Raw genomic sequence first — 110,406 nt, forward strand, 5'->3', positions numbered from 1 at the left:
TTCACCAGTTTCCGTTCCATGTAGTAGCTCAGCATGGTCGGCATCTCGGTCCCGCCCGCCGGCATGACGCCGAAGGGAAAGCCGATGCCGGCGCCGCGCACCCAGGGCCAGAAGCTGCGCTTCCAGTCGGATTTCGACATCATGATGCTGCCGACCGGCAGCACCTGCTGCTTGCCCTCCACGTAGCGCCAGGCGAGGTAGAGCGTCTCCCCCACCGCGAAGAGCGCGACGGCGACGAGCACGACGTTCACCCCGTCCAGCAATTCGGGGATGCCGAAGGTGAGGCGCGGCTGGCCGGTCTGGAGGTCGATGCCGACCAGCCCGAGCAGCAGGCCGAAGAACAGGCTGGTGAGGCCGCGCAGCGCGGAGCCACCCAGCACGGCGGAGACGGTGACGAAGCACAGCACCATCAGGCAGAAATACTCGGCCGGGCCGAGCTTGAGGGCGAGTTCGACGACGATGGGGCCGAGGAAGGCGATGCCGATGGTCCCCACCGTGCCGGCGACGAAGCTGCCGATGGCCGCCGTCGCCAGCGCCGGGCCCGCGCGGCCGTTCTTGGCCATCTTCGACCCCTCGAGCGAGGTGATGATGGAGCCTGACTCGCCCGGCGTGTTCAGCAGGATGGAGGTGGTGGAGCCGCCATACATCGCGCCGTAGAAGACGCCACAGAACAGGATGAAGGCGCCCGTCGCCGGCACGCTGAAGGTGATGGGCAGCAGCAGCGCGATGGTCAGCGCCGGCCCGATGCCCGGCAGCACGCCGATCGCGGTGCCGAGGAAGCAGCCGAGCAGCGCCCAGCCGAGATTGGTGAGCGTGAGCGCATGGCCGAAGCCCATGGCCAGGCCGGCGAGCGTATCCATCAGCCGGGATCTCCGAAGACCAGCGCCTCGATCACCCCGGCGCCGATATTGACGCCGAGCGCCTTCACGAACAGGGCATAGGCGCCGAGCGAGACGACGAAGGCGATGGCGACGTTGCGCGCATGGGCGACGCTGCCGAAGGCCGCCGCCGCCAAAGTGAACTGCACCGTCGCGGCGACGGTGAAGCCGAAGGGGACGATGAGGGAGAGGTTCGCCAGCAGCCCCGCCAGCAGCAGGGTCAGGGCGCGCCAGTTGGTCGGCGGTGCTGCCTGCACCTCCTCCAGGTCATGCGACCAGCCGCCGCGCAGCGCGGCGGCGACCAGCCCGATGCCGAGCACCACCAGCGCCGCCGCGATCAGGTAGGGAATGGCCTTGGGCCCGACCTGGGCATAGAGCGGCGTGGTCGGGATGACCGTCGCCTGCCAGGCGGAAAGAAGCCCGAGGGCCAGCACGAAGACCGCCGCCCCCAGGTCCGAACGTTGGGTATCGCGCATCCGGCCTGGGCCTCCGCTGGTGTCAGGTGCCGTGCCGCCGGGGCGGCACGGCAGGAACGCGTCAGCCCGCCAGGCCGATGTCGCGCAGGACCTGTTCGGTGTCCGCCTGGTCGCGGGCCAGGAAGCGCTCGAACTCCGCGCCGGAGAGATAGGCCTCGTCCCAGCCCTGGCGCGCCACGATCTCCTTCCACTGCGGCGTCGCGACCAGCGCGCCGATGTAGTCGGACAGCGCCTGGCGCTGGGTCGCGTTGATGCCGGGGGCGCCGAAGACGCCGCGCCAATTGCCGATGACGATGTCGATCCCGCTTTCCTTCAGCGTCGGCACGCCATCCAGGCTGCGCGTGTCGCCCGTGGTGGCCAAGGCGCGCATGCGGCCGGCCCGGATCTGCTCCGCGAATTCCGACACGCCGGAGATGCCGGCGCGGACCTGCGCGCCGAGGATCGCCGCCTGGGCGGGGCCGCCGCCGGCGAAGGCGACGTAGCTGCCTTCGCGGGCGTTCTTGCCGAGCGACTTCAGCAGCAGGCCGAGGGTGATGTGGTCGATGCCCCCCGCGCTGCCGCCGCCGACGGACACCGCGCCCGGGTTCGCCCGCAGCGCCGCCATGAAGCCCGCGAGGTCGCGCAGATCGCTGCTGGCCGGCACCACGATCACGCCGGGCTCCGTCGTCATGCGCGCGATCGGCGTCACGTCCTTGATGCCGACGGGGGTGCGGTTGGTGATGACGGCGCCCACCATGACGGCGCCCGCCACCATGATGGCGTCGCCGCGGCCGCGCCGCTGGCTGACGAAGCGGGGCAGCCCGACCGTACCGCCGGCGCCGCCGACATTGTCGAACTGGAAGGAACCGACCAGCCCCGCCCCGCGGGAGGCCTGTTCGATCGCGCGGCCAAGCCCGTCCCAGCCGCCGCCGGGCCCGGCGGGGACGAAGACGTAGAGGCTGTTGAAGCGCTGCTGGGCGCTGGCCTCGCGGCCCAGCAGGGTCATGGCGGGCAGGGCGGCGGTGGCGGCGATCAGGCTGCGGCGGCTGGTCATGTTTCCTCCAGGAATGGCGCGTTCCTGTCCACCTTAGAAGCCGATCGTCCGCACCGGAAGGTGCCAGCATGCCGCCGCTTCCCTGCTTGCGCGAGACTTACCGGGATGGAACGCAACCGGACGGTCCGCCGCGCGTCCTGGCTGCATGTCTGCCTGGCCGGGAGGAACCGAACGCCCATGCCCGCATCCCCGCCGGACGGCCCTGCCGGGTCCGCCCACCCCGAATTGCATCGCAGCATCGGGCCGGTCCAGCTCTTCGCCTACACGCTGGGCGGCATGCTGGGGGCGGGCATCTATGGCCTGGTCGGCCGCGCGGCCGGGGAACTCGGCGCCGCCGTCTGGCTCGGCTTCATTGTCGCCATGGTGGCGGCGCTGCTGACGGGGCTGTCCTACGCCTCCCTCGGCAGCCGGCATCCCCGTGCGGGGGGCGCGGCCTATGTCACCCAGCGCGCCTTCGCCCGGCCGCTGCTGACCTGGGTGGTGGGCCTGGCCGTCATGGCGTCGGGCCTCACCTCCGTCGCCACCCAGTCCCGCGTGGTGGCGGAGAACCTGCTGCGGCTGCTGGGGGCGGAGGCGGTGGCCCCGCTGGTCCTGGCGCTGGGCTTCCTGCTGCTGATCGCGGGCGTGGTGCTGCGCGGCATCCAGGAGAGCATGTGGGTGAACATGGTCTGCACGGCGGTGGAGGCGCTGGGCCTGCTGCTGGTGATCGCCGTCGGCGCCCCCTGGTGGGGCAGCGCCGACCTGTTCGAGACGCCATCGCCCGACGGCATCGGCCTGTCCTTCCTGATGACCGGCGCGATCCTGACCTTCTTCGCCTTCATCGGGTTCGAGGACACGCTGAACGTGGCGGAGGAGGCGAAGGACCCGCGCCGGACCCTGCCGATCGGCATCATCGCCGCCATGCTGGCCGCGACCGCCCTCTACATCGCCGTCGCGATCACCGCCGTCTCCGTCGTGCCCTGGCGGGAACTGGCGGCGGCGCCCGGGCCGCTGGCGGAGGTGATGGCCCGCGCCGCGCCCTGGTTCCCCGGCTGGGGCTATGTCGCCATCACCATCTTCGCGGTCTCCAACACCGCCTTGCTGAACTACGTCACGGCATCCCGCCTGCTGCTGGGCATGGCCCGGCAGGGGCTGATGCCGGCGGCCTGCGCGCGCATCCACCCCACCCGCCGCACGCCCCATGTCGCGACCCTCGTCCTGCTGCCGGTGCTGGTGGCGCTGATCCTGGCCGGCGATATCGGGCAGCTCGCCGCCGCCACCGTCCTGCTGCTGCTGGCGGTCTTCACCGTGGTGAACCTGGCGCTGCTGGTGCTGCAGCGGCGGGACGGGGAGGTCGCGGGCGGGTTCGAGGTGCCGTCTTTCGTCCCTGCGCTCGGCGCCCTGGTCTGCGGGTCGCTGCTGGTGAACCGGCTGCTGTCCGGGGATTGGCGGGCACCCGCCCTGGCCGGCGGGATGCTGGCGCTGATCCTGCTGGCCTATGCGATCTGGCGCCCGAAGGCGCGGGAGAGGGAGGGCCTTGCGCCCGGCGAACAGGTGGCCGGTGGTCGTTAACGGGCTGGAAAGAAACGCTTGCTTGCCTCCGGCGTTGCGGATGAGCATTGTCGGCCGGACCAGCGGGAGCCAGCCCCATCATGCGACCCATCCGCGCCCTCCGGGGCGCCTTCGCCCTGATGGCGATCGGCCTTGCCCTGGCGGGCGGCGCGGCGGCCCAGCAGGCCCAACAGCAGCAGGCCCCGATGCGGGAGATCACCCTGCAGAACGAGACCGACCTGGTCCTGCAGAATTTCTACCTCTTCACCCCCAACGCCCAGGATCGCGGGCAGGACCGGCTGGGCCGGGATACGGTGCCGCAGGGCGCCACCTTCCGGCTTCGCCTCGGCCGCATCCAGAACTGCACCTGGGACACGGTCGCGATATTCCAGGACGGGTCGGAGGATATCCGCCGCCGCGTCGACATCTGCCGCACGCAGCGCCTGGTCTATGGCGACCCCGCCCTGCCGACGCTGGAGACGGAGATCGCCAACCGCAGCGACATCGTGCTGCGCGAACTCTACGCCGCCCCCGCCCGGCCGGAACCGCGGGCGCCCGAGGCCTGGGGCCCGGATCGCCTCGGCGCCGGCGTGATCGATGCCAATGCCAGCTTCCGGCTGCGCATGCGCACCCGCGACTGCGCCTTCGACCTGCGCGCCGTCTATGCCGATGACCGGGAGGAGGTGAAGCAGGGCCTCGACCTCTGCGCCAATCGGACCGTGGCCTTCGACCGCAGCGGCATCCCCCGCCCGCCGACGCACTCCGTGGCGCTGGTCAACCGGCACCTCGCCACCGTGCAGGAGGTCTATGTCTCCCCCAGCAGCGACAGCGATTGGGGCCCGGACCGCCTGGGCGCCGCCACCCTGCCGCAGGGGCAGGAGACGGTGGTGCAGGTGGAAGGCGGCTGCGAGGCCGATATCCGCATCGTCTTCCCGAATGGCGGGGCGGAGGAAGCGCGGGAGGTCAATATCTGCGACCAGCCGCGAATCGTCATCGCCCCCGGCTGGGTGGTGCAGCGGATCGAGGAGACGCCCGTCCCCGCCACCACCCCGGTACCGTCGCCGGGCAGCTTCCGCCTGCGCAATGCCGGGCCCCTGCCGGTGGTGGAGGTCTATGCCGCCCCGCCCGGCGCGCCGCGCGGGGCGGATCGCCTCGGCGCCGATGTGCTGCCGGTGGGCGATGCGATGGATCTGCCGGGGCTGGAGGGCGGCGCCTGCGCGGCCGACCTGGTGGTGGTGTTCCGCGATGGGCGGGAAGTGTCGCGGCCCGGCGTCGATCTGTGCCGGGGCGAGGAGATCGAGGTGCGATGATGCCTTCCCTGTCCCTGCGCATGGCCCTTCCCCTGGCTGGCGCCGCCGCGCTGCTGCTGGCGGCCATCCAGCCGATCTCGGCCCAGCTCCTGGCTGTTCCGACCGGCCCGGTGCTGCCGGACGCCCAGCGCGGCGCCTGGTTCGCCGGCGACTGCGCCGATCCCCGCGGCATGCTGGTGGTCACGGCCCGCAGCGTGGCGCGGGTGGATGCGGAAGCCCCCGCCCGCCTGTTCCGCCTGGCGGCGACGCGGGCCGCCGATGGCTGGACCATCGGCACCGCCACCGGGGCGGAGGCGCCGCGCATCATGCTGCGGCCGGCCGGGGAGGGGCTGGAGACCGCCGAGCCCGACCCCAAGACGCGCGATGACCGCCTGCCCGGCACCGCGACGCTGGCCGCCTGGCGCCGCTGCGCCGCGCCGCCACCGGTGCTGGCCGCGCTGCATGGCGAAGGCGCCGCCTTCCTCGCCATCGTCGAGCATCTGGAAGCCGGCTGCGCCTCCGGCACCCCTGGCGTCTGCGCCCAGGCCATCGTCGCCCAGGCCGATGTCAGCGGCGACGGCCTGCTGACCACGGCGGAAATCGCCCGCCTGGCCCGCGGTGCCGCCTGGCTGGGCGCCGTGCAGGAAGGCGGGACGCAGGATGTGATCGCCGCCGCGGTCGGCGCCGGGGCCGTCGCCGGCATCCTGGCCGGGCGCGTGCTGCTGGAAAGCCTGGACTACGATGGCGATGGAAGGCTTTCCGCCGCCGAACTGGCGCAGGACCGCGCCGCCTTCGCCGCCGCCCCCGGCAGCACCGCCGGCCGCCCCTTGCGGGTCGAGGGCCTGACGGAGGGCGCAGGCATGCTGCGTGGCCTCTTCGAAGGCCTGATGAACCTGCGCTGAGCCGCGGCGGATGGCCGTGCCTGAACGCGGCGGAGCCGCGGGGGCTGAGCGCGGAGCAGCCGCCAAGGGCCTTTTGGGCCGCCGGAAGACGTCAGTCCCGATCCCGCCGGCACGGCTGGCGGGAATCGCGGGGCTCTGGGTTGCGGCCGGCCTGCTCGGCCTTGGCTGTTTCCTGCTGTTCAGCGCGGCGGTGCCGAAGATCGGCCTGCCCGCGCACCTCGCCATCGGGACGCTCCCCCTGGCCAGCGCGCTGTGGGCGCAGGCGGTGATCTTCCCGAAGCCGCGCCCCCCCTCGCCCTCGCCGCGCAGCCTGCCCATCACGCCCGGCCCGGTCCGCGCCGTCGCGCTGCCCGATGTGCCGGCGCCCCTGGTGGCCCGGCTGCTGCTGGATGCGGCGCAGCGGCCGGAGACGGAGGCGGAGCGGCGGGAGATCGCGGCGCGCCGGGCCCATGACCCGGTCTTCGCCGCCGCGGCCGACGGGCTGGACGAGACGGCGACGCGCGCCCTGCTGGCCAGCCGCCGCCATGCGGTGCTGGCCGCCGATCTGGGTGCGACCGCGCGCCGCATCGCCGCCGCCCGGGCGGTGCAGGCGCCGCTGCCGCCCGATCCGCGGCGGGACGAGCTGCATGCCGCCCTGGCCGCAACCTCCCCCGCCGCCGCCGCCGCGCTGCTGGAGGTGATGCGCGTGGCGCCGGACCTCGACCCCGCCCGTGTTGCCGCCAACCTGCTGCGGGACGCCCCCGCCACCCCGGACCCCGGGGCCGCGCCGAAGCTTGATGAGACAAGCCTGGCGGAAGCGCTGGAAGCGCTGAGCCGGCTCGGCCCCGTGACCGCTCAGCCGAACCCGGATGGCAGCATCACGCTGCGGCCGCGATACGCCGTCCTGTCGGCGCCGGGTATTCCGGCCTCAGGGGTCCTCCTCGCGCCGCCAGGGTGACAGCAGCAGCCATTCGGGGGGGCCATCCGGGCTGCCGGCGCGCAGATCCGTCGCCAGCAGCCGGGGGGCGATGTCGCTGCCGGGCAGCAGGGGCAGCCCCGCCAGCGTGGTTCCGCCACCCGGCAGCACCGGCACCACCACCGGGGGCGGGTCCGGCGTCACGACCGGGGGCGTGACCGGGTCGGGCTGGTCCGGCGTCACCGGCTGCCCGCCGCAGAGCGTGGCGCCCATGACGCAACTGTTGAAGAGGTAGGTGGAGCCGGCGGAGGCCACCGCCACGGATTGTGCCGCCGTGCCGCCCCCCGCGCCGCCCAGCGTGCCGACGATGAAGGCGGAGCCGCCGCTGCCCAGCAAGCCGAGGCGCCCGGCCTCCAGCACCCCCACCGCGCTGCCGCCATCCAGCAGCAGGAACAGCGGGGAGGATCCGACGACGAGGTCGAAGACGGCGGGGCCGGCCGCGGCGGCGGCGGGGGCGCCGAAGGTGGAAAGCTGCGTCGCCTGGGCCGCGGCGGGCAGGCCCGGCAAATCCGCCGCCACGCCGGCGGGGATGGCCACCAGCCCGCCGGTGCGGCGCGTATCGACGATCATCACCGGCAGCGCTGTGGGATCGCGCGCCAGCAATCGGCTGGTGGTGCCGGAGGCGAGGCCCCCCGGCACCGCCAGCAGCACCGCGCGGTCCGCCGCCAGGCTGGCGCCGTCCAGCGTCAGGGTGCCGCCGGCGCGCAGCACGATGTCGCTGCCCGAGACGCCGCCCGCGATGGCCAGCGCGCCGGTGCTGGCCAGGGTGAAGGCGCCGCCGGCGCTGCCCGCCGCCAGCCGCGTCACCGCATTGCCCGCCCCCTCCAGCGTCACCGCGCCGCTGGCCTGGACGCTGAGGCTGCCGGTGGTGATCCCGGCCCCCGTCGCCGCCTGCGTCACGCTGCCCGCGCGCGCCACCAGCCCGGCGCTGGCGGCGGAAAGCCGCGAATCCAGGGACAAGGCGGTGGCGGACAGCGATGCCACGCCCGTCACCGCCAGCGGATCGGCGACGGACAGCGCGCCTTCCACCGCCAGCGCCAGGCTGCCGGCGCGGCCGGCCACCGCATCCAGCAGGTGCTGGCCGGCGGCATCCAGCCGCACAGCGCCGGTGGTATCCAGTACCAGCATCCCAGCCCGCAGCCCGCCCCCCGCGGCATCCGCCACGCCGCCTTCCGTCCGCAGCGTGGCGCTGGGCGCGACCAGGAGCCCCGTCAGCAGCAGGGGTGAGGCACCTTCCTGCGACAGGGCGAAGTCGCCCGCGGCGGCGCTGTAGCCCAGCGCCGGCACGCGGTTGCCGGCCCCCGTCAGCGCCACATTCCCGCCCAGCGACACCACGCCCAGCAGCGGCGCCACCAGCCCCGCCCCGGTGCCGGACTGGGTGATGTCGCCGCCCGCCTGGAACTCGATCCGCGTGCCGGCGGAGACCGCACCCTCGATCGCCAGGCTGCCGCTGGTCGACAGCCGGAACACCCCGCCCGCCTGCCCGGCGGCGAGGCGCGGGATGGCGTTCGCCCCCTCCGGCAGCAGCACGTCGCCCGTGCCGCCATCCAGCCGCGCCACCCCCGCCGCCAGCGGCGCGCCGGTCAACTGCGTGATGCCCTGGGCCGCGGACAAGGTGGCGGAGGGCAGGGTCAGCGGCAGCGCCAGGGTCAGGTCCGTGGTGGTGGACAGGAACAGCCCCCCCGGCGCGGTGATGGCGCCGAGTTCGCGGATGGCATTGGCCGCGGCCCGCAGATCGACCCGCCCGGCGGCGGTGGCGGTGATCCGTTCCGCATCGATGGCCGCCGCCCCGGCGGCCTGCACGAGGTCTCCGCCGACCGTGATCCGGACCTGCGGCGCGGCGATGCCCGCGGTGGCGTCGGGCGCCGCGCTGCCGGCGGCCGCCACCTCCCACTCGAAGCCGGCCAGGCCGCCGAAGGCGCCGATGCCGTTGGACGCCGTCGCCAGGCGGACATTGCCGAGCGGGCTTTCCGCCAGCAGCCGCGGCGCGGTGATGCCGCCGCTGGCGGTCTGGGTGACGTCCCCCGATTCCGCGCGCAGCACCACCAGGGCGGCGGCCAGCGGTGCCTCCACCGCCAGGTCCTGCGCGGTCAGCCGCAGCGTGCCGCCCGCATCCACCGCGCCCGCCACGCGCAGCGGATCGCGGTTCACCAGCGTGAAGTCGGTGGCGGCGCCGGAGGAACCCAGCGCCGCGATCGCATTGTCCCCCGCATCCAGCCGCACCTGGCCGCCGATGGCGGTGACGCGCAGCAGCGGCGTCTCGATGCGGCCGCCCTGGGTCGTGATGTCCCCGCCCGCTGTCAGCGTGACGCTGGTGCCGGATACCGTTCCCGCGACCGACAGCGCGCCGCCGGTTGCCAGCACGAAGGCGCCGCCCGCCGCGGCATCGCCCAGCGCCGCCACCTGGTTCAGCGGGTCATCGAAGGTGATGGCGCCGCCGGTCGCGTTCAGGCGCAGCCGCGTCGCGGTGATGGTGGCGCCGAGGTCCTGCGCGATCTCCCCGGCGGCACGGATCTCGACATCCGTCGCGGTGACGGGGGCGGCGAGCAGCACGGCGCCGCCGGCATCGACGATGAAGCTGTCGCGCGCCCGGCCATAGAGCAGGGGGATGCTGTTCAGCGTACCGTCGAACAGCACGGAGCCCGCTTCCGCCACGGCCTGGAGTTCATCGGCGATGAGGCGCGATGCGGCGGGGTCCTGCGTCAGGTCGCCGGTCAGCGTCGTGAAGGACAGCCGCCCGCCATTGATGGTGCCGGCGATGTTCAGCGCGCCTTCATTCACCAGGGACAGGCCGAGCGGCACGGTGGCGTCGCCCAGCGTCGTCACCTGGTTGCCCGCGCCCGTCAGCGCCACCGCGCCATTCGGGGCCTGGAGGCGCAGCAGCCCGGTCGTGATGCCGGCGCCCGCCGCATCCTGAGTCACGCCGCCATCGGCGTTGAGGTCGAGGCTGGTGGTCGCCGTCAGGGGTGCCTGCAGCGCCAGGGCCCGGTTCGTCGCCAGGGCGAGTTCCGGCGCCACGATGGCGCCATCGACGGACAGCGCGGTGGTGGTGGCGATGCCGAAGCGCGTGGCGGCGGCGCCGCCGGCAAGCGCGCGGATGGCATTGCCCGCGGCTTCCAGCCGCACCTGGCCGCCGCTGCTCCGGGCTTCCAGCGTGCCGACATTGAGAAGGGCGGTGACGCCGGCCTGGGTGATGTCCCCGGCGCTGCGCAGCACCAGGTCGCCCGCCACGGTCACGGGGCGCAGGATGGTGATGCCCTGGCCGGTGGTCGCTGTCGCGTTCGTCGTCTCCAGCGTCAGCGGGCCGCTCGGCTTGTTGATCGCGGCCTCCACCGTGATGGCGGCCTCCGCCTGCAGGGTCAGGGCGCCGGCGGTGGCGTTGATGGCGGCGGCGGTGATCTCCGCCGGTTCGGTCGTGCCGGACAGCGTCGTCACCACGCGCAGCGTGACGGGATCGACCAGCACCCGGTCCGCCGCCATGGCGCCGTCGAGGGCCAGCGCGTTGCGGGAGGAGACCTCGATCTCGCCGCCCGTGGCGGAGAGGCTGCCCCGCATCTCCGTGCGGTCCTGCCCATGCACCAGGATGCTGCCGCCGCCATCGGCGGAGACCCGCGCGCCCGGTTCCACCACGGTGCGGCTGGCCAGGCGCCGGGGCGCACCGGGCCTGCTTTCCGCCCCCGCACCGATCGCGACCCGCCCGCCATCCGCCGACACCCGCGCGCCCGCGGCGACGCGGACGGTGCCGGATGCCGTCGCCTCCACCACCCCGCGCGGCGCGGTGACGTCGCCCGTGATGGTGACGCCCCCGCCCTGGGCGCGCAGCGCGACCTGGGACGCGGTGGTGGTGCCGCCGGCCTGGACAAGCGTCTCGATCACGCCCGATGCGGCGGAGGCACTCAGCAGCACGCTGCCGCCGGCTGCCTCGATGGTGCCGGATTGCGTGACCAGCGCGGTGGCGCCGCCGGGCGCGGCCTGGACCTGCCGTGTGACATCCAGCGCCAGCAGCCCGTCGCCGGCCAGGTCCAGCGCGAAGGCCTCCCCCCCCGCCAAAGCGACGCGGCCGAGCCGCGCCCGGATGGTCCCCGAATTGGCGACGGAGGGCGCGACGAGGGCCGCCAGCCCGCGATCCGCGACGGTGACGGTGCCCCGGTTCTCCACCCGCGTGCCCGGGCGCGGCTGGCCATCGAACACCATGCGCCCGGCCATGAAGTTCTGGTTGGTGATGTCCGACGTCGTCGCGATCAGCGCCGCCACATCCACCTGCGCCCCCTGCGAGAAGACGACCCCCGCCGGGTTCACCAGCGCGACCCCGCCATTGGAGGTGACGCGTCCCGCAATGGCGGAAGGATCGCCCCCCGTCACGCGCTGGAGGGAGAAGGAGGAGGCCGAGGGCTGGCGGATATCCACCTGGTGCTGCGCGCCGACATCGAAGCGCTGCCATTCGATCACGGCGCGATCGGTCGCCTGGTTCACCTGGGTGCGGGCGGCGGTCTGGCTGATGCTGGCCTGCCCCGCCACCACTTGCCCGCCGGAGGGCCGCGCATCCAGCGCCTGCGCCCAGCCCGGCAGGGGGGCCAGCGTCAGCGCGATGGCAAAGCGGAACAGGGGCGGATGCCGGGCCATGGCCCAGCATAGCCTTGGGCAAGCCTCAACCGGAAGGTGATTGTTGCGTTAACGCATGCATCCGGTGGATGCAATCCTTAACCGCACCCGGGCTTGGCGCCGCGCCACCGCCATGCCGTTATGCCGCCCGGAAGACCAGGAAGCCCCACCATGCCCAGCCCCAGCAACAGCGTGCGCATCGCCCTCCTCCCCGGTGACGGAATCGGGCGGGAAGTCACGGAAGCCGCCACCTTCGTGATGGAGAAGCTGGCCCGCCGCCACGCCATCGGCATCGCGACGGACAGCCTGGAAGCCGGCGCCTTCGCCTACCAGGCCACCGGCACCGCGCTCTCCGACGAGACCTTCGACCGCGCGAAATCCGCCGACGCCATCCTGCTCGGCGCCATGGGCTGGCCGGGCATCCGCTACGACGACGGGACGGAAATCGCGCCCCAGCTCGACCTCCGCTTCCGCCTCGGCCTCTACGCCGGCGTGCGGCCGATCCGCGCCATCCCCGGCGTGCCGCTGCCGCTATCCGACCCGCGCGCCGCGAAGATCGACCTGGTGATCCTGCGGGAGAGCACGGAAGGCCTCTTCTACGCCCGTGGCCGCGGCACGGTGACGGATGACGCGGAAGCGCGCGACACCATGCTCATCACCCGCGCCACCACCGAACGCCTCTCCCGCTTCGCCTTCCGGCTCGCCGAGCGCCGCGCGGCGCGGATGGGCCGCAGCCAGCGCGTGACGCTGGTGGACAAGGCCAATGTCTTCACCTCGATGGCCTTCATGCGGAAGGTCTTTCTGGAGATCGCCGCGGAATTCCCGGGCGTGCCGGCGGACGCCCACTACGTCGATGCCATGGCCCTCGATCTCATCCGGAAGCCCTGGGACTTCGACGTGCTGCCGACGGAGAACATGTTCGGCGACATCCTCTCCGACCTCGGCGCCGGCCTGGTCGGCGGCATGGGCTACGCACCCTCCGCCGATATCGGCGACACCCACGCGGTCTTCCAGCCCAGCCACGGCACCGGGCCCGACATCGCCGGCAAGGGGATCGCCAACCCGACGGCGGCCATCCTCTCGGCCGCGCTGATGCTGGACTGGCTGGCCATGCGCGGCGCGGGGCAGGGCTTCGCCGATGCGGCGACGGAACTGGAAAGCGCCGTGGACGCGGCCTTCGCGAAGGGGCTGCGCAGCGCGGAATTCGGCGGCGTGGGGACGAAGGGTGTCGCGGAAGCGATCGCCGAGCAGATCAAGTAAGGGCGAGGCTCCGCCCAAATCTGAAGAAAGGGGGGCGCTCCGCCGGGGGGCGTGGCGCCCCCCGGACCCCGCCAGCATTTGCGCCAACGGCAAGCGCGCGACAAACTCAAAGCAATCAAGCGGGAGCGACGCCAAGACCATGGACGTGTTCGAGGCCCTGGCCACGCGGCGCAGCATCCGCGGCTTCCGGCCGGACCCCATCCCGCGCGCCATACTGGAAAAAATCCTGGGCGCCGCCTCCCGGGCACCATCGGGATCGAACATCCAACCCTGGCGCGTGCGCGTGACCACGGGGGCGGAGAAGGCAGCGCTCTCGCTGGCGCTGCGCGCGGCGCATGACGCTGGCGCCAAGGTGGAGCGCGACTACCACTACTACCCGCGCATCTGGCGCGAACCCTACCTGGCGCGCCGCCGCGCCTGCGGCCTCGGCCTCTACAAGCTGGCCGGCGTCGCCCGCGGCGACAGCGCGGCAGCCCATGAACAGCGCGCCCGCAACTTCGACTTCTTCGGCGCGCCCGTCGGCCTCTTCTTCTCCATCGACCGCGACATGGAACAGGGCTCCTGGCTCGACACCGGGATGTTTCTTCAGTCCATCATGCTGGCCGCCCGCGCCGAGGGCCTCGACACCTGCGCCCAGGCGGCCTTCTGCGACCATCACGACGTGGTGCGCGCCCATCTCGGCATCCCGGACGACCAGGCGCTGGTCTGCGGCATGTCGATCGGCATCGCGGACCACGACGTGCCGGCGAACGCCCTGGTGACGGATCGGGAGCCGCTGGAGAATTTCGTGACCTTCGGGCCGGAGGCGTGACCCACCTCGACAGCCGGCAGAGCTGGATCCGACTCTCCGCCATCATGGCGCTGTCGACGCTGGGCGGCGCGGGCATGTGGTCGGTCGTGGTGGCGCTGCCCTTCGTGCAGGCGGAATTCGGCGCGACGAGGGCCGATGCGTCGCTGCCCTACACCCTCACCATGGTGGGCTTCGCCGCGGGCGGTATCCTGATGGGGCGGCTGTCCGACCGCTTCGGCGCGATGATCCCGGTGATGGGCGCGTCCTGCGTCATGGGCATCGGCTACATCCTGGCGGGCGTGGCGCCGAGCCTGATGTGGTTCGCGCTGATCCAGGGCGTGCTGATCGGCGCGCTCGGCTCCTCGGCCAGCTTCGGGCCGCTGATGGCCGATGCCTCGATGTGGTTCCTGCGGCGGCGCGGCATCGCGGTGGCGCTGGCGGCGTCGGGCAACTACCTGGCCGGCGTGGTGTGGCCGCCGCTGCTGACGGTGCTGATCGGCAATTGGGGCTGGCGCGTCGCGCACATCGTCGTCGGCTGCATCGTGCTGGTGACCATGCCGCTGATCGCCCTGATGCTGCGCGCCCGCCCGCCGGTGGCGAAGGTCGTGCCCCCGGTCGCGGGCGCACCGCCGCCGCGCGCGGAACGGCCGCTCGGGATGTCGAAGAATACGCTGACGGGGGTACTGGGCTTCGCCGGCATCGGCTGCTGCATCGCCATGGCCATGCCGCAGGTCCATATCGTCGCCTATTGCGGGGACCTCGGCTACGGCGTGGCGCGGGGGACGGAGATGCTCTCCCTCATGCTCGCCTTCGGCATCGTCTCCCGCATCGCCTCCGGCTTCATCGCGGACCGCATCGGGGGCTTGCGGACGCTGCTGCTGGGATCGCTGCTGCAGGGCGCGGCGCTGGTCATGTATCTCGGCTTCGACAGCCTGTTCTCGCTCTATGTGATCTCCGCCCTCTTCGGCCTGTTCCAGGGCGGCATCGTGCCGTCCTACGCCATCATCGTGCGGGAGTATTTCCCGGCGCGCGAAGCGGGCACGCGGCTCGGCATCGTGCTGATGGCGACGCTGGCGGGCATGGCGATCGGCGGCTGGGTCTCCGGCTTCATCTTCGACCTGACCGGCAGCTACGCCGCCGCCTTCCTCAACGGCGTCGCCTGGAACCTGGTCAACGTCATCATCGTCACGACGCTGCTGATCCGCGCGCAGGGGATGCGGGGGCGGGCCGCGATGGCGTGACGCGCTACGCCGTCCTTCGCCCGCGCAGCGCATCCAGGCTCCACGGCCCCGCGCCGGCGACGCTGAGATACAGGAACACGAAGCAGTAGAGGATCGCCGCATCGCCGCCGTTCAGCGCGGGGAAGACGTGGCGCGGCGCATGGCCGATGACATAGGCTGCGGCCATCTCCCCGGATGCGATGAAGGCAGCCGGCCTGGTCAGCAGCCCCAGCGTGATCAGCGAGCCCAGCCCGAGTTCCAGCACCCCCGCCACCCAGGACAGCGTCAGCGCATCCGGCAGGGGCGCGCCGCCCGCCATCGGCGGGAAGCCCAGGATCTTCTGCGTACCATGCGCGAGGAACAGCAGCCCCGTCATGATGCGCAGCACGGACAGCATCCGGGGCGCCCAGGCGATGAGGGTAGGGTGGTTCGCGACATCAGGCATGCAGGGGCGTTTCCAGGCCGGCGGGCGGAATGCCCGGGTCCGGTGCTGCAACGCGGCAGAGCGCCAGCGGCTGCGCCGGCCTACGGCGCCGTGACCAGCACGCGGCTGAACAGCAGCTCCCCCGCCGCATCCAGCCCGCCTTCCACCCACCCCTGCCGCCGGTAGAATTCGGCCGCGCGGGTGCCGGGTTCGGTATCCAGCGTCGCGGTCCTGTGCCCCGCTTCCGCCAGGCTCGCGCAGGCGCGGGCGATCAGCGCGCTTCCGATGCCGCGGCCTTCGAAGGGCGGATCGACGAACAGCGCCCAGATCGACCCGTTGCGCGGATCCCCGGCCGAGAAGCCGCGGATCGCGCCCGCTTCCTCCCACACCCAGACCGGCGCGTTCTCCACGAACCAGACGACATCCGCCGGGGAGACGCGCGCGGGGTTGAAGCTGTTCTCCCGCACGCCGAGGCGGATGCGCATCAGGTCCGGGATGTCGGCCAGCCCAGCGGTGCGGATCACGGGCCTTCAGGCCCGCGGCAGCGCGACGCCCACCAGCGCATCCCGCGTGACGAGGGAGGCGAGCCGCCCCGCGTCCCAACCCTCGGTCCCCGCGGGGCGTTGCGGCAGCACCATCCAGCGGAAATCGGCGGTGCTGTCCACGACCTTCACGGCGACGCCATCGGGCAGCGTCGTGCCCCATTCCGCCAGCACGGCGCGGGGTTCGCGCACCGCGCGCGCGCGATAGGCGGCCGATTTGTACCAATGCGGGGGATAGCCCAGCACGGCCCGCGGGTAGCAGGAGCAGAGCGTGCAGACGACGAGGTGATGGACCTTGTCCGTATCCTCCAGCACGCCGAGCGGCGGCGCGCCGGCCATGGAGACGCCCATCGCCTCCGCCGCCTGGCCGCCGTCGCGCAGCAGCAGCGCGCGGTACTCGGCATCGGTCCAGGCGCGGGCGACCATGCGTGCGCCGATCTCGGGGCTGGCGCGGTCGGTGCTGGCGATCTGGGTGGCGATCTGGTCTTCCGTCAGCACGCCCTTGGCGACCAGGGCGGCGACGAAGCGGTCGAGCAGCGCGACGCTCTCCGCCGATGGTGCATGCGCCATCAGGCCGTGCCCTCCAGCCAATGCTCGTAGAGTTCGACCAGCACCGTGTCCCCCGCCGCGCCCTCGTTCCAGAGCGAGGGCTGGTCGAAGCGCACATGGTAGAGCGGCACCTTCGCCGCCGGCCGCGCGAAGGCCAGATCCTCGGGGTTCGGATAGGCGCCGAGGGGGCGTTCCACCACGCCTTCCCGCCCGCGCAGATAATGCGGGGTGCGGATGTGGCAGGGGCCGCGGAGTTCGGGAAAGTCGCGCTTCACGCGCACGCGCTGTCCCGCCTGGAACGAACCGCTCATCGCAACTTCTCCGCCTGCACCACGCCCTTCTCGACCATCAGCGCCGAGATGCCGCGCAGCCAGCGCTCATAGTAGCCGAGCGCGTGGTATTCGGGCTCCGGGATCGCCTCGATGCAGCGGCGCATCTCATCCACCGTCATCAGCCCGCTGCGGCCGAGGATCTGGCGCAGCGCATCGACGCGCTTGCCGAATTCATCCGGCGGCGCCTCGTCATCCGGCTCGACGGCCGTGCAGCGGAAGCGCGGGGCGCCGCCGAGGTCGTGGGTCGCTGGAGGGGGTGCTTCGTCCGTCATGGGCGCATCGTAAGCCGATTTCGGCTGGCGCTACCACCACCCCCGCAAGGCGGCGCCGAGGTGCCAGCGATCATCCCGCCAGGGCGTCGCGGCGGGCGCGACGTGGGCCCAGCCCTCCGCCGCCAGCGCGGCGGCCAGCCCGGCATCCCGCGTGACGGCGACCCAGACGGAAGGCTGGCCGCCCGGCGCGGCGGCGAGGGAGAGCACCTGCGCCCCCGCCTCCCGCCCCGCCGCGGCGATCAGCGGCGGCAGGTCGAAATGCGTGTTGCTGGCATGGAAGGCCGCGGCCCCGCCGGGTGCCAGGCGGTCGAGGAACAGCGCCACGCCCTCCGCCGTCGCCATATGGACGGGGACGGAGGCGCCGGAATAGGCATCCAGCACCACGAGGTCGATCGACCCCGGCGCGGCATCCCGCAGCCCGACGCGGCCATCGGCGATGACCACCGGCGGGTCGCCGCAATCCCGCAGGAAGGTGAACCAGCGCCGCGCGGCGTCCACCACGGCGGGCGAGATCTCGATGTAGGACAGGCGGAGGCGATCCGACCCGTAGCAGGCCATGGCCCCGGCACCCAACCCGACCAGCACCGCCTGCATCGGCGTGTCGCGCCGTGCCGACATGACCGCGATCAGCCGCCCGCCCCCGGCTTCCCGGTGGTAGTAGCCCGTGGGTTCCAGCGCCCGGGCGGGGTCCTGCCACTGATAGCCATGCAAGGTGCGGCCATGGGCCAGCACCAGGCGGTCCCCCTGGTCCTGCACCTGCACGGCGCCGTAGAAATCCCGCCCCCAGCGGATGGACCCGCCCATCCCCTCCAGCAGCGGCGCCAGCGCCAGCAGGGCCGCGGCGCTGCCCCAGATCAGCTTCGGCACCAGGTCCCGCCCGATGGCCGGCAACAGGCAGAGCGCCGCCAGGGCCAGCGGATATTCCAGCGGCCGGTCGAACAGCATGGGGGCCAGCAGCGCATTGACCGTGCCCCCCAGCGCGCCGCCGAGCGACAGGCACAGGTAGAAGCGCGTCAGCCCCGCGGCCTCCGGCCGCGCCAGCGCCAGCCGGGCATGGGCCAGCGTGCCTGCCGCCAGCAGCCCGCCGACATGGATCAGCACGCCCGCCGAGGGGAAGGCGCTGCCGAAGGCGGGCGCGACGACCTCCAGCAGCATGGCCGGCAGGAACAGCGTGACGCCGGCCAGCCCCCAGCGCGCGGCCGCGGCCGGCCGCCAGAAGGCCAGGATCCAGCTGAGGAGATAGGCCGCCAGCGGCAGCACCCAGAGCAGCGGCAGCGGCGCGATCGTCACCGTCACGCGCTCCGTCGCGCCCAGCAGCAGGCTGGCGGGCAGGGCGGCCAGCGCCACCCAGGGCAGGGCCTGCCGCCACCCCGCGCCGCCGCCGGCCTGCCGCGCCACCGGCGGTGCGGGGTGGCGCAGCACCGGCCAGGCGCAGGCCAGCAGCCCCAGCGCGCAGGCGGCGAAGCCCAGCGTCCAGAACCGCCCCTGCGCGCTGAGCGCCAGGTAGGGCTCCAGCAGCAGCGGATAGGCCGCCAGCCCCGCCAGGCTGCCGGCATTGGAGACGGCATAGAGCCACCAGGGCGCATCGCCCGCGACGCGCGCGTACCAGGCCTGCAGCGCCGCCGCATTGGCGCCCAGCACCAGCACCGCGGGGCCATAGGCGACGGCCAGCGTCGCCAGCACGTCGATGGCCGGGCCCATGCCCGTGGCGCGCGGCGGCGGCACCGGCGCCAGCAGCGGCAGGGCCAGCAGCGCCAGCCCCAGATGCACCGCCGCCGCGCCGCGGGGGCCGAGGCGCGTCGAGGTCAGGTGGAACAGCGCGCTGCCCGCCAGCAATCCCAGCTGGAAGAACAGCATCACCGCCGTCCACACCGCGGCACCCCCGCCGAAGGGCGGCAGCAGCGCCTTGCCCAGCATGGGCTGCACGGCGAAGAGCAGCGCGGCGGAGGTCGCGACGGTCGCGGCGAACAGCAGCGCGGTCAGGCGGTGCTGCGTGGAGGGAGGCGGGGAGGCGGAAGGCGAAGGGCGGGCCGCGAAGACCGCGTCCTTCACTTCACCTCTTCCTCCGCGCCGATGCCCCAGAGTTCGGCCCGGCGCAGGAAGCCGCGATGGCCGGCGATCTGCACCTCGCACCAGCTGTTGCTGGCCTCGCATTCCCGGATGCGGCCGATGACGCCGGGGCGGAGCCGCGCGACCGCCGGGCTGCCCTCCTCCGCCCGGCGCCGCAGCGTCACCTCCTGCGCCGTGGCGGCGCCGCGGATCAGCACGGTGCGGCGGCCCGCCAGGGTCGAGGAATGGACCCAACCCTCCGCCCCCTCCGCATCCCGGATGCGGCGCCAGAGCTGGAATTCACCGACGATCTGCACCGGCAGGTCGCGGCGCTGGAAGGTCCATTCGATCGGATAGCTGGTGGACGGCCCGACCCGCATGTTGACCTCGTCCGACCGCAGCGCGGCGAAGCGGGGCAGGGGAAGGCCGGTGACGGAGCCGGTGGAGGGAATGGGCGGCGGCGGGGGCTGGGCCGGTTCCGGCGTGCGGTTGGCGGCGGCAGCCGCGCCGGCGGCGGCGGCCCCGGCCGCGGCCCCGGCGGCGACGGCGGCGGCGGGGCGTCGGTTGGGCTGCTGCTGCTGCTGCTGCGGGTTGCGGGCGGCGGCTGCCGGCGCCTGGCCGGGCCGCTGCGCCTGCGTGCCGGTCGTCCCCGGCGGCCTGGGCGGCGTGGCGCCGGGCTGGGGCGGGCGGGCTGGCGCCGCCTGGCCCTGGGGCGGCCGGGCGGGCGTCGGCTGGCCCTGGGGCGGCCGGGGCGGCGTCGCCTGGCTCTGCTGGGGCGGGCGGGGTGGCTGCGCCGGTGGGCGGGCGGCGGGCTGGCTGGGCGCGGGGGTGGCGGCGGCGGTTGGCGGCGCGGCGGGCGGCGTGGCCTGCACGGGCCGCGGCGGCGCCAGCGTGCCCTGGCCCGGCGCGATGCTGGATTGCGGCAGCGCGACACCCCCCGAGAGGGCGACCAGCAGCACCGACAGGACAGCGGGACGGGCGAAGCGCATGCCCGATCCCTTCCGCATTCCATGGCGCCGGGTCAAGCGCCTAAGTGCGGTTCCTGCGATGACGTGGGAGGATCGGCCAAGGGCGAATGGCCGGGGTGGAATGGCCGGGGTGGAATGGCCGTGGTGGAATGGCCGGGGTGGAATGGCTGGGGGGGCGGGCGGCGGCGCGGGTGGGACCTGGTGCCGCGCCGCCGCCTGCCTGGACCGCCGATGGGGGGATGCGGCGGCCGTCATCCCAACGGGGCGGCACTGCGGAAGTTGCAGCGCCGCTACCCGGTCACGCGTCTGTCAGGCGGCCCTACTTCAGCCCGTCCCAGAATTCCTTCACCTTGGCGAAGAAACCCTCGGATTCCGGGCTGGAACGGCCGGTCTTCTCACATTCCTTCTCGAACTCCGCGAGCAGCTCCTGCTGCCGCTTCGAGAGGTTCTGCGGCGTCTCCACCGCCACCTGGACGTACATGTCCCCGCGCGCCGCGGAGCGCAGCACGGAGAAGCCCTTGCCCCGGAGCCGGAACTGGTCGCCCGTCTGGGTGCCGGCCGGGATGGTGACGCGGGCACGGCCCCCGTCGATGACGGGGACTTCCACCCCGCCGCCCAGCGCCGCCTGCGTCATCCGCAGGGGGACACGAACGAAGATGTTGGCGCCGTCGCGCTGGAAGATCGGGTGCGACTTCACGCTGACATCGACATAGAGGTCGCCCGCCGGCGCGCCGCGCAGCCCGGCCTCCCCCTCGCCGGACAGGCGGATGCGCGTGCCGTCCTCCACCCCCGCCGGGATGGTCACGGCCAGGGTGCGGTCGCGCTGGGTGCGGCCCTGGCCGGCGCAGACCTTGCAGGGGTTCTTGATGATGCGGCCGGAGCCGGAGCAGGTGGGGCAGGTGCGCTCGATCAGGAAGAAGCCCTGCTGCGCGCGCACCTTGCCGGCGCCCTGGCAGGTCGGGCAGGTCTGCGCCGCCTGCGCGGCCGGGCCTTCGCTGCCGGTGCCCTTGCAGGCCTCGCACACCACGGAGGAGGGGACGCGGATGGTCTTCTTCGCGCCCGCGAAGGCCTCCTCCATCGTCACTTCCACCTGCTGGCGCAGGTCGGCGCCGCGGCCGACGGGCCCCCGCCCGCCCCGGCCACGGCCGCCCAGGCCGCCGAACATCTCCTCGAAGATGTCCTCGAAGGCGCCGCCGAAGGGGTTGCCGCCGGCACCGCCGCCGCCGCCACCCCCGCCGAAGCCGCCCTGTTCGAAGGCGGCGTGGCCGTAGCGGTCATAGGCGGCGCGCTTCTCGGCGTCCTTCAGCACGTCGTAGGCCTCGTTCAATTCCTTGAACTTGCCCTCGGCGCTCTTGTCCCCCTGGTTGCGGTCGGGGTGGTACTGCATGGCGAGCTTGCGGTAGGCCTTCTTCAGGTCCTCCTCGCTCGCGTCCCGGGCGGCGCCCAGGACCTCGTAATAGTCGCGCTTGGCCATGGGGCCCCAAGTCCTCACGCTGGCTGGCCCGGGCCGGGGGAAACCGGCAGGGCAGCGTGTTCAACAAGCCTGTTTCAACAAGGCAACGCCCGACCCCCTTTCGGAAGCCGGGCGCGCCGGAGACCGGTCGATCCGGAAGCCTCGGCCTTACGAGGGCTTCTTCTTCTTCGGGTCGACTTCCTCGAACTCGGCGTCCACCACCTTGTCGTTGGGGTTGCCGCCCGGCCCGCCCTGGCCACCGCCAGCCGCGCCGGCCGCATCGCCCGCCGCAGCCTGCGCCTTGTAGAGCGATTCGCCCATCTTCATCGCGACCTGGGAGAGGCTGTCATTGGCGGCCTTGATGGCCTCCAGATCCTGCCCTTCCATCGCGGTGCGCGCGCTCGCGATCGCGGCCTCGACCTCGGCCTTCTCATTGGCCGGGACCTTGTCCGCGTTGTCCTTCAGCGTCTTTTCCGTCGAATGCACCAGGGCATCCAGGCCGTTGCGGGCCTCGACGGCTTCGCGGCGCTTCTTGTCGGCTTCCGCGTTGGCTTCGGCTTCCCGCACCATCCGCTCGATGTCGTTGTCGGACAGGCCCGACTTCGCCTGGATGCGGATCTGCTGTTCCTTGCCGGTGGCCTTGTCCTTCGCGCTGACGGAGACGATGCCGTTCGCGTCGATGTCGAAGGTCACTTCCACCTGCGGCACGCCGCGCGGCGCCGGCGGCAGGCCGGTCAGGTCGAACTGGCCGAGCAGCTTGTTGTCCGCCGCCATCTCCCGCTCGCCCTGGAAGACCTTGATGGTCACCGCGGACTGGTTGTCATCGGCCGTGGAGAAGACCTGCGACTTCTTGGTGGGGATGGTGGTGTTGCGCTCGATCAGGCGGGTGAAGACGCCGCCCAGCGTCTCGATGCCCAGCGACAGCGGGGTCACGTCGAGCAGCAGGACGTCCTTCACATCGCCCTTCAGCACGCCGCCCTGGATGGCGGCGCCGATGGCGACGACCTCGTCCGGGTTGACGTTGCGGGCGGGTTCCTTGCCGAAGAACTGCTTCACCACCTCGATGACCTTCGGCATGCGCGTCATGCCGCCGACCAGGATGACCTCGTCGATCTCCCCGGCGGACAGGCCCGCATCCTTCAGCGCCATCTTGCAGGGCTCGAGCGTCTTCTGGATCAGGTCATCGACCAGGCTTTCCAGCTTCGCCCGCGTCATCTGCATCACCAGGTGCTTCGGCCCGGAGGCGTCGGCGGTGATGAAGGGCAGGTTCACCTCGGTCTGCTTGGAGGAGGAGAGCTCGATCTTCGCCTTCTCGGCGGCTTCCTTCAGGCGCTGCAGCGCCAGCTTGTCGCCGCGCAGGTCGATGCCCTGCTCCTTGCGGAACTCATCGGCCAGGTAGTCGATGATGCGCGCGTCGAAATCCTCGCCACCCAGGAAGGTGTCGCCGTTGGTGGACTTCACCTCGAACACGCCGTCGCCGATCTCGAGCACGGAGACGTCGAAGGTGCCGCCGCCGAGGTCGTAGACCGCGATGGTGCCGCCCTTCTTCTGGTCCATGCCATAGGCCAGCGCGGCGGCCGTCGGCTCATTGATGATGCGAAGGACTTCGAGACCCGCGATGGACCCGGCTTCCTTGGTCGCCTGGCGCTGCGCGTCGTTGAAGTAGGCGGGGACGGTGATGACGGCCTGCGTCACCTTCTCGCCGAGATAGGCCTCGGCCGTCTCCTTCATCTTGGTCAGGATGTTGGCGCTGATCTGCTGCGGCGCGTAGGTCTTGCCGTCCACCTCGACCCAGGCATCGCCATTCGGCGCGCGGGCGATGGAATAGGGCACCAGGCCCTTGTCCTTCGACACCATCGGATCGTCGAAGCGACGGCCGATCAGGCGCTTGACGGCGTAGAGCGTGTTGGTGGGGTTGGTGACGGCCTGGCGCTTGGCGCTCTGCCCGACCAGGCGTTCGCCGTTCTTGGCGAAGGCGACCATGGAGGGGGTGGTGCGGGCGCCTTCCGCGTTCTCGATGACGCGGACGTCCTTGCCTTCCATGATGGCGACGCAGGAATTGGTGGTACCGAGGTCGATACCGATGACCTTGCTCATCCGATGTGGCTCCTCTTGCGGCGGCGAGGGTGCGGCCCCTGAAGGCACCGCGCCCGGCCCCTGCCGGATGGGGGTGTGTGGATGGAGCGTGACATATTCATCGCAGTGGCCCCGGGCAAGGGGGTGAAGCCCAGGACTCAGGCTTTGCGCGCTGAAGTCGCGGTGCGGTGGTCCGGCTGTGGCGTGGGGGACGCTTATGTCGTTCCGGCGCTTCCCTTCCTTGTGTAGATTGCGGCCGCCGATGATCCAGACCCTCCCCCTGCACCCCGACCGCGATCTCCTGGCCGGCGAGCTTCATGCCCGCCCGGCCCTGCCGCTCGCCACCCCCGTCACCATCAGCCGCCTGGCCATGCTGCGCGATGCGGGGGCCGATCGCGGCGCCGCGATCCGGCACCTGGAGACGCTGTGCCGCCGCTACGGGGTGACGCCCCCCGCGCCGGGCGCCGATTTCGTGATGGCGGATTTCGGGCGCTTCACCCTGCGCTACGAACGCCATACCGAATTCGATGGCTGGACCTTCCTGCGCCCCGGCCCCGATGCCGGCGCCCCCGACCCCTTCGAGGATACGGCGATCGAGGCCGTGCCCACGGATTGGCTGGCGGAACTGCCCGGCCGGACGCTGGTCGCCGCCCATATCGCGGTCCCCCGCACGGCCGGAGAGGACGAGCCCCCGCCCCCCGGCTGCTTCGTGCCCGACAACCTGGCGGGGTCCAGCGTTTCCGCCGGCGCCGCCACGGCCTGGACGGATTTCCGCCCCGGCGCGGATGGCTTCACCCGCATCCTGCTGCAGGACCACGGCATGACCGCGGCGCTGGCCGGCCGCCTGGCCCAGGCGGTGTGGGAGGTGGAGACCTACCGCCTTCTCGCCCTGCTCGCGCTGCCCCAGGCGCGCGCCTGTTCCGCCGAACTGGCCCGCGCCTCCGCCGGCCTGGCCGCGCTGACCGCCCGCCTCCCCGGCCTCGACAAGCTGGATGAGGAACGCGCGGCGCTGGATGAACTGACGGACCTGGCCACCACCATCGAACGCCTGGCGGCGGAGACGGCGGACCGCTTCAGCGGCACCCGCGCCTACCACGCCCTCGTCGGCCGCCGCCTGCAATCGCTGCGGGAGACGCGGCTGCATGGCCTGCCGACGCTGACTGAATATCTGGAACGGCGCCTCGACCCCGCCGTGGCGACGGTCGAGGCGACGGGCACGCGCATCGCCAACCTCTCCGTCCGTTGCGGCCGCGCGGTGGATCTTCTCCGCGCCCGTGTCGCCGTGGCGCAGGAAGCGCAGACCCAGCAGCTGTTGGGTGCCATGGCCGATACGGGCCGTGCCCAGCTGCGGCTGCAGGAGACGGTGGAGGGTCTCTCCGTCGCCGGCATCTCCTATTACGTGCTGTCGCTGGCGGGCTATGCGCTCAAGCCTCTGCCGCTCGGCGACATCAAGGCGGACATGCTGCTGGCGGTGCTGGTCCCGGTGGTGGCCGGCCTTGTCTGGATCCGCATGCGCCGCAACCGCCGAAAATCAACGGCCTAACTGGCGACGGTCCAGGGCCGGCTCGGCCCTGGCGCGGGGGGTGCGGGGGGAGCGGCGCTCCCCCTGCGGACCAAGGTCGGGTGCGGGGGGAGCGGCGCTCCCCCTGCGGACCAAGGTCGGGTGCGGGGGGAGCGGCGCTCCCCCTGCGGCAATCTAGAGACCTGCCGTGAGGTACCGCACCCGCTTCCCGTTCCGCGGATCCGTCGCTTCTCCCGCCGGCCGGAACCCCAGCCTTTCGTGAAACGCCATGCTGCCCGGGTTGGGCGGGTCGAGGTTCACCTCGCAGGCCAGCGTCGCCAGCCGCGCACCCCGTGCCTGCGCCCGCAGGTCCGCATAGAGCGCCCGGCCCAGGCCCTGGCCCTGCGAATCCTCCGCCACCACCACCCGGTCGACATAGGCGAAGGCGGGAAAGTGCTGGAGGAACCAGCCATGGTTCGGCCCCTGCGCCGGCGTCTCGTGGCTCAGCGCCAGCAGGAAGGCGGCGGGCGTGCCATCCGCGCCCTCGATCATCCGCGCGCTGAAGGACACTGCCACCAGCGCGCCGAAATCGGCGGGCGACAGCGCGTTCACCGCCGCCGCATGGGCGTTGTTCAGCGCGTTCAGCGCCGGCAGGTCCGCCGGCGCGATGGCGCGCAAGGTGGCCAGGCTACTTGCCCGCCACCACCACCATGGCCGGCTTCAGCAGGCGGCCGTGCAGCGTCCAGGCCGGCGTCCAGGCCTGGATGACGGTGCCGGGCTCCACGCCCTCCGGCGCCGGCTGTTCCGCCATCGCCTGGTGGAATTCGGGATCGAAGGCCTGGCCCTGCGCATCCAGCTTCTGCACGCCGTGGCGTTCCAGCATGGCGACGAAGCCGCGCTCCACGCCCTCGAACCCGCCGCGCAGCTTGGCCAGCAGCTCGGCCTCGTCCTCCGCCGCGGGCGGCAGGCTGTCGAGGCCGCGGCGGAGGTTCTCCGCCGTCTCCACCACGTCGCGGGCGAATTTCTGCACGGCGTAGAGCCGCGCATCCTCGGCCTCCCGCTTGGCGCGGGCGCGGAGATTGGCGTTGTCCGCCTCCGCCCGCAGCCATTTGTCGCGCATCTGGGAAAGCTCGGCCTCCAGCGCCGCGATGCGCTCGGCATCGCTCGGCGGGGTGCCACCGGGCTGGGTGCCGGCCTGGGCGCCCTCGGTCGTGGTGGCCTCGGCCGCGGCGTCGGCCGGGGTGGGGGTATCCTGCTTGTCGCTCATGTCGGTGGTGATCTGGATCTCAGGCCCAACTGGCCAGTAGGGGTGGCGGATCGGGAAGGGGAGGCGTTCGAAACGCGCCGCCCCCACCTAGGCGCCCCGATGCCCCCAGGCAAGCACCCGGATGCAGGCATCGGGCGCCGGCACCGGGGCCGGCCCGGCCCGTCAGGCCGCGCGCAGCCCCTGCACGGTGGCGCCCAGCATCTGGCGCAGCGCCGCCGCCCCCTGGTCCAGCCGCCGCGCCGTTGCCTCCAGGGAGGCGACGGCCGCGGTGGTCTCCCCGATCGCCTGTTCGGCGCGGCTGACGGCGCTGGCCGCGGCATCGGTGCTGCTGGCGACCTGCGCGGCGGTGCCGGCAATCTCCCGCGTCGCGGCGCCCTGCTGTTCCACGGCGGCGGCGATGGCGCCGGACACCGCATCCAGATCCCCCACCACATCGGTGATGCCGCGGATGGCCTTCACGGCTTCGGCGGTGGAGGTCTGGATGCCGGCGACCTGCTGGCCGATCTCCTCCGTCGCCTTCGCCGTCTGGGCGGCCAGGGCCTTCACTTCCCCGGCAACCACGGCGAAGCCCTTCCCGGCCTCCCCGGCGCGCGCGGCCTCGATCGTGGCATTGAGGGCGAGGAGGTTGGTCTGCCCGGCGATGTCGCTGATCAGCCGCACCACCTGGCCGATGCGCGCCGCGCCCTCCGCCAGGCCGTTCACCAGCGCATCCGTCTCCCGCGCCTGGCTGGAGGCGCGGCCCGCGACCTGTGCGGCGCCCGCCACCTGGCGCGTCACCTCCGACACCGCCGTGGCGAGTTCCTCGGCCGCTGCGGCCACGGTCTGCACCCCGGCGGCGGCGGCGGCGGTGGCGCGCGCCGCATCCTGCGCGCTGTCGCGCCCGGCCTTGGCCGCCAGGCTCAGCCCGCCCGCGGCCTGGCCGATCTCGGCTGCCGCCGAGACCACGCCCTCGGCCACGCCGCCGACCTGGGTTTCCACCTGGCCCGCCAGGGTATGGCGCCCGGCCCGGGCTTCCGCCGTCGCCGCCGCATCGCGTTCCAGGCGCCGGCCGAGTTCCGCCTTCTCCGCCGCCCGGGCGGCTTGCGCATCCAGCAGCGCCGCGCCGGCCGTGGCGAAGCCCTTCTCCAGCCCGGCGACCAGCGCGATGAGCGCGGCGGCTTCCGCCACCAGGACGCCGGCATGGACGCCCACGCGCAGCAGCGTGCCGGCTCCGCCGAAGACGACCACCGGCGCCATCTCGTTCAGCAGGGTGTGATGCAGCGCGACGGTCAGGGTGGCGAAGATGATCGCCCGCCGGTCCACCAGCCCCGCCACCACCGCGAGCGCCGCGAAATAGGCCATGTGCATGTCGATCCGCAGCGATGGCGGCGCCACCCAGACCAGCACGGAAACCTGCACCATCAGCGCCACCGCGATCACCGGCCGCGCCGCCGCCTGCCCCGGCCCCTTCCTGGCCGCCAGCAGCACCGCCGCCATCGCCAGCGCCGCCAGCGCGCCGCCGCCGCCCACCTCCGCCAGGCCGCCACCCGCCGCCCAGGCGATGAGCGCGAGGAGGGGCACCATCAGCCCCAGCGCGAACAGCAGGATTCGCGCGGTGTCGCGGCGCAGCTTGTCGAGATCCATCGTGGCAGTCTCCTCAATGCAGGCGGGCATGGTTCACGCGAGGCGCGCCGCGCAGGCGGCCCGGCCGAAGGCGACAAGGATCAGCAACGCGCCGCTTTCCCGGCGCAGCGAGGCGACATCCGCATCGCGCAAGGCGGGGGCGGCCATCGCGATGGTGAAGGGGCCGAGCGGGCGGACCATGGCCGGGTCCCAGCCCGGCACGCCCAGCACGCCGAGCAGCGCGCGATCCGCGCCAAGCCCCGGTGGGAAGACCATCAGCACCGGCAGGCCGGCGCGTGGCATGGCCTGCAGGGCCAGCAGGCCGAGGGTCGCAAGGCCGAGGAGCACCCACGCCCCGCCGGCGGACCGCGATGCGGCGATGGGCGGGCGCGGCGCCGGGGGCGCCAAAGGGGGCAGCGGGGCCATGCATCTCCCTAGGCCGCCCACGATAACCATCCATGAACCATTGCCGCGGACGCGGTTTCGGAACCATTGCCGCGGACGCGGTTTCGCCCCCCCCGTCTTCCGGACTACACCCGGCCTCATGCTCCGCAGCATCTTCACCGTCGGCGGCTGGACCATGGCGAGCCGCATCCTCGGCTTCGCGCGGGACATGCTGATCGCCGCCCGCCTGGGCGCGGGCCCGATCGGCGATGCCTTCTTCGTGGCGCTGCGCCTGCCCAACCTGTTTCGCCAGCTCTTCGGGGAAGGCGCCTTCAACGCCGCCTTCGTGCCCGCCTTCGCCGGCGCCTATGCGCTGGACGGGCCGGCCAAGGCGCGGGCGCTGGCCAATTCGCTGGCGGGGCTGATGACGCTGTCGCTCAGCGGCCTGGTCGCCATCGGCATCATCTTCATGCCGCAACTGCTCTTCGTGCTGGCACCGGGCTTCGTGGGAGAGGCGCTGCGCTTCCCGCTGGCCGTGGAACTCACGCGCATCACCTTCCCCTACCTGCTGTTCATCTGCCTGGCGGCGCTGGTCTCGGGCGTGCTGAACGGCATGGATCGCTTCGCCGCCGCTGCCGCCGCGCCGGTGTTGTTCAACCTGATCTCCATGGCGGCGCTGCTGGGGCTGACGCCCTATGTCGCGACGCCTGCCCATGCGCTGGCCTGGGGCGTCGTCGCCTCGGGCCTCGTGCAACTGCTGATGCTGATCGTCGCGGCGCGGGTGGCGGGGATGGTCATCAACCCGCTGTCCCGCCCGCGGCTGACGCCGGAGGTGCGCGGTGTGCTGCGCCGGATGGGCCCGGGGCTGGTCGGCGCGGGGGTCACGCAGCTCAACCTCGCCATCGGGATCATCATCGCGTCGCTGCTGCCGGCGGGCGCGGTGAGCTTTCTCTATTATGCCGACCGGATCTCGCAGCTGCCGCTGGGTGTCATCGGCGCGGCGGTGGGCACGGCCCTGCTGCCGCTGCTGTCGCGGCAATTGCGCACCGGCAAGGCGCTGGCCGCCCATCGCAGCCAGAACCGGGCCATCGAGCTGACGCTGGCCTTCGCCCTGCCGGCGGCCTTCGCCATGGCCTGCGTCGCGCGGCCCATCATCGGCACGCTGTTCGAACGCGGCGCCTTCGACGCCGCCGCCACCGCCGCGACGTCGATGGCCCTCGTCGCCTATGCCGCGGGGCTCCCCGCCTTCGTGCTGGTCAAGGCGCTGACGCCGGGCTTTTTCGCCCGCGGGGACACCGCCACCCCCGTGAAGGTGGCCTTCTTCGTGGTGGCGCTGAACCTGGCGCTCAACCTGGTGCTGACGCGGTACCTGTCGCATGTCGGCATCGCGCTCGCGACCTCGCTCGCCTCCTGGGTGAATGTGCTGGTGCTGGGCTGGCTGCTGGTGCGCCGCCGCCGGCTGGTGCTGGACCGCCGGCTGCGCCGCGCGGTGCCAAGGCTGGTCGCCGCGGCGCTGGTCATGTCCGCCGTGCTGCTGGCGCTGCAGGCCGCGATCTTCCCGCTGGACCACGGGCTGGCCCGCTTCGGGGGCCTTGCCGTGCTGATCGGCGCGGGGCTCGTGACCTATTTCGGCGCGGCCCAGGCGCTGGGCGGGCTCGACCTGCGGGAGGCGTTGCGCAGCCTCAGGCGGCGGAAGGCGTAGCGGCCTGTCGAAACGTGCCTGGCCCGCGCGTCATCCCCCCGGACGCCGATCCTGGCGCCGAGGAGACCGCCCATGCCCCCCATCGAGATCATCGGCATCCCGCAGAGCAACTTCGTCTGGGCCACGCGCATCGCGGCCGGGGAAAAGGGGCTGGCGCCTGTGAACCTGCCCCTGCCGCCCGGCCACGCCGAGGTGATGGCCCTCCACCCGTTGGGCCGCATCCCCGTGCTGCGGCAGGGCGGCCTGGTGCTGGCGGAATCCCGCGCCATCATGGCTTTCATCGACCACGCCTTCGACGGACCGCCCCTCATGCCGCGCGACCCGCGCGCCGGCGCGCTGGCGGAGCAATGGGTCTCCCTCATCGTCACGGCGGCGGAGCCCGTGCTGATCCGGCAGCATCTGTTCGCCTACCTCTTCCCCGGCACCGCCGATGGCCGGCCGGACCCCGCGCGGGTGGCGGCGACCCTGCCGGCGCTGGATCGCCATTTGGCCATGCTGGATGCCGCGCTGGCGGAGGGCTTCGCGGGCGGCGCCGCCTTCACCCTGGCCGATGCCTATCTGGTGCCGATCCTCTACTGGCTGCGCGGCCTGCCGGAGGCGGGCGCGCGCATCGCCGCGGCGGGGCACCTCGGCGGCTATCTCGACCGCATGCTCGCCCGGCCCGCCGTGGCGGCCACGGTGCCGCCGCCGCTGCCGCGCTGAGCGGTCTCTCAGCCCTCCAGCACCGTGATCCCGCGCAGCCCCGCCGCCAGCACGGTGCGGAGGTCGCGCGGGGCCAGGGCGACGCAGCCCTCGGTCGGGGAGAAATCCTCGCGCGCCACATGCAGGAAGATCGCGCTGCCCCGGCCGCGCTCCACGGGGGCATCGTTCCAGCCGAGTACGCCGATCACGTCATAGACCGCATCGTCGCGCCACAGCCGCTCATGCGATCCCCCGAAGGGCAGTTGCACCGGGCGGTTGTAGGCGCGGTCGCCCGCATCGTCGCACCAGCCATCGGTGGGCGACAGCGGCTCCACCGGCACCGCGCAGCGCGGCGGCGGGCCGCGATCGGCGCGGTAGAGCACGCGGCGCAGCGCCATGCTGGCCGCTGGCGTCGCGCCATCGCCCTCCTGCTTCGCCGTGGCCGGGCGGACGCCGCCCTTGCCCAGCGCGCAGGGCAGCACGAGCCCATCCAGGATCAGCAGCCCGCGCCTGCCATCACCCTGCGGCTGGACGCGGGCGAAGCCGGACTCGCCCGGCATCAGGCCAGCAGGTGACCGAAGCGGCGCGCCTTGGTCTCCAGATAGGCGTCGTTCACGCCATTGGCCTCGAACTGATGCGCCTCCCGCCCCTCCACCCCGATGCCGCAGGCCGCGAGGCCCGCCAGCTTGTCGGGGTTGTTGGTCAGCAGCCGCACCCGGGGGATGCCGACCGCGCGCAGCATCTCCGCCGCCACCCAGAAGTTCCGCTCATCCGCGCCATAGCCCAGGGCCCGGTTGGCATCGAGCGTGTCGAGCCCCGTATCCTGCAGCGCATAGGCGCGGAGCTTGTTCACGAGGCCGATCCCCCGCCCTTCCTGCGCGAGGTAGAGCAGCACGCCGCCTGCCGGGTCCTTGGCCATGCGGGCGATGGCGCCGCGCAGCTGGGGACCGCAATCGCAGCGGAGGCTCCCCAGCAGGTCACCGGTGAAGCATTCGGAATGGATGCGGGCCAGCGGCGCCGTGCCGGCGGCGAGCGCCGCTTCCGGCTGGCCGACCAGGATGGCCAAATGTTCGATCCCGCCATCGGCGGCGCGGAAGGCGACGATCCGGGCCTCCGGCGCATCCTCCAGCGGCACGCGCGCCTCCGCCACGCGCGCCAGAGTCAGGGCGGCGCCGGTGGGGTAGGACAGGATATCGGCGGCATCGACCGTCAGCAGGCCGGCCCGGAGGGAAGCGGCCTCCGTCGCCGGGGCGGCGACCAGGGCGGGCAGGAGGCGCGCCAGCTTGGCCAGGCCGATGGCGGCCAGGGCGTGCGGCGGCAGGGTGGCGCGCTCGGGCTCCACCGGCAGCAGGCGTTCGGCCGTCGGGTCCGCCAGGCTCTTCAGCGCGGCGGGATCCATCAGGCCGGGGGGCAGGCGCAACGCCACCACGCCCATCTCCGGCGGCGAACCGGCATTGGCCGCCGCCAGCGCCTGCGGCACCGGGCGCTGCAGCACCGCGGCCGCGCGGACGGGCGCCAGCAGCAGCAGCGCCGGGCCGATCGCGGCGGTCGCGATGTCCGACAGCCCCCGGGCGGACACCATCTCCGCCGCCGCGACCAGGATCGCGCCTTCCGGCCCGCGCACCAGCACCGGCGTGCCCCGGCGCAATTCGCTGGCAACCCGGTGCACGGCGCGCAGCGCCGCCACCTGCGCATCGCCAGGGGCGGGTTCGGTGTTCGGGCCGACGCCGTGATCGCGCAGCTGTGATGCGAGGGGGGCGGAGTTTTTCATCGTCTGGCGTTCCGGAATTCGCCCATAGGCGCGCCCGAATGTGGCGTGCGGAAGGCGTTTGGGAGGGGGCCGGCCCCCAAGAAAATCGTTCTGCCCGTCAAGCCGGGGTGATCGTGACCTAATGGTCACGAGGCTTGCTCCCCGCATGACGCCTCGGGCAAGATTGGGACGATCCGATCGCGTGTCGCGTCCCGAAATCGCGAGATTCAGGCACGGCTGCGTGAAACCGATGCGCACCGCGCCCGTTGTGAAGGCGCCTCACAGATACGGGAGCTACCATGGCCGGTCCACGCCCCATCCTCGTCGTGGACGACGACGAAGCCCTCCGCCAGACCCTGGCGGAACAATTGGCTCATGACGGTGAATTCGTTGCCTCCGAGGCTGCCACGGCCGCCGAAGCCCTGGCCAGGCTGGCCGCGGAGGATGCGCGCTTCGATGCCATCGTCCTCGACATCGGCCTGCCGGACGGGGACGGGCGCGAACTCTGCGCCCGCCTCCGCAAGCAGGGCCTGCGCATGCCGATCCTGATGCTGACCGGTGCCGATGGCGAACAGGACATCGTCCGCGGCCTCGATTCCGGGGCCAACGACTACATCGCCAAGCCCTTCCGGGTCAGCGAACTGATGGCCCGCCTGCGCGCCCAGCTCCGCGTCTTCGACAACAGCGAGGACGCGGTGTTCACGGTGGGTCCCTATACCTTCCGCCCCTCCGCCAAGCTGCTGCTCGAAGCGGCCCGCAACCGGAAGATCCGGCTGACGGAGAAGGAGGCGGCGATCCTGAAGTACCTCTACCGCGCCGGCGGGCGCCCGGTCGGGCGGCAGATCCTGCTGAACGAGGTCTGGGGCTACAACAGCGCGGTCACGACCCACACGCTGGAGACCCACATCTACCGCCTGCGCCAGAAGATCGAGCCGGATCCGTCCAATGCCCGGCTGCTGGTGACGGAAGGCGGCGGGTACCGGCTGGACCCGGCAGCGGGGCGGGCGCAGGCGGCGTAAGGCCCGCGGGTGTCGAGAAGGGGGAGCGCTGCTCCCCCTTGACCCCCTCGCCAGGGTCCGAGGGGACCCTGGACCGCCGGATTTGCCAGTACTGATGACGGTCAGGGACTGGCGAAGGGGGGGCGGCGAGCCTCACTCGAACCGGCAGGCCTCGTCGAAGCTCAGCCGCGGGCCGCGCGGCGGCAGCGCGGCGGGTTCGCCATGGCCGAGTGCCACCAGGAAGTTCGACTTCCACCGCGTGCCGGCGAAGAACAGATTGTCCAGCTGGTAGTTGTCGAAGCCGCTCATCGGCGCGGCATCCAGCCCGACCGCCCGCGCCGCCATGATGAGGTAGGCGCCCTGCAGCGTGCCGTTTCGAAGCGCCGTCGTATCCGCCAAGGCGGGATTGTCGGCATACCAGCCGCGCAGCTCCGCGCCGGGGAACAGGAAGCCCAGCTTGTCGTAGAAGGCCTGGTCATGCGCCACGATGCAGACCACCGGCGCCTTCATCGTCTTCTCGACATTGCCGGGCGACAGCACCTGCTTCAGCCGGGCCTTGCCTTCCGAGGTCCGGATGAAGACGAAGCGCGCCGGGCTGCAATTGGCGCTGGTCGGCCCCATGCGGAGAAGGTTGTACATCTCCTCCAGCTTCGCCTCCGGCACCGGCCGGTCCTGCCAGGCGTAGTGGGTCCGCGCCTCCCGGAACAGGATATCGAGCGCCTGGCCATCCAGCACGGGCGCGGGCTGGGGCGCGGGCTCCGGGATCGGCGGGACGGCGGCGGGGGCTTGGTCGGTCATGGAAGGCGGCTCCGGCAGGTCTCTGCCGGAGGGAGATAGGCCGGCGCGGCGCGCCGGCCAATGCGGCCGTTATGCCTCGACCTGCTCCACCCGCACCACTTCCGGCACGTAGTGGCGCAGCATCGTCTCCACCCCGTGCTTCAAGGTGGCGCGGGAGGAAGGGCAGCCGCTGCAGGCGCCCTGCATGCGCAGCCGGACGATGCCCTCGCGGAAGCCGCGGAAGACGATGTCCCCGCCATCCGCGGCCACGGCCGGACGCACGCGGGTGTCCAGCAATTCCTTGATCTGGGCGACGATCTCGCCGTCCTCGGCCTCGAAATCCTCGGCCTCGGCGGCTTCGTCCTCGCCTTCCATGGTGGGAAGGCCGGCCAGGTAGTGCTCCATGACGGCGCCCAGCACGCGGGGCTTGAGCAGCTGCCAGTCCGCATCCTCGGTCTTCGTCACGGTGACGAAGTCATTGCCCAGGAAGACGCGGGCGACATCGCCCACGGCGAAGATGCGCGCGGCCAGCGGCGAACGGCCATCGGCCTCCGCCACCGCGGTGAAGTCGGCGGTGCCACGGCCGCCCATGACATCCCGACCCGGGATGAATTTGAGGGTGGCCGGGTTCGGCGTGCTTTCGGTTTCGATGAACATCGGGACTGGTTTCCGCGCTTGACTGGCGATACCCGACCTATGTGGTCCGTTTTACCGTCCCGCGCAACGGCAGCCCGATGGCGGGCGCGTGGCCTTCACGTCACGCGTTCCAGTTCCGCATCGCTCAGCGCGCCCGGCACGATGGTCATCGGCACCGGCAGCTTGGCGGCGTAGCGCCCGGTCAGCGCCGCGATCAGCGGGCCGGGGCCCGATCCGTCCGTCGAACTCGCCAGCACCAGGATGGAGATGCGGGGGTCCTCCTCCAGCAGCGCCAGAAGTTCATCCCGCGGCTCGCCCTCCCGGATCAGCAGGATGGGCAGGCCGCCGGTGATGTCGTTCACCTCCGCCGCCAGGGTGGAAAGCAGTTTCTCCGCCTCCTCCCGCCGCTCCTCCGCCATCAGCGCGCCGATGCCGGCCCATTCGACCTGTCCGGCGGGCTCCACCACCCGCAGCAGGGCCACGCGGCCGCCGGATTTCTTGGTGCGCAGCGCCGCGTAGCGCAGCGCGACGCCACGCTCCGGGCTGTCATCCACCACCACCAGGAAGACGCGGTCGCGCCGGGCCTTGGCCGCCGCCGCCGTCTCATCCGCCCGATCATCCGGCATCAGCCCCTCCGGAACAGCACGCTGCCGATCCAGCCGGCGAAGGCCGCCAGCAGGATGCAGGCCAAGCCATACAGCACGGGCTGCCCGCGCGCGACGTCGGCGATCCAGGCCGCCGTGCCGCTGCGTACCACATCCATGCGCAATTCCTGCCGCGCCACCACGCGGCCTTCCCGCACCAGCATCACCTGGATCTGGTAGGCCCCGGTCGCGACCGTTGCCGGCAGCGGCAGCCGGGCGTGGAACAGGCGGCCGCCGGAGACCTCCACCGGCTTCACCTGGTCCACCCAGAGCCCCGCATCCTGCTTCAGGCTGGCCAGCGCCGCGCGGAATTGCGGCCCCCGCGCGCCCAGCTGCACCAGCGGCATCAGGTCGAGCCCGAGGCGGAGATCCTGCCGTTCCACCCCGTCCAGCAGCGTCGCCACCGGGCTGGTGGAGGCCAGCGCCCAATAGGTCGGCACCCGGTTGAAGCGGGCGGAGGGGCCGTTGATCCAGGCGCCCAGCATCTCGACCTTCTGCCGCACGACGATGGAGGTGGTCGGGCCCGTGGCCAGCACCACCACCTCATCCCCCTGGGCGCCGATCAGGCGTTCGGTCGCGCCGAAGACCAGGATCTCGCCCCCCGTGAAGGCGGTCGTCACCTCGATGGTGGAGACGGAAAGCTGCGCGGCGAGCGATGGCGGCGCCAGCGTCGGCGGCGCGGCGGGCGGTGGCGGGGCGACCTGGGCGGCAGCGGGCGAGGCCAGCGCCAGGAACAGCAGCAGCGCGCGAATCACGGCGCCGGGCCGATGACGAAAAGCTGCTCCGGCACCCGCAGCAGGTCCCACAGCAGCGCCAGCGCGACGGACAGCACCAGCGCGCCGAGCAGCGCGCGCGTCTCCTCCCCCCGCAGCTTCGTGCCCATCGCGGCGCCGATCTGCGCCCCCACCACGCCGCCGGCCAGCAGCAGCAGGGTCAGGACGATGTCGACGCTGCCGACCTGGATGGCCTGCAGGAAGGTGACGTTGGCGGTGACGAAGACGACCTGGAACAGCGACGTGCCGATGACCACGGCCGTCGGCATGCCGAGCAGGTAGATCATCGCCGGCACCAGCATGAAGCCGCCGCCCACGCCCATGACGGCGGAGAGCAGGCCGATGGCGAAGCCGATCAGCAGCGGCGGGATGACGGAGATGTAGAGGCGGGATTTGCGGAACCGCATCTTCAGCGGCAGCCCGTGCATCCAGAAATGCTCATGCAGCCGCCGCGGCCGCGCGCGGCGTCGCCGCAGGATGGCCGTCAGGCTTTCCCGCACCATCAGCCCGCCGACCGTGCCGAGCACGACGACGTAGAAGATGGCGACGGCCAGATCGACCTGCCCCGCCCGCCGCAGCCAGGCGAACAGCTGCACGCCCAGCACCGACCCCGCGAAGCCGCCCACCAGCAGCACGGTGCCCATGCGGACATCGACATTGCCGCGCCGCCACTGCGCCATCAGGCCCGAGACGGACGCGCCAAGGGTCTGGTTCGCGCCGGAGCCGACGGCGACGGGGGCGGGGATGCCGATCAGGATCAGGATGGGCGTCAGCAGGAAGCCGCCACCGACGCCGAACAGGCCGGATAGCCAGCCCACGCCAAAGCCGATGCCCAGCAGCAGCAGGGCATCAACCGACATCTCGGCGATCGGCAGATAGACCTGCATCGCGACTCACTCTTCCCGGGGGACATGGCGGGAATGCGGCGGTGTGGACCCGGAAGCCCGGCGCCGCAAGTTTCCGCCCGGAAAAAATCCGGCTCTCCGGACCACAACCTGCGGAAGAACCATCGCCTCGCCCGAAACCCCCCGAACCCGCCATCCCGGGCTGCGTTGCCTGCGGGCATTCAAGCCGAGGGGTTCTTTCCATGCAGACCACTATCGCCACCGCACAGGGCATGCCTGCCCAAGGGATGACGGGCGGCATCGCCGCCGAGGGCGCGCCCGCCCTGCCCAGCCGCATCTCCTGGGGCGCCGTCATCGCCGGCGGCGTCGTCGCCGTCGCCGTGGGCGCCATGCTCAATGTGCTCGGCCTCGCCATCGGCGCCACCACGATCGACCCCGTGACGGTGGGGGAGACACCATCGGCCGGCACCTTCGGCATCGCCGCCGGCCTCTGGCTGCTGGTCGCCAACCTCATCGGCCTGGCCGCCGGCGGCTATGTCGCGGCGCGACTGTCGGGGACGGCGGATGACACGGATGGCGTGCTGCACGGCCTGTCCGTCTGGGCGATCGGCTTCCTGATCTCCGCCGTGCTGCTGGGCAACGCGGCGGCCGGCGCGGCCGGCGGCATCAGCCGCATGGTCGGCAGCGCTGCGCAGGGGCTGGGCCAGGGCGCCGGCGAGGCGATTGCCGCCGTCGCCCCCGCCGCGCGCAGCATCGATCCGCGCGCCATGGCTGAGCGGCTGCAGACGGGCCTGCAGACCGGCGGCGACCCGGCGACGATGACCAACGACCAGCGCCGCACCGAGATGGCGCAGATCATCGCCAGCCGCGTCACCAGCGGCACCGCCGACCAGGGCGCGCGGGATCGCCTGGCACAGCTGGTCGCCGCCGAATACGGCGTGGCGCCGGAGGAAGCCCGCACGCGCGTCGATCGCCTGGAAGCGGAAGCCACCCGCGTGGCGCAGGAAGCCGAGGCGCGCGCCCGCGCCGCTGCCGATGCGGCGGCCAATGGCGCGGCGGTCGGGGCCTACTGGATCTTCGCGGCCATGCTGCTCGGCGCCGTCGCGGCGGTGTTCGGGGCCCGCACGGGCACCCGCAACACGGTGCGTGCCATGGATCGCCGCCTGGCCTGACGCAGACTTCCCGGGTGCCGCAAGGCACCCGGGCCTTCAGTCGAGATGGGCCAGGAAATGCGCCAGCGCCGCGATATGCGCGTTGCTGAGCCCGATCACCGCCGAGTTCATCTGCGTGTCCACGCCGGCGCGGGTGCCGTCGCGATACCCGATCATCGCCTGCACCAGGTAATCCTCCCGCTGCGCGGCCACGCGGGGAATCTGGGCCCGGCCCCCATAATCCGCGACATGGCAGGTCGCGCAGTGCCGCGGGCCGGTCAGCGCCTGGCCGGCGGCGAACAGAGCCTCATCCTTCGGCGTGCGATCATCCGGCGGGCCGGGGGGCAGGCTGGCGAAGAAGGCGGCCAGGTCCTCGATATCGCGGTCCGGCAGCCCCTGCGCGAAGGGGTTCATCGCCGGGGCGTGGCGGATGCCCTCCCGCAGCAGGATCATCTGCACGGTGATGAAATCCGCCGGCTGCCCGGCGAGGGAGGGCACGCCCGGCACCTGGCTGCGGCCATTGTCGCCATGGCAGTTCACGCAGCGATGCGCGGCAAGGTCCGCGCCCCGGGCCGCATCCGCGGCCCGGGCCATCTCAGGCACGGCGGCGGCCAGCAGGGCCGCCGCCAGCAGTCGCAGGAGCATCACTGGCGATAGGTGATGCGATAGATCGCACCCATCTGTTCATCCGCCACCAGCAGCGCACCGTCCCGCGCCACCTGCACATCCACCGGCCGGCCGAGGAAGCGCTGGTTGGCGTCGTCACGCAGGCCGGTCATGAATTCCTCCACCCGCGTCACATTGCCCTGCGCGTCCAGATGCGCGACCGCGACATCGAAGCCCGAGAGCCGTTCCCGGTTCCAGGACCCGCGGCGGGCGATGAAGATCTGGTTGCGGTACTGCTCGGGGAACATCGTACCCGTGTAGAAGCGCATGCCGAGGGCCGCCGTATGCGGTCCGAGCAGCGCCGCGGGCTGCACGAATTCGCTGCAGGCCCGCCCGGCGTTGAATTGCGGGTCCGCGCTGCCGGCGGAGCAGTAGGGGAAGCCGTGATCCTCCCCGCTGCGGCGGATGCGGTGCAGCGTGTCGTTCGGCCAGTCATTCCCCGCCCAGTCGCGGCCATTATTGGTGGCCCAGAGTTCGCGCGTGACGGGGTGGTGCGCCATGCCGACGCTGTTGCGGACGCCGCGCGCCTCGATCCGGCGGTCGCTGCCATCCGGGTTGAAGGAGACGAGGAGGGCGAACTTGTCGCGATCCGTTTCGCAGACGTTGCAGTTCACGCCGACATTCGTATAGATCCGGCCATCCGGGCCGAGCGACGCGAATTTCCAGTGGTGGTTGCCGGCGTGCTCCTGCTCCGTCGGCAGGCCGAAGGCGGCGGTCAGCTCGACCGGCGCCGGGATGTTGTCGAGGTTGGCCTCGATGTTGTCGTAGCGCAGCACGCGGTTGACCGCGATGACGAACAGGCTGTTGCCGACCATGACCAGGCCGTTCGGCTGCGCCAGGCCCTGCGCCACGATGCTGGTGCGGGTCGTGCCATCCGCGTTGCGCCGGACGGCATAGACCCGGCCGATGGCGCGGGACCCGGCGAAGATCGTGCCGTTCGGCCCTTCCGCCATCATCCGCGCGCCGGGGATGCCATGCGCGTAGATCTCCGCCTGGAACCCCGGCGGCAGGCGCAACGCGCCCACCGGCACCTGGTCCGGCGGCGTCACCGTCAGGCGCGGTGCATGGGGGGCGAGGGTGGAACCCTCCGGCCTTCCGACCGCCCAGCCCGGTACCGGGGCGGGTGCGGGGGCCTGGGCAAGTGCCGGAAATGTGGCCAGCGCGGCGAGGAAGCCGGCCGCCAGAAGCGATGTGCGGACCATGTATCTCTCCCTTCCGGTGCGCTCTTCGGATGGCCACCGGGATGGGGGAGCATGGCGCAGCACGACCGGGGAGTGCAATCGGTTGCCCCGGTCATTCCGCGGTTCAGATCGGGTCGCGCGTCGGCCCCGTGCCGCCGGTGGCGTCATCGGCGGCGCCCGCGCCACCCACGACCGGCTTGTCGCCCATCCGCTGCCCGCCGCCGCGCCCGGCTTCCGCCGCGCCGAGCATGGTGCGCTGGCCCTGGGTCGCTCCGGTCATGGCGGGGTTCATGGCCGGGTTCATCGCATGGTCCAGCCCCTCCGCCTGCCAGGCGCGCCTGGCCTGGGCCGCGGGCATCGAAAGCCGCACCGTCCCCGCCGCGACCGAGGCGATGCTCTCGCCCGGGACGTAGTGGTGCTGCCCGCTGCCGTCCCGCGCCAGCTTGATCCGGTCGCCCTCGAGGTGATCGACCGTGCCGATTTCCTCCCCATCGCTGCCGAGGACCTTCATGTGTTCCTGCACCTGGTGCAGCGGGCCGTGATGCGTCATCGCGTTACCTCCTGGGCGCCCATGGGGGCGCCTGGACTGGAACGGGACACGCCCGGCCCGGTTGCCGGTTGACGCGAAAGCGCCACGGGCCGAGAGGCGAGGGATGAGCGACGATCCCCGCCGATACGCCCCCGCCACGCTGCGCAACCGCGACCCCATCCTGGCGGAACTCCGCCGCCTGCTGCCGCCGCGCGGCCTGGTGCTGGAAGTCGCCAGCGGCACCGGCGAGCACGTCGCGCATTTCGCCGCCGCGCTGCCGGCGCTGGACTGGCAGCCCACGGACCTCGACCCCGACAACCGCGCCAGCATCGCCGCCTGGTGCGACGGGCTGTGCCATGTGCGGGACCCGATCGCGATGGATGCCAGCGCTTCATGGCCGGTTCCCGCCGCCGATGCCGTGCTCTGCATCAACATGATCCACATCGCCCCCTGGGCGGCGACGGAGGGGCTGATGGAGGGCGCCGCCCGCGCCCTGCCGTCGGGCGCGCCCCTCATCCTCTACGGCCCCTATCGCCGGCAGGGCGTGCCGACCGCGCCGAGCAACGAGGAATTCGACGCCAGCCTGCGCGCCCGCGACCCCGCCTGGGGCCTCCGCCAACTGGAGGATGTGGCCGCGCTGGCCGCCGCGCGGGGATTCGGCCCGGCGGAGGTCACGGCCATGCCCGCCAACAACCTGATCGTCGTGTTCCGGCGGGCATGACCCTGCCCGAGGGCATTCCGCTCGCGGCGCTGGTCGTGGCCTCGCTGGCGAGCGGCATCGCCCGGGGTTTCTCCGGCTTCGGCGCCGCGCTGGTCTTCATGCCGATGGCTGCCTTCGCGGTCGGGCCGCGCCTGGCCGCGCCGCTGCTGCTGGTGATCGATTTCCTGCCGATGATCCTGCTGCTGCGCGGCGCCTGGCCGCTGGCGGACAAGGCGGAGGTCGGCTGGCTCAGCCTCGGCGTGCTGCTGGGGCTGCCGATCGGCATCGCGGCACTGGCGCTGGCCGATCCGCTGGCGCTGCGCTGGCTGGTGGCGGGGGTGATCCTGGCGCTGCTGGTGCTGGCGGCCTCCGGCCTGCGCTTTCCGGCCACGCCGCATCGGGGGGCCGCGGTCGGCGTCGGATCGGTGGCGGGGGTGCTGGCCGGGGTTGCGCTGGTGCCGGGGCCGCCGGTGATGGCCTGGCTGCTGGGGCGGCATCTGCCGCCGGCGCAGCTGCGGGCGGTGTTCAACCTGTTCCTGGCGGCCAGCGGCTTCCTGACCGCGGCCGGCTTCGCCATCGCGGGCCTGTTCAGCGCCGCGCTGCTCGGTCCGCTGCTGGTGGCGGCGCCGACCTATGCGGCGGGCACCTGGATCGGCACGCGCCTCTTCACCGTCATGTCGCCGGTCGTCTTCCGCCGCGCCTGCTACGCGATGATCGCGGCCTCCGCCCTGCTGTCGCTGCCGCTGCTCGATCCTTATCTGCGCTGAAACGCGAAGGGGCCCGCCGTCGCCGGCGGGCCCCTTCGTCAGTGCAAGGCGGGGCCGGTCAGACCTGGCGCTCGGCCAGCATCTTCTTGATCTCGCCGATCGCCTGGCCGGGGTTCAGCCCCTTCGGGCAGGTCCGGGCGCAGTTCATGATGGTGTGGCAGCGATAAAGCTTGAACGGGTCCTCCAGCGCATCCAGCCGCTCGCCCGTCGCCTCGTCGCGGCTGTCCGCGATCCAGCGATAGGCCTGCAGCAGCACGGCCGGGCCGAGGTAGCGGTCCCCGTTCCACCAGTAGGAGGGGCAGGCCGTGGAGCAGCAGAAGCACAGGATGCATTCCCACAGCCCGTCGAGCTTGGCGCGCTCCTCCTTGCTCTGGAGGCGCTCGCCATCCGGCGGCGGGGGGGTGTCGGCCTTCAGCCAGGGCTCCACGCTGCGGAGCTGCGCGTAGATCTGGGACAGGTCGGGCACCAGGTCCTTCACCACCGGCATGTGCGGCAGCGGGTGGATGCGGACCTCGCCCTTCACATCCTCGATCGGCTTCAGGCAGGCCAGCGTGTTCAGCCCGTCGATGTTCATCGAGCAGGAGCCGCAGATGCCTTCCCGGCAGGACCGGCGGAAGGTCAGCGTGGTGTCGACCTCGTTCTTGATCTTGATGAGGGCATCAAGAACCATCGGCCCGCAGGCGTCGAGGTCGATGTCGTAGGTATCCGTGCGCGGGTTCTCCCCGTCATCCGGATTCCAGCGATAGATCTTGAAGCTGCGCACCTTCTTCGCGCCATGCGGCGCGGGATAGTGCTTGCCCTTCGAGATCGTCGAATTCTTCGGCAGCGTGAACGTCGCCATGATCCATCGGGCTCCTAGTACACGCGGGCCTTGGGGGGGAAGACCTGCACTTCATTGGTCAGGGTGCGCATCTTCACGTCGCGGTAGTCGAGCTTGACGTTCCGCTTGTCGTCCACCCAGGCGAGGGTGTGCTTCATCCAGTTCTGGTCGTCGCGGTCGGGGAAATCCTCATGCGCATGCGCGCCGCGGCTTTCCTTGCGGGCATCGGCGCCGACCACGGTGGTCAGCGCGTTGCCGATCAGATTGTCCAGTTCCAGCGCTTCCAGCAGGTCGCTGTTCCAGATCAGGCTGCGGTCGGCGATCTTGATGTCCTCGTAGCCCGCCGCGACCTTGTTCATCTTCTTCACACCCTCGGCCAGCAGTTCCGTGGTGCGGAACACCGCCGCGTGCTCCTGCATCGTCCGCTGCATCTGCAGGCGGACGTCGGAGACGGTGGAAGACCCCTTGGTGTGGCGGATCTTGTCGAAGCGGGCGAAGGAGGCTTCGCCCGCGCCCGGCGGCAGCGGCGCCTGGGTCGCGCCCGGCTTGATCGTCTCCGCCGCCCGGTGCGCCGCGGCGCGCCCGAAGACGACGAGGTCCAGCAGCGAATTGGTGCCGAGGCGGTTGGCGCCATGGACGGAGACGCAGGCGGCCTCGCCCACCGCCATGAGGCCGCGCACCACGCGATCCTGGTCACCCGGCGTCGGGTTCAGGACCTCGGTGTGGATGTTCGTGGGGATGCCGCCCATGTTGTAGTGGACGGTGGGGAGCATCGGGATCGGCTCCTTCGTCACATCCACGCCGGCGAAGATTTTTGCCGTTTCGGAAATGCCCGGAAGGCGCTCGTGGAGAAGATCGGCGCCGAGGTGTTCCAGGTGCAGGTGGATGTGGTCCTTCAGCGGGCCGACGCCGCGGCCTTCCCGGATCTCCACCGACATGGCGCGGGAGACGACGTCGCGGGACGCCAGGTCCTTTGCTGTCGGCGCGTAGCGCTCCATGAAGCGCTCGCCTTCGGAGTTGGTGAGGTACCCGCCCTCGCCGCGCGCGCCTTCCGTCACCAGGCAGCCGGAGCCGTAGATGCCGGTCGGGTGGAACTGGACGAATTCATTGTCCTGCAGCGGCAGGCCGGCGCGCAGCGCCATGCCGCCACCATCGCCCGTGCAGGTATGGGCGGAGGTGCAGGAGAAATAGGCGCGGCCATAGCCGCCCGTCGCCAGCACCACGGACTGGGCGCGGAAGCGGTGCAGGGACCCGTCCTCCAGGCACCAGGCCGTCACGCCGCGGCACACGCCCTCATCATCCATGATGAGGTCGAGGGCGATGTATTCGACGAAGAACTCGCAATTGGCCTTCAGCGCCTGCTGGTACAGCGTGTGCAGGATGGCGTGGCCGGTGCGGTCCGCGGCGGCGCAGGCGCGCATCGCGGGCGTCTTGCCGTAATCCTGCATGTGGCCGCCGAAGGGGCGCTGGTAGATCTTGCCATCCTCGGTGCGGCTGAAGGGCACGCCGAAATGCTCAAGCTCGATGATCGCGGGAATGGCTTCCCGGCACATGTATTCGATCGCGTCCTGGTCACCCAGCCAGTCCGACCCCTTCACGGTGTCGTACATGTGCCAGCGCCAGTCATCCTCGCCCATGTTGCCGAGGGCGGCGCCGACGCCGCCCTGCGCCGCCACCGTGTGGCTCCGCGTCGGGAAGACCTTGGTGATGCAGGCGGTCTTGAGGCCGGAGGCCCCCATGCCGAAGGTGGCGCGAAGCCCCGCGCCGCCGGCGCCGACCACGACCACGTCATAGGTATGATCGACGATGCGGTAGGCACCGTTGCCGATCGAGGGCTTCGAGATGGCGTTCATCAGCTGTGCCGTCCATTCATCAGGCGGGGCCCCGTAGCCCGCGCCACCAGATCATCAACTAGGCGCGGCGTGTCAGACCGCAATGCGCAGAACGGCCAGCGCGGCCGCCAGCGCCAGCAGCGTGCAGGCGAACTTCACCGCGAGCACGGCGGCCATCTTGCGGCCCTCCGGCTTCACATAATCCTCGATCACCACCTGCAGCCCGGCCGCGATGTGGTGGAAGGTCAGGCCGATCAGGGCCAGCAGCAGCACCGCGTTCAGCGGATGCCCGATCCAGGCCTGCGCCACATGATGCGGCATGCCGGCGGAGGTCGCGAGCGAGGCGATGAACCAGATTGTCAGCGGCAGCAGCGCGATGGAGGTGACGCGCTGCCCCCACCAATGCGCGACGCCGGACTTGGCGGAACCGGCCCCCCGCACGCGGCCGAGCGGCGTGCGAAGCTGGGCCTGGCGGGGGGATTCGCCCGTGGAATGCGACATCTTGCCTTACCTCACCAGGACATCAGCAGCGCGAGCCAGGTAGCCGCCGTCAGCACGCCCGTGCCGACCAGCACCGCACGGCCCGTCTTGTAGACGGTCGGGATGTCATAGCCCCAGCCCGCATCCCACAGCAGGTGGCGAACCCCCGCCAGGGTGTGGAACCAGGCCGCGCCCGTCAGCCCCATCAGGAACAGGATGCCGATGAAGGAACCAAGGAACCATTGAACCGTGGCGAAAGCCTCCGGCCCCGATGCCGCGGCCACCAGCCACCAGACCATCACAGCCGCGCCCACGGACCAGATCACGCCCGTGATGCGATGGCTGATCGACAGCGCGCTCGTCATCTGCAGCATGTCATAGACCTGCAGATGCGGCGACAACGGGCGGCGCACCGGCGTGCCATCCGACCGGCGACCGACCATGGTCGCCTCCCGCGAATCCTGCATTATCGACATGCGGCGCCCGCTCCTCATGGCACGCCCGGCGTCGAGGCTGGGCGCGCGCTCACCTGTGGATGCTTTTATGGTGCACCGCGCCATAGCGTCAACGCGGTGCAACATGGACAGGCGTCCATCTGACAAATCGTGCATGAAGGCGACAGGAATGATATCCTATTGCCATGCGCAAGCCCGAGCCCCGCACGCTGCCGCGCTTCGCCCCCCGCCGCCCGGTCGCGCCTGGGACCGCCCCTGGGACCGCCCCTGGGGCCGCCCCTGGGGCCGCCCCCGGCCCGGAGGCGCCCGCACGCCACCCGCGCCCTCGCCTCGCCCGCGCGCTGGAGGTGCTGCACAAGCTGCTGACGGGTGGTGCGGCGCTTGGCGCCATCCTCCGGCTGCTCTTCTGAACCGGCCGGAACCCCCCTTCCTTGCCGCCGCCGGAAGGCCCGCCTACCGTCTTGTTGATGGAGACGCCACGACGCCGCGGCAAGCGGGCAACAGGCAGGGTAGCGGTGCTCGGGGCGGGCATCACGGGCTGCTCGACCGCGCTGTTCATGGCGCGGCAGGGCTACAGCGTGACGCTGTTCGACCAGGCGCGTCAGCCCTTCGAGGGATCGAGCGGCTGGAACGACGGCAAGCTCCATCTCGGCTATCTCTACGCCGCCGATCCCAGCCTGGGCACCGCGCGGCAGCTGCTGACGGGCGGCCTGCTGTTCAAGGACATCGTGGAGGAGCTGCTCGGCGGCTCCATCGCCGGCGCCACCACGCCGCGGGACGAGATCTTCCTGCTGCATCGCGATTCGGTCGTCCAGCAGCAGGGGATCGAGGCCTATTTCCGCCGGGTCTCCGACCTGGTCCGCAGCCATCCCGATGCCGGCCGCTACTGGGACGACGCCGCCCGCCGCGGCGCCACGCCGCTGACGGCGGCGGAGGCCGCGCAGACCGCGCCGGAGGGCGGCGCCATCCTCGGCGCCTGGCGCCTGCCGGAGCGCAGCGTCTCCTCCCGCTGGATTGCGCGGCGCTACATCGCCGCACTCGCCGCCGAACCGAAGATCGAGCTCCGCACCGGCAGGCGCGTGCTGGGCGTCCGGCCGGAGGGGGAGGCGGGGCTGGAGGGCAGCCTCGATGGCCCCTTCCGGGTCGAGACCGATGCCGGCACGGACGGCCCCTTCACCATTGTGGTGAACGCGCTGTGGGAAGGCCGCTGCGTGATCGACCAGGGAATCGGCCTTGGGCCCCTGCCGGAAGTGACCCACCGCTATCGCTACGCGCTGTTCGTCCACACCGCCCGGCCCGTGGCGCAGGACAACGCCCTGATCGGGACGGGCCCCTTCGGCGATGTGAAGGCCTATGGCGACCGGGATTTCTACCTGTCCTGGTATCCCGCGGGCCTGGTGGCGGAAGGCCGCGACCCCGCGCCGCCGCCCGTGCCGGCGATGGATGAGGCCGCGCGCCAGGCCCTCGCCCACCGCATCCTGGACGGCCTGGCCGAACACCTGCCGGCGGTGCGCCGCGTGGCCGATGGCGCGGCGCATATGGACGTCCAGGGCATCTGGGTCGTCGCCCCGGGCAGCGGCCCCCTGCACGACCCCGCCGCCGGGCTCCATCGCCGCGACCGCTTCGGCATCCGCCGCACCGGCCGCTACATCTCCGTCGACAGTGGCAAGTTCAGCACCGCGCCCTGGATGGCGCGCGAAGTGGCGGCGATGTTCCGGGGGGGGTAGGGGGCGCCTGCTCCTCCAGCCGCTTCAGTCGTCGAGCAGCTTCCGCGCCACCAGTTCCTCGGCGATCTGCACCGCGTTCAGGGCCGATCCCTTGCGGAGGTTGTCCGTGACGCACCAGAAGGCGAGGCCGTGCGGCACCGTCAGGTCGCGGCGCAGGCGGCTGACATAGACCGTGTCCTCGCCCGCGATCTCGGCCGCGGTGGCGTAGCCGCCATCCTCCCGCCGATCCAGGATGATGACCCCCGGCGCGTCCCGCAGCGCGGCCCGTGCCTGCGCCTCGCTCACCGGGCGTTCGAAGGCCACGTGCACGGCCTCCGCATGGCCGATGAAGACCGGCACGCGCACGCAGGTCGCCATCACCGCGATGTCGGGGTCGAGGATCTTCCGCGCTTCCGCCGCGAGCGCCCATTCCTCCCGCGTCGCGCCGTCATCCATGAAGTCGCCGATATGGGGGATGCAGTTGAAGGCGATCTGCTTCGGGAACTGCTCGCCCGGCGGGGTCTCGTTCACATAGACGCCGCGGGTCTGGGTCCAGAGCTCGTCCATCCCCTCCCGCCCGCCATTGGAGGCGGACTGCCCGCCATCGGAGACGGATTGGTAGGTGGAGACGACGACGCGCCTGGCCTTGCCGATATCGTGCAGCGGCTTGAGGGCGACCAGCATCTGGATGGTGGCGCCGGTGGGGTTGCCGATGATCCGCCGCTTGCTGAAGCGGGTGATGGCGTTCGCGTTCACCTCCGGGATCACCAGCGGCACGTCGGCTTCCATGCGGAAGGCGCTGCTGCAGTCGATCACGACGCAGCCCTGGCCCGCGGCGCGCGGCGCGTGCACCTGGCTGACCGCCGCGCCGGCGGCGAAGAAGGCGATGTCGGTGTCGGAGAAGTCGTAGCTTTCCAGGCTGCGGACCTTCAGCACCTCATCCTCGCCGAAGGATACTTCCTGCCCGCCGCCGCGCCCGGCGGACAGCGCCACGGCCGCATCCACCGGAAAGGACCGTTCCGCCATCGTCTTGAGGATTTCCCGCCCCACCGCGCCGGTGGCGCCGACGACCGCGACCTTCATGCCCATGCTGCGGCTCCTGCCTGGAAGGGGAGGGGCGGCTTAGGCGGTTAAGCCGGAGGGGGCAAGCAGAGACCCCCTCCGGCCGGTCGGGTCACAGCGCCCGTACCGCCCGCAGGAACCCGTCCGTCTTGGCGCGCAGCAGTTCCGCCTGGCTGGCCAGCGCGCCGCTGTCGTCGCGCACCGCGCTGGCGGCGCCGCCGGTGGCGTTGGCCGCGCCGCGGATGCCCTCGATCCCGGATGCGACCGTCTGGGTGGCTTCCGCGACCTGTGCCGCGCTGCGGGCGATTTCCTGCGTGGCCGCACCCTGCTGTTCCACGGCGGCCGCGATGGCGGTCGCGATCTCGCTGGTGCGTTCCACGGTCGTGCCGATGCCGCGGATGGCGGCCACGGCCCGGCTGGTGGCCTGCTGCATCTGGCCGATCTGCTGGCCGATCTCCTCCGTCGCGCGGGCGGTCTGCCCGGCCAGCGTCTTCACCTCGCTCGCCACCACGGCGAAGCCCTTGCCGGCGTCGCCGGCGCGCGCGGCCTCGATCGTCGCATTCAGGGCCAGCAGGTTGGTCTGGCCGGCGATGTCGCCGATCAGCCGCACCACGTCCCCGATGCGGGCCGCCGCTTCGGACAGGCCCTGCACGGTGGTGTCGGTGGCGCGGGTCTCCGCCACGGCCTGGCTCGCCACGCTGGCGGCTTCCGAGACCTGGCGGGAGATCTCGGTGACCGAGGCCGCCATCTCCTCCGCTGCCGCCGCGACGGCCTGCACATCCGCCTGCGCGCGCCCGCCCGCCGCGGCCACGGCCGCCGCCTGGGTGCCGGATGTCTCGGCCGAGGCGCTGAGCCCGACCGCGGATTGCCGCAGGCGCTGCGCGCTTTCCGCCACCGCGCCGACGACCTGGCCGACCTCCGTCTCGAAGGTATCGGCCAGGCGAACCTTTTCCGTCGCCACGCTCCAGCACAGCATCGTGGCGGTATAGGCGCCGGCCGCGTCGCGGATGGCGGAGATGCGGAGTTCCAGCACCTCCTCCCCCATCTTGATGCGGGCGGTGTGCGGCAGGCGGGCCGGGTCGGACAGGATCGCGCGCTGGTGGCCGGGGTTCTTGTGGAAGATGTCGATGGACTGGCCGATCATCTCATCCGCCGCGCAGGGCATCATTGCCGCCAGCTTGTCCACCAGTTTCCGCGTCTCCGCGTTCATGTAGGTCATGCGGAAATCGTTGTTGGGGTCCGCGGACATCACCGCGGTCGGCAGCTGTTCGATCATCTGCTGCTGGGCGAAGGCCCGGCCGGTGGTCACGCGCAGCGTCTCCAGCGCCTCCGCGATCGAGCCGATCTCGTCGCTGCGGCCGCGATGCGGCACGGCGATGGTCGCGTCGCCATCGGCGATCCGGCGCATCACGCCGGACAGGCGGCGTAGCGGCGTGCCGATCAGGCGGGACAGCAGCAGGCCGGACAGGATCAGCACCACCGCGATGGCCAGCCCGGCCCAGATCGTGCCCTGGCGGGCGGCCTCGGCCTCCTCCGCCACGGCGGCGCGCTGCGCGGCGGAAATGCGCAGCGCCGCTTCCGTCACGGCGCCGATCGTCTCCCGCATCGCCGCGCGGGCGGGCTCCACCTGTTCGCGACGGGTCTTCGCGATCTCCTCGCCCGCCACCAGCACCTTGTTCGAGGCCTCGCCCACGGCGATGGCGCGGTCCATCAGGCGGTTGATGTCGTCCTTCACGCGGGGCGGCGCTTCGATGGACGCCAGGCCGCGGCCATGCACGCGGCCCTGCGCGATCCCGCGGCGGATGCGGCGGACCTGCGCTTCCTCCCCGGTCGCCAGCAGGCGCTGGATGCCCAGCCGCGTATCGTTCACCGCGGCGTGCACCGTCATCAGGCGCTGGCGGGCATCCTCCTGCTGGTCGGCCGGCACGTCGAAGCCGATTGCTGCCGCCACCGCCTCGAACAGGCTGTCATAGTCGCTGCTGCGCGGGAAAAGCTCATTGTCCCGGGCCTGGATCATCTGCAGCCGCAGTTGCGAGACGCGTTCCAGCGCCTGGCCGTAGCTGGCCGCCGCCCCATCCAGCCGCTGGATCGCCGCCGTCATCTCTGGCCGGTTGAGCCGCTGCCCGGCTTCCCGCACCACGCTGCGCCCCTGCTCCAGCGCGGTCGCGATCCGCTGCCAGGCCGGCGCCTGTTCGGCCTCCAGGTGCAGCAGCAGCAGGTCGCGCTCCAGTACCGCCACCTCGCGCAGCGCGTCGGCACCCTCCTCCAGCCGGTCCATCGCCGCCTCGGTCTCCGCCGAGGCCGCCTGTTCCGCGATGATGCCGGTGGTGGCGCGCCACACCAGGCCGGTCAGCACGGCCAGCATCGCCAGGGTGAGCAGGGCCGAGGCCGCGAGCTTCCTGCCCACGGTGAAATCCGGGATGAGTCGCATTATTTTCGAGCTTCCGGGCAGAGTTTCGCCGGGAAAATCTCAGACCCATCTTGCCGGACAGTGAATGACGGGCAGTTGTGACTGCCCGCCTCACGGTTGTGTGAGTCGGGCTGGCCTCAGCCCTGCACCAGGCTGTCCGGCACCGCGTGGCCGGCTTCGCGCAGGTAGCGCGCCGCGCCGGGGTGGAAGGGCAGGAAGGTGTTCTTCGTCCAGTTCTCCGCCAGCGTCTCCGACGCCGCGGCGATGGCCTGGCGGAATCGGGCATTCTGGCCCAGCACCGACTTCGTGATCTCATAGGCCAGGTCGTCGGAAAGGCTGCGGTGGCTGATCGCGAAATTGTACATGCCGACGATGTTCAGCGGCTTTTCCTGCTTCCGGTAGGTGCCCATCGGCAGCGTGCCCGGCGACAGTTCCGGGAATTGAGTCGTCAGGCGCCGCACTTCATCCGCCGTGAAATCCAGGTAGTTCACATCGGCCTGCACCTCGATCTCGCTGAAGGCCGGCACCGGCACGCCGGAGGCGAAGAGGAAGCAATCCAGCAGCCCGTCCTGGATCTGCCCCACCAGGTCGGACGCCGAGCCGTAGCGCACCGCGGAAGGCCGCACCCCCAGCGTGTTCAGGATCTGCGGGTAGTAGGTGCCCGGCGTGCCGCCGCGCGGGCCGACGCCGACGGAACGCCCGCCGAGCTGCGCATGCCCCGTGATCCCGCTGCGCTTCAGAGCGATGCCATGGAAGGGCGTGTCGTACATCGGGAACAGCGCGCGAATGTCGCGGAAGCGGTTGCCCTGGGTCCAGTCGCCCTGGCCGTTCCAGGCCTGCAGCGCGACGCCCATCGTCACCATCCCCAGCTCCACCTCCCGCCGGTTCACCAGGATGATGTTCTGGTTCGGTCCCTGCGTGGTGCGGTAGGAAATCGCGACGCCCGTCGCCTCCTGCGCCATCTGCCCCCAGGCCGGGCCATAGAGTGCGTAGGTCCCCCCCGGCGCCGCCGTGCCCATCGTCAGCGCCCGCGGCCAGGATGCGTTGCGCGGCTGGGCCAGGGCGGGGCTGGCGAGCCAGGACGCCGTCAGGCCGAAGGCCGGGGCGGCAAGAATATGGCGGCGACGCATGACGCTTCCTCCGTTTGTTGCTTGTATCCCGCCCGCATTACAGCCGGAACATCCGCCGGGGCAAGCCCAAGGGGCTTGCGCGCAAGGGGGCTTGCGGGGACTCGGCCGCCGGCCACATGCCGTGGCAATGCTGCACCTGCTGAAACTCTGCGTCGGCCCGAAGGAGGTGGCGGAACTCGCCGCCAACCAGGCGCGCCGCGCTGCGCTCGACCCGCCGCTGCGCCACCAGACGCGCATGGTGCCGAAGCGTGCGGCGGAATTGCTGGATGGCGGGTCGCTCTACTGGGTGGTCGCCGGCTTCATCCGCGTGCGCCAGCGGATCCTGGATGTGCGGGAGGAACGCTGGGACGACGGTTCCGCCTGCGCCGGCCTGGTGCTGGAGCCGGAACTGGTGCTGGTGGAGCCGCGGCCGCAGAAGCCCTTCCAGGGCTGGCGCTACCTGGAACCGGCCGCCGCGCCCCCGGATGCGCCGCGTGGCGGCGTGGCGGCGACGGGGCTGGAAGCCCTGCCGCCCGCGCTCCGCCGCGAACTCCAGGCGCTCTGCCTCATCTGACGAGACAGCGGGTGAAGGACACCCGCCAAACGTCTTGGATTACGTGGATTTCAGTTGCGCCCCATCCTGCCGTGAGGGGCGTGGGTGCACCCTGCGGGTCACTCGAAGGCGTTTCCCCCCGGGCGCCAGCGACGCCAGCCCCATGTCCCGGATTCAGGAACGCACCCATGCGCATGTCCCTTCGCCTCCTGCTCGCCGCCGCCGCCATCAGCGCGCCGGTGCTGCTGACGGCCCCCGCCAGCGCCAACAGCCCCATCGCCCCCAACGGCACGCCGTATGAGGAAGTGGCCGCGGCCCGTGACGGCCAGCCGCAGACCCGCGCCCAGCGCCGCCAGCGCCGCGAAGCCGCGGCCGCCCGCCGCCACCGCAACGCCCAGCGCGCCGCCGCGCGCCGCGCCCGCCCGGCCCAGACCCCGGCCGGCCAGGGCTGAGCCGCCTCTGACGGGCTGACATTTCGGCGCCCCGCCACAGGGGCGCCCGCTTTCGGCGCTGGCCATTTCCCGGCAGGCCATCGCCGACGAGGCCGATCTGGTGGAGACCCCAGGCCCTTGCGGCCTTCGGCCCCCGCCCGGGGTCGGCCCCTTCGGGCCGGTCGCAGCAATGCGACCGGCCCTTTCTTTTGCCCACCCTTGGCCGCCACACCCGATCCGCGCCACCATCGCCGCCTTGCAGGAGATGCGCGTGCCGATCACCCGCCGGGATGCCCTGACCACCGCCGCGTCGCTTCTGCCGGGACTCGCCGCCGCGCAGGGCACGCTGCCCCGCGTGGTCATGAACGATGCCAGCCGCCTGAACCCCACCCCCGTCGCCCGGCACTGGCGCCCCGCCACCGATCGCGCCGGGCAGTGGCACGAATCGCTCCGCGCCGAACTCCGCGAAGCCGCGGCTGCCCGCCGCCCCGTCGTGGTCGGCGCCGCCCGCCATTCCATGGGCGGGCAATCCCTGGCGCGGGACGGCACCGGCATCACGCTGACGGCGCCCTGGTTCGAGCTGGACCGCGCCAACGGCCTCGCCCGTGTCTCCGCCGGTGCCACCTGGTCGGAGATCATCGCCTGGCTGGACCCGCAGGGCCTGTCCCCCAAGGTCATGCAGTCCAACGCCGATTTCGGCGCGGCCGCCACCTTCAGCGTCAACGCCCATGGCTGGCCGGTACCGCATGGCCCCTTCGCCAGCACCGTCCGGTCCTGCCGCGTCATGCTGGCGGATGGCACCATCCTGGAGTGTTCGCGGGACCGGAACGCGGAGCTGTTCGGCCTCATGGCCGGGGGCTACGGGCTGTTCGGCGTGATCCTCGATCTCGATATCGAGGTCACGCCCAACCTGATGCTGCGCCCCTATGCCCAGCTCCTGCCCGGCGCGGATTTCGCCGATGCCTTCATGCCGCTGGTGGCGCGCGATCCCACCGTCTCCATGGCCTATGGCCGCCTGTCCGTGGCGCGGGAGACGCTGTTCGACGATTCGATTCTGACGGTCTATCGCGCCGCCGCGCCGCAGCCCGTGCCCCTGCCGCCGGCGGCCACCCACGGCGCCATGACCGGCATCTCCAACACCATCTACCGCCAGCAGATCGGCAGCGAGACGGCGAAGCGCCTGCGCTGGGTGGCGGAAACCCGCCTGGTGCCCGCCATCGGCACCGGCCTCGCCACCCGCAACACGCTGATGAACGAACCCGTCTCCAACCTGGCGAATACGGCGCGGCGCCGCACCGACATCCTGCACGAATACTTCGTGCCGCCCGACCGCTTCCGGGATTTCCGCCAGGCCTGCCGGGACATCATCCCGCCGGCCGCCACGGAATTCATCAACGTGACACTGCGCTATGTCGGCACGGACGACACCAGCGTGCTCTGCTACGCGCCAGCCCCGCGCATCGCGGCGGTGATGTCCTTCTCCCAGGACATCTCGGCGGAGGGAGAGGCCGACATGCTGGTGATGACGGAGGCGCTGGTGGAGCGCGTCATCGCCCTCGGCGGCGCCTTCTACCTGCCCTATCGCCTGCATGCGCGGCGGGACCAGATGCACCGCGCCTATCCCCGCGCGGCCTTCTTCGCCGATCGCAAGCGGCACTACGACCCCGGCCTGCTGTTCCGCCACGCGCTGTGGGACGGCTATCTTGCGTAGCGTACCGACGAAGATCGTTCCTTCCATGCGGCCGCCGAAGGCGGCCGAGGCTGCGAATGCAGCCCGCCGGAAGTCCGGCGAGCCAAGCCGGCGGAGCCGGCGCGTCGCGCCGGAGGCGCGCCTACGGCCCCTCACGTCTGAGGGCAAGTCAAGATGAACCCGCGCCTCGCCGCATCCCTGCTGGCCGCCGCGCTGTTCTTCGCGGCCATCACCAACTACGTGCCCGCCTTCGTCGATGCGGAAGGCCGGGTCTTCGGGCTCTTCCGGCTCGACATCTACAAGGATGCGCTGCACCTCGCCTCCGCCCTCTGGGCGCTGGCGGCCGTGCTGCTCGGCCGCGCGGCCTCGGTCTCCTTCCTCCGCCTCTTCGGCACGCTCTATTTCCTCGACGGTATCTGCGGCGTGCTGACGGGGGCGAGCTTCCTCGACCTCAGCCTCTTCATCCACGGCATCGCCCGCGACATGCCCTGGATGATCAGCATCCTTTCCAGCGTGCCGCATCTGCTGCTCGGCGGCTTCGGGATGGCGACGGGATGGCTGGGCGCGCGCCGCGGATGAGGCGCCGGCCCTGGAGTCGGTTGGGGCGCTGGGCGCGGCGCCTCGCGCTCGTGCTGCTGCCCGTGCTGCTGCTGGCCGCCGCCCCCGTGGTGGTCGTGGAACGCGCCTGCCTGGCGGAGGAAGCGGACCGCGCGCCGCCCCCGCCCCGCTACGACCTCGGCGGTGCCGAATGGCGCCGCGCCGCCGGCGACAGCTTCCTCACCTACCCCGAATGGTTCATCGTCCATGCCTATGAGGACATGGCCGGCGTCGCGCGCCAGGCCTCCGAATCGGATTTCGACTACCTGGCCTCCATCGCCGGCTTCTGGCGCAGCCTCTGCCAGGCGACGCGGGAGGCCGGGCGCACCGGCGCGATGACGGCGGACCAGGCCACCACCAACCACGTCATCGGCATCAGCTTCACCGCGGAGATGGCGGTGATCGGCGCCTATGAACGCACGATCGGCGCGCTGACCGCCTGGATGCGCGGCCCCCGCCGCACGCCGGAGGATGAATTCGCGCTTCGCGTGGCGGAGGATTACGCGACCTTCCTCCGCCAGGTGCCCTGGTACGAATACCCCTTCGGCACGGAGCTTTCCCGCCTCTGGCAGGAAACGCCCTTCGGCGAGGTCAGCGTGCTGCGCAGCGCGGAACGCCGCCTCTGGCTCAGCGCGCTCTATGGCGGGCGGGCGATCTATGCGGAGGCGATCGGCGCCCTGGCCGGCGTGGCGCCGGCGGCGCTGCGCATCCGCAGCGTCATCGCGGGTGGCGATCCCGAGTCCGACCCGCGCATCACGGTGCTGCACCGGTTCGAGGATGGCGCCACCCTCATCGAGACCCCCCGCTATCGCGCCCTGACGGACATCCTGGCCGGCATCGCAGGGCGGGGCGGGGAGGTGCGGGAGATCGCGGGCAATCCGCGCATTCTCGTCACCGTGCTGGCGCCGGCGGGCGTGGCCCTGCCGGGCGAGCCCGTCTTCGCCCTGCCCATCCAGTCCCGCCCGGGCTGGCGGCGCCTCGGCCTGGATGTCGAGGTTCCGGCCCTGGCGCGGCTGATGCGCGACGCCGCGGTGGCCGGCGCCACCTTCGAACACGCCTATGACTATTGACGGCACCCTCCGCCTGCTGCGCGGCGCGGCGCTCGCCCTGGCGGCCTGGTTCGGCGGCATGGCCGCGCTGGCGCTGGTGGTGAACCCGCCCGGCGCCATCGCCTTCGGGCCTTCCGCCGCGCTGGCCCGGGCGGTGGGGGCGACCGATGCGGCGCTGCTGGAATCCGGGACCGGCTTCGTGCTGCTGCGGGACGAGGCGCCGGGACTGCCGGGGCGGCTCTATGCGAATGGGGCGTGGTTCGTGTGGCCGGCGCTGCCGAAGGGGTGCCTGCGGCCTTGATGGGGAAGGCGCTGCCTTCCCCATACCCCATCCGCCAGGAGGCAGAGCCTCCTGGACCATCGTCAATCATCTCCCGGTCCAGGGTCCGGCTGGACCGTGGCGGGGGTGCAGGGGGCAGCGCCCCCTGCAGTCTACGCCTGCGGCTCCGCCGCCGCCCCCGCCACAACCCGCTTCGGCTCATCCTGCGCCCCCAGCAGCGCCAGCAGCCCTTCCAGCAGTTGCGCCGGTGCCGGCGGGCAGCCCGGGATCACCAGGTCCACCGGCAGCACCGGCGTCACCCCGCCCTCCACCGCGTAGCTGCCCTTGAAGACGCCGCCATCCGCCGCGCAATCGCCGACGGCCACCACCCAGCAGGGCTCCGGCGTGCAGGCGCGGGTGCGTTCCAGCGCCTCCCGCATGTTGCGCGTCACCGGCCCCGTCACCAGCAGCACATCGGCATGGCGGGGGGAGGCGACGAAGCGCAGCCCGAAGCGCTCCAGGTCATAGAGCACGCCAGCCAGCGCATTCACCTCCAGCTCGCAGCCATTGCAGGACCCCGCATCGACCTGGCGGATGGAGAGGCTGCGGCCGAGCCTGGCGCGCGCCGTTGCCTCCACCCGCGCGGCCAGCGCCTCCACGACCTCATCGGGCGGGGGCGTCGCGGGTTCGGTCAGGGGCCTGCCGACCAGCCCCTGGGCGAGTCGGGGCCAGAGCAGGCGGCGGAAGGTCTTCATGCCGTGCGTGCCATCCGAAGCAGGTCGTTGCCCTCGGGATCGCGCAGCAGCAGTTCCGTGCCCGGCGGCACGCGCTCCACGATCCAGCCGATCTCGTCCAGCGCATGGGCGCGGTCGCTATAGGCCCAGTGCTCCAGCACGCCGCGGCCCGGCCCCGGCTTGAACAGGGTGACGGTGAACTGGCCCGTGGCGCCGCGGGCGGCGCTGGCCTTGCTGTGGGCGCGACCGCTCATCCGCCGAACACAGCGGAAGCGCCGGCGCCTGTCACCCGAAACCTCCGCGATGTCACAGGTCCCTCTCCGCGATCTTCACAGATCGACCCCGCTGTAGGAGCAGTTGAAGGATTTGTTGCAGAGCGGGAAATCGGCGACGATGTTGCCCTCGATAGCCGCTTCCAGCAGCGGCCATTGCAGCCAGGACGGGTCGCGCGGGAAGACGGCGCGGATCAGCCCGCCATCATCCAGCGCCATCCAAGTGACGATCTCGCCCCGGAACCCCTCGACCACGGCGATGCCCTCGCCGCCCTTCTGCGGCAGCGATTGGTGGATCTCCCCGCCGGGCGCCGCCGCCAGCGCCTCCCGCACCAGGGCGATGGAATCGGACAGTTCCGCGATCCGCACGCGCACCCGCGCATCCACGTCGCCCTCGGTCCGGATGGCGGCCTCGGGCACCAGCGATTCGTAGGGTGCGTGGGGCAGGGCGATGCGCGCATCGAAGCCGCGGCCGGAGGCCCGCCCCACATACCCCCCCGCCGCGAAGGCGGCCGCCAGCGCCGGCTTCAGGAAGCCCGTGCCCACCACCCGGTCCTGCAGGCTGGCATGGCTGTCATAGATGGAGACCAGCGCCGGCATTTCCGCCTCCACCGCCGCCAGCGCGGCGAGGATCGCCTCCGTGCCGCCCGGCAGCATCTCCATCGCCAGCCCGCCCGGGATGACGCGGTCCATCAGCAGGCGGTGGCCGAAGGCGGCGGCGTTCGCGCGCAGCACGCCTTCCCGCAGCAGGCCGCAGCGGGCATGGGGATAGGCGAAGGCCGCGTCGTTGCAGATGAAGCCCCAGTCACCCAGGTGGTTGGCGATCCGCTCCAGCTCCAGCATCGCCAGCCGCAGCCACACCGCGCGCGGCGGCGGCGTGGCGCCCGTCGCGGCTTCGGCGGCAAGCGCGAAGGCCAGCGCATGGGCCACGGTGGTATCGCCGGACAGGCGCGCGGCGTAGCGCGCGGCGGCGCGGGGGGACTTGCCCGTCATCAGCCCGATCGTGCCCTTGTGGGTGTAGCCGAGCCGCTGTTCGAGCCGGACCACCACCTCCCCCTGCACGGTGAAGCGGAAATGCCCGGGCTCGATGATCCCGGCATGGACGGGGCCGACGGGAATCTGATGCCAGCCCTCGCCCTCGATGGGCAGGAATTCCGGCTGCTCCGCCGGCAGGGTGCGCCGCGCGGGCCGGGCGGCGTTCGGCCCCGTCACCGGCCAGCGCCCATGGTCCAGCCAGGGGCGGAGATCGACGCCGCCTTCCGCGCTGTAGGACCAGAGGTCGCGGATCATCCGCTCGAACCGCACCGCGCCGGGGCGGGCGGGGGAGAGGGCGGGGTAGCGCCCGTCCTGCACCGGCGTCGTCGCCAGCAGCAGCGTGTTCCCGGCCTCATCCAGGAAGGCCGCATGGACGAAGCCCGGCTCCGCCCAGAAGGACAGCAGGGCGAGGCTCGGTTCCGTCCGCAGCGCATCGCGCAGATCGCCGAAGGCCGCCGGTGCCAGCAGGTAGCGTTCGAAGGGCGCGCATCCCTGCGCCGCGCCGCGCCGGATCCAGGCGGAGGCCGCGCCGCTCATCCCACCATCCTCGCGCCGTCCCGCAGCAGCGCGGCCAGCCCGGCCGGCGCGGCCAGTGCCAGCAGCGCCGCCAGCACCAGGTGCAGCCAGGTGGGGATGCTGGCCCATAGCAGGCCGCCGGGCAGGGCGAAGGCGCCCTCCGCCGGGCGATCGGGCGTCGGCTCCCCCAGGCACAGCCGCTGCATCGCCGTCACCAGCGCGCCCCCCGCCACCAGCAGCCCGAGCCCCAATGGCAGCAGCAGCCAGGGCTGCGATGCCGCCGTTGCCACCACCATGGAGAATTCGGACAGGAACAGCGTGAAGGGCGGCAGCCCCGCCAGCGCCGCCATCGCCAGCGCCAGCGCCCAGCCCAGCCCCGGATGGCTGGTGGCGAGCCCGCCGATATCGGCGATCTTCTGGCTGCCCTTCAGATGCGCCGCAGCCCCCACCGCGAAGAAGGCCGCGGACTTCACCAGCGAATGCCCCAGCATGTGCAGCAGCCCCGCCAGGCTGGCCGCCGGCCCGCCGATGCCGAAGGCGAAGGTCGCCAGGCCCATATGCTCGATGCTGGACCAGGCCAGCAGCCGCCGCGCATCCCGCCGCCGCCACAGGGCGAAGGCGGCCAGCAGCAGGGACAGCAGCCCGAAGGCCACCAGCAGCGGCCCCGGCGGCAGCGCGCCGGGATGCGCGCCGACGATCGCCTTGGCCCGCAGCACCGCGAACAGCGCCGCGTTCAGCAGCAGCCCGGACAGCACGGCGTTGATCGGCAGCGGGCCCTCGGCTTCCGCATCCGGCAGCCAGGAATGCAGCGGCGCCAGCCCCGCCTTGGTGCCGTAGCCCACCAGCAGGAAGACGAAGGCCAGCGACAGCACGCCGGGATCGCAGCGCGACGCCACCGCCACCAGCGCGCCCCAGGACAGGCCGGGATCACCCGTCCCCACCACCGGCTGCGCCGCCAGGTACAGCAGGATCGTGCCGAACAGGGCGAGTGCGATGCCGACGCCGCAGAGGATGAAGAACTTCCACGCCGCCTCCACCGCCGCGGCCGTGCCATGCACCGCCACCATCAGGACGGAGGCGAGGGTCGCGATCTCGATCGCCACCCACATGACGCCGAGATTGTCCGACAGCAGCGCCAGGTATTGCGCGCCCATGAAGACCTGGAAGGCCGCGTGATAGGCCCGCGCGCGCAGATCGTCGAAGCGCTCCGCCGCCACCGTGGCGAAGGAAAAGCAGGCGGTGGTCAGCCCGATGACGGCGCCGACCAGCACGAAGGGCAGGTTCAGCGCATCCGTCCGCGTCCAGCCCTGCTGCCCGAACTCCTCCCCCATCACCACCAGCGCCAGCACCAGGCTGGCGGCGGCAACGCCGACATTGACCGCCGCCGGCAGGCGGCCCCGCTGGCCATCCCCATGGGGCATCAGCGCCAGCACCACGGCGCCGCCCCAGGGCAGGAAGACGATCAGCCAGGGCAGGTGCAATTCCATCACCCCCCCCGCAGCCGGTCGAGGAGGGAGGTGTCCAGGGTCTCCAGCCGGTCCCGGATCTGGAAGACGACGACGCCGGCGACGACGGCCACCATCAGCACCAGCGCGGCGGTCGACAGTTCCACCACCAGCGGCATGCCCGTCACGCCGACGGCGGCCAGGATCAGCCCGTTCTCCAGGCTCATCAGCCCGATCACCTGGCTGATCGCGTTGCGCCGCGTGATCATCATCAGCATGCCGAGCAGCACGACGGAGAGTGCCAGCGCCATGTCCTCCCGCGTCAGGGCCTGCGCCTGGCCGGCGGTGATGGGCAGGATGACGAGGACGGAAAGCCCCACCAGCGCCACCGCGGCCACCAGCGATGCGCCGACGCCCAGCGCCGTCTCCACCGTGCGATGCAGGCCAAGCCGCCCGAGCAGCAGCCGCAGCGCCAGCGGGATGGCGACGGCCTTGGCGACGAAGGCGATGGCGGCCGTCACATAGAGCCCCGCCGCCCCCTGGATGTAGCCCTGCCACGCCGCCGCCGCCGCCAGCAGCGCGCCCTGCACCGCGAAGGCGCTGATCACCGCATCCAGCCGCCGCTGGTACAGCAGCACGAAGGACAGCAGCAGCACCCCGCCGCCGAGGAGATGCGCCACGTCATAGGCGGGCGTGCCGAAGCTCATGCCCCGCCCCTCATGCGAGACTCGTGGAAACGAACAGCAGCAGCGCGCCCAGCAGCCCCAGCAGCAGCGCGGCGCCGAGGAATTCAGGCACCCGGAAGACGCGCATCTTGGCGATGGCGCTTTCGAACACCGCCAGCGCCAGGCACAGCACGCCCATCTTGGCGATCCAGGCCAGCAGCCCGACCACCCAGCCCAGCGGCGCCCAGCCCGGGGCCGCGGTGCCGAAGGGGAAGAAGATGGCGGCCAGCAGCGCGAACCACAGCGTCAGCCGCATCGCCGCCGCCGCATCCCACAGCGCCAAATGGCGGCCGGAGGCTTCCAGGATCATCGCCTCATGCACCATGGTGAGTTCGAGGTGGGTGGCCGGGTTGTCCACCGGGATGCGCGCATTCTCCGCCACCGCCACCGCCAGCAGCGCCACCAGGGCGAGGCCGAGCGAGACGCGCAGGCCGAGCGTGCCTTCCTGGAACGTCATGGCGATGGCGTCGAGCCCCGTGGTCCCCGCCAGGATGGCGAAGGACATCACCGCCAGCAGCAGCGCCGGTTCCGCCAGCGCCGCGAAGGACATTTCACGGCTTGCGCCAAGCCCGCCGAAGGCGGTGCCGACATCGAGGCCCGCCAGCGCCATGCAAACCCGCCCCAGCGCCAGCAGCCCGGCGATGACGATCAGGTCGCCAAGCCCCGCCAAGGCCATGCCATGGGCGAAGGAGGGCACCAGCGCCGCGGCCGCCAGCGCGGCGGCGGCGCCGACATAGGGCGCGCCCCGGCTGATCCAGCTCGCATTCTCCGCCAGCACCGGCCGCTTGCGCAGCAGCTTGAGAAAATCCCGCAACGGCTGCAGCGGGCTGGCGCCGACGCGCCCCATCATCCGCGCCTTCAGCCAGCGCACCACGCCCACCACCAGCGGCGCCGCCACCAGCAGCAGCGCCAGGTGGATCGCCTGGGTCAGCACGCCCATGACGGCCGTCATCACCGGGCCTCCAGCCAGGCGATCAGCGCCAGCAGCGCCACCAGCGTGCCGAAGGGCAGCATCAGGCACTGGGCGAGGGTCAAATCCCGCAGCCTCTCCACCTGCGCGGAGATCGCATCCCGCAGCCGCGCCACCGGCGCCAGCACCAGCGCATCCGACGGATCGGCGAAGCCGGCCTCGATCCGCGCCGGGGCGGGGTCGCCGGGCGGGGGCATGGCCACCCGCGCATGCGCCGCCAGCAGCGGCGTGCCGAGGATCTGCCGCAGCGGCTGGCCGAACCCCGCGGCGCTGGGCTGGGTCACCGGGTCGCCGCAGACCAGGTGCTGGGGCGGCGCCATGAAGCCGCCATCCCAGGCCGGGCTGCGCGCCACGCCGGCGGGCGTGCGCCGCCGCACCGCGTACCAGATGCCCGCGCCCAGCACCGCCAGCAGCGCCGCGATGCCGATCGGCAGGTAGGCGCCGGCGCCATCGCCCACCACCACCCCGGCAAGGGTCGCGCGTTCCGTCACATCCTGCCGCACCAGCCGTTGCAGGGCGCCCTCCGCCAGCGCCAGCATCGGCCCCGGCAGCAGGCCGAACAGCACGGTCAGTCCCGCCGGCAGCAGCAGCGCGACCCGCGCGGGCCAGGGCCCATCCTCCGCCCCCGCCGCGCGGGGCGTGCGCGGGCGGCCCAGGAACACCAGGCCGAACAGCCGCACCATCGCCGCCGTGGCGAGCGCAGCCGACAGCGCCGCCAGCGCCGCCACCCCCAGCGCCAGCACCTGGAAGCCGAGGTCACCCACCCGCCAGGCCGAGAGCAGCGCCTGCAGCAGCAGCCATTCGCTGGCGAAGCCCGACAGCGGCGGCAGGCTGGCCGCCGCCCCCACCCCCACCAGCATGGCCGCCGCCGTCCAGGGCATCCCCTGGATCAGCCCCCCCAGCCGATCGAGGCGACGGGATGCGGCGCCGACCTGCACCTCCCCCATGCCGAGGAAGAGCAGCGTCTTGAACAGCCCGTGATTGAGGATGTGCAGCAGCGCCGCCCCCGCCGCCAGCCCCGCCAGCGCGCCCAGATCCGCGCCCCGGAAGGCGCAGGCCAGGCCGAGGCCGATGACGATCAGCCCCACATTCTCCACGGAGGAACAGGCCAGCAGCGTCTTCCCGTCCTCCTCCACATTGGCGCGCAGCGAACCGATCACGGCGGAGGCCGCGCCCATCACCAGCAGCGGCACGCCCCACCAGATCGGCTGCGCCGGGCCGCAGAGGTCGAGCAGCAGCCGCGCCAGCAGATAGACCGCGACCTTGGTCATGGCGCCCGACATCAGCGCGGTGACATGGCTGGGCGCGGCCGGATAGGCGATGGGCAGCCAGGCATGCAGCGGCACGAGCCCCGCCTTGGCACCGGCACCCACCATCACCAGCAGCAGGATCACCGCGGCGCGCGGCCCTTCCGGCGGCATGGCGCGGATCGCCGCGAAGCTGACATCGCCGCCCGGCGCCGCCAGCAGCCCGATGGCGGGCACCAGGCAGATGCCCGACAGGATGGCGAAGACCAGGTAGAGCCTGGCCGCGCTGCGGTTCTCCCCCTGGTCATGATCCGCAGCCACCAGCACCCAGGAAGCGAGGGACATCGCCTCGAACCCCAGCAGCAGGGTGAAGCCGTCGGCGGCCAGCAGGGTCAGCGCCATGGCCGCCAGGAACAGTGGATAGGCGGCCAGCACCCGCACCGGCGCCTGGTTGGCATGGGACAGGGCGAACAGCGCCGAACAGGCGCCGACCAGCCCCAGCAGCATCAGGAACCAGGCCGACAGCCCATCGAGCGCCAGCAGCAGCGGCGCGAAGCTGCCCGGCATCAGCGGCCGGGGCGCGACCGGCCCGCCCAGCAGCGCCCCCAGCCCGCAGGCCGCGAAGACCAGCGCCGCCAGCAGCGCCCCCCCATGCACGATCATGCCGACCGGCAGCCGCCGCCCGCCCGCCGGCATCTGCGCCGCCAGCACCGGCACCACGGCCAGCACCACCAGCAGAGCCAGCGTGAGGGAGAGCGCCGTCAGCACGGCAGGCGGGCGAAGCGCATCACGGCCGCGACGATACGCAGCCCGGCGGCGGGACAGAAGGGGGAGGGTGGTTCATGGACATCTCGCAACGGTCCTGCCCCGTCCTGGTTCCTTCCCGGGAAAGTCCCCTTGGCCTCGGGGGACCACCGGCGCTAGATGACGCCACTCGGCGCCCCCGGCGCCCAACCCATCGAAATCCAGGGAGTGCGCCCGTCTCCATGGGCCCCTTGCTCGCCTTCAGTCGCGCGGTCGATGCCATGAACACCGCCTTCGGCCGCCTGGCCGATTGGCTGGTGCTGCTCGCCTGCCTCATCAGCGCCGGCAATGCCTTCGCGCGCTACGGCTTCTCCTCCGGCTCCAACGCCTGGCTGGAGGTGCAGTGGTACTTCTTCGCCGGCGTCGTGATGCTGGGCGCCGCCTATACTTTGTTCCGGAACGAACATGTGCGCGTGGACCTGATCTACGGCTCGATCAGCGAAAGGGCGCGGCTGTGGGTGGATGTGGTCGGCATCGCGCTGTTCCTGCTGCCCGCCATGGTGCTGCTGGCCTGGATGACCTGGCCCTTCTTCGTGGAGAGCTGGATGCGGGCGGAGACCTCCTCCTCCCCCGGCGGCCTCATCCGCTGGCCGGTGAAGCTGCTGCTGCCGCTGGGCTTCGCGCTGATGGCGGTGCAGGGGCTGTCGGAGCTGGTGAAGCGCGTGGCGCTGCTGCGCGGCATCCGGCTGGAAGACGGCCGCATCCACGCCAGCTACGCCCGGCCCGAGCAGTAGGCCCGGGATGGAAAGACGTTTTCTTTTTTCGGCCGCCAAGGGCGGCCCGCGCACAGCGCTCGCTTCTGGCCCGATTCCACGGCGCGTCGGCGCGCAAGGCAAGGCCGCGGATGCGGCCGCCCGCCACTTGAGGGCACGATGAACATCTTCTCCTTCATCGCATCGATCCCGCATGAGGACCTGATGCCCCCGCTGATGTTCGCGGGGCTCATCGTCTTCCTGCTCATCGGCTTCCCGGCCGCCTTCTCCCTCGCGGCCGTCGGCCTGTTCTTCGGCTTCATCTCGGTCGCGCTGGGCTTCTTCCCGGAAGCCTGGATGTTCAACCTGCCGCTCCGCATCTTCAACATCCTGTCGAACGACCTGCTGCTGGCGATCCCCTTCTTCACGCTGATGGGCGCCATCCTGGAACGCTGCGGCCTGGCGGAGGACCTGCTGGAAGGCACCGGGCAGCTCTTCGGCAAGGTGCCGGGCGGGCTCGCCTATGCGGTCATCCTCGTGGGCGCGATCCTCGGCGCCATCACGGGCACGGTCGCGGCCAGCGTCATCGCCATGGGCATGATCAGCCTGCCCATCATGATGCGCACGGGCTACGACATGCGCATCGCGACCGGCGTCATCGCGGCATCCGGCACCATCACGCAGGTCATTCCGCCCTCCCTCGTGCTGATCGTGCTGGGCGACCAGCTCGGCCAGAGCGTCGGCGACATGTATGCCGGCGCCATCGGCCCCTCCCTCCTCCAGCTCGCGCTGTTCATCGCCTTCATCGCGCTGGTCAGCATCTTCGCGCCCCACAAGGTGCCGCCTTTGCCGGATGATCTGCTGGAGCCGCGGACCTGGCGCCTCTGGTGGCGCGTGCTGAAGGGCATGGTGCCGAGCGTCGTGCTGATCTTCATGGTGCTCGGCACGATCTTCATGGGCCTCGCCACGCCGACGGAAGCCGGCGCCATGGGCGTGGTCGGCGCCATCGCGCTGGCCGCCATCAACCGGCGCCTGACGCGGCCGCTGGTGCGCGAAGCCATGGGCACCACCATGCGCATCACCAGCATGGTCATCTTCATCCTGATCGGCGCCACCGTCTTCTCCCTGGTGTTCCAGGGCGTCGATGGCGGCATCTGGATCGAGCACCTGCTGGCGCAGCTGCCGGGCGGCCAGACCGGCTTCCTGATCTTCGTCAACATCTTCATCTTCTTCCTGGCCTTCTTCCTCGACTTCTTCGAGATCGCCTTCATCGTCATCCCGTTGTTGGCTCCCGTCGCCAAGAATCTGGGCATCGACCTGGTGTGGTTCGGCGTCCTCATCTGCATCAACCTGCAGACCAGCTTCATGCACCCGCCCTTCGGCTTCGCGCTGTTCTACCTGCGCGGCATCGCGCCGAAATCGGTGCTGACGCGGGACATCTACTGGGGCGCGGTGCCCTGGCTCGGCCTGCAACTCATCCTCGTCGCCATCGTGATCTTCTGGCCGGAAAGCGTGACCTACTGGCTGGACCGCGCGCCGCGGCAGGACCCGAGCACGGTCATCATCGACCTGCCGCCGCCCCCTGCGCAGCCGGACATGCCGGCGGTGCCGATCTTCCAGTAGGGGGCTTCCCGTGATCCTCACCCCGATCGCCCATGTCCGTGGCGGCAGGGCGGAGCCCATCGACGATGGCTGGGACGCGGTGGAGGCGTCGATCCTGCTGGATCCCGCCCAGCTCGGCCCCGATGCCGCGCAGGGGCTCGATGCCTTCAGCCACGTCACGGTGGTCTTCGTCTTCGATCGCATCGATCCCGCGACGGTGGAGCGCAATGCCCGCCACCCCCGCGGGCGCCAGGACTGGCCCCGCGTCGGCATCCTCGGCCAGCGCGGATCGCCGCGCCCCAACCGGATCGGCGTCACCACCTGCGCGCTGCTGGGCGTCCAGGGGATGGAACTGCGGGTGCGGGGGCTGGATGCCATCGACGGCACGCCGGTGCTCGACATCAAGCCGCACATGACGGGCTTCGACCCGCGCGGGCCCGTCCGCGAACCGGACTGGGCGGTGGAGATCATGCGGGGCTACTGGTAGGGCGCCAGATGGAGCGGATCCCCGCTCATCGCAGCGCCCAATCCCCCCAGATCGCCTTCGCGGTCTCCGTCCTCTCCTGCCGTTCCTTCAGGTGATTCGGCTTGCCCTTGCCGCCCGCCGCATTGGGGCCGAGGTTGATGGCCTGGCTGACCTTCAGCGCATCATCCATATCCGCATGGTCGTTCAGCTTGTGCCGGGTCCAGAACCAGGCCGCGGTCTTGAGGGCGATTTCCGCGTCCTTCGACACCAGCTGCGGCTGCGCCTCCAGCGGCAGGTCGAGCGCCTTGCCGGCCTCCCGGTAGTTGCCGCGCCCGGTCAGCTGGATCAGCCCCCGCCCGCGATAGGTCCAGCCATCGCCGGATTCGACGCCGCCATTGCCGTTGCGGTTGGCATAGACGGTGTTGGCCAGTTCCTGCGGCTTCCTCTTCTCCGCCACGTCGCTGTCGGCCAGCGCCTGCTCCAGCGCCTTCTTCTCCTCCGGCGTCTTGGGCTCCCCTGCCTTCAGCTTGATGGCGTCGTGGCGGGTCTTCTGGTCCTCCGGCAGGAAGGACTTCGCCTGTTCCTCCGTCAGGTACCTGCCATGGGTCGCCAGCAGCCCCGCCAGGGTGCTGAAGACGAAGCCTTCGTCCAGCTTCTGGAACGACGAACTCTCGATGCAGCATTGCGCCAGGAAGTGGGAAAGCCGCAGCCCGCTGCGGCTGATCTCATGGAACCACAGCGCGCCGGATTTCGATGCGGCGACCAGCGCGTCGAAGACGCGGCGCTGCGTGCCGGGCAGGGTCTTGCCCTGGCCCACCAGCCGCAGCAGGTCTTCCTCCGTGATCGGCACATCGGCCAGCTGCTGGACCGGCCCGGCCACGTCCCCCGGCGGGAAGCAGCTGATGGGCAAGTGGCAGCCGAGCCCCGGCCGGGGCATCACCGCGGGGCAGACATCGCCGAGCGGGTTGGCCCGCCAGCCATCGCCCTCGAAGCCGAACAACCCCCCTGGCAGGCCCATCACCGACGCTCCCGCTCCACAAGCCGAGCATAGGCGGGGCGGCTACAGCATCGCCAGCGCCTGCTTGCGCCGGGGCGGCGGGAAGGCCGCGTCGAGTTCCGCCAGCTCCGCCGGCGTCAGCACCAGCTCCCGCGCCGCCGCATTCTGCCGGACATGGTCGGGGTCCGCCGCCTTGGGGATCGCGATGACACCGGGCCGCGCCAGCACGAAGGCCAGCGCCACCTGGGCGGGCGTCGCGCCATGCCGGGCGCCGATCGCGCGCAGCGCGGGGTGGCGCAGCAACGCACCGCCCTGGCCGATGGGGGAATAGGCCATCACCGGCATGCCCCGCGCGCCGCAGAAGGGCAGCAGGTCGAACTCCACGCCGCGCGCCCCCAGGTTCCATAGCACCTGGTCCGTCGCGCAATCCGGCAGGTCACGCCCCAGCTCCTCCAGGTCATCCACATCCAGGTTGGAGACGCCCCAGCGCGCGATCTTCCCCGCCGCGACCGCCTTCTCCATCGCTGCCACCGTCTCCGCCAAGGGCACGCCGCCGCGCCAGTGCAGCAGGTAGAGGTCGATCCGTTCCACGCGGAGCCGCTTCAGGCTCGCCTCCAGCGCCAGCGGCAGCGTCCGCGCGCCGGCATTGTGCGGATAGACCTTGGAGACCAGGAAGCACTCATCCCGCCGCCCCGCGATGGCCTCCGCCACCACCTGCTCCGCGCCGCCCTCGGCGTACATCTCCGCCGTGTCGATCACGGTCATCCCCAGATCGAGCCCCAGCCGCAGCGCGGCCGCTTCCGCCCGCCGGTCGGACCCCCGTTCCCCCATGTACCAGGTACCCTGGCCGAGGGCGGGCACCGCCGTGCCATGGGCGAATGTCACCTGTTTCATGGAACCTGAACCTCCTTTCGCCTATCTTCGTCGTCATGAAGACCGCAGCAAGCCACGCCCTTCTCCTCGCCCTGCTGGCCGCCCCAGTGGCCGCCCCCGTGGCGGCCCAACCGGTGACGACCCCCGCCGCGGTCCCGCCGGAGGAGATCGGCAGCTGGCGCCTGTCCTGCATCACGGACCGGATGACGGACCGCGCGGATTGCCTGCTGCGCCACCGCGAACCGGTGGAGCGCGCGCAGGGGGGCGGTGGTTCGTCCCTGGTGCTGGAAGTGCAGGACCGTGGCGGCCGCCTGGTGCCCGTGGTCACCGCCCGCGACCTGACGCTGGAAGCCGCCGGCCGCGGGTTGCTGGCCGTGACCGGCAGCGCCCAGCTCCGTTTCCCCCCCAACCGCTATTTCGAGATGCCCTGCACGCTGGAGGGCCGGACGCTCGCCTGTGCCCCCAAGCCGGAGGATGCGGCGCGCGCCGCGGAAGAACTCCCCGCCGCCGGCGCCGCCCTGGTCCGCGTCACCGGCCTCGGCGCCGCGACCGCGCAGGCGGAGCCGGTGGAGTTGCGGCTGGAGCGCACCCGCGATGCCCTGGCCCGCTACCGCGCCCGGGTGCCGGAGGGCACGGCCCCCCAGCCCCAGCCCAGCGGCCTGACGCTGCCGGAAATCCTCGGCCGCGTGCAGCGCCTGTTCGGCAACTGATGACGGTCCAGGGCCGGCTCGGCCCTGGCGAGGGGGCACGGGGGAGCAGCGCTCCCCCGTCCTAGACGACCTTCGCCGGATCGGTGTTGCTCCCGCACACCACCACCGCCACCCGCGCCCCTGCCGGCGGCACGAAGGCCCCGGTGGTCAGCGCCGCCAGCGCCGTCGCGCCTCCCGGTTCCGCCACCGCCCGCATCGCCTGCCACAGCCGCTTCTGCGCATCGAGGATCGCCGCATCCGGCACCAGCACGGCGCGGGCGACATGGTGCCTGGCGACCTCGAACATCAGCGCGCCCACCTGCCGCGCCCCCAGGCTGTCCGATGCCAGGCCGCCGACGGGGCAGGGGACGGGCCTGCCTTCCCGCAGGGCGGTGGCGAGCGTCGGGCAGCCCTCGGGCTCCACGCTGATGACCTCCGCGCCGCGGCCGGCATACCAGGCGGCGATGCCGCCGATCAGCCCGCCGCCGCCGGTCGCCACCAGCACATGCGTCGCCTCCGGCGCGTCCTGCCACAATTCCAGCCCGACCGTGCCCTGGCCCGCCAACACCTCCGGCTGGTCATAGGCATGGACGATCATGGCGCCGGTTTCCGCCGCGCGCGCCTCGCTCGCCTCCCGCGCCTCGTCATAGGCCTGGCCGACCTGGTGCAGCGTCGCGCCATAGGCGCGGATGCGGTCGGTCTTGGCGGCGGGCGTCGGCACCGGGCAGAACACCTCCGCCTTGTGGCCGAGCGCCCGGGCGGCATAGGCGACGGCCGCGCCGTGGTTGCCGCCCGAGGCGGTGGCGACGCCGGCCGCCGGCACCGGCAGGGACAGCATCCGGTTGAAGGCGCCGCGCGGCTTGAAGCTGCCGGTGGCCTGCAGCAGTTCCAGCTTCAGGATCAGGGGGATATCCAGCCCGAGGTCGCCCCCCGCCATCCGCATCACCGGCGTGCGCCGGACATGGGGGGCGATCCGCCCTGCTGCCGCCTCGATATCCGCCGCCTCAATCATCGCCACGCTGCCATTCCCCGATGCAGGCGCGCAGGCTGGCAGCGACGCCCTTGCCCGGCAACCGCCACAGGGCGGCGCGGGTTCATTTGACTCCCGCCACCTTTCTGCCATGGTCCGCCCGCCATGAATTGGGGGTCTTCGGACCGCTATGCCGCTGCACGGGTCCTGCGTGGCCCTGGATGATGATGGCGTCCTGATCCTGGGCCCCTCGGGCGCCGGGAAGTCCGATCTTGTCCTTCGCCTGATCGGCCTCGGCTGGACCCTCGTCGCCGATGACCAGGTGGAGGTCGCGGCGGACCAGGGCGCGCTGATCGCCTCCTCCCCCGCCCCGCTGCGCGGCATGCTGGAAATCCGCGGCCTCGGCCTGATGCGGGACCTGCCCGCCGCCGCCAGCACGCGCCTTCGCCTGGCGATCCAGCTGCGGGACACCCATCCGCCCCGCCTGCCCGAACCCGCCGCCTGGACCGCGCACCAGATCGCCCTGCCGCTGGTCGCGCTGCGGGGGAAGGAGCCTTCGGCGCCGGACAAGGTGGCCTTCGCCCTGAAAGCCGCCTGTGGCCGCGCCGCGATGGCCGCCGGGGCCTTCGCCCGGTAATGGACACGCTGCCGCCCCCCGCCCGCCCGGTGGTCCTCGTCACCGGCCTCTCCGGCGCCGGCAAGGCCTCCATCCTCCGTACCCTGGAGGATCTGGGGTTCGAGACGGTGGACAACCCGCCCCTGACGATCATCGAGGAACTGGTCGGCGATGGCGCGACACCGCTGGCCATCGGGGTCGATGCCCGCACCCGGGGCTTCGATGCGCCGGACGTGCTGCGCGTGGTCGCCCGCCTGCGGCTGCGCCCCGATGTCGCGGTCAGCCTGGTCTTCGCGACGGCGGAGGCACCCGTCCTGCTCCGCCGCTATTCGGAAACACGCCGCCGCCATCCGCTCGCGCCGGGTGGCACGCTCGGCAGCCGGGTGGAGGAGGGGATCGCCCGCGAATCCGCCCTGCTGGCGCCGCTGCTGGATGCGGCCGATGTCGTGCTGGATACCTCCGACATGCCGCTGCCGGATCTGCGGCGGCAGATCGAACAGCGCTTCCGTCCGGCCAATGCGGCGGGGCTCGGCATCGGCATCCTTTCCTTCGGCTTTCCCAAGGGATTGCCGCGGGAAGCGGATCTGGTGCTGGACGTCCGCTTCCTGCGGAACCCGCATTACGACCCGGTGCTGCGCCCCATGACGGGTCGCGAATCCCAGATCGCGGCATTTGTCGAGGCCGATCCCGCCTTCCTCCCATTCTGGGACCGCATGACGGGCCTGCTGGACCTGCTGTTGCCCCGCTACGTCGCGGAGGGGAAGAAGTACCTGACGCTCGCCTTCGGCTGCACCGGGGGCCGTCACCGCTCCGTGCTTGTGGCGGAGCGCATGGCATCCCATTTGACCTCGCTGGGTTGGCGGGTGGACCTGATCCACCGCGAACTCGCTTCCTCGGCCGCCAACCATGCCCCCGCTGCGCAGGGGGCGGTCGCTGGAGAAAATCCTGTTGCGGGGCGGGAGGCCCTGTCGCACTCATCATGATCGGATTGGTCCTCGTTACCCACGGCCGCCTCGCCGAGGAATTGCGTCTCGCCATGGAACACGTGGTGGGCCCGCAGACCTCGGTCGCGACCGTCTGCATCTATCCCGAGGACAAGCTGGAAACGCGGCGGGAGGACATCCGTGCCTCCATCGCCGGCGTGGACCAGGGCGATGGCGTGGTGGTGCTGACGGATATCCTGGGCGGCACCCCCTCGAACCTAGCCTTCCAGCTCTGCGACCACCGGACGGTGGAAGTCATCGCCGGCGTCAACCTGCCGCTGCTGGTGAAGCTCGCCAAGATCCGCGGCTCCGAACCGCTGGCGGAGGCGGTGGTCCATGCGACCGCCGCCGGCCGTAAATACATCGCCTGCGCGGCCGACATGGCCGATGGCACGAAATCGAATGGCACCCCCCCCGATGGCTCCTCGAATGGCCATGCGCGCGACGCCGGAGGCACTGCATGAACGAATGGCCGGATGAAGCCGGGGAGGCGAAAGCCAGCCCCCAGCCGGGCGCTGCCCTGATGGCGCAGGGCGAAGGCCCCTGCGGTTGCGACCCCGCCGGCGGATTGGTCATGCGCAAGACGATCAAGATCATCAACAGCCGCGGCCTGCACGCCCGGGCGGCGGCCAAGCTGGTCACCGTCGCCGAACGCTTCTCCGCCTGCGTCAACGTCTCCCGCCACGGGCAGACGGTGCCGGCCTGCTCCATCATGGGCCTCATGATGCTCGGTGCCGGGCAGGGCAGCGAGGTGGTGGTGGAGGCCGAGGGCTGGGACGCCAAGGAAGCGATGGACGCCATCGCCGGCCTGATCGAAGCTGGCTTCCATGAAGACTGACAAGCGGGCGGGATGAAGACGGACAAGCCCGACAAGGCGGATGCGAAGGCCAGCCTGGCGGCCGACCGGCGTGCCGCGCGCCGGGTGAAGGAAACCGTCATCCGGGGCATCGCCGTCTCCCCCGGCATCGCCATCGGCCCGGTCTTCGACACCACCGAACCCCCCGCGGAAGCCCCGCGGCGCAGCATCGCGGAAACCGCGGTGGATGCGGAAAAGCAGCGCCTGGCCGCCGCCGTCGCCGCCAGCCGCAAGCAGGTCGCCAAGCTCAAGATGCGCCTCGGCGTGCTGCCGGAGGAAGCGCAGGAGGAACTCGAACCCCTCCTCGACGCCTATGCCATGATGCTGGGTGATTCCCGCCTGATCCGCGGCGCCCGCAAGCGCATCGAATCCGGCCTGCTGGCGGCGGAAACCGCCGTGGCGGACGAAGCCGACGCGATCGCGGAGGTGATCCTCTCCGCCAAGGATGACGACAAGGCCGGGCTGCGCCGCCGTGCCGGGGAGGTGCGGGAGATCGCCCGCCGCCTGACCCGCAATCTCACGCAAAACCCCTTCCGCAGCTTCAAGGACGTGCCCGAAGGCGCGATCCTGGTGGCGGAGGAAGTGACCCCCGCCGACGCCGCCCTGCTCGACCCCACCCGCATCGCCGGCGTCGCGACGGAGGAAGGCGGCGCCGATGGCCACACCGCCATCATGCTCCGCGCGCTCGGCATCCCCGCCGTGCTCGGCGTCCATGGCCTGACGGAAGCGGCGCGGCGCGGGGACCAGATGGTGCTGGACGGCGCCGCCGGCACCATCGCGCTGCACCCCACCCCCGCGACCCTGGTCTGGGCCAAGGACCAGGTCGGCGTCTATGCGCGGGAACGCACCAAGCTCGCCAAGCTCCGCCGCCTGCCCTCCATCACCACGGATGGGGAGGAGGTGGAACTGCTGGCCAACATGGAGATCCCGGCCGAACTCCCCCTGATCGCCCAGGCCGGCGCCCAGGGCATCGGCCTGCTGCGCACCGAATTCCTGTTCATGAACCGGGAGGATCTGCCGGACGAGGATGCGCAGGTCGCGGCCTATGCGCCCATCGTCGAAGCCATGGCCGGCGACCCCATCACCATCCGCGTCCTCGACTGGGGTGGCGAGAAGGAGATGGAGGCGCTGGCCGCCGGCGTCCCCGCCCAGACCAGCGCCAACCCGGCCCTCGGCCTCCGCGGCATCCGCATGCTGCTGAAGCGCCCGGAACTGCTGGAAGCGCAATTCGCCGCCATCCTCCGCGTCGCCGGCCGCGCCCCCGAAGGCGCGGTGCGCGTCCTGCTGCCGATGGTGACGATCCCCGCCGAGGTGAAGGCGGCGCGGGAGGTCTATGACCGCGTGGCGCGACGCCTCCGCCGGCGGGGTGAGAAGCTGCCGGAGAAACTCCCCGAGCTCGGCGCGATGATCGAGACGCCGGGCGCGGCACTCGCCGCCGATGCCATCGCGCTGGAAGCCGATTTCTTCGCCATCGGCACCAATGACCTGGCCATGTACACGCTGGCGGTGGACCGCGGGGATGCGGAGGTCGCCCACCTGTATGACCCGCTGCACCCGGCCGTGCTGCGCCTGATGCAATTCGCGACCGAGGCGGCGCTCCGGCTGCGCATGCCGGTTTCCGTCTGCGGGGAGATGGGCGGCAACCCCCGCCTGGTGCCCCTGCTGCTGGGCCTGGGCATCCGCTGCCTGTCGATGAATGCCAGCGCGATCCCGCGGGTGAAGCAGGCGGTCCGGTCGCTCGACATCGGCGATTGCGCCCGCTTCGCCCGCCGCGTGATGGAACAATCCGACCCCGCCCGCATCCGCGAACTGGTCGATGGCTTCGCGACCGGCGTGACGGAGCGCGGCTGACCCTCAACGACTGGCGTATCGCTGTCCCGTTCCCCATGGATGTCGCTGCCGGCCGTCCCGGGCCCGCCTTCTACCTCGCCGGTGATTCCTTCCCGGATGATGTCGGGGTGGAACGCGCGCTCGCCCCGCGCCTGACCCCCCATATCGGCGGCTGGATCGGCCAGGAGGCGCTTGCCGGGACCCCGGGCGGCTTCGACCCCGGCATCGCCGCCCGGAGCGCGCAGCTGGAAGCCGCGCTGCCCGATGGCCCGGCGCTGCGGCGCGTGGTGCTGATCGGCCGTTCCTCCGGCGCCCGGGTGGTGACGGAGGTCGCCTGCCGCCGCCCCGTGCGGGCGGTCATCTGCCTCGGCTATCCCTTCCGCCGGCCGGGCGCGGCGGAGGAGCCGGCGCGTTTCGCCCATCTCGCCGGGATCGCGGTGCCGACGCTGATCCTGCAGGGCAGCCGCGACGCCTATGGCACCCCCGCGGCGGCGCGGCGCTATGCCCTGTCGGACCGGATCCGGGTCCAGGCGCTGGATGCCGATCACCGGCTGCGCCTCGCCGCGCCCGACTGGGACGCGGCCTGTCGCCTGATCGTGGCGTTCTGCGCCCGTGCCGGCGCGCCGGACGACCTCACGGATTGATGATCCGGCCGGGGGCCTCGCCGCTTTCCCGCCGCGATCATGCCGCCGGGGCGCCGCTTCACCCCCTGACCCTTCGCGGACTGTCACGGAAAGGGGATCGCCATGCCGCCCATCCGCCGCGCCGCCGCCACCGGGCTGCTCGCCCTCTGGCTCTCACCCCTGCCGGCAGAGGCCGGGGGCCCGACCGCGCCGACGGAAGCCGCCGTGCCGGCCGGGGAGTGCCGTGGCCAGGCGCCGCTGGAGGCTTGGCGGGAGAGCCAGCGCTGCCGGCCTGCCCGGGATGCCGGGCCGGAAAAGGCCGGATAGGGTGCAATCGGGCTGGCGTCGGCCCTTATGTTCGTTCTATGTTCTGACCATCACGGGGCGCACCGCGCCTGGCGGCCTGTTGCCTTGGCGCCTGTTGCCTTGGCGCCTGTTGCCTTGGCGAGGGTCCGGCATTTGTCCAAAGCCGCCCTCGAATCGCGATTAAATGCACTAAAACGGCTTAAACGGCTAAATCCGTCGTAGCCTTGAAATCGTCGTACCGGGTGATCACGCTGCCCCATCCGGCACCACCGGCACCGGCAGGACGCCAACCCCCGGGCGGGCGAAGAGGTAGCCCTGCATGGCGCGCACGCCCATGGCCCGCAGCGCCCGCATCTCGCCCACCGTCTCCACGCCCTCCACCACCGGCACCAGCCCGAAGGAATTCAGCTGCGCCAGGGTCAGCCGCACCTGCTCCAGCCGTTGGGGGTCAAGGTCGAGGCCCATGATGACCTCCCGCGCGATCTTGGCGCCGTCCGGCCGCCAGGCCATCAGCAGGGGCATCCGCGCATGGCCGGTGCCTACATCGTCCAGCGCGATGCGCAAGCCCCGCCGCTGCAAGGCGCCGAGTTCGAGGGCCAGCGCCTCCGGGTCCTCCACCGCCTCCATCTCGCTGATCTCGAAGACCAGGCGGTCCATCGGGAAGCCCAGCGCCGCCGCGTCATCGGCGGTGCGGCGGACGCCGTATTCGGGGTGGGAGACGCAGCCGGGATAGAGGTTCAGCGTCAGCGCCGCCGTCGTGGCCGGCAGGCCGAGGCGCAGCGCCTCCTCGATCGCCGCGCGCCGGATATCGGCATCCACCCGGTAGCGGTCGGGCAGCGGGACGGCGGCCAGCACGCTGCCCGCCGATTGCCCGGCACGGCCCCGCACCAGCGCTTCCTGCGCGATGGTCAGGCCGGTCTCGACATCCACGATGGGCTGGAAGGCGATGGCGAAAGGGGGGGCCAGGGTGGAGGTCACGGTACCCTACTCTGTTCCACAACTTGTCCGGACACGCCAGCGTTCCGGCGCCCTGGCCCGTGTCGCCGGGTTGCGCAACAGGCCGCCGGGCCGCACATCCCGGTCATGGCATCCCCCGCCGGCACCGGCCGATTGATCCTGATCCTCGGCCTGGCCTGCTTCGCCGCCAACCTGGCCATGCGGTCGCTCGACCCGCTGGTGGGCGTGCTGGCCGGCGAATTCCGCACCACGCCGGAGACGGTCGCGCTGCTCGCCACTGCCTTCTCGCTGCCCTATGCGCTGGTGCAGCCGGTGCTGGGGCCGGTGGGCGATGCGGTGGGCAAGCGCCGCGTCATCCGCGCCTGCCTGGTGGTGCTGGCCCTCGCGCTGGTCGCGCATCTCTTCGTCACGGACCTCGCCACGCTGGCGGTGCTGCGGATGATCGCCGGTGGCGCCGCGGGCGGCACCTTTCCGCTCTGCATCGCCACCATCGGCGACCGGGTGCGGATCGAGGACCGGCAGCTCGCCCTCTCCCGCCTGCTGGTGGCGGGGCTGACGGGGTCGGCCGCCGGCGCGCTGCTCGCGGCGGCGCTGGAGCCGTATCTGGGCTGGCGGGGCGTCTCCCTGCTCTGCGCCGCGGCGGCGGCGGGGGCCGTGCTGGTGCTGCGGCCGGATGCGGGGGAGGCGCCGGTGGAACCGCGCCGGCTGAACCTGGGGGAGGCGCTGGCCCGCTACCGCCAGCTCTGGTCGCTCCGCGCCGCGCGGGTGCTCTATGGCAGTGTCTTCCTGGAGGGGATGATGGTCTTCGGCATCTTCCCCTTCATCGCCCCCCTGGTCATCGAACGCGGCTTGGGCGGGCAGCGGGAGGCCGGGCTGGCCGTCGCCGCCTTCGCCGCCGGGGGCTTCCTGTTCGCCGCCCTGGCGCCGGCCATGCTGCGGATCGGCGGGCAGCGGCTGACGCTGCGCTATGGCGGCTTCGTCGCGGCATCCGGGATGGTCGCGCAGGCGCTGGCCCCCAGCGCCTGGGTGCTGGTGGCGGGCTGCCTGGTGCTGGGGCTCGGCTTCTACATGATGCACAGCGCGATCCAGACCCGGGTGACGGAGGTCGCGCCCATGGCCCGCGGCAGCGCGGTGGCAATGCATGCCTTCTGCTTCTTCATGGGCCAGTCGCTCGGTCCCGCCGTGATGGGGCTGGGCCGCGGGGCGCTGGGGGCGGAGCCGCCGCTGTTCATCGCCGCCGCGGGGCTGGCCTGCCTCGGCCTGTTCCTGGCCCGGCCCGGGGATCGGCCAGGTCGCCCGAAACCGGGTTGAGGTTCGCGATTCGCCCCGTTGCTGGAACGCAGGGTGAATCGGAACAGGCAGGGGCCGCGCAAGCAGCCGTCGAATCAATGCCCTGGCCCGAGTCGCCGGAACGAATCGCTGACCCCCGCCGGATGTTCGCGTACCACAATATCTGGGGGGCTCGTTCCGATTCGCGGCACAACGGCGTTCCCCGATCCGCGGCCCGAGTCGCGCCCGAGTCGCGGAACGCCTTGAACCGACTCAGAAATCCGTCGCGCGGCCCTTCTGTTCCCAGTCGCCATAGCGCGTGGGCTCCGGCCCCTTCGGCCCGCCGATCTCCTTCGGCAGCACCATCCGAATGGGCTTGTCGGAGGGCGGATCACCCACTGGCGCCGGCGGCTTCTCTCCCGGCAGGGGCATGTCGCCATCCGGCGGCGGCTGGATCACCGGCGGCGGCTCGGAAGGCGGCTGGCCAGGGGGCGGCCCAGGGGGCGGCCCGAGGGGCGGCCCAGGGGGTGGGCCAGGGGGTGGGCCGGGCGGGTCGCTGGGCGGGATCGGAAGTTGCTGGGCCATCGGGCCGTGATTGGCATCGGTCATGCCCCACATGTAGGACCTCCTCGCGCAGGTGCAGACCCCTTCAACGCATCGCGCGGCGGAAAGACGGAGGCACCGGGCGATCATGAGCGGATATCTGCGGACGGCCGTGCTGCTGGCGGCGATGACGGCGATCTTCGTGGGCGTCGGCTTCGTCATCGGCGGCCAGCAGGGCATGGTCATCGCCTTCCTGGTGGCCTGCGGGATGAATGTCTTCGCCTGGTGGAACAGCGACCGCGTCGTGCTCGGCATGCACAACGCCCAACCCATCGGCCCCGCGGATGCCCCGCGGCTGTTCGCCATGACGGAGGCGCTGGCGGCACGGGCGGGGCTGCCCATGCCGGCGCTCTACGTGATCCATGAGGACCAGCCCAACGCCTTCGCCACCGGCCGCAGCCCGGACCGCGCCGCGGTCGCGGTCAATACCGGCCTGCTGGACCTGATGCCGGAGCGGGAGGTGGCGGGCGTGATCGCCCATGAACTCGCCCATATCCGCAACCGCGACACGCTGATCATGACCATCACGGCGACCATCGCGGGCGCCATCGGCATGCTGGCGCAGTTCGGCTTCCTCTTCGGCAGCCGCAACAGCGAGGGCCGGCAGAACCCCTTCGGCCCGATCGGCGCCATCCTGCTGGTGGTCCTGGCCCCCATCGCCGCGATGATCGTGCAGATGGCGATCAGCCGGTCCCGGGAATATGAGGCCGACCGCGTCGGCGCCGAGATCGCCGGCGACGCGGAGGGCCTGGCCAACGCGCTGATGCGGCTGGAGGGCTACAAGCAGGGCCGGGTGAACGAGGCCGCGGAAGCCAACCCCGCCTCCGCCCATGTCTTCATCATCAACCCGCTCTCGGGGCTGCGGATGGATGGGCTGTTCTCCACCCACCCCAGCACGGCCAACCGCGTGGCCGCGCTGCAGGCGCTGGCGGGGCGCATCGGCCCGCCGCCCGGCGGTGGCGGCATGGCCGCGCCGCCGCGGCGGATGCCCCAGTCCGGGCCCGCACGGCCCTCGGTGCAGCCCGGGCCCTGGTCCGATAGTGGCGGAAGGCGGAACCCATGGGGCTGATGCTTCGTTGGCCACGGCATCCCGACCGAGGACCACCGGCCATGCCAAGCCCCGGCGCCTGGCGCCGCCTGCCGATCCTGGTGCGCTTCCTGCTGTCCCATGCCGCGATCGGCTTCGGGATCGCCGCCATCGCCACCACCGCCTTCGTGCTGGCGAACCCCGGCGGCGCCGGGGGCATCCTGCTGACCGCCGCCGGGCATTGGTGGCCGGTGTTGGTGCTGTGGTTCTTTCTCGGCCTCACCTTCGGCAGCGCGCAGATCGGCGCCGCGACCGTGCTGCTGGCGGACCGCCCGGCGAAGTCGCGGCCCCCGGGCGGCGGCGGCCGCGCCCCCGCCTTGGTGCCGATCCCGGTCCGGCGCTGAGGATCAGCGCGGCTTGCGGATGCGGGTGGACCAGATGTGCCAGAAATACGTGCCGAGGATGCCGGCCACCACGACATAGGCGAAGGGCTCCAGCCACCCTTCCACCTGGTCGTAATGGTCTTCCATGAAGTAGCCGGCGCAGATCAGGAAGGTGATCCACACCGTGCTGCCGATGGTGGTGTAGAGGTAGAACAGGCCGCGCGGGATGCGGATCAGCCCGGCGGGGATGGAGATGACGGTGCGGATGCCGGGCAGCAACCGGCCGAAGGACAGCGCGAAGGGGCCGTATTTGCGCAGCGTATCCTCGGCCTTGCGGAGGTCATCCTCCCCCACCGCGAACCAGCGGCCGTAGCGGCCGACCATGGGCCGGATGCGGTCCGCGCCGATGGCGCGCGACAGCTCGTACCAGAAGACATTGCCCAGCAGCGTGCCGACGATGCCGGCGATCAGCGCCAGGGTGAAGGACATCTGCCCCCGCGCCGCCGCGAAGCCCGCGAGCGGCATGATCACCTCCGACGGGATGGGCGGGAACAGGTTCTCCAGGAACATCAGGAACAGCACGCCGGGCCAGCCGCCGGCGGCCACCACGTTCGTCACCCACTCGATCATCCACCGACTCCGTACAGCACGATCGCCACCCGGCGGCCGCGGGAATAGTTGAAGCCCGCCACGGTCCCGCGTTCCTGCGGCACCAGGCCGAGGGCCGCCGCTTCCGTCCGGAAACGCGCTTCCTCCCGGTCCGATACGGCGGCGAGGCGCCCGGGTTCCCCGGCCAGGAAGCGGGCCGCTTCCTCGCCGCCGCGCAGCAGGCGGATCTCACCGCCCAGCGCGAACATCAGGCTGGGCTCGTGGTAGCCCGTGATGCCGAAGCGTTCATCGGGCAGCCCCGGCGCGGCCTGGTGGACCAGCGCCGCCAGGCGCGGCGAGATCCAGGGCGCCGTCAGCCGCGGCAGCACGCCCTCCAGCACCACGGCCTGCAAGGGCACCGCCAGCAGCACCGCCAGCAGCGCGGCCCTTGCCGGCGCGCCATCCCGCAGCACCAGCCAGACCCCCGCGGAGAACAGCGCCGCCGCCGGCACGGCCAGCAATGCGACCAGGGAGACACGGCCATCCGCCAGCACCGGCAGCGCCACCGCCACCGCCGCGATGCCGAAGGCCACCAGGATGGCGACCACCAGGGAGAAGACGGAAAGCCAGCGCGGCGCCTGGCGCCGCAGCGGGTCCAGCGCCCAGGCGGCCGCCAGCAGCATCAGCGCGGGATAGGCCGGCATGGCGTAGTGCGGCAGCTTCGTCGTCACTGCCTCGAACATCAGCCAGACGGGCACGGCCCAGGCGAGCAGGAAGCGCGTGGCGGGCTGCAGCCGGTCCGCCCAGGCGCCGGGGGCGGCGCGCAGCACCAGGAAGGCGGCCGGGAACGCCGCGATGCCGAAGCTGAGGAAATAATAGCCGGGCGGGCCCCAATGATTCTCATCCGCGCCGCCGACCTTGTTCAGCATGTCGCTGCCCAGGGCATCGGCGATGAAGCGGCCCTCGGTCGCGATGGTGACCGCGATGAACCAGGGCGCGGCCGCCAGCACCATCAGCGGAATGCCCCAGCCCGGGCGCAGGGCGCGCAGCCAGGGCGCGCCGGATTTCCACCCGCGATCGGCGGCGAACAGCGTGATTCCCGCCAGCAGCGGCACCGCGGGCCCGATCGGCCCCTTCAGCAGCACCGCGCCGCCCAGCATCAGCCAGAACCCCGCCGCCTGCCTGGCGCTGAACTGCCCCGGCGCCAGATAGGCCCGCCCCATCAGCCCCATCGCCACCACGATGGTGCCGAGCAGCGCGGCATCGGTCTTGGCGATATGCGTCTCGACGCCCAGGACGAAGCACCCCGCCAGCATGGCCGCGCCCAGGAAGGCCGCCCGCCGCCCGACCAGGGACCGGCCGAACTGCGCCGTCGCCAGCACCGCCAGCATCGCGCCGAGGAGGGAGGGGATGCGATAGGCCCAGATATCGGCCCGAGTGCCGAGGCGCAGGCCCTCCAGCACATGCACCGAGGTGGCCTGGGCCCAGTGGATGCCCGCGGGCTTCTTGTTGCGCTCCACCTCGCCCAGCCGGATGCGGACATAGTCGCCCGTCTCCACCATCTGGCGGCTGGCCTGGGCGAAGCGGCTTTCGTCGCGGTCCCCGGCAGGGATGGTGAAGAAGCCCGGCAGCCAGAGCAGCAGACACAGCAGCGCGAGCCAGCGAAGCGGGCGGCGCGTCTCCGGCAGCCTGTCGAGGAAATCGCGCAGCGCTTGCATGGCGCGGCCCTAGCACGGCGCGGGCCGGGGGGCCATAAAGCGCCGCTCATGCCCCCCAGCACCCCCACGCGCACCCCCCGACGCACCCAATCCGGCAAGCAGGCGCCCGGCGTGCTGACGCGCAACGCCGCCCTCTCCCTGCTCGCCGCCGTCTTCGAACGCCGCCGGCCGATCGAGGAGGCCCTCGATGCCCTGCCCGCGGCGCTGGAGGCGCGGGACCGCGGCGCCGCCCACCGCATCGCCGCCGCCGTGCTGCGCCGCGCCGGCAGCCTGGACGCCGTGCTGGAACCCTTCCTGCGCCGTGAACCGCCGCCGGTGGTGCGCGCCGCGCTGCGGATGGGGGCGGCCGAGTTGCTCCTTCTCGGCACCCCCGCGCACGCCGCCGTCGCCGCGACGGTGGAGGTGGTGCCCCGCCCCTTCGCCGGCCTGGTCAACGCCGTGCTCCGCAAGGTGGCGGCCGAGGGGTCGCTGGATGGGCTGGATGCGGAGCGGCTGGATACGCCGCCCTGGCTCTGGTCCACCTGGCACGCCGCCTATGGCCCCGCCGTGCGCGCCATCGCCCGCGCCCACCAGGTGCCCGCGCCGCTCGACATTTCCCTGAAGCCGGGCGCGACCCCGCCGGAAGGCGCCGTGGAACTGCCGACCGGCAGCTGGCGCCTGCCCGCCGGCACCCGCGCCGCTGACCTGCCCGGCCTGGCGGAGGGCCTTTTCTGGGTGCAGGACGCCGCCGCCGCCCTGCCTGCGAAGCTGCTGGCGGTGAAGCCCGGCGAACGCGTGGCGGACCTCTGCGCCGCCCCCGGCGGCAAGACCGCGCAACTGGCCGCCGCCGGCGCCGCCGTGACGGCGGTGGAACGCGACCCCCGCCGCGCCGCCAGGCTGCGGGAGAACCTGGCGCGCCTCGGCCTGGATGCCGTCGTGCTGGAAACCGATGCCGCGACCTGGCAGCCCGATGGCGCCGGCTTCGATGCCGTGCTGCTGGACGCCCCCTGTTCCGCCACCGGCATCATCCGCCGCCACCCGGACATCCCCCACCTCAAGCGCGTGGCGGACATCACGGCGCTGGCGGAGACGCAGGCGCGGCTGCTGGAACAGGCGACCCGCCTGCTGCGTCCCGGCGGGCGCCTCGTGCTCGCCACCTGTTCCCTCCAGCCGGAGGAAGGGGAGGCGCATCTGGCCCGCGCCGCGGCGCTGGGGCTGGTGGCGGACCCGATCACGGCCGCGGAGCTGCCGGGGCTGGAGGAGGCGATCACGCCCCGCGGCACGCTGCGGACGCGGCCCGACCTCTGGGCCGATCGCGGCGGGCTGGATGGCTTCTTCGCCGCGCGTTTCCTGCGGCTCTGAGGGGATTGGGCGGAAAATCCTTCTCATCCGCCCCGCCACTGGCGTGATCCGAAAAAATTTGTTCTAAAGTTCCGGTATCGTGACCCGGGACACCCAAGGCATGGCCGCCGCCGAACTCGACCGCATCGACCGTGAGATCCTCCGCCTGCTGATGCAGGACGCCGCCCGTTCCCTGGCGGAGATCGCCCAGGAAGTGGGGCTGACCCCCACCCCCTGCTGGAAGCGCATCAAGCGGATGGAGGAAGCGGGGGTCATCACCGGCCGCGTGGCGCTGGTGGATGCCACGCTGGTCGGGCTGCCGATCTCCGTCTTCGTCTCGATCGAGACCGGCGACCATTCCGCCGACTGGATCGCCCGCTTCGCCGCCGCCGTGGACAGCCTGCCGGAGATCGTGGAGTGCTGGCGGCTGGGCGGCGATGTCGACTACCTGCTGCGCGTCGTCGTGCCGGACATGGCGGGCTACGATGCGTTCTACCGCCGTTTCGTTGCGGCGGTGCCGAGCCTGCGCAAAGTGACCGGCCGCTTCGCGATGGAACGCGTCAAAAGCACGACCGCCCTGCCGATTTGAGGGGGTGCGAGCCCCCCCGCCCGGTTTCCCCGCGGGGCGGTGGCGGGTAGAAGCGGAACTGACATGTCCTCTTCACGCCCCATCCGCATCGCGCCCTCCCTCCTCGCCGCCGATTTCGCGCGGCTGGGGGAGGAGGTTGCTGCCATCGAGGCCGCCGGCGCCGATTGGCTCCACCTCGACATCATGGACGGCCATTTCGTCCCCAACATCTCCTTCGGCCCGTCGGTGGTGAAGGCGCTGCGCAAGCATGCGCGGATGCCCTTCGACGTGCATCTGATGATCGCGCCGGCGGACCCCTACCTCGCGGCCTTCGCCGATGCGGGGGCGGACCTCATCAGCCTGCACCCGGAAGCGGGGCCGCATCTGCACCGGTCGCTGCAGACGATCCGGGCGCTGGGCAAGAAATCCGGCGTGGTACTGAACCCCGCGACGCCGGTCGGCGTGGTGGCGGAGGTGATCGACCTGGTGGATCTGGTGCTGGTGATGTCGGTGAACCCCGGCTTCGGCGGGCAGTCCTTCATCCGCACCCAGCTTTCCAAGATCGCGACCTTGCGCGGCATGATCGAGGCCTCCGGCCACGACATCGCCCTGCAGGTCGATGGCGGCGTGACGGCGGTGACGGCGAAGGATTGCATCGCCGCCGGCGCCGATGTGCTGGTGGCGGGCACCGCGGTGTTCGGAACGTCTGACTACGCCGCCGCCATCGCCGGCCTGCGCGGATAAAGGGAGACGCCATGATCGGGGGGGTCCTTCGCGGCGCGCGCCGCATCCTGGCGAATCTGAAACCGATCAAGGTGCCGGACGGGCCCGCGCGGTCCTTCCGCGACCTCTGGCCCGGCGATGCCGCGCGGGGCGCCCGCCTGCTGCGGGGCGAGTTCGAGGTGCAGGGCACCGTCCGCCCGCTGCGGCCGCAGGATGCGGATGGTGGCCCCGGCGATTGGGGCGGCGGCGGCGGTTCCGCCGCCTGGCGCAGCGCGGCGCATGGCTTCGCCTGGCTGCGGGACCTCCGCGCGCTCGGCACCGATGCCGCGCGCCTGCGCGGCCGGGCGCTGACGGCGGATTGGCTGGCGCTCGCCAGCCATGAGGCGCTGGCCGAGGCCCCCGAAGTGGCCGGCGCCCGCATCTCCGCCTGGCTCGGCCATTGGGACTTCCTGGCCGCGACGGCGGAGGACGGGTTCCGCAAGCAGTTGATGCAGCGGCTTGCCCAGGATGCCCGCGGCGTGGTGGCCGGCCTGCCGGCGGAGGCAGCGCATCGCGGCGCGCTGGTCGCGCTGAAGGGCGGCATGGCAGCCGCCGTGGCGCTGGAGGAGGAGACCTGGCTCGCCCGCTGCGTCCGTTTCCTGCCGCAGGAGCTGGAGCGCCAGTTCAACCCGGATGGCGGCCATGTGGAGCGCAGCCCGACGGCGCAGCTCCTCGCCCTCCAGGACCTGATCGAGATCCGCAACCTGCTGCATGGGGCGGGGATCGAGGCGCCGTCCCAGCTGGCCGGCACGCTGGACCGCGCCGCGCCGGCGCTGCGCCTGCTGCGCCACGCCGATGGCGGCCTCTCCCTGTTCAACGGGACGCGGGAGGAGCAGGCCGCGATCATCGACCTGGTGCTGACCCAGGGCCAGTCCCGCGGCCGCGCGCCGACCCACCTGCCGGAAACGGGCTTCCAGCGCCTGTCGGCCAGCCGCACCCTCGTCATCGCGGATTGCGGCGCGCCGCCCACCGCGCGGCGGGATGCGACGCCGGGCGGGTTGCCGCGCGGTGCCGACCGCAACGCCCATGCCGGGACCCTGTCCTTCGAGATGTCGGTGGGCCGCGACCGGCTGATCGTGAATTGCGGTGCCGCCCCGGCGGCGGAGGGGGAGTGGCGCGACGCGCTGCGCGCCACCGCCGCCCACTCCACCCTGGTGCTCGCCGATACCAATTCCAGCGAGTTGAAGCCCGAGGGGCTCGGCCGCCGCGTGGAGCAGGTGGAGGCCGACCGGCAGGAGGCCAATGGCGCACAGTGGCTGGAGGCCAGCCATGATGGCTGGGTCCGGCAATTCGGCCTGCGGCACCGCCGGCGGCTCTATCTCTCGGAATCCGGCGACGATCTCCGTGGCGAGGATGTGCTGGAGGCCGAGCGCGACGTGGCCGTGCCGAGCTTCGCCGTGCGCTTCCACCTTCATCCCGCGGTGGTGGCCAGTCTGCAGCAGGATGAGCAGGGGGTGCTGCTGCGCCTTCCCTCCGGCGTCGGCTGGCGGCTGCGGGTGAAGGGCGCGCGCGTCGCGATCGAGGAGAGCATCTACCTGGCCGCGGAGCCGCGCCGGAGCCAGCAGGTGGCCTTGTACGCGGAAGCCGGCGCGAACAGCCTGCAATGGGCGATCGTGCGGGCCAGCATGGGCACGCCGGGCGGGGCGGAGGCGGAGGAGTAGGGTGGCTGTGGCTGCCCGGGGGGAACGCTGTTCCCCCCGTACCCCCCATGCCAAGGGCCCCCTCCTTGACGGTTTGGGGCCCCTTGGAACCCTTCAATTGACGATGGTCCAGGGGGGTCTCCCCCCCAAATCTTCCACATGGGGCGGATGGGGTGGGGGGAAGGCAGCGCCTTCCCCACGGCGCACGTGAAAATCCTCGAAATCACCAACGTCGATTTCTCGTTGCGCCACTTCCTCCTGCCCCTGATGCGCGGCCTGCGGGACCGGGGGCATGAGGTGGTGGGCGTCTGCGCCGAGGGTCCCTTGCTGGACCTCCCCCGCGCCGAGGGTTTTCGCATCGCCCCCGTTCCCATGGCGCGCAGCCTGAACCCTGTGGCGCAGGCGCGGGCGCTTTCGGCCCTTGTCGCCCTGATGCGGGCGGAGAAGCCGGACCTTGTCCACGCCCATATGCCGATCAGCGGCTTGCTGGCGCGCACCGCCGCGCGCGTCACCGGCGTGCAGCGGATCGCCTATACCTGCCACGGCTTCCTCTTCAACCAGCCCGGCCCCTGGTGGCGAGGCACCCTTGCCCTCAACCTCGAACGCGCCGCCGGCCGCATCACGGATACCTTCCTCACCGTGAGCGCGGAGGAGGCGGAGGATGCGCGGCGCCTCGGCATCCACCCGCACGCCACCGCCGTGCTGAACGGGCGCGACCCCGCCCGCTTCCGGCCGGACGCGGCGGCGCGGGCGCGGCTGCGGGCGGAACTCGGCGCGGGGCCGGCGGATTGCGTCGTCATCGCCGTCTCCCGCCTCGTCCGCCACAAGGGGATTCCGGAGTTGCTGGCCGCGGCGCCGCCGGGCTGCACCTTGTGGATCGTCGGCGAACGCCTGCCCTCCGACCATGGGGAGGATCTGGAGCCGCATTTCGCGCGCGCGGCGGCGGCGCTCGGCCCGAGGCTGAAGCGCCTGGGCTACCGGCACGACATCCCGGCGCTGATGGCGGCGGCCGATGTCTTCTGCCTGCCCTCCCACTTCGAGGGCCTGCCCATGTCCATCATCGAGGCGATGCTGACCGGCCTGCCCGTGGTGGCGACCGATATCCGCGGGCCGCGCGAGCAGGTGGTGGATGGCGAGACCGGGCTGCTGGTGCCCCCCGCCACCGTCGAACCGCTGGCCGATGCCCTCTCGCGCCTCGCCGCCGATCCCGCGCTGCGCGCCGCGATGGGGGAGGCCGGCCGCGCCCGGGCGCTGGACCGTTTCGATGAGGCGAAGGTCGTGGCCCGCAGCATTGCATTGCTGGAAGGCACCAAACGCGGTTGATGCCCCGGGGGGAGGGGTCTATGCCGCGCCGCATGAGCCAGACCCTCCCCGTCCGCCGCGCGCTGCTCTCCGTCTCCGACAAGACGGGCATCGTCGAATTCGCCCGCTTCCTCGTCGCCCAGGGCGCCGAGATCCTCTCCACCGGCGGCACCGCCAGCGCCATCCGCGCGGCCGGCATCCCGGTGAAGGATGTGTCGGAGCACACGGGTTTTCCTGAGATTCTCGATGGCCGGGTGAAGACACTGGTGCCGCAGGTGCATGGCGGGCTGCTCGGCCGGCGGGACCTGGCCGACCACCTCGCGCAGATGGAGGCGCACGCCATCGCGCCGATCGACCTCGTCGCCGTGAACCTCTACCCCTTCGAGGCGACCGTCGCTAAGGGTGCCGAGTTCGAGGACTGCATCGAGAATATCGACATTGGCGGGCCCGCGATGATCCGCAGCGCCGCCAAGAATTTTGCTTCCGTTGTCGTCATCACGGAGCCCGAGCAGCTTTCCGAAGTGCGGGTGGAACTGGAAGACGGCGGCACCACGCTGGCACTGCGCCGGCGCCTTGCCCAGGCCGCCTATGCCCGCACGGCGGCCTATGACACCGCGATCTCCACCTGGTTCGCGGGCGAGAACAAGGATGTCTTTCCGCAGCGCCTGGCGGTCGCCGGCATTCTCCGCCAGGGCCTGCGCTACGGCGAGAACCCGCACCAGCAGGCCGCCTTCTACACCGATGGCAGCAACCGCCCCGGCATCGCCACCGCGCGCCAGGTCCAGGGCAAGGAACTGTCCTACAACAATCTGAACGACACCGACGCCGCCTTCGAATGCGTCGCCGAATTCGACGAGCCGAGCATCGTCATCGTCAAGCACGCCAATCCCTGCGGGGTGGCGACGGCGGCGAGCCTGGCGGAAGCCTGGGACCGCGCCCTGCTCTGCGACCCCGTCTCCGCCTTCGGCGGCATCGTCGCCGCCAACCGCGTGCTGGACGCCGCCGCTGCCGAGAAGATCGCCGCCATCTTCACGGAAGTGGTCGTGGCGCCGGATGCCGATGACGCCGCGAAGGCGGTCTTCGCCCGCAAGAAGAGTTTGCGTTTGTTGCTGACGGGCGGGCTGCCCGACCCCGCCGCGCCGGGGCGGCTGGTGAAGTCCGTGGCCGGCGGCTTCCTCGCCCAGTCCCGCGACAATGGGCGGGTGACGGAGGGGGCGCTGCGCGTGGTGACGCAGCGCGCGCCGAGCGCGCAGGAGATGCGCGACCTCCTCTTCGCCTTCCGGGTCTGCAAACACGTGAAATCCAACGCCATCGTCTATGCGAAGGACCTGGCCACGGTCGGCATCGGCGCGGGGCAGATGAACCGCGTCGAATCCTCCCGCATCGCGGCGTGGAAGTCGGAAGCGGCGGCCAAGGCGGCCGGTCTCGACCAGCCGCTGGCACTCGGCTCCGTCGTCGCCTCCGACGCCTTCTTCCCCTTTGCCGATGGGCTGGAGACCGCCGCGGCGGCCGGCGCCACCGCCGTCATCCAGCCCGGGGGATCGATGCGGGACGCGGAGGTGATCGCGGCCGCCGACAAGGCCGGGCTAGCGATGGTGTTCACGGGAATGCGGCATTTCCGCCACTGAGCGCGACGACTTGATGCGGATTCATCGAAATCCTTGAATCCGGCCCCGCGACAGCGGCTACAGCACGCTGCGCGAGCGGACGCGAACGCATCCCGGTCCTGCGTCAGCAACCCATGAGTGGCAGCCAGCCGGACGGTGCGACGGCAGGCGCCACCAGCCCGGAAGGCACCCGTGCCCGAAATCCTCTCCCTTCTTCCGCCCCCGGTGATGTTCTTCGTCCTCGGCTTCGCCGCGGGGCTCCTCCGCGCCGACCTGTCGATCCCGGAGGCGCTGGCCCGCGCCCTGTCGATCTACCTGATGATCGCGATCGGCCTGAAGGGCGGCGCGGCGCTGGCGAGCCCGGGGGCGACGGAAGGGCTGTGGGCGGCGCTCGCGCTCGGCATCGGCCTGTCCTTCCTGCTGCCGCTGCCGGCCTTCCTGTTCCTGCGCGGCGCCCTGCGGATCGAACGGGAGACGGCGGCCGCCATCTCAGGCCATTACGGCTCGGTCTCCGTCGTCACCTACGCCGCCGCCGCCGGCACACTGGCGACACTCGGCGTGGCGCAGGAGGGGTTCATGCCCGCTGTCCTCGCCGCCATGGAAACCCCCGCCATCCTGACGGCGCTGCTGCTGGCAAGGCTTGGCGCCGGGCCGGACCAGCCGCGGCTGAATGCGGGCAAGCTGGCGCATGAGGTGCTGCTGAACGGGCCGGTGGTGCTGCTGCTCGGCAGTTTCCTGATCGGCTTCCTCGCCGGCGCGCCCGGGCGCCAGCAACTGGCCCCCTTCACCGAGGCGCTTTTCCCCGGCGCGCTCTGCCTGTTCCTGCTGGAGATGGGGCTGATGGCGGTGCGCCAGCTTCGTGCCGGCGGGCGGGGCCTGTCCTGGGGGCTGGTCGGCTTCGGCATGGCGATGCCGCTGCTGGGGGGCACGGCGGGGCTGCTGGGCGCGCAGGCCATCGGCCTGTCGACCGGCGGCATCGCGCTGATGGCGGTGCTGTCGGGTTCCGCCAGCTACATCGCGGTGCCCGCGGCCATGCGCCTGGCCTTGCCGCGGGCCGATGCGGGTGTCTATGTCACCCTCTCCGTCGCCGTGTCCTTTCCCTTCAACATCCTGGTGGGAATCCCGCTCTGGGTGAAACTGGCCGGGGCCTGACCATGCATCACCGCAAGCGCATCGAGATCGTCGTGGAGCGCGTCCGCGCCGATGACGTCACGGACCTGCTCGACCGCCTTGGCGCCACGGGCTGGACCATCCTGCCCGTGCTGTCCGGCCGCGGGCGGCGGGGCGTGCGGCTCGGCGGCGATCTGTCCGGCGTGCTCGACAACGTCGTCATCGTCTGCATCGCGAGTGAGGCGGTGACGGCACGCGTGCTGGACGCCAGTGACGAATTGCTGGGCGCGCGCCCGGCCATTGTCAGCATCACCGACTGCACCGTCCTGCGCGCCGACCATTTCTGAACAGGGGCTCGTGCCGATGCAGCGCCTGCTCGACGGGTATCGGCGCTTCCGGGAAGACACCTGGCCGCAGCAGCGCGCGCGGTTCGAGGCCCTGGCCGCGCAGGGCCAGCGGCCGCGCACCATGATCATCGCCTGCTCCGACAGCCGCGTGGACCCGCAGATGATCTTCGCGGCGGCGCCGGGGGAGCTGTTCATCGTCCGCAACGTCGCGAACCTTGTCCCACCCTACATGCCGGACGCCGCCTTCCACGGCACCAGCGCGGCGGTGGAATTCGCGGTCCGCGTGCTGGGGGTGAAGGACCTGGTCGTGATGGGCCATGCGCTGTGCGGCGGCATCCGCGCGCTGCGCGAAGGCGTCCCGGTGGAAGCCGGGGACTTCATCGCGGGCTGGATCAACATCGCGGCCCGCGCGCGCGACGCCGGCCTGCGCTGCGACACGCCGGAAGCGGCGCAGGAGGCCTGCGAGCATGAGGCCGTCCGCATCTCCCTCGCCAACCTCCTGACCTTTCCCTGGGTGGCGGAGGCGGTGGAGGCGGGCACGCTCGCGCTGCATGGCGCGCATTTCGGCGTGGCGACGGGCCGCCTGGTGCTGATGGACGCGCAAGGGCGTTTCGCGCCGGCGTGATCGCCATGGCAGGATGGCACCGACGAATCGGGGGATTCCGGTGCCGGACTGGCTGCCCATCGCGCTGATCGCGGGCGTCGCCGCCCTGGCGGTGCTGCTGCTGATGCTGGCGCTGCGCGGCCGCGCCGCCGAACGCATGGACCGCATCGCGGCCACGCTGGATGCCATCACCGCCGCGCAGGAACGCCTCGCCGCCCGCACCGACGAACGGATGCGGGAACAGGAACGCGCGCTCGGCCAGCGGCTGGACGTGGCGGCGGAACGCACCCAGGCCACGGCCAGCGCCATCCAGCAGCGGCTTTCCGTGATCGACAGCGCGCGGCAGAACATCGAGGCGCTGGGCGGGCAGGTGACGTCGCTCGCTGCCGTGCTCGGCAACAAGCAGGCGCGCGGGGCATTGGGGGAGGTGCAGCTGCGCGACCTGGTGCAGGACCGGCTGCCGCCATCGGGCTTCGCCTGGCAGCACACCCTGTCCAACGGCACGCGCTGCGACTGCCTGATCCGCCTGCCCTTCCCGCCCGGCCCGATCGCGGTGGACAGCAAGTTCCCCCTCGAAGCCTGGGCGGCGATGCAGGATGCGCCGGATGTGACGTCGCGCGCGCAGGCCGCCCGCCGCTTCGCCGCCGATATCCGCCGGCACGTCGATGATATCTCGAAAAAATACCTGATCCCCGGGGAGACGGCGGAAGGCGCGCTGATGTTCCTGCCCTCGGAGGCCATCCACGCGGCGCTTCTGGCGCAGCATGGCGACCTGTTCGCGGAGGCCGCGCGGCGCGGCGTGCATATCGTGGGCCCGTCCAGCTTCTGGGCCGTGCTCAACACCATGCGCGGCCTGTTGCGCGATGCGCGCCTGCAGGATGAGGCGCGGCGCATCCGCCAGCAGGTGGAGGCGCTGGCGGAGGAGACCTCGCGCCTCGAACGCCGCGTCGGCGCGCTGCGCGGCCACTACGCCGCCATGGCGCAGGACATGCGGGATATCGAGGTCACGGCGGAGAAGATCGCGCGCCGCGGCGATGCGATCCGCGCCCTCGACATCCCCGATGAGACCCCTCGAAAGGCCGCGGAATGAGTGCGTTGCAGATCCAATCCGGCCTTGGCCTGCTGGCCCTGGCGCTGCTGGCCTGGGTGCTGGGCGGGTGCCGGCGGGGGGTGCCCTGGCGGGTGATCCTGGCGGGGCTCGTGTTGCAGATCGTGCTGGCGGCCGCGCTGCTGCACATCGCGCCGCTGCGTGCCGCCTTCGCGCTGATCGGCCGCGCGGTGGATGCGCTGGCGGCGGCGACGAAGGAAGGCACCACCCTGGTCTTCGGCTATCTCGGCGGTGGCCCGCTGCCCTTCGCGGAGCCCTTCCCCGGCGCGGGCTTCATCCTGTTCTTCCAGGGCCTGCCGCTGGTGCTGGTCGTGGGTGCGCTGTCCGCCCTGCTCTACCACTGGCGCATCCTGCCGGTGGTCGTCGCCGCCCTGGCGAAGGTGCTCTCGGGAACACTCGGCATCGGCGGCGCCACGGGCTTTTCCGTCGCCGCCAATGTCTTCGTCGGCATGGTGGAGGCGCCGCTGCTGATCCGCCCCTGGCTGGCCCGGCTGACGACCAGCGAGATGTTCGTGGTGATGACGGCGGGGTTGGCCACCATCAGCGGCAACATGCTGGTGGTCTATGCCTTCATGATCGCCCCCGTCGTGCCGGATGCGGCGGGGCAGCTGCTGGTGGCGTCGCTGATCGCCGCCCCCGCTTCCATCGTCGCCGCGCTGCTGATGATCCCGCCCCGACCCGGCGAGGTGCCGGATGCCGGGGAGCAGGCCGAGGCCCCCCGCCTCTACGACAGCGCGATGGAGGCGGTGGTCCGCGGCACGATGGATGGGCTGCAATTGCTGTTCGGCATCATGGCCATGCTGATCGTCTTCGTGGCGCTGGTGGCGCTGGTGAACATGGTGCTGGAACCCGTCACGGGCCTCACCTTGCAGGTCATCGCGGCCTGGCTGTTCTGGCCGCTGGCCTTTGCCATGGGCGTGCCGCTGGAACACGTCGGCACCGTCGCGCAGTCGCTCGGCATCAAGGTCGTGGTGAATGAGTTCGTCTCCTACCTCCAGCTCGCGACCAGTGGCGGGCAGGGGCTGGACGGGCGCTCGCGGCTGATCCTGACCTATGCGCTCTGCGGCTTCACCAATTTCGGCTCCGTCGGCATCATGCTGGGGGGGATGACGGCGATGGTGCCGGAACGGCGCGCGGATATCGTCCGGCTGGGGCTGCCCGCGCTGGTGGCGGCGATGATCGCCTGCTGCATGACGGGCGCGGTGGTGGGGATGCTGGTCGCGCCGTGACGGAGCCGCCGGCCGCGCTCCGCCAGGTGCTGCTGCCGGGGGAGGAGGTCTGCTGGCACGGCCGGCCCCGTGCCACGGAGGGGATCGGCTGGGGCATCGGCCTGTCGCTGTTCGGCATCTTCTGGACGGTGATGGTCGCGCGGGCGCCCTTCGACGGCCCAATCTTCATCAACAATGTTCCGGTCGACGACCCGGCGACGCGGTGGGCGGCATGGGCCGTCTTCCTGTTCGTCGGCATCGCGATGAGCTTGGCGCTCCCGGGCCTGATGATGGCCGTCCGTCGCACCGCCTATGCGGTCACGGACCGCCGGGTGCTGGAAGTGATGCGCCTGCCGGTCATCGGCAGCCTGCACAGCTACCTGCCCGCGCGCATCTGGGGGACGGAGCGGGCCAACAAGCGCGGCGCGGAGGCGACCGGCTGCCTCGATATCCTGCGCCCCGCGCCGTCGGGACAGCCGGCTGGCGCCGGCGGGGCGCTGGTCCGGTTCTTCGCGATCCAGGACGACATCGGCGCGCAGGCCGCGGTCCATGCGTTGGTCGCGGCGCCCCGGCCGACCATGCACGACGCGCCAGGGCCGGCGCCGGCCCTGCAGGCGCTGTTCGATCCGACGCTCCGGCCTGGCGAGGCGCTGCTCTGGGCCGCGCAGCCCGACCGTGCCGCCTATGCCTGGGCCACGCTGGTGCCCTCGGTGCTGATCCTGTTCTTCCTCTCCCCGGTCTTCGTCGCGCTGCTCGGCGACCAGTTCAGCGATCCCATGGCCATCGGCTACGGCGCCTTCCTGCTGGTGGCGCCGGGGCTCGCCTGGCGCCGGGCGTCCTTCACCGCCTACGGCGTCACGACGGAGCGCGTCATCGTGCTGGACCGCCGCCCGGCCCGGGGCATCAGGACGACCTGGCCGCTGGGTGTGATCGAGCGCATCGAGCGCAGCTGGCCGCTGGCCGGGGCCGGCAGCCTGGCGGTGAGACATGCGCGGGACCGGGATGCGGAGGGCCATCCCGCAAGGCTGGTGCTGCGCGCCCTGCCCGATGCCGCCGCGGCCGAGGCCGCGCTCTTCGTCGCGCTCGACGGGTTGCGGCGTGACGCGGCGGCGCCGACGCGCCAGGATGCCACGCCATGATCTCCTTCATCGAACAGCCGGAACCCGGCAGCCCGCGCCCCTTCAGCCGCGCCACGCGCGCTGGCGGCCTGGTCTTCGTCTCCGGCCATTCCGCGCCGCACGACCCCGCCCGCGGCATCCATCGCGGCGCGACGCCGGCGGAGGAGGTTCGGAACGCACTGGCGGAGGTGGCGCGCATCCTGGCGGAGGCCGCGTCCAGCCTGGAGCGCGTGGTGCAGGTGACGATGCTCATCACCGATCCCGCCGACTACGCCGCGCTCAACGCCGAATATGTGAAGCACTTCCCGAAGGGGCTGCCCGCCCGCCACACGGCGCGCTTCGGCGTGCCGACCGAGGCCCGCGTCGCCTTTTCCTGCATCGCTATCGAAGACAAGCGGCCCGATCGGGCCGTGGCCGGAGACTGACCGCCATGCGTTCCCGCCTTCTCCAGCGCAATCTGCGCATCGATCCGCCGCTGGCCCTGACGGGGCAGGGAATGCTGATCCATGACAGCAACGGCAAGGCCGTCATCGACGGCTCCGGCGGCGCCGCCGTGGCCTGCCTCGGCCATGGTCATCCCCGCGTGCTGGAGGCGATGCGCGCGCAGATGGACCGCCTCAGCTATGCCCATACCGCGCTCTATTCCTGCGAACCGGCGGAACAACTGGCTGATATGGTGCTGGAGGGTGAGCCCGGTGGCCTGACCCACCTGTATCTCTGCTCCTCAGGCTCCGAGGGCGTGGAGGCCGCGCTGAAGCTGGCCCGCCAGTACTTCGTCGAGATCGGCCAGCCGAACCGCCGAAACTTCATCGCCCGCAGGCAGAGCTATCACGGCAACACGCTCGGCGCGCTGGCCGCCGGCGGGAACATGATGCGGCGCGCGATCTACCAGCCGATCCTGTCCGACGCCTTCCACCACGTCTCCGCCTGCTACGCCTATCGCGACCGCCGCGACGATGAGAGTGACGCGCAATACGTCGCCCGCCTGGCGGCGGAGCTGGAGGCGCAGTTCCAGTCCCTCGGCCCCGATACCGTCGCGGCGTTCATCGCGGAGCCGGTGGTGGGTGCCACGCTCGGCTGCGTCGCGGCCCTGCCCGGCTATTTCCAGGCCGTCCGCGCCATCTGCGACCGCCATGGCGCGCTGCTGATATTGGATGAGGTGATGTCCGGCATGGGCCGCACCGGCACCATGCATGCGTGGGAGCAGGAGGGCGTGCCGCCCGATATCCAGGTGGTCGCCAAGGGCCTCGGCGGGGGCTACCAGCCGATCGGCGGCATCATGATCGGCGCGAAGATCATCGACGCGCTGCGCGACGGCTCCGGCGGCTTCATGCATGGCCACACCTACCAGGCCCATCCCATCGCCAGTGCCGCGGCGCTGGCCGTGCAGCAGGTGATCCGGGAGGAAGGGCTGCTGGAGAATGTCCGCGCCATGGGCGCGCTGCTGGAACAGCGCTTGGTCGAGCGGCTCGGCAATCATCGCCATGTCGGGGATATTCGCGGCCGCGGCCTGTTCTGGTGCGCCGAATTCGTCGCCGACCGCGCCAGCAAGGCGGTGTTCGACCCCGCGCTGAAACTCAATGAGCGCATCAAGCGGGAGGCCTATGAGCGCGGCCTGGCCTGCTACCCCATGGCCGGCACCATCGATGGCAAGCGGGGGGACCATGTGATCCTCTCGCCCCCCTACATCGCCAGGCCCGCGGATATCGAGGCGATCGTCGCCCGCTTCGGGGATGCGGTGGACGCCGCCATCGCCGGGCTTCCGCCAAGCGGTTGAAGTATTACGCCGGAACCGCCCGCCTGGACGCGCGTTTTCATCCCCGAACCGGCCATTGTGGCCGGGAAAGAGGAGAACGCGACCATGGACAAGGACCGGATTTCGGGCGCCGCCAACCAGGCCAAGGGCAGCATCAAGCAGGGCGTCGGTGAGTTGACCGGCGACGCGAAGCTGCAGGCCGAGGGCATGGCCGACAAGGCGAAGGGCAAGGCCCAGAGCGCCGTCGGCGGCGCCAAGGACGCGGCGCGTGACGCCGTGGACGGCAAGGACCGCGTCTGATCTGACGATGGTCCAGGGGGCTCTGCCTCCTGGCGGTTGGGGTCCGGGGAAGGCAGCGCCTTCCCCGGCGTACCGGACGCAAAAAAGGCCCGGGGAGTCGCCTCCCCGGGCCTTTCTCACGCCCGCCTTGCGGCGGAAAGGTTCAGCGACGCAGCCCGAGGCGCCCGATCAGGCTCTCGTAGCGCTTCACGTCCTTCTTCTTCACGTAGTCCAGCAGGCCGCGGCGCTGGCCGACCAGCACCAGCAGGCCGCGCCGGCTGTGGAAGTCCTTCGGGTGGGCCTTCAGGTGCTCCGTCAGCATGGCGACGCGCGCGGAGATCAGGGCGACCTGGACCTCCGGGCTGCCGGTGTCGCCCGGCTTGGTGGCGTATTCCTTGATCAGGGCCGCGCGGGCCTCTGCCGTCATGACCGACATCGTGTGTCCTTCCAGGTAGGGGTTAAGTCTCGTCCCTGACCTGGATCCAAGGGCCGTCGGGATGGCCGAGCTGGATCAGCCGCTCGGGCTGCATCCAACCGCCTTCCAGCCGGCACAGGCCGAGGAGACGCTCCCCCGCCATCGCGCGCAACAGCCCCCCTTCGGGGTCCGCTTCGCGGGGAATCCTGCCCATGAGGTCCACCAGGCTGATCGCCTGGCCCTGCATGAGGCGGGCGGCCTCCTCTCCATTGACGGCCAGTGCCGGGATGTCGGCCAGCGCGGTCGTCACGGGAAGAAGGAGGTCCGGGGAAGGGAGAGGCGTATCGCCGGTTCCGAGCAGGCTGTCCAGCGAAATCGCGTGTTCCTGCCGGAAAGGCCCGACCCGCAGGCGCCGTAGCGCCGTTATGTGCCCGACCGAGCCCACCGCCTTTGCCACGTCGCGCGCCAGTGAGCGCATGTAGACACCCTTGCCGCTTTCGACATGGAAGATGGCGGTGTCGATGTCCGGGCGCTCGATCAGGTCGAAGCGGTCGATCCGCGCGGGGCGCGGTGCGATCTCCACCACCTGGCCTTCGCGGGCCAGGTCATAGGCGCGCTCGCCGCCGATCTTGATGGCGGAATAGGCGGGGGGCACCTGCATGATGTCGCCGCGGAAGGCGGGCAGCACGGCCTCGATCTCCGCATCCGTGGGCCGCACATCGCTGGTCGCTGTCACCTTGCCATCGGCGTCGTCGGTGTCCCGCGCCTCCCCGAACTTCAGGGTGAAGTGGTAGCTCTTGGTCCCGTCCATGACGTAGGGGACGGTCTTGGTGGCGGCACCAAAGGCCACCGGCAGAAGGCCGGTCGCCAGCGGGTCCAGCGTGCCGCCATGGCCCGCCTTCTGCGCCTGGAAGGCGCGCTTCACCTTGTTGACCACATCGGTGGAGCCGATGCCGGAGGGCTTGTCCACGATCAGCCAGCCATCGAGCACGCGGCCCTTCGGCTTCTTGTGGGGGCGGTGGCGGTTGGGCGGGCTCACGATGGGTCGTTGTCCTGGCGGTCGTCGGATTTGGCAGCGGGCTTCGGTGCGAGGTCCTGCAGAACCTCCGGCCGCTGCATGACCTTGTTGATGTGCATGGCGTAGTCGAGCGCGGTGTCGGGCTGGAAATGCAGGTCCGGCGCGAAGCGCAGCCGCACCGCGCGGCTCACCAGCGTCCGCAGATAGGGCGCGACGCGCTTCAGCCCGGCATGCTGCGCCGCGGTCAAATCCTTCCCCAGCCCGCTGACGAAGGCCGTCATGTGCCGCAGGTCGGGGGAGGCGCGAACCTCCGTCACCGTCACCTGCAACCCGGCCAGGTCGGGGTCGCGGAATTCCTCCCGCGCGAAGATGGCGGCGAGGGCGTGGCGCACCTCCTCCGCCACGCGGAGTTGGCGCTGGGACGGGCCTTGCGGTGCGTCGCGCTTCGCGGCGGGCTTGCTCGCGCGGCGTTCGGTGCCGCGGTCGTCGCGGCGCTTGTCGGTCGTAGTCGCATCCCCGGTTCGGCGGGCCATGCTGGGATTCCTCAACAATCGAACGGGCAAAGCAAAGGGGCGCGGCGTGTCCGCCGCGCCCCCTTCCTGGCCCAGGCCTGGTGCGTCAGAGCGTGCCGGCGACCGTCTCGGTCTCGTAGCACTCGATCTGGTCGCCGACGCGGATGTCGTTGTAGTTGACGAAGGACATGCCGCATTCGTAGCCGTTGGTCACTTCCTTCACGTCATCCTTGAAGCGGCGCAGCGTGCTGAGCTCGCCCTGGTGGATGACGGTGCCATCGCGCAGCAGGCGGACGCCGCAGCCGCGCTTGACCACGCCTTCGGTGATGCGGCAGCCCGCGACATTGCCGATGCGCTTGACCTCGAAGACCTGCAGGATCTGGGCGTAGCCCAGGAACTTCTCCCGCTGCACCGGCGCCAGCTTGCCGCGCACCAGTTCCTCGATGTCGTCCGCCACCTCGTAGATGATGGAGTAGTAGCGGATCTCGACGCCGTCGCGCGTCGCCAGTTCCCGCGCCTGGGTGGTGGCCCGGACGTTGAAGGCGACGATGACGGCGTTGGACGCCTTGGCGAGCTGGATGTCGCTTTCGGTGATCTGGCCGACGGCGCTGTGCAGGACACGGACCCGCACCTCGTCGTTGCCGAGCTTGCCGAGCGTGACGCCGATGGCTTCCGCGCTGCCCTGCACGTCGGCCTTGCAGACGACGGCCACTTCCTTCTGCGCGCCCGCCTGGATTCGGGCCAGCATGTCGGCCAGGCTGCCTCGGCCGGCGGTGATCGCCGCCACCTGCTTCTCCCGCAGCTTCCGCGTGCGGAACTCCGAGATCTCGCGGGCCTGCGTCTCGTCCTTCACCGCGACGAAGTTCTCGCCGGCGGTGGGAACGCCCGACAGGCCGAGGATCTCGACCGGCAGGGACGGGCCGGCTTCCTTCACCTGGCGCGTCTTGTCGTCCAGCATCGCGCGCACCCGGCCCCATTCGGCGCCGGCCACGACGATGTCGCCCGTCTTCAGCGTGCCCTTCTGGACCAGCACCGTCGCCACCGGGCCACGGCCGCGGTCGAGGCGGCTTTCGATCACGGTGCCTTCCGCCGCGCGGTCCGGATTGGCGCGCAGGTCCAGGATTTCCGCCTGCAGCGTGATGGCCTCGAGCAGCTTGTCGAGGTTCAGCTTCTGGGTGGCGGAGACCTCGATCTCCTGCGTCTCGCCGCCCAGGCTTTCCACCACGATCTCGTGCTGCAGCAGTTCCTGCTTCACGCGTTCGGGGCGGACGCCCGGCTTGTCGATCTTGTTGATGGCCACGATGATCGGGACGCCGGCCGCCTTGGCGTGGCTGATCGCCTCGATCGTCTGGGGCATCACGCCGTCATCGGCCGCCACGACCAGCACGACCATGTCGGTCACGCTGGCGCCACGGGCGCGCATGGCGGTGAAGGCCGCGTGGCCCGGCGTATCGATGAAGGTGACCTTCTGCCCCGTGGGGATCGTCACCTGGTAGGCACCGATATGCTGCGTGATGCCGCCGGCCTCGTGCGCGGCCACATCGGCCTTGCGCAGCGCGTCCAGCAGGCTCGTCTTGCCGTGGTCGACATGGCCCATGATGGTGACGACCGGGGCGCGGGGCTCCAGGTCAACATCCGTGTCCTCGTCGCCCTCGATGCCGATCTCGACATCGCCTTCCGCCACGCGCTTCACGCGGTGGCCGAATTCCTGGACGATGAGTTCGGCCGTGTCGGCGTCGATCGACTGGGTCAGCGTCGCCATCACGCCCATGCGGAACAGGGCCTTCACCACTTCGCCGCCACGCGCGGCCATGCGGTTCGCCAGTTCCTGGACGGTGATGGTTTCCGGCACCACCACGTCACGCACGACGCGCTCGGCGCCGGAGCGCAGGCGCGCCAGCTCCTGCTGCCGGCGCTCACGTTCACGCGCACGGCGGACGGAGGCGATGGAGCGCGTGCGCTCATCCTCGCCCTCGATCGCCGCATTGACGTCGATGCGGGTGTCGCGGCGCCGGTCGGACGGCGTCAGCGTCTTCTTGGGCGGCGGCGCCACGGGCTTCTTGGCGCCGGGCGGGCCGACCATGCCGGGGCGGCGGACGGGACGGGCGTCCTCGTCATCCTCCCGCGGCGCGCGGGCCTTCAGCGTCAGCTTGGCGGCCGGCACATCGGCGGGCGGCACGTTCGGCGCCACGTTCGGCGGTGCGCCGGGCGGGCCGGCCGGACGGCGCGGGCCGATCGAGGACGGCACCGGGCCGGGGCGGCCGGAGCGCAGCGGCGGTGCCATCGGGCGCGGCGGGCCGCCGGCACGATCGCCATAGCCGGGGCGGGCGCCGAAGCCCGGGCGGGCACCGTCGCGCGGCCCATCGCGGGACGGGCCATCGCCCTGGCGGGGCGGCGGCGCATCGCGGCGCGGCGGGGGGGGCGCATCCGGCCGGCGCGCCATCGGCGCGGGCGGGGCCTGCGGACGGGGCGGCGGCGGTGCCACGGGCTGGGGCTGCGGCGTCGCGACCGGGGCAGCGGCCACGGGGGCGCTGTCCTCAGACGCGGCGGGCGGCGGCGGCGGCGGCGGGGGCGCACGGCGCGCTTCCTCGGCAGCGCGGCGCGCCTCCTCGGCGGCAAGCCGTTCCTCATCCTCGGCGCGGCGCCGGTCTTCCTCGGCGCGGCGGGCCGCTTCCTCGGCGGCGGAGCGCAGCTGGAGCGCCTGGCGCTCCCGCTCCTCGCGCTGGCGCTGCGCCTCGACGCGGCGCTGCTCCTCCAGCACGCGCTGGCGCATGGCGACTTCCGCCTGCGTCAGCGGGCGGCCGGCCGCGGCGGGCGGCTTGCCCGCCGGCGCGGCATTGCCCGACCGAGGCGGCCCACCCACGGCGGGGCGAGGCCCGCTGGGCTGGGCTCCGGCCGGCGCTGCCGCCGCTGGCGCGGCACCCGGCTTTGCCGGTGCCACGGGTGCGGTGGGGGCGCGCTTCTTCAGCACCTCCACCTGCACCACCTTGCTGCGGCCATGGCTGAAGGACTGGCGCACGCTGCCAGCGTCCACCGTCTTGCCCAGCTCCAGGCGGCCGCCGGGCCGGAGGGAAAGCCGGCCCTTTGCCGCATCCTGGTCGTTCTGGTCGCTCATCCGCCGATCCGAACCCGATCTCTCGTCCGTCATGTCTAGCCGCGTGTTGAACGCGGCACCCTGTGCAGTCCGCGCAAGCGCGGGTGAAGTCGGTCCCCGCCCCGGCGAACCGGAGCGCGGTATTCAGTCCCCGGCTGTGGCCGGGGGGGGTGTCGCCTCGGGCGGCGCGCCCGGCGCGTCCCCCTGTCTTGGCCCCGCGGCGGCAACGCCCGCGAGCCGTGCGGCTTCCGCCGCGATTCCGTCCGCCAGCTTTCCTGGCGCGATGACAACATGCACCGCCCGGTCCCGTCCGAACAGCGCCCCCAGCTCCTCCGCGTTCAGCGGCGCCACCGAGGCGACCCGCCGCAAGCCGAGGAGCCGTTCCCGCTCCGCCAGGCTTCCATCGGAAGCCTGGACCACAAGGCCGGCCTGGCCGGCCTGCAACACTTCCCGCGCCGCCTGCCAGCCACTGACAGCCTGCCCGGCGCGACGGGCGAAGCCGATGAGGTCGCGGACGCGCCCCCGTAGGCCGTCCTCGATCCGCGCGCGAAGGTCAGGGGGCACGTGCACCGAACCGCGTGCGGCCTTGGCAAAGGCACCACGGGCCGTGGCACGTTCTATCACATCGGCCTTCGCGCTCAACCACATTCCCCGGCCCGGCAGGCGCCCGGCCAGATCGCAGACCACCAGACGGTCGGGCGACAGCACGAAGCGCAGCATCGCCTCCTTCGGCAGCCGTTCGCGCGTGACCAAGCAGCGACGCAGCGGACCCTTCTCGGGTTCCTCCGCGTCATCCGCGAGGTCATCCTCCGCACAAACCGCGGGCCCGGCCGCCACGAGGGCAGCCTGATCCTCGATCAGCGTCGCCGGGACCCCGGCCTGGGCCGGGTGCGGCGCGGTGTCAGGCGTTGCGTTCGTCGCCCTGCTCCCCATCCGCGGCGTCCTCGGTGGCACCCTCTTCGATGGCTTCGTCGGCGCCCTGCTCCTCGGCACCCTGCTGCGCGGCGAGGGCACCGACGACGTCCTCGTCGCCGAACCAGCCGGCGGACTGGCGCGCGGCCAGGATCACGGCATTCGCCGTATCCTCGTCCACCGCATCCGTGCCCAGGATCTCGATCAGCTCGTCGCCCGCCAGGTCGGCCAGGTCATCGAGGGACTTCACGCCCTTCTCGCCCAGCGCCACCAGCATGGCGGGGGAGAACCCGCCCACCTCGGCGACCGCGTCCTCCACCCCCATCTCGCGACGCTTCTCGTCGAGTTCAAGGTCGCGCTTGTCGAGGAAGGCCTGCGCGCGGCGCTTCAGCTCCGCCGCGACGTTCTCGTCGAAGCCCTCGATGCCCGCGAGCTCCTCGTCATCGACATTGATGATGTCCTCGATGGAGCCGAAGCCCTCGGTCACCAGCAGCCCGGCGATGACGTCGTCGACGTCCAGCCCTTCGACGAAGAGGCCGGAACGCTTGCGGAAATCCTCCTGCCGGCGCTCGGATTCCTCGGCCTCCGTCAGGATGTCCACGTCATAGCGCGTGAGCTGGGAGGCGAGGCGGACATTCTGGCCGCGGCGGCCGATGGCCAGGCTGAGCTGGTCATCCGGCACCACCACCTCGACCCGGCGCGCATCGTCGTCCAGCACCACCTTGGTGACCTCGGCGGGCGCGAGGGCGTTCACGATGAAGGTGGCCTGGTCCTGCGACCAGGGGATGATGTCGATCTTCTCGCCCTGCAGTTCCTGCACCACGGCCTGCACGCGCGAGCCGCGCATGCCGACGCAGGCGCCGACGGGGTCGATGGAGCTGTCGCGGGAGATCACGGCCATCTTGGCGCGCGAACCGGGGTCCCGCGCCACCGCCTTGATCTCGATGATGCCGTCATAGATTTCCGGCACTTCCTGCGCGAACAGTTTTGCGAGAAAGCCCGGATGGGTGCGGGACAGGAAGATCTGCGGGCCGCGCGGTTCCTCCCGCACGTCGTAGATGTAGGCGCGGACGCGGTCGCCATTCCGGAAGGCTTCGCGCGGGATGGTCTCGTCGCGGCGCAGCAGGGCTTCCGCGCGGCCGAGATCGACCATCAGGTTCCCGTATTCGGTCCGCTTCACCACGCCGTTGATGATCTCGCCGACGCGGTCCTTGTATTCATGAAACTGCTTGCTGCGCTCGACCTCGCGCACGCGCTGCACGATGACCTGCTTGGCGGTCTGGGCGGCGATGCGGCCGAAATCGATGGGCGGCAGCGGGTCGACGATGAATTCACCGATCTGGATGCCGGGCTTGATCTTCTGGGCGATGCGGAAGGAAAGCTGCGTCGCCTCGTTCTCGACCGGCTCGGCTTCCACCACCTCCGTCCAGCGGGAGAGGCGGACCTCCCCGCTCTTGCGGTCGATGGTGGCGCGGATGTCCTTCTCATGCCCGTATTTGGCGCGGCCGGCCTTCTGGATGGCCTGCTCCATCGCCTCGAGCACCTCGTCACGCTCGATCATCTTCTCCCGGGCGACCGCATCGGCCACCTGCAGGAGTTCCGGGCGCGCGATCGCGACATCCATCGCCATGGCGTCAGTTCCTCTTGGGTTTGCGGCCGCGGGGGGGCGCCCCGGCGGCCTCGTCCTGGGCCTCCTCCGCGCCGGCGTCCTCGGCCGGCGCGGCGGTGGCCGCGATCAGTTCATCGGTCAGCACCAGCTTGGCGCGGCGGATATTGCCGCGCGGCATGTCGAGCTGCGTCCCATCCTCCAGCCGCAGCCGCGCCACCTCCGCATCCGCGCCCAGCGTGATGCCGCGGAACCGCTTGCGGCCGTCCTGCGGCACGACGAGTTCCACGGTCGCCAGGTGCCCGGCGAAGCGGTTCCAGTCCTTGGCGCGGGTCAGGGGGCGGTCGATGCCGGCGGAGGAAACCTCCAGCATCCATTCGCCCTTGATCGGGTCTTCCACGTCCAGCACGGCGCCGACGGAATGGCTGATGGTCTCGCAATCCTCGACGCGGAACTGCGCCTGGTCAGCGCGGTCCGCCATGATCTGCACCACCGGCCTTTCCTTGCCGCTGACCTGGACTCGCACGAGTTCGTAGCCAAGCTGCCCCAGCGTCGGCAGGATCGCCGCGGCGATCCGGGCCTCCAGGCCCTCATGGTGCGGTTGATCTTCGTCCATTGCGCATTCCAGGCCGACGCGCCCGGGGCCACAGGAAGCGGCCAACAAAAAAGGCGGCCCGTTTCGGGGCCACCTCCCGGTCTCGTCGGAAAGCGATCTCTTGAATGCCATATAGACCCGGGCGGATGCGGCTGCAAGCGTGGCGCCGCGCCCCGCGCTATTCCGCCCCTGGCGGCGTCGGCACCCGGGCCAGGTGGGTCACCCGCCGGCGGCCATGCGCGCTGGGCGACAGGGCCTCCCCATGCAGCCGATTGTCGAAGACCCGCGCACCGCCGCGCGCGACCTCCAGCAGACAGAAATGCCCGGTGACGCGGGCAAGCCACCAGCCCGCCGGCAGCCCGTCCCGCACCGCGCGCGTCAGCGTCTTGCGGCCCTCCACCGGGCGGGGTTCCGCGGGGATTCCGGCCAAGCCGAGCGCGCCCAGCAGGTCGCGCCACCAGGCCGTCACCACCTCCCGACCCGGCGGGTAACGGTCCGGCGCCACCTGGGCGAGCAGCGCACAGGCGCTGGCATAGTCGAGGCCCGCGGCGGTCGCGACTGCGGTCGGGCCGCACCAGGGGGCATGGCCGCCACGCTCGCCGGCGAAATCCTCCGGGCGGCGCAGGCGGCGATCATTGGCGGGCGGCGGCAGCATGGCGGGGGCCCCGAACGAGGAGGGCCTCACGATAGCGTGAATTATACAATCACACAATCGAGGCCATGACGCCCGTTGCGCGATCAGGCCTTGCGGAAGATCCACCAGATGGGCTGCCGGCCCTCCCGCCGCGCCTTCGCCTCATACCGCGTGCCGGGCCAGCCCGCCGGCCGTTCCGCCGCATGCCGCTCGGCCTGCACGAAGAGGGTGGTGCCCGCGAAAACCTCCTCCACCCAGGCCTGGTAGGTCGGGTCGTCGCTGGCGATGCGCCATTCCCCGCCGGGCCGCAGCGCGCGGGCAACCAGGGCCAGCAGTTCCGGATGCACGAAGCGCCGCTTGGCGTGGCGCGATTTCGGCCAGGGGTCCGGGAACATCAGCATCAGCCGGTCGAGCGACCCCTCCGGCAGCGCCTGCACCAGGTGCCGGGCATCGGTGGGCCAGAGGCGGAGATTGGCGGGCAGCGCGCCGGTCGCTTCCTCCCCTTCCGCCACCAGCCGCGTCAGCAGGGAGCAGAGGCCATTCTCGAAGACCTCCGAGGCGATGTAGGCGACCTCGGGGTGGGCCGCGACCTGTTCCAGCGCGTGTTCCCCGCCGCCGAAGCCGATCTCCAGCCAGAGCTTCGCGCCCGGCATGGCGAAGGCCGAAAGCGGGTCGCTTGCCTGGTCGGCGGAAAGGCGCAGCCGCGGCAGCGTCACGTCCAGCAGGCGCTGCTGGCGCGGCCGCAGCGGGTGGCCGCGGCGGCGGCCATAGAGGCGGTCGGGCACGCCCTCGGCGAGGGGCGGTCGGTCGGCGGTCATCGCTATCCCCGGAAACAGGAAGGGGGCGGCAGGCCTGCGCCCGCCGCCCCCGAGTCACGCAAAGCCTGGGATCAGCGGCCGAAGGCGCGGCGGATCTCGTCGGCCAGGTCGGTCTTTTCCCAGGTGAAGGTGCCCTTCTCCGCATCCGGCGTCCGGCCGAAATGGCCATAGGCGGAGGTCGGGACGTAGATCGGGCGGTTCAGGTGCAGATGCTCCCGGATCCCGCGCGGGGACAGGTTCACCATGCCGTCGATCACCTTGGCCAGCTTCACCTCGTCCACATCCTTGCCCGTGCCGTGCAGGTCGAAATAGACCGAGAGCGGCTTGGAGACGCCGATGGCGTAGGAGACCTGGATGGTGCAGCGATCCGCGAGGCCGGAGGCCACCACGTTCTTCGCGACGTAGCGGGCGGCATAGGCGGCGGAACGGTCGACCTTGGTCGGGTCCTTGCCCGAGAAGGCACCGCCGCCATGGGGCGCCGCGCCGCCATAGGTGTCGACGATGATCTTGCGGCCCGTCAGGCCGCAATCGCCGTCCGGCCCGCCGATGACGAAGGTGCCGGTCGGGTTCACGTAGAACTCGTTGTCCGGGCACATCCAGCCCTTGGGCAGGCTGGACTCCACGATCGGGCGCAGGATGCGCTTGATCTCGGCCTGGTCCAGGTGTTCCTGGTGCTGGGTCGAGACGACGATGGAGGTGGCGCCCACCGGCTTGCCATCGACATAGCGCAGCGTGACCTGGGACTTCGCGTCGGGCAGCAGGCCCTGGACGGAGACGTCGCCGGCACGGCGCAGCTCGCTCACGCGGCGCAGGATCAGGTGCGCGTAGTAGAGCGGCGCGGGCATCAGCTCCGGCGTCTCGCGGCAGGCATAGCCGAACATGATGCCCTGGTCGCCGGCGCCTTCATCCTTGTTGCCGGCAGCGTCCACGCCCTGCGCGATATGCGCGGACTGCGCATGCAGGTGGCACTCGATCTGGGCGTTCTTCCAGTGGAAGCCGTCCTGCTCGTAGCCGATGTCATGGATGGCCATGCGGGCCAGGTGGATCAGCAGCTCCGGCGTCACGCTGCCGGGGCCACGCGTCTCACCGGCCAGCACCACGCGGTTGGTGGTGCACAGCGTCTCGCAGGCCACGCGGGAATAGGGATCGGCCGAGAGGTAGGCGTCGAGCACGGTATCCGAGATGCGGTCCGCCACCTTGTCCGGGTGGCCCTCGGAGACGCTCTCCGACGTGAAAAGATATTCGCCCTTGTCGCGCATGGCTTGGTTCGGCCTCTTGTCGCGGGAGAGCCGGAACGCCCCGGCCTGGCAAGAATGCCCCAGCGGATCCGGGACGGGCGCGTATCGCAGTGCAAAATGGCGCGGTCAAGGCAGGTCGGCGCGTCCGGGGCGTGCCAATCGCGTCAGGGTTGTGGCCGGGGGTCGAGCATGAGGGCCGCCGGGTCCGGCACCCCGCCGGGGATGGCAAGCTCCACCGGTGGGCGGCCCCGCGGGTCGGCATAGGCGCCGATGGGATGCCAATCGGCCAGGCTCCGCTGGTGGCCGGCATGGCGGACCGCGCCGGTATTCACGGGCGTCAGCCGCGCTTCCGCCCCATGACGGTCCAGCAGCCGGCGGAGATCGATCCGCAGCGCCACCTGCGGCCGGGCGGGATCGGCCTTGCGCAGCCCCTCGACCCGCGCCGGGTCGAGCCAGAAAAAGACATGCCCGTTGATGTGCTGCCGCCACTGCGCCGGGCTGGTGCCGGTGCCCGCCAGCGCGCCGGCCAGCGGGCCATCCGGCATCTTCTGGCGGCGCAGCTCGACCAGGCCATGGACGGGGTGGCGCAGCGTGGTGAAACCCGGGCGGTGTTCCGCCAGCAGCCTGGTGGCCTCGGGTTCCGGTACCTCGAACAATGCGACCAGGGCGGCGGCGCTGAGCAGCCCGTGGCGGCGGATCAGCGGCAGGGCATCTGGGCTCGTCAGGTGCCAGGCGACGCCGCCGGTCCGCGCGACCAGCGCCGCCGCGTCCCAGCCCCGCATCCCTATCGCATGCCGAGCACATCCATCATGGAATAGAGACCGGCGGGCCGGCCCTGCAGCCACAGCGCCGCGCGGATGGCGCCGGTCGCGTAGGATCGCCGGTCGAAGCTGCGATGGGTCAGCGCGATCTGCTCCGTCCCGGAGGCGAAGAGCAGCGTGTGCTCCCCCACCACCTGGCCGCCGCGCAGGGCGGCGAAGCCGATGGGGCCGGTCTGGCGAGCGCCGGTATGGCCATCCCGCCCGGAGTCGATCCCCACCTCCTCCAGCGTCTTCCCCCGCCCCTTCGCGACCGCGCGGCCCATGGCGATGGCGGTGCCGGAAGGGGCGTCCACCTTCTGGCGGTGATGCATCTCCAGGATCTCGGCATCGTATTGTTCGGGCGGCAGGGTGGCGCCCATGCGTTCGGCGATGGCCAGGACCAGGTTCACCCCGGTGGAGTAGTTGGCGGCATAGCAGACCGGCGCGGAGCGTGCGGCGGCGGCGATGGCGGCCTCCTCCTCCAGCGTCAGGCCGGTGGTACCCAGCACATAGGCCCGGCCCGCGGCGGCGGCGGCGGCGGCGTGGCCGGCGGCGGCGGAGGCATGGGTGAAGTCGATCACCACGTCGCTGGCGGCGAACAGCGCGCTCGCATCCGGCAGCAGGGGTGCGGGCAGCCCGGCGGGGTCGGCGCCGGGCCGGTCGATCCCGCCGGCCAGCGTGGCGCCGGCGATCACCGCTTCCTCCGCCAGCAGCCGCCCCATGCGGCCGGCGATGCCACAGATGCCGATGCGGACCATGCGAACCCCCCGTTTCCCGAGCGCCCAGGCTTCGCCCGCGCGGCGGGAGGGGTCAAGGCCAGGGCTAAAGGCTGACGACCTGCCCCGCCCCGACCGCCGCCAGGAAGGTGACCACCCCCGCCACCTCCACCCCCGGCGCCAGCGATGTGGCGGCGATCGCCTCCGCGCGCAGCCCGGCCTCGCAGGCGATCAGGCGGATGCCGAGGTCCCGCGCCGCCTCCATCAGCGTCGCGATCCCCGCCACGCCGCGGGATGCCAGCAGCGCCTCCCGCGCTTCCTCCACCAGCGGCGCGGTCGCCAGGAACAGGCGGCAGCCGCCATTGGTGGCGAAGAGCGTGACGTCCCGTCCCACCGCCGCCGCGCCGGTGGCGAGCACCAGCGCGTAATGCGCGGCCTCATGGTCCCCATGCCGCAGCAGGATGCCGAGCGGCTGGGTCACACCGCGCAGGCCGGGGCGACGACCTCTCCATGGCCCGAAAGGTCATGGATGGTCGCGGCATCCCCGCACAGGGCACAGGCGGGGTCGCGCTTCAGCTTCACCGTCCTGAACCGCGCATCCAGCGCATCCCACAGCAGCAGGCGGCCCGACAGATCCTCCCCGATGCCGAGGATGACCTTCAGGACCTCCGTCGCCTGCAGCGTGCCCATCACGCCGGTGACGGCGCCCAGCACCCCGGCCTCCGAACAGGTGGGCACCAGGCCCTCCGGCGGCGGTTCGGGGTGCAGGCAGCGGTGGCAGGGATGCGGCGCGCCGAGGTGGGATTTGAAGACGGAGAGCTGACCCTCGAACCGCAGCACGGCGGCGGAGACGAGGGGGCGGCCCAGCAGGTGGCAGGCATCGCCCAGCAGGAAGCGGGTGGCGAAATTGTCGGTG

General features: G+C 72.0%; 113 protein-coding genes (2 of these 113 only partly in view). 51 read left to right on the top strand and 62 right to left on the bottom strand.

Annotation, left to right across the window (positions count from 1 at the left end):
* From BM041_RS11290 to BM041_RS11300, 3 genes are all read right to left on the bottom strand, one after another.
* A protein-coding gene (locus tag BM041_RS11290) for a tripartite tricarboxylate transporter permease (RefSeq protein ID WP_092959414.1) crosses the window boundary here: on the bottom strand, positions 1-860 show its 5' portion. 640 nt of this gene lie to the left of the window's left edge; the window shows 860 of its 1,500 coding nt (coding positions 1-860); its start codon is at positions 858-860; its stop codon lies off the left edge, out of view.
* Positions 860-1,354: a tripartite tricarboxylate transporter TctB family protein gene (locus BM041_RS11295; protein WP_092959416.1), complete on the bottom strand. Its 495-nt coding sequence runs from the start codon at positions 1,352-1,354 to the stop codon at positions 860-862. Before BM041_RS11295 ends, BM041_RS11290 begins: the two co-directional genes overlap by 1 nt.
* Before the next feature lie 61 nt (positions 1,355-1,415).
* Entirely contained in the window at positions 1,416-2,387 is a 972-nt protein-coding gene (locus BM041_RS11300) for a Bug family tripartite tricarboxylate transporter substrate binding protein (RefSeq protein ID WP_092959418.1), read from the bottom strand.
* A gap of 177 nt (positions 2,388-2,564) precedes the next feature.
* On the opposite strand from BM041_RS11300, the gene BM041_RS11305 reads away from it, so the two are divergent.
* The 4 genes from BM041_RS11305 (at position 2,565) to BM041_RS11320 (ending at position 7,045) form a co-directional block, all read left to right on the top strand.
* Positions 2,565-3,938, top strand: coding sequence for an APC family permease (locus BM041_RS11305; RefSeq protein ID WP_092959838.1), 1,374 nt, complete (start codon positions 2,565-2,567; stop codon positions 3,936-3,938).
* Between the two features lie 80 nt (positions 3,939-4,018).
* Positions 4,019-5,227, top strand: a complete 1,209-nt coding sequence (locus tag BM041_RS11310; RefSeq protein WP_092959420.1) for a hypothetical protein — start codon at positions 4,019-4,021, stop codon at positions 5,225-5,227.
* A complete protein-coding gene (locus tag BM041_RS11315) occupies positions 5,224-6,108 on the top strand; it encodes a hypothetical protein (protein ID WP_092959422.1) in 885 nt (294 codons plus the stop codon). Before BM041_RS11310 ends, BM041_RS11315 begins: the two co-directional genes overlap by 4 nt.
* 73 nt (positions 6,109-6,181) lie before the next feature.
* Positions 6,182-7,045 carry a hypothetical protein gene (locus BM041_RS11320; protein ID WP_092959424.1) on the top strand — a complete coding sequence of 288 codons (864 nt, stop codon included), beginning with the start codon at positions 6,182-6,184 and terminating at the stop codon, positions 7,043-7,045.
* Here the strand turns inward: BM041_RS11320 and BM041_RS11325 are convergent.
* Positions 7,016-11,686, bottom strand: a complete 4,671-nt coding sequence (locus BM041_RS11325; protein ID WP_092959426.1) for a two-partner secretion domain-containing protein — start codon at positions 11,684-11,686, stop codon at positions 7,016-7,018. The two genes, BM041_RS11320 and BM041_RS11325, sit on opposite strands and share 30 nt — an antisense overlap.
* 150 nt (positions 11,687-11,836) lie before the next feature.
* Between BM041_RS11325 and BM041_RS11330 the strand changes: the two genes are divergently transcribed.
* From BM041_RS11330 to BM041_RS11340, 3 genes are all read left to right on the top strand, one after another.
* A complete protein-coding gene (locus tag BM041_RS11330) occupies positions 11,837-12,925 on the top strand; it encodes an isocitrate/isopropylmalate dehydrogenase family protein (RefSeq protein ID WP_092959428.1) in 1,089 nt (362 codons plus the stop codon).
* A gap of 139 nt (positions 12,926-13,064) precedes the next feature.
* Positions 13,065-13,736, top strand: a complete 672-nt coding sequence (locus BM041_RS11335) for a nitroreductase (protein WP_092959430.1) — start codon at positions 13,065-13,067, stop codon at positions 13,734-13,736.
* Positions 13,733-14,956, top strand: a complete 1,224-nt coding sequence (locus BM041_RS11340) for an MFS transporter (RefSeq protein ID WP_245762036.1) — start codon at positions 13,733-13,735, stop codon at positions 14,954-14,956. Before BM041_RS11335 ends, BM041_RS11340 begins: the two co-directional genes overlap by 4 nt.
* Positions 14,957-14,960: 4 nt before the next feature.
* Here BM041_RS11340 and BM041_RS11345 read toward each other — a convergent pair whose 3' ends face one another.
* The 9 genes from BM041_RS11345 to dnaK all read right to left on the bottom strand — a co-directional run bounded on the left by BM041_RS11345 (position 14,961) and on the right by dnaK (position 23,669).
* Complete coding sequence (locus tag BM041_RS11345) at positions 14,961-15,380, bottom strand: DoxX family protein (protein WP_092959432.1); 420 nt, start codon at positions 15,378-15,380, stop codon at positions 14,961-14,963.
* An 80-nt stretch (positions 15,381-15,460) separates the two neighbouring features.
* On the bottom strand, positions 15,461-15,883 hold the full coding sequence (locus tag BM041_RS11350) for a GNAT family N-acetyltransferase (protein ID WP_217648689.1): 423 nt from the start codon (positions 15,881-15,883) through the stop codon (positions 15,461-15,463).
* 6 nt (positions 15,884-15,889) lie between these two features.
* The gene (locus BM041_RS11355; RefSeq protein ID WP_092959434.1) at positions 15,890-16,471 is read right to left on the bottom strand and encodes a nitrile hydratase subunit alpha; all 582 of its coding nucleotides are present in this window, start codon (positions 16,469-16,471) and stop codon (positions 15,890-15,892) included.
* On the bottom strand, positions 16,471-16,761 hold the full coding sequence (locus BM041_RS32035) for an SH3-like domain-containing protein (protein WP_092959436.1): 291 nt from the start codon (positions 16,759-16,761) through the stop codon (positions 16,471-16,473). The genes BM041_RS11355 and BM041_RS32035 overlap by 1 nt, the downstream gene beginning before the upstream one ends.
* Positions 16,758-17,054 (bottom strand): SH3-like domain-containing protein, encoded by a 297-nt coding sequence (locus tag BM041_RS32040; RefSeq protein ID WP_092959438.1) that lies wholly within the window; start codon positions 17,052-17,054, stop codon positions 16,758-16,760. The genes BM041_RS32035 and BM041_RS32040 overlap by 4 nt, the downstream gene beginning before the upstream one ends.
* Before the next feature lie 30 nt (positions 17,055-17,084).
* Positions 17,085-19,106 carry a spermidine synthase gene (locus tag BM041_RS11370; RefSeq protein WP_092959440.1) on the bottom strand — a complete coding sequence of 674 codons (2,022 nt, stop codon included), beginning with the start codon at positions 19,104-19,106 and terminating at the stop codon, positions 17,085-17,087.
* Positions 19,103-20,092: an SH3 domain-containing protein gene (locus tag BM041_RS11375; RefSeq protein WP_092959442.1), complete on the bottom strand. Its 990-nt coding sequence runs from the start codon at positions 20,090-20,092 to the stop codon at positions 19,103-19,105. Before BM041_RS11375 ends, BM041_RS11370 begins: the two co-directional genes overlap by 4 nt.
* A 298-nt stretch (positions 20,093-20,390) precedes the next feature.
* The gene (gene dnaJ / locus BM041_RS11380) at positions 20,391-21,545 is read right to left on the bottom strand and encodes a molecular chaperone DnaJ (protein WP_092959444.1); all 1,155 of its coding nucleotides are present in this window, start codon (positions 21,543-21,545) and stop codon (positions 20,391-20,393) included.
* Positions 21,546-21,692: 147 nt separating this feature from the next.
* The gene (gene dnaK / locus BM041_RS11385; protein ID WP_281244536.1) at positions 21,693-23,669 is read right to left on the bottom strand and encodes a molecular chaperone DnaK; all 1,977 of its coding nucleotides are present in this window, start codon (positions 23,667-23,669) and stop codon (positions 21,693-21,695) included.
* Between the two features lie 193 nt (positions 23,670-23,862).
* Here dnaK and BM041_RS11390 point away from each other — a divergent pair, with 193 nt between their 5' ends.
* Positions 23,863-25,143 (top strand): DUF3422 family protein, encoded by a 1,281-nt coding sequence (locus BM041_RS11390; protein ID WP_175533874.1) that lies wholly within the window; start codon positions 23,863-23,865, stop codon positions 25,141-25,143.
* A gap of 153 nt (positions 25,144-25,296) precedes the next feature.
* Here BM041_RS11390 and BM041_RS11395 read toward each other — a convergent pair whose 3' ends face one another.
* The 4 genes from BM041_RS11395 to BM041_RS11410 all read right to left on the bottom strand — a co-directional run bounded on the left by BM041_RS11395 (position 25,297) and on the right by BM041_RS11410 (position 28,396).
* Entirely contained in the window at positions 25,297-25,779 is a 483-nt protein-coding gene (locus BM041_RS11395) for a GNAT family N-acetyltransferase (protein WP_217648690.1), read from the bottom strand.
* Positions 25,780-25,789: 10 nt separating this feature from the next.
* Entirely contained in the window at positions 25,790-26,368 is a 579-nt protein-coding gene (locus BM041_RS11400; protein ID WP_092959844.1) for a nucleotide exchange factor GrpE, read from the bottom strand.
* Between the two features lie 162 nt (positions 26,369-26,530).
* Positions 26,531-27,991 carry a methyl-accepting chemotaxis protein gene (locus tag BM041_RS11405; RefSeq protein WP_092959452.1) on the bottom strand — a complete coding sequence of 487 codons (1,461 nt, stop codon included), beginning with the start codon at positions 27,989-27,991 and terminating at the stop codon, positions 26,531-26,533.
* 33 nt (positions 27,992-28,024) lie between these two features.
* Complete coding sequence (locus tag BM041_RS11410) at positions 28,025-28,396, bottom strand: hypothetical protein (protein ID WP_092959454.1); 372 nt, start codon at positions 28,394-28,396, stop codon at positions 28,025-28,027.
* A gap of 118 nt (positions 28,397-28,514) precedes the next feature.
* Here BM041_RS11410 and murJ point away from each other — a divergent pair, with 118 nt between their 5' ends.
* Positions 28,515-30,056: a murein biosynthesis integral membrane protein MurJ gene (murJ, locus tag BM041_RS11415; RefSeq protein ID WP_092959456.1), complete on the top strand. Its 1,542-nt coding sequence runs from the start codon at positions 28,515-28,517 to the stop codon at positions 30,054-30,056.
* A gap of 72 nt (positions 30,057-30,128) precedes the next feature.
* Positions 30,129-30,758 (top strand): glutathione S-transferase family protein, encoded by a 630-nt coding sequence (locus BM041_RS11420; RefSeq protein ID WP_092959458.1) that lies wholly within the window; start codon positions 30,129-30,131, stop codon positions 30,756-30,758.
* An 8-nt stretch (positions 30,759-30,766) separates the two neighbouring features.
* Here BM041_RS11420 and BM041_RS11425 read toward each other — a convergent pair whose 3' ends face one another.
* Entirely contained in the window at positions 30,767-31,297 is a 531-nt protein-coding gene (locus BM041_RS11425; protein WP_139226027.1) for a L,D-transpeptidase family protein, read from the bottom strand.
* The gene (gene ribA, locus BM041_RS11430) at positions 31,297-32,508 is read right to left on the bottom strand and encodes a GTP cyclohydrolase II RibA (protein ID WP_092959460.1); all 1,212 of its coding nucleotides are present in this window, start codon (positions 32,506-32,508) and stop codon (positions 31,297-31,299) included. Before ribA ends, BM041_RS11425 begins: the two co-directional genes overlap by 1 nt.
* 278 nt (positions 32,509-32,786) lie before the next feature.
* Between ribA and BM041_RS11435 the strand changes: the two genes are divergently transcribed.
* Positions 32,787-33,506, top strand: coding sequence for a response regulator transcription factor (locus tag BM041_RS11435; protein WP_092959462.1), 720 nt, complete (start codon positions 32,787-32,789; stop codon positions 33,504-33,506).
* A 132-nt stretch (positions 33,507-33,638) separates the two neighbouring features.
* Here BM041_RS11435 and BM041_RS11440 read toward each other — a convergent pair whose 3' ends face one another.
* The 5 genes from BM041_RS11440 to BM041_RS11460 all read right to left on the bottom strand — a co-directional run bounded on the left by BM041_RS11440 (position 33,639) and on the right by BM041_RS11460 (position 37,202).
* Positions 33,639-34,283 carry a malonic semialdehyde reductase gene (locus BM041_RS11440; RefSeq protein ID WP_092959464.1) on the bottom strand — a complete coding sequence of 215 codons (645 nt, stop codon included), beginning with the start codon at positions 34,281-34,283 and terminating at the stop codon, positions 33,639-33,641.
* 69 nt (positions 34,284-34,352) lie between these two features.
* Positions 34,353-34,919 carry a NifU family protein gene (locus BM041_RS11445; protein WP_092959466.1) on the bottom strand — a complete coding sequence of 189 codons (567 nt, stop codon included), beginning with the start codon at positions 34,917-34,919 and terminating at the stop codon, positions 34,353-34,355.
* 95 nt (positions 34,920-35,014) lie between these two features.
* The gene (locus BM041_RS11450) at positions 35,015-35,524 is read right to left on the bottom strand and encodes a universal stress protein (RefSeq protein WP_092959468.1); all 510 of its coding nucleotides are present in this window, start codon (positions 35,522-35,524) and stop codon (positions 35,015-35,017) included.
* Positions 35,524-36,297 carry a TIGR02186 family protein gene (locus tag BM041_RS11455; protein ID WP_175533876.1) on the bottom strand — a complete coding sequence of 258 codons (774 nt, stop codon included), beginning with the start codon at positions 36,295-36,297 and terminating at the stop codon, positions 35,524-35,526. The genes BM041_RS11450 and BM041_RS11455 overlap by 1 nt, the downstream gene beginning before the upstream one ends.
* Positions 36,294-37,202, bottom strand: a complete 909-nt coding sequence (locus BM041_RS11460) for a sulfite exporter TauE/SafE family protein (RefSeq protein ID WP_092959472.1) — start codon at positions 37,200-37,202, stop codon at positions 36,294-36,296. The genes BM041_RS11455 and BM041_RS11460 overlap by 4 nt, the downstream gene beginning before the upstream one ends.
* 230 nt (positions 37,203-37,432) lie before the next feature.
* Between BM041_RS11460 and BM041_RS11465 the strand changes: the two genes are divergently transcribed.
* Positions 37,433-38,332, top strand: coding sequence for a hypothetical protein (locus BM041_RS11465; protein WP_175533893.1), 900 nt, complete (start codon positions 37,433-37,435; stop codon positions 38,330-38,332).
* Between the two features lie 36 nt (positions 38,333-38,368).
* On the opposite strand, the gene BM041_RS11470 is transcribed toward BM041_RS11465, so the two are convergent.
* The 3 genes from BM041_RS11470 to BM041_RS11480 all read right to left on the bottom strand — a co-directional run bounded on the left by BM041_RS11470 (position 38,369) and on the right by BM041_RS11480 (position 40,708).
* The gene (locus tag BM041_RS11470) at positions 38,369-38,956 is read right to left on the bottom strand and encodes a c-type cytochrome (protein ID WP_139226028.1); all 588 of its coding nucleotides are present in this window, start codon (positions 38,954-38,956) and stop codon (positions 38,369-38,371) included.
* A complete protein-coding gene (locus BM041_RS11475) occupies positions 38,956-40,179 on the bottom strand; it encodes a PQQ-dependent sugar dehydrogenase (protein ID WP_092959476.1) in 1,224 nt (407 codons plus the stop codon). Before BM041_RS11475 ends, BM041_RS11470 begins: the two co-directional genes overlap by 1 nt.
* 103 nt (positions 40,180-40,282) lie before the next feature.
* Positions 40,283-40,708: a DUF2171 domain-containing protein gene (locus BM041_RS11480; RefSeq protein ID WP_175533877.1), complete on the bottom strand. Its 426-nt coding sequence runs from the start codon at positions 40,706-40,708 to the stop codon at positions 40,283-40,285.
* A gap of 103 nt (positions 40,709-40,811) precedes the next feature.
* Between BM041_RS11480 and BM041_RS11485 the strand changes: the two genes are divergently transcribed.
* Together BM041_RS11485 and BM041_RS11490 are read left to right on the top strand one after the other, a co-directional pair.
* Positions 40,812-41,408 carry a DUF938 domain-containing protein gene (locus BM041_RS11485; protein ID WP_092959480.1) on the top strand — a complete coding sequence of 199 codons (597 nt, stop codon included), beginning with the start codon at positions 40,812-40,814 and terminating at the stop codon, positions 41,406-41,408.
* Complete coding sequence (locus BM041_RS11490) at positions 41,405-42,154, top strand: sulfite exporter TauE/SafE family protein (RefSeq protein ID WP_092959482.1); 750 nt, start codon at positions 41,405-41,407, stop codon at positions 42,152-42,154. Before BM041_RS11485 ends, BM041_RS11490 begins: the two co-directional genes overlap by 4 nt.
* 58 nt (positions 42,155-42,212) lie before the next feature.
* Here BM041_RS11490 and BM041_RS11495 read toward each other — a convergent pair whose 3' ends face one another.
* The 4 genes from BM041_RS11495 to sdhC form a co-directional block, all read right to left on the bottom strand.
* Positions 42,213-42,995 (bottom strand): succinate dehydrogenase iron-sulfur subunit, encoded by a 783-nt coding sequence (locus BM041_RS11495; RefSeq protein WP_092959484.1) that lies wholly within the window; start codon positions 42,993-42,995, stop codon positions 42,213-42,215.
* A gap of 14 nt (positions 42,996-43,009) precedes the next feature.
* Positions 43,010-44,827, bottom strand: a complete 1,818-nt coding sequence (sdhA, locus tag BM041_RS11500; RefSeq protein WP_092959486.1) for a succinate dehydrogenase flavoprotein subunit — start codon at positions 44,825-44,827, stop codon at positions 43,010-43,012.
* Between the two features lie 72 nt (positions 44,828-44,899).
* The gene (gene sdhD, locus BM041_RS11505) at positions 44,900-45,307 is read right to left on the bottom strand and encodes a succinate dehydrogenase, hydrophobic membrane anchor protein (protein WP_092959488.1); all 408 of its coding nucleotides are present in this window, start codon (positions 45,305-45,307) and stop codon (positions 44,900-44,902) included.
* Between the two features lie 11 nt (positions 45,308-45,318).
* Positions 45,319-45,762 carry a succinate dehydrogenase, cytochrome b556 subunit gene (sdhC, locus tag BM041_RS11510; RefSeq protein WP_092959489.1) on the bottom strand — a complete coding sequence of 148 codons (444 nt, stop codon included), beginning with the start codon at positions 45,760-45,762 and terminating at the stop codon, positions 45,319-45,321.
* 164 nt (positions 45,763-45,926) lie between these two features.
* On the opposite strand from sdhC, the gene BM041_RS11515 reads away from it, so the two are divergent.
* Together BM041_RS11515 and BM041_RS11520 are read left to right on the top strand one after the other, a co-directional pair.
* Positions 45,927-46,151, top strand: coding sequence for a hypothetical protein (locus BM041_RS11515; RefSeq protein ID WP_092959491.1), 225 nt, complete (start codon positions 45,927-45,929; stop codon positions 46,149-46,151).
* 105 nt (positions 46,152-46,256) lie between these two features.
* Positions 46,257-47,468: an FAD-dependent oxidoreductase gene (locus BM041_RS11520; RefSeq protein WP_175533878.1), complete on the top strand. Its 1,212-nt coding sequence runs from the start codon at positions 46,257-46,259 to the stop codon at positions 47,466-47,468.
* 24 nt (positions 47,469-47,492) lie between these two features.
* On the opposite strand, the gene BM041_RS11525 is transcribed toward BM041_RS11520, so the two are convergent.
* From BM041_RS11525 to BM041_RS11535, 3 genes are all read right to left on the bottom strand, one after another.
* Positions 47,493-48,536 carry an aspartate-semialdehyde dehydrogenase gene (locus BM041_RS11525; RefSeq protein ID WP_092959495.1) on the bottom strand — a complete coding sequence of 348 codons (1,044 nt, stop codon included), beginning with the start codon at positions 48,534-48,536 and terminating at the stop codon, positions 47,493-47,495.
* Between the two features lie 85 nt (positions 48,537-48,621).
* The gene (locus BM041_RS30540; protein ID WP_092959497.1) at positions 48,622-50,940 is read right to left on the bottom strand and encodes a methyl-accepting chemotaxis protein; all 2,319 of its coding nucleotides are present in this window, start codon (positions 50,938-50,940) and stop codon (positions 48,622-48,624) included.
* Positions 50,941-51,056: 116 nt separating this feature from the next.
* Complete coding sequence (locus BM041_RS11535) at positions 51,057-52,049, bottom strand: TAXI family TRAP transporter solute-binding subunit (protein ID WP_092959499.1); 993 nt, start codon at positions 52,047-52,049, stop codon at positions 51,057-51,059.
* A 127-nt stretch (positions 52,050-52,176) separates the two neighbouring features.
* On the opposite strand from BM041_RS11535, the gene BM041_RS11540 reads away from it, so the two are divergent.
* From BM041_RS11540 to BM041_RS11565, 6 genes are all read left to right on the top strand, one after another.
* Positions 52,177-52,602 carry a DUF1489 family protein gene (locus BM041_RS11540; protein ID WP_092959501.1) on the top strand — a complete coding sequence of 142 codons (426 nt, stop codon included), beginning with the start codon at positions 52,177-52,179 and terminating at the stop codon, positions 52,600-52,602.
* 173 nt (positions 52,603-52,775) lie between these two features.
* On the top strand, positions 52,776-53,033 hold the full coding sequence (locus BM041_RS11545; RefSeq protein WP_139226030.1) for a hypothetical protein: 258 nt from the start codon (positions 52,776-52,778) through the stop codon (positions 53,031-53,033).
* Positions 53,034-53,283: 250 nt separating this feature from the next.
* A complete protein-coding gene (locus tag BM041_RS11550; RefSeq protein WP_217648691.1) occupies positions 53,284-54,723 on the top strand; it encodes an FAD-binding oxidoreductase in 1,440 nt (479 codons plus the stop codon).
* A 153-nt stretch (positions 54,724-54,876) separates the two neighbouring features.
* Positions 54,877-55,281 (top strand): hypothetical protein, encoded by a 405-nt coding sequence (locus BM041_RS11555; RefSeq protein ID WP_092959505.1) that lies wholly within the window; start codon positions 54,877-54,879, stop codon positions 55,279-55,281.
* A gap of 50 nt (positions 55,282-55,331) precedes the next feature.
* On the top strand, positions 55,332-56,369 hold the full coding sequence (locus BM041_RS11560; RefSeq protein ID WP_217648692.1) for a hypothetical protein: 1,038 nt from the start codon (positions 55,332-55,334) through the stop codon (positions 56,367-56,369).
* The gene (locus tag BM041_RS11565) at positions 56,359-56,649 is read left to right on the top strand and encodes a hypothetical protein (RefSeq protein WP_092959509.1); all 291 of its coding nucleotides are present in this window, start codon (positions 56,359-56,361) and stop codon (positions 56,647-56,649) included. The genes BM041_RS11560 and BM041_RS11565 overlap by 11 nt, the downstream gene beginning before the upstream one ends.
* A gap of 131 nt (positions 56,650-56,780) precedes the next feature.
* Here the strand turns inward: BM041_RS11565 and BM041_RS11570 are convergent, their stop codons facing one another.
* The 7 genes from BM041_RS11570 to BM041_RS11600 all read right to left on the bottom strand — a co-directional run bounded on the left by BM041_RS11570 (position 56,781) and on the right by BM041_RS11600 (position 64,319).
* Positions 56,781-57,362, bottom strand: coding sequence for an NADH-quinone oxidoreductase subunit B family protein (locus tag BM041_RS11570; RefSeq protein ID WP_092959511.1), 582 nt, complete (start codon positions 57,360-57,362; stop codon positions 56,781-56,783).
* Positions 57,359-57,595 (bottom strand): hypothetical protein, encoded by a 237-nt coding sequence (locus tag BM041_RS11575; RefSeq protein WP_092959513.1) that lies wholly within the window; start codon positions 57,593-57,595, stop codon positions 57,359-57,361. Before BM041_RS11575 ends, BM041_RS11570 begins: the two co-directional genes overlap by 4 nt.
* A gap of 75 nt (positions 57,596-57,670) precedes the next feature.
* Complete coding sequence (locus BM041_RS11580; RefSeq protein WP_092959515.1) at positions 57,671-59,185, bottom strand: hydrogenase large subunit; 1,515 nt, start codon at positions 59,183-59,185, stop codon at positions 57,671-57,673.
* Positions 59,182-60,651 carry a proton-conducting transporter transmembrane domain-containing protein gene (locus tag BM041_RS11585; protein WP_217648693.1) on the bottom strand — a complete coding sequence of 490 codons (1,470 nt, stop codon included), beginning with the start codon at positions 60,649-60,651 and terminating at the stop codon, positions 59,182-59,184. The genes BM041_RS11580 and BM041_RS11585 overlap by 4 nt, the downstream gene beginning before the upstream one ends.
* Entirely contained in the window at positions 60,651-61,316 is a 666-nt protein-coding gene (locus tag BM041_RS11590) for a hydrogenase-4 component E (protein ID WP_092959517.1), read from the bottom strand. Before BM041_RS11590 ends, BM041_RS11585 begins: the two co-directional genes overlap by 1 nt.
* Positions 61,317-61,326: 10 nt before the next feature.
* A complete protein-coding gene (locus tag BM041_RS11595; protein WP_092959519.1) occupies positions 61,327-62,286 on the bottom strand; it encodes a respiratory chain complex I subunit 1 family protein in 960 nt (319 codons plus the stop codon).
* Entirely contained in the window at positions 62,286-64,319 is a 2,034-nt protein-coding gene (locus BM041_RS11600) for a proton-conducting transporter transmembrane domain-containing protein (protein ID WP_092959521.1), read from the bottom strand. The genes BM041_RS11595 and BM041_RS11600 overlap by 1 nt, the downstream gene beginning before the upstream one ends.
* A 218-nt stretch (positions 64,320-64,537) precedes the next feature.
* Between BM041_RS11600 and BM041_RS11605 the strand changes: the two genes are divergently transcribed.
* From BM041_RS11605 to BM041_RS11615, 3 genes are all read left to right on the top strand, one after another.
* Positions 64,538-65,089 carry a TRAP transporter small permease subunit gene (locus BM041_RS11605; RefSeq protein WP_092959523.1) on the top strand — a complete coding sequence of 184 codons (552 nt, stop codon included), beginning with the start codon at positions 64,538-64,540 and terminating at the stop codon, positions 65,087-65,089.
* A 138-nt stretch (positions 65,090-65,227) separates the two neighbouring features.
* Positions 65,228-66,670, top strand: a complete 1,443-nt coding sequence (locus BM041_RS11610) for a TRAP transporter large permease (RefSeq protein ID WP_092959525.1) — start codon at positions 65,228-65,230, stop codon at positions 66,668-66,670.
* A 10-nt stretch (positions 66,671-66,680) separates the two neighbouring features.
* Positions 66,681-67,136, top strand: a complete 456-nt coding sequence (locus tag BM041_RS11615) for an SAM-dependent methyltransferase (protein ID WP_245762037.1) — start codon at positions 66,681-66,683, stop codon at positions 67,134-67,136.
* A gap of 25 nt (positions 67,137-67,161) precedes the next feature.
* Here BM041_RS11615 and BM041_RS11620 read toward each other — a convergent pair whose 3' ends face one another.
* Positions 67,162-68,133 (bottom strand): glycoside hydrolase family 19 protein, encoded by a 972-nt coding sequence (locus tag BM041_RS11620; protein WP_092959529.1) that lies wholly within the window; start codon positions 68,131-68,133, stop codon positions 67,162-67,164.
* Between the two features lie 42 nt (positions 68,134-68,175).
* Positions 68,176-69,006 (bottom strand): aldo/keto reductase, encoded by an 831-nt coding sequence (locus tag BM041_RS11625; RefSeq protein ID WP_092959531.1) that lies wholly within the window; start codon positions 69,004-69,006, stop codon positions 68,176-68,178.
* A gap of 35 nt (positions 69,007-69,041) precedes the next feature.
* Here BM041_RS11625 and BM041_RS11630 point away from each other — a divergent pair, with 35 nt between their 5' ends.
* Complete coding sequence (locus tag BM041_RS11630; RefSeq protein ID WP_092959533.1) at positions 69,042-69,695, top strand: hypothetical protein; 654 nt, start codon at positions 69,042-69,044, stop codon at positions 69,693-69,695.
* 61 nt (positions 69,696-69,756) lie between these two features.
* Here the strand turns inward: BM041_RS11630 and BM041_RS11635 are convergent, their stop codons facing one another.
* Complete coding sequence (locus BM041_RS11635; RefSeq protein WP_092959535.1) at positions 69,757-70,686, bottom strand: serine/threonine dehydratase; 930 nt, start codon at positions 70,684-70,686, stop codon at positions 69,757-69,759.
* 148 nt (positions 70,687-70,834) lie between these two features.
* On the opposite strand from BM041_RS11635, the gene BM041_RS11640 reads away from it, so the two are divergent.
* The 7 genes from BM041_RS11640 (at position 70,835) to BM041_RS11670 (ending at position 75,879) form a co-directional block, all read left to right on the top strand.
* Complete coding sequence (locus tag BM041_RS11640) at positions 70,835-71,281, top strand: HPr kinase/phosphorylase (RefSeq protein ID WP_092959537.1); 447 nt, start codon at positions 70,835-70,837, stop codon at positions 71,279-71,281.
* Positions 71,281-72,243 (top strand): RNase adapter RapZ, encoded by a 963-nt coding sequence (rapZ, locus tag BM041_RS11645; protein WP_092959539.1) that lies wholly within the window; start codon positions 71,281-71,283, stop codon positions 72,241-72,243. Before BM041_RS11640 ends, rapZ begins: the two co-directional genes overlap by 1 nt.
* A complete protein-coding gene (locus BM041_RS11650; protein WP_092959541.1) occupies positions 72,240-72,707 on the top strand; it encodes a PTS sugar transporter subunit IIA in 468 nt (155 codons plus the stop codon). The genes rapZ and BM041_RS11650 overlap by 4 nt, the downstream gene beginning before the upstream one ends.
* Positions 72,708-72,817: 110 nt before the next feature.
* A complete protein-coding gene (locus BM041_RS11655; protein ID WP_245762055.1) occupies positions 72,818-73,081 on the top strand; it encodes an HPr family phosphocarrier protein in 264 nt (87 codons plus the stop codon).
* 12 nt (positions 73,082-73,093) lie between these two features.
* Positions 73,094-74,950 carry a phosphoenolpyruvate--protein phosphotransferase gene (gene ptsP, locus BM041_RS11660; protein WP_092959542.1) on the top strand — a complete coding sequence of 619 codons (1,857 nt, stop codon included), beginning with the start codon at positions 73,094-73,096 and terminating at the stop codon, positions 74,948-74,950.
* A gap of 35 nt (positions 74,951-74,985) precedes the next feature.
* Positions 74,986-75,573, top strand: coding sequence for an alpha/beta family hydrolase (locus BM041_RS11665; protein WP_092959544.1), 588 nt, complete (start codon positions 74,986-74,988; stop codon positions 75,571-75,573).
* A gap of 102 nt (positions 75,574-75,675) precedes the next feature.
* Positions 75,676-75,879 (top strand): hypothetical protein, encoded by a 204-nt coding sequence (locus tag BM041_RS11670; RefSeq protein WP_092959546.1) that lies wholly within the window; start codon positions 75,676-75,678, stop codon positions 75,877-75,879.
* Positions 75,880-76,104: 225 nt separating this feature from the next.
* On the opposite strand, the gene BM041_RS11675 is transcribed toward BM041_RS11670, so the two are convergent.
* A complete protein-coding gene (locus BM041_RS11675; RefSeq protein ID WP_092959548.1) occupies positions 76,105-76,836 on the bottom strand; it encodes an EAL domain-containing protein in 732 nt (243 codons plus the stop codon).
* Between the two features lie 105 nt (positions 76,837-76,941).
* Between BM041_RS11675 and BM041_RS11680 the strand changes: the two genes are divergently transcribed.
* Positions 76,942-78,126, top strand: a complete 1,185-nt coding sequence (locus tag BM041_RS11680; RefSeq protein WP_092959550.1) for an MFS transporter — start codon at positions 76,942-76,944, stop codon at positions 78,124-78,126.
* Between the two features lie 231 nt (positions 78,127-78,357).
* Here BM041_RS11680 and BM041_RS31265 read toward each other — a convergent pair whose 3' ends face one another.
* A complete protein-coding gene (locus tag BM041_RS31265) occupies positions 78,358-78,540 on the bottom strand; it encodes a DUF1674 domain-containing protein (protein WP_456303960.1) in 183 nt (60 codons plus the stop codon).
* Positions 78,541-78,775: 235 nt separating this feature from the next.
* Between BM041_RS31265 and htpX the strand changes: the two genes are divergently transcribed.
* Entirely contained in the window at positions 78,776-79,756 is a 981-nt protein-coding gene (gene htpX / locus BM041_RS11690) for a zinc metalloprotease HtpX (protein WP_092959554.1), read from the top strand.
* Between the two features lie 41 nt (positions 79,757-79,797).
* Positions 79,798-80,118, top strand: coding sequence for a hypothetical protein (locus tag BM041_RS11695; protein WP_092959556.1), 321 nt, complete (start codon positions 79,798-79,800; stop codon positions 80,116-80,118).
* A gap of 3 nt (positions 80,119-80,121) precedes the next feature.
* Here BM041_RS11695 and BM041_RS11700 read toward each other — a convergent pair whose 3' ends face one another.
* Positions 80,122-80,727 carry a DedA family protein gene (locus BM041_RS11700; RefSeq protein WP_092959558.1) on the bottom strand — a complete coding sequence of 202 codons (606 nt, stop codon included), beginning with the start codon at positions 80,725-80,727 and terminating at the stop codon, positions 80,122-80,124.
* Positions 80,724-82,403, bottom strand: coding sequence for an ArnT family glycosyltransferase (locus BM041_RS11705; protein WP_092959560.1), 1,680 nt, complete (start codon positions 82,401-82,403; stop codon positions 80,724-80,726). The genes BM041_RS11700 and BM041_RS11705 overlap by 4 nt, the downstream gene beginning before the upstream one ends.
* A gap of 48 nt (positions 82,404-82,451) precedes the next feature.
* Here BM041_RS11705 and BM041_RS11710 point away from each other — a divergent pair, with 48 nt between their 5' ends.
* The 15 genes from BM041_RS11710 (at position 82,452) to BM041_RS11780 (ending at position 97,153) form a co-directional block, all read left to right on the top strand.
* The gene (locus tag BM041_RS11710) at positions 82,452-83,744 is read left to right on the top strand and encodes an RsmB/NOP family class I SAM-dependent RNA methyltransferase (RefSeq protein ID WP_139226031.1); all 1,293 of its coding nucleotides are present in this window, start codon (positions 82,452-82,454) and stop codon (positions 83,742-83,744) included.
* A 100-nt stretch (positions 83,745-83,844) separates the two neighbouring features.
* Positions 83,845-84,312: an Lrp/AsnC family transcriptional regulator gene (locus BM041_RS11715; protein WP_092959562.1), complete on the top strand. Its 468-nt coding sequence runs from the start codon at positions 83,845-83,847 to the stop codon at positions 84,310-84,312.
* Positions 84,313-84,375: 63 nt separating this feature from the next.
* Entirely contained in the window at positions 84,376-85,035 is a 660-nt protein-coding gene (gene rpe, locus BM041_RS11720; protein ID WP_092959564.1) for a ribulose-phosphate 3-epimerase, read from the top strand.
* Between the two features lie 11 nt (positions 85,036-85,046).
* Positions 85,047-86,714 carry a heparinase II/III family protein gene (locus BM041_RS11725; RefSeq protein WP_092959566.1) on the top strand — a complete coding sequence of 556 codons (1,668 nt, stop codon included), beginning with the start codon at positions 85,047-85,049 and terminating at the stop codon, positions 86,712-86,714.
* A 186-nt stretch (positions 86,715-86,900) separates the two neighbouring features.
* A complete protein-coding gene (locus BM041_RS11730) occupies positions 86,901-88,016 on the top strand; it encodes a glycosyltransferase family 4 protein (protein ID WP_092959860.1) in 1,116 nt (371 codons plus the stop codon).
* A 32-nt stretch (positions 88,017-88,048) separates the two neighbouring features.
* Positions 88,049-89,623 (top strand): bifunctional phosphoribosylaminoimidazolecarboxamide formyltransferase/IMP cyclohydrolase, encoded by a 1,575-nt coding sequence (gene purH, locus BM041_RS11735; protein ID WP_092959858.1) that lies wholly within the window; start codon positions 88,049-88,051, stop codon positions 89,621-89,623.
* Between the two features lie 171 nt (positions 89,624-89,794).
* Positions 89,795-90,754, top strand: coding sequence for a sodium-dependent bicarbonate transport family permease (locus tag BM041_RS11740; RefSeq protein WP_245762039.1), 960 nt, complete (start codon positions 89,795-89,797; stop codon positions 90,752-90,754).
* 2 nt (positions 90,755-90,756) lie between these two features.
* On the top strand, positions 90,757-91,059 hold the full coding sequence (locus tag BM041_RS11745; protein ID WP_092959570.1) for a P-II family nitrogen regulator: 303 nt from the start codon (positions 90,757-90,759) through the stop codon (positions 91,057-91,059).
* Between the two features lie 16 nt (positions 91,060-91,075).
* On the top strand, positions 91,076-91,684 hold the full coding sequence (locus BM041_RS11750; protein WP_092959572.1) for a carbonic anhydrase: 609 nt from the start codon (positions 91,076-91,078) through the stop codon (positions 91,682-91,684).
* A gap of 13 nt (positions 91,685-91,697) precedes the next feature.
* Entirely contained in the window at positions 91,698-92,753 is a 1,056-nt protein-coding gene (locus tag BM041_RS11755) for a DNA recombination protein RmuC (RefSeq protein ID WP_245762040.1), read from the top strand.
* Positions 92,750-94,000: a NupC/NupG family nucleoside CNT transporter gene (locus BM041_RS11760; protein ID WP_092959574.1), complete on the top strand. Its 1,251-nt coding sequence runs from the start codon at positions 92,750-92,752 to the stop codon at positions 93,998-94,000. Before BM041_RS11755 ends, BM041_RS11760 begins: the two co-directional genes overlap by 4 nt.
* Positions 93,997-95,118, top strand: coding sequence for a hypothetical protein (locus BM041_RS11765; protein ID WP_092959576.1), 1,122 nt, complete (start codon positions 93,997-93,999; stop codon positions 95,116-95,118). Before BM041_RS11760 ends, BM041_RS11765 begins: the two co-directional genes overlap by 4 nt.
* Entirely contained in the window at positions 95,115-95,522 is a 408-nt protein-coding gene (locus BM041_RS11770; protein WP_092959864.1) for a RidA family protein, read from the top strand. The genes BM041_RS11765 and BM041_RS11770 overlap by 4 nt, the downstream gene beginning before the upstream one ends.
* A gap of 5 nt (positions 95,523-95,527) precedes the next feature.
* Entirely contained in the window at positions 95,528-96,874 is a 1,347-nt protein-coding gene (locus BM041_RS11775) for an aspartate aminotransferase family protein (protein ID WP_217648694.1), read from the top strand.
* A gap of 84 nt (positions 96,875-96,958) precedes the next feature.
* Positions 96,959-97,153 (top strand): CsbD family protein, encoded by a 195-nt coding sequence (locus BM041_RS11780; protein WP_092959578.1) that lies wholly within the window; start codon positions 96,959-96,961, stop codon positions 97,151-97,153.
* A gap of 142 nt (positions 97,154-97,295) precedes the next feature.
* Here BM041_RS11780 and rpsO read toward each other — a convergent pair whose 3' ends face one another.
* The 14 genes from rpsO to BM041_RS11850 all read right to left on the bottom strand — a co-directional run.
* Complete coding sequence (gene rpsO / locus BM041_RS11785) at positions 97,296-97,559, bottom strand: 30S ribosomal protein S15 (protein ID WP_439551554.1); 264 nt, start codon at positions 97,557-97,559, stop codon at positions 97,296-97,298.
* Positions 97,560-97,590: 31 nt separating this feature from the next.
* Positions 97,591-98,586, bottom strand: coding sequence for a tRNA pseudouridine(55) synthase TruB (gene truB / locus BM041_RS11790; RefSeq protein ID WP_092959582.1), 996 nt, complete (start codon positions 98,584-98,586; stop codon positions 97,591-97,593).
* On the bottom strand, positions 98,583-99,098 hold the full coding sequence (gene rbfA, locus BM041_RS11795; protein ID WP_092959584.1) for a 30S ribosome-binding factor RbfA: 516 nt from the start codon (positions 99,096-99,098) through the stop codon (positions 98,583-98,585). Before rbfA ends, truB begins: the two co-directional genes overlap by 4 nt.
* 85 nt (positions 99,099-99,183) lie before the next feature.
* The gene (gene infB, locus BM041_RS11800) at positions 99,184-102,192 is read right to left on the bottom strand and encodes a translation initiation factor IF-2 (RefSeq protein ID WP_092959586.1); all 3,009 of its coding nucleotides are present in this window, start codon (positions 102,190-102,192) and stop codon (positions 99,184-99,186) included.
* Positions 102,193-102,315: 123 nt separating this feature from the next.
* Positions 102,316-103,008 carry an RNA-binding protein gene (locus BM041_RS11805; protein WP_245762041.1) on the bottom strand — a complete coding sequence of 231 codons (693 nt, stop codon included), beginning with the start codon at positions 103,006-103,008 and terminating at the stop codon, positions 102,316-102,318.
* 64 nt (positions 103,009-103,072) lie between these two features.
* Entirely contained in the window at positions 103,073-104,707 is a 1,635-nt protein-coding gene (gene nusA, locus BM041_RS11810) for a transcription termination factor NusA (RefSeq protein ID WP_092959868.1), read from the bottom strand.
* A gap of 10 nt (positions 104,708-104,717) precedes the next feature.
* Positions 104,718-105,305 (bottom strand): ribosome maturation factor RimP, encoded by a 588-nt coding sequence (gene rimP, locus BM041_RS11815; protein ID WP_092959590.1) that lies wholly within the window; start codon positions 105,303-105,305, stop codon positions 104,718-104,720.
* 157 nt (positions 105,306-105,462) lie between these two features.
* Positions 105,463-105,939: a hypothetical protein gene (locus BM041_RS11820; protein WP_092959592.1), complete on the bottom strand. Its 477-nt coding sequence runs from the start codon at positions 105,937-105,939 to the stop codon at positions 105,463-105,465.
* An 83-nt stretch (positions 105,940-106,022) separates the two neighbouring features.
* Positions 106,023-106,736, bottom strand: a complete 714-nt coding sequence (trmB, locus tag BM041_RS11825) for a tRNA (guanine(46)-N(7))-methyltransferase TrmB (protein ID WP_092959594.1) — start codon at positions 106,734-106,736, stop codon at positions 106,023-106,025.
* 71 nt (positions 106,737-106,807) lie between these two features.
* The gene (gene metK / locus BM041_RS11830; protein ID WP_092959596.1) at positions 106,808-107,995 is read right to left on the bottom strand and encodes a methionine adenosyltransferase; all 1,188 of its coding nucleotides are present in this window, start codon (positions 107,993-107,995) and stop codon (positions 106,808-106,810) included.
* 143 nt (positions 107,996-108,138) lie between these two features.
* Positions 108,139-108,756, bottom strand: coding sequence for a DUF7002 family protein (locus tag BM041_RS11835; protein ID WP_092959598.1), 618 nt, complete (start codon positions 108,754-108,756; stop codon positions 108,139-108,141).
* A gap of 2 nt (positions 108,757-108,758) precedes the next feature.
* The gene (gene dapB, locus BM041_RS11840; protein ID WP_092959600.1) at positions 108,759-109,532 is read right to left on the bottom strand and encodes a 4-hydroxy-tetrahydrodipicolinate reductase; all 774 of its coding nucleotides are present in this window, start codon (positions 109,530-109,532) and stop codon (positions 108,759-108,761) included.
* A gap of 64 nt (positions 109,533-109,596) precedes the next feature.
* Positions 109,597-109,971, bottom strand: a complete 375-nt coding sequence (locus BM041_RS11845) for a DsrE family protein (RefSeq protein WP_092959602.1) — start codon at positions 109,969-109,971, stop codon at positions 109,597-109,599.
* A protein-coding gene (locus BM041_RS11850) for a HesA/MoeB/ThiF family protein (RefSeq protein ID WP_092959604.1) crosses the window boundary here: on the bottom strand, positions 109,968-110,406 show its 3' portion. 386 nt of this gene lie beyond the right edge of the window; only the last 439 of its 825 coding nucleotides appear in the window; its start codon lies beyond the right edge, outside the window; the stop codon is at positions 109,968-109,970. Before BM041_RS11850 ends, BM041_RS11845 begins: the two co-directional genes overlap by 4 nt.

Origin of the sequence: Falsiroseomonas stagni DSM 19981, from assembly GCF_900114315.1 — a bacterium.
Taxonomy (GTDB): Bacteria; Pseudomonadota; Alphaproteobacteria; order Acetobacterales; family Acetobacteraceae; genus Falsiroseomonas; species Falsiroseomonas stagni.

Coding starts and splice junctions, on each gene's coding strand:
- BM041_RS11670 (WP_092959546.1), top strand. CDS start 75,676: ATGCCGCCCATCCGCCGCGCCGCCGCCACCGGGCTGCTCGCCCTCTGG.
- dapB (WP_092959600.1), bottom strand. CDS start 109,532: ATGGTCCGCATCGGCATCTGTGGCATCGCCGGCCGCATGGGGCGGCTG.
- BM041_RS11820 (WP_092959592.1), bottom strand. CDS start 105,939: ATGCTGCCGCCGCCCGCCAATGATCGCCGCCTGCGCCGCCCGGAGGAT.
- BM041_RS11490 (WP_092959482.1), top strand. CDS start 41,405: ATGACCCTGCCCGAGGGCATTCCGCTCGCGGCGCTGGTCGTGGCCTCG.
- ptsP (WP_092959542.1), top strand. CDS start 73,094: ATGAAGACGGACAAGCCCGACAAGGCGGATGCGAAGGCCAGCCTGGCG.
- BM041_RS11745 (WP_092959570.1), top strand. CDS start 90,757: ATGCATCACCGCAAGCGCATCGAGATCGTCGTGGAGCGCGTCCGCGCC.
- BM041_RS11760 (WP_092959574.1), top strand. CDS start 92,750: ATGAGTGCGTTGCAGATCCAATCCGGCCTTGGCCTGCTGGCCCTGGCG.
- BM041_RS11470 (WP_139226028.1), bottom strand. CDS start 38,956: ATGCTCCTGCGACTGCTGGCGGCGGCCCTGCTGGCCGCCGCCGTGCCT.
- nusA (WP_092959868.1), bottom strand. CDS start 104,707: ATGGATGTCGCGATCGCGCGCCCGGAACTCCTGCAGGTGGCCGATGCG.
- BM041_RS11590 (WP_092959517.1), bottom strand. CDS start 61,316: ATGAGCTTCGGCACGCCCGCCTATGACGTGGCGCATCTCCTCGGCGGC.
- BM041_RS11755 (WP_245762040.1), top strand. CDS start 91,698: ATGGCACCGACGAATCGGGGGATTCCGGTGCCGGACTGGCTGCCCATC.
- BM041_RS11655 (WP_245762055.1), top strand. CDS start 72,818: ATGCGCAAGACGATCAAGATCATCAACAGCCGCGGCCTGCACGCCCGG.
- BM041_RS11725 (WP_092959566.1), top strand. CDS start 85,047: ATGATCGGGGGGGTCCTTCGCGGCGCGCGCCGCATCCTGGCGAATCTG.
- BM041_RS11575 (WP_092959513.1), bottom strand. CDS start 57,595: ATGAGCGGTCGCGCCCACAGCAAGGCCAGCGCCGCCCGCGGCGCCACG.
- metK (WP_092959596.1), bottom strand. CDS start 107,995: ATGCGCGACAAGGGCGAATATCTTTTCACGTCGGAGAGCGTCTCCGAG.
- BM041_RS11595 (WP_092959519.1), bottom strand. CDS start 62,286: ATGACGGCCGTCATGGGCGTGCTGACCCAGGCGATCCACCTGGCGCTG.
- rpsO (WP_439551554.1), bottom strand. CDS start 97,559: ATGACGGCAGAGGCCCGCGCGGCCCTGATCAAGGAATACGCCACCAAG.
- BM041_RS11620 (WP_092959529.1), bottom strand. CDS start 68,133: ATGGGCCTGCCAGGGGGGTTGTTCGGCTTCGAGGGCGATGGCTGGCGG.
- BM041_RS11610 (WP_092959525.1), top strand. CDS start 65,228: ATGAACATCTTCTCCTTCATCGCATCGATCCCGCATGAGGACCTGATG.
- BM041_RS11605 (WP_092959523.1), top strand. CDS start 64,538: ATGGGCCCCTTGCTCGCCTTCAGTCGCGCGGTCGATGCCATGAACACC.
- BM041_RS11695 (WP_092959556.1), top strand. CDS start 79,798: ATGCCAAGCCCCGGCGCCTGGCGCCGCCTGCCGATCCTGGTGCGCTTC.
- BM041_RS11715 (WP_092959562.1), top strand. CDS start 83,845: ATGGCCGCCGCCGAACTCGACCGCATCGACCGTGAGATCCTCCGCCTG.
- BM041_RS11460 (WP_092959472.1), bottom strand. CDS start 37,202: ATGCAGGTCTATCTGCCGATCGCCGAGATGTCGGTTGATGCCCTGCTG.
- BM041_RS11515 (WP_092959491.1), top strand. CDS start 45,927: ATGCGCAAGCCCGAGCCCCGCACGCTGCCGCGCTTCGCCCCCCGCCGC.
- BM041_RS11420 (WP_092959458.1), top strand. CDS start 30,129: ATGCCCCCCATCGAGATCATCGGCATCCCGCAGAGCAACTTCGTCTGG.
- infB (WP_092959586.1), bottom strand. CDS start 102,192: ATGAGCGACCAGAACGACCAGGATGCGGCAAAGGGCCGGCTTTCCCTC.
- BM041_RS11425 (WP_139226027.1), bottom strand. CDS start 31,297: ATGCCGGGCGAGTCCGGCTTCGCCCGCGTCCAGCCGCAGGGTGATGGC.
- BM041_RS11665 (WP_092959544.1), top strand. CDS start 74,986: ATGGATGTCGCTGCCGGCCGTCCCGGGCCCGCCTTCTACCTCGCCGGT.
- rimP (WP_092959590.1), bottom strand. CDS start 105,305: ATGGACGAAGATCAACCGCACCATGAGGGCCTGGAGGCCCGGATCGCC.
- BM041_RS11565 (WP_092959509.1), top strand. CDS start 56,359: ATGACTATTGACGGCACCCTCCGCCTGCTGCGCGGCGCGGCGCTCGCC.
- BM041_RS11570 (WP_092959511.1), bottom strand. CDS start 57,362: ATGAAGACCTTCCGCCGCCTGCTCTGGCCCCGACTCGCCCAGGGGCTG.
- BM041_RS11485 (WP_092959480.1), top strand. CDS start 40,812: ATGAGCGACGATCCCCGCCGATACGCCCCCGCCACGCTGCGCAACCGC.
- BM041_RS30540 (WP_092959497.1), bottom strand. CDS start 50,940: ATGCGACTCATCCCGGATTTCACCGTGGGCAGGAAGCTCGCGGCCTCG.
- BM041_RS11555 (WP_092959505.1), top strand. CDS start 54,877: ATGAACCCGCGCCTCGCCGCATCCCTGCTGGCCGCCGCGCTGTTCTTC.
- BM041_RS11650 (WP_092959541.1), top strand. CDS start 72,240: ATGATCGGATTGGTCCTCGTTACCCACGGCCGCCTCGCCGAGGAATTG.
- BM041_RS11475 (WP_092959476.1), bottom strand. CDS start 40,179: ATGGTCCGCACATCGCTTCTGGCGGCCGGCTTCCTCGCCGCGCTGGCC.
- BM041_RS11780 (WP_092959578.1), top strand. CDS start 96,959: ATGGACAAGGACCGGATTTCGGGCGCCGCCAACCAGGCCAAGGGCAGC.
- rapZ (WP_092959539.1), top strand. CDS start 71,281: ATGGACACGCTGCCGCCCCCCGCCCGCCCGGTGGTCCTCGTCACCGGC.
- BM041_RS11625 (WP_092959531.1), bottom strand. CDS start 69,006: ATGAAACAGGTGACATTCGCCCATGGCACGGCGGTGCCCGCCCTCGGC.
- BM041_RS11295 (WP_092959416.1), bottom strand. CDS start 1,354: ATGCGCGATACCCAACGTTCGGACCTGGGGGCGGCGGTCTTCGTGCTG.
- trmB (WP_092959594.1), bottom strand. CDS start 106,736: ATGACCGCCGACCGACCGCCCCTCGCCGAGGGCGTGCCCGACCGCCTC.
- BM041_RS11390 (WP_175533874.1), top strand. CDS start 23,863: ATGATCCAGACCCTCCCCCTGCACCCCGACCGCGATCTCCTGGCCGGC.
- BM041_RS11480 (WP_175533877.1), bottom strand. CDS start 40,708: ATGACGCATCACGGCCCGCTGCACCAGGTGCAGGAACACATGAAGGTC.
- BM041_RS11635 (WP_092959535.1), bottom strand. CDS start 70,686: ATGATTGAGGCGGCGGATATCGAGGCGGCAGCAGGGCGGATCGCCCCC.
- murJ (WP_092959456.1), top strand. CDS start 28,515: ATGCTCCGCAGCATCTTCACCGTCGGCGGCTGGACCATGGCGAGCCGC.
- BM041_RS11835 (WP_092959598.1), bottom strand. CDS start 108,756: ATGCGGGGCTGGGACGCGGCGGCGCTGGTCGCGCGGACCGGCGGCGTC.
- sdhA (WP_092959486.1), bottom strand. CDS start 44,827: ATGAACGCCATCTCGAAGCCCTCGATCGGCAACGGTGCCTACCGCATC.
- BM041_RS11540 (WP_092959501.1), top strand. CDS start 52,177: ATGCTGCACCTGCTGAAACTCTGCGTCGGCCCGAAGGAGGTGGCGGAA.
- BM041_RS11770 (WP_092959864.1), top strand. CDS start 95,115: ATGATCTCCTTCATCGAACAGCCGGAACCCGGCAGCCCGCGCCCCTTC.
- BM041_RS11330 (WP_092959428.1), top strand. CDS start 11,837: ATGCCCAGCCCCAGCAACAGCGTGCGCATCGCCCTCCTCCCCGGTGAC.
- BM041_RS32035 (WP_092959436.1), bottom strand. CDS start 16,761: ATGAGCGGTTCGTTCCAGGCGGGACAGCGCGTGCGCGTGAAGCGCGAC.
- sdhC (WP_092959489.1), bottom strand. CDS start 45,762: ATGTCGATAATGCAGGATTCGCGGGAGGCGACCATGGTCGGTCGCCGG.
- BM041_RS11640 (WP_092959537.1), top strand. CDS start 70,835: ATGCCGCTGCACGGGTCCTGCGTGGCCCTGGATGATGATGGCGTCCTG.
- rbfA (WP_092959584.1), bottom strand. CDS start 99,098: ATGGCCCGCCGAACCGGGGATGCGACTACGACCGACAAGCGCCGCGAC.
- BM041_RS11305 (WP_092959838.1), top strand. CDS start 2,565: ATGCCCGCATCCCCGCCGGACGGCCCTGCCGGGTCCGCCCACCCCGAA.
- BM041_RS11750 (WP_092959572.1), top strand. CDS start 91,076: ATGCAGCGCCTGCTCGACGGGTATCGGCGCTTCCGGGAAGACACCTGG.
- BM041_RS11495 (WP_092959484.1), bottom strand. CDS start 42,995: ATGGCGACGTTCACGCTGCCGAAGAATTCGACGATCTCGAAGGGCAAG.
- BM041_RS11465 (WP_175533893.1), top strand. CDS start 37,433: ATGCCTGCCCAAGGGATGACGGGCGGCATCGCCGCCGAGGGCGCGCCC.
- BM041_RS11375 (WP_092959442.1), bottom strand. CDS start 20,092: ATGCGCTTCGCCCGTCCCGCTGTCCTGTCGGTGCTGCTGGTCGCCCTC.
- dnaJ (WP_092959444.1), bottom strand. CDS start 21,545: ATGGCCAAGCGCGACTATTACGAGGTCCTGGGCGCCGCCCGGGACGCG.
- BM041_RS11705 (WP_092959560.1), bottom strand. CDS start 82,403: ATGCAAGCGCTGCGCGATTTCCTCGACAGGCTGCCGGAGACGCGCCGC.
- BM041_RS11410 (WP_092959454.1), bottom strand. CDS start 28,396: ATGGCCCCGCTGCCCCCTTTGGCGCCCCCGGCGCCGCGCCCGCCCATC.
- BM041_RS11775 (WP_217648694.1), top strand. CDS start 95,528: ATGCGTTCCCGCCTTCTCCAGCGCAATCTGCGCATCGATCCGCCGCTG.
- BM041_RS11335 (WP_092959430.1), top strand. CDS start 13,065: ATGGACGTGTTCGAGGCCCTGGCCACGCGGCGCAGCATCCGCGGCTTC.
- htpX (WP_092959554.1), top strand. CDS start 78,776: ATGAGCGGATATCTGCGGACGGCCGTGCTGCTGGCGGCGATGACGGCG.
- BM041_RS11710 (WP_139226031.1), top strand. CDS start 82,452: ATGCCCCCCAGCACCCCCACGCGCACCCCCCGACGCACCCAATCCGGC.
- BM041_RS11630 (WP_092959533.1), top strand. CDS start 69,042: ATGAAGACCGCAGCAAGCCACGCCCTTCTCCTCGCCCTGCTGGCCGCC.
- BM041_RS11300 (WP_092959418.1), bottom strand. CDS start 2,387: ATGACCAGCCGCCGCAGCCTGATCGCCGCCACCGCCGCCCTGCCCGCC.
- BM041_RS11435 (WP_092959462.1), top strand. CDS start 32,787: ATGGCCGGTCCACGCCCCATCCTCGTCGTGGACGACGACGAAGCCCTC.
- BM041_RS11585 (WP_217648693.1), bottom strand. CDS start 60,651: ATGGAATTGCACCTGCCCTGGCTGATCGTCTTCCTGCCCTGGGGCGGC.
- BM041_RS11535 (WP_092959499.1), bottom strand. CDS start 52,049: ATGCGTCGCCGCCATATTCTTGCCGCCCCGGCCTTCGGCCTGACGGCG.
- BM041_RS11445 (WP_092959466.1), bottom strand. CDS start 34,919: ATGTTCATCGAAACCGAAAGCACGCCGAACCCGGCCACCCTCAAATTC.
- BM041_RS11580 (WP_092959515.1), bottom strand. CDS start 59,185: ATGAGCGGCGCGGCCTCCGCCTGGATCCGGCGCGGCGCGGCGCAGGGA.
- BM041_RS11545 (WP_139226030.1), top strand. CDS start 52,776: ATGTCCCTTCGCCTCCTGCTCGCCGCCGCCGCCATCAGCGCGCCGGTG.
- BM041_RS11315 (WP_092959422.1), top strand. CDS start 5,224: ATGATGCCTTCCCTGTCCCTGCGCATGGCCCTTCCCCTGGCTGGCGCC.
- BM041_RS11405 (WP_092959452.1), bottom strand. CDS start 27,991: ATGGATCTCGACAAGCTGCGCCGCGACACCGCGCGAATCCTGCTGTTC.
- BM041_RS11355 (WP_092959434.1), bottom strand. CDS start 16,471: ATGGCGCATGCACCATCGGCGGAGAGCGTCGCGCTGCTCGACCGCTTC.
- BM041_RS11700 (WP_092959558.1), bottom strand. CDS start 80,727: ATGATCGAGTGGGTGACGAACGTGGTGGCCGCCGGCGGCTGGCCCGGC.
- BM041_RS11400 (WP_092959844.1), bottom strand. CDS start 26,368: ATGAGCGACAAGCAGGATACCCCCACCCCGGCCGACGCCGCGGCCGAG.
- BM041_RS11310 (WP_092959420.1), top strand. CDS start 4,019: ATGCGACCCATCCGCGCCCTCCGGGGCGCCTTCGCCCTGATGGCGATC.
- ribA (WP_092959460.1), bottom strand. CDS start 32,508: ATGAAAAACTCCGCCCCCCTCGCATCACAGCTGCGCGATCACGGCGTC.
- purH (WP_092959858.1), top strand. CDS start 88,049: ATGAGCCAGACCCTCCCCGTCCGCCGCGCGCTGCTCTCCGTCTCCGAC.
- BM041_RS11325 (WP_092959426.1), bottom strand. CDS start 11,686: ATGGCCCGGCATCCGCCCCTGTTCCGCTTTGCCATCGCGCTGACGCTG.
- BM041_RS11450 (WP_092959468.1), bottom strand. CDS start 35,524: ATGCCGGATGATCGGGCGGATGAGACGGCGGCGGCGGCCAAGGCCCGG.
- sdhD (WP_092959488.1), bottom strand. CDS start 45,307: ATGTCGCATTCCACGGGCGAATCCCCCCGCCAGGCCCAGCTTCGCACG.
- BM041_RS11345 (WP_092959432.1), bottom strand. CDS start 15,380: ATGCCTGATGTCGCGAACCACCCTACCCTCATCGCCTGGGCGCCCCGG.
- BM041_RS11440 (WP_092959464.1), bottom strand. CDS start 34,283: ATGACCGACCAAGCCCCCGCCGCCGTCCCGCCGATCCCGGAGCCCGCG.
- BM041_RS11680 (WP_092959550.1), top strand. CDS start 76,942: ATGGCATCCCCCGCCGGCACCGGCCGATTGATCCTGATCCTCGGCCTG.
- rpe (WP_092959564.1), top strand. CDS start 84,376: ATGTCCTCTTCACGCCCCATCCGCATCGCGCCCTCCCTCCTCGCCGCC.
- BM041_RS11525 (WP_092959495.1), bottom strand. CDS start 48,536: ATGGGCATGAAGGTCGCGGTCGTCGGCGCCACCGGCGCGGTGGGGCGG.
- BM041_RS32040 (WP_092959438.1), bottom strand. CDS start 17,054: ATGACGGACGAAGCACCCCCTCCAGCGACCCACGACCTCGGCGGCGCC.